Origin of the sequence: Candidatus Rhodoblastus alkanivorans (assembly GCF_022760755.1) — a bacterium.
Classification (GTDB): domain Bacteria; phylum Pseudomonadota; class Alphaproteobacteria; order Rhizobiales; family Beijerinckiaceae; genus Rhodoblastus; species Rhodoblastus alkanivorans.
The window spans coordinates 471384-584293 of sequence record NZ_JAIVFP010000001.1 but is presented as its reverse complement, the minus strand read 5'-3'; the positions used below and the strand labels follow the sequence as shown (position 1 = coordinate 584293).

At 63.9% G+C, this 112910-nt stretch carries 108 protein-coding genes, 3 tRNA genes and 4 pseudogenes (2 of these 115 cut by a window edge); 46 read left to right on the top strand and 69 right to left on the bottom strand.

Annotated elements, in window-relative coordinates; all coding sequences use genetic code 11:
* From K2U94_RS02725 to K2U94_RS02695, 7 genes are all read right to left on the bottom strand, one after another.
* Nucleotides 1-763: the 5' portion of a DUF7146 domain-containing protein gene (locus K2U94_RS02725; RefSeq protein ID WP_243065740.1), read on the bottom strand. Its footprint begins 272 nt before the window's first position; 763 of the gene's 1035 nt are visible here — the first part of the coding sequence; it begins with the start codon at nt 761-763; its stop codon lies beyond the left edge, outside the window.
* Nucleotides 763-5094, bottom strand: a complete 4332-nt coding sequence (locus tag K2U94_RS02720; RefSeq protein ID WP_243065739.1) for a strawberry notch family protein — start codon at nt 5092-5094, stop codon at nt 763-765. Before K2U94_RS02720 ends, K2U94_RS02725 begins: the two co-directional genes overlap by 1 nt.
* A gap of 155 nt (nt 5095-5249) precedes the next feature.
* Nucleotides 5250-5477 (bottom strand): DUF6117 family protein, encoded by a 228-nt coding sequence (locus tag K2U94_RS02715; protein ID WP_243065738.1) that lies wholly within the window; start codon nt 5475-5477, stop codon nt 5250-5252.
* On the bottom strand, nt 5474-5890 hold the full coding sequence (locus tag K2U94_RS02710; protein WP_243065737.1) for a hypothetical protein: 417 nt from the start codon (nt 5888-5890) through the stop codon (nt 5474-5476). Before K2U94_RS02710 ends, K2U94_RS02715 begins: the two co-directional genes overlap by 4 nt.
* On the bottom strand, nt 5890-6192 hold the full coding sequence (locus K2U94_RS02705; protein WP_243065736.1) for a hypothetical protein: 303 nt from the start codon (nt 6190-6192) through the stop codon (nt 5890-5892). The genes K2U94_RS02710 and K2U94_RS02705 overlap by 1 nt, the downstream gene beginning before the upstream one ends.
* A 54-nt stretch (nt 6193-6246) precedes the next feature.
* Entirely contained in the window at nt 6247-8391 is a 2145-nt protein-coding gene (locus K2U94_RS02700) for a ParB/RepB/Spo0J family partition protein (RefSeq protein WP_243065735.1), read from the bottom strand.
* Nucleotides 8392-8559: 168 nt separating this feature from the next.
* Complete coding sequence (locus K2U94_RS02695; RefSeq protein ID WP_243065734.1) at nt 8560-9756, bottom strand: DUF932 domain-containing protein; 1197 nt, start codon at nt 9754-9756, stop codon at nt 8560-8562.
* Between the two features lie 430 nt (nt 9757-10186).
* Here K2U94_RS02695 and K2U94_RS02690 point away from each other — a divergent pair, with 430 nt between their 5' ends.
* The 5 genes from K2U94_RS02690 to K2U94_RS02665 all read left to right on the top strand — a co-directional run bounded on the left by K2U94_RS02690 (nt 10187) and on the right by K2U94_RS02665 (nt 13128).
* On the top strand, nt 10187-10489 hold the full coding sequence (locus K2U94_RS02690; RefSeq protein WP_243065733.1) for a transcriptional repressor TraM: 303 nt from the start codon (nt 10187-10189) through the stop codon (nt 10487-10489).
* 429 nt (nt 10490-10918) lie between these two features.
* On the top strand, nt 10919-11224 hold the full coding sequence (locus tag K2U94_RS02680) for a type II toxin-antitoxin system MqsR family toxin (protein ID WP_243065732.1): 306 nt from the start codon (nt 10919-10921) through the stop codon (nt 11222-11224).
* A 2-nt stretch (nt 11225-11226) separates the two neighbouring features.
* Nucleotides 11227-11646 (top strand): type II toxin-antitoxin system MqsA family antitoxin, encoded by a 420-nt coding sequence (locus tag K2U94_RS02675; RefSeq protein WP_243065731.1) that lies wholly within the window; start codon nt 11227-11229, stop codon nt 11644-11646.
* 109 nt (nt 11647-11755) lie between these two features.
* Entirely contained in the window at nt 11756-12508 is a 753-nt protein-coding gene (locus tag K2U94_RS02670) for a hypothetical protein (protein ID WP_243065730.1), read from the top strand.
* A gap of 14 nt (nt 12509-12522) precedes the next feature.
* Nucleotides 12523-13128, top strand: coding sequence for an RES family NAD+ phosphorylase (locus tag K2U94_RS02665; protein ID WP_243065729.1), 606 nt, complete (start codon nt 12523-12525; stop codon nt 13126-13128).
* 54 nt (nt 13129-13182) lie between these two features.
* On the opposite strand, the gene K2U94_RS02660 is transcribed toward K2U94_RS02665, so the two are convergent.
* Nucleotides 13183-13353: a hypothetical protein gene (locus K2U94_RS02660; protein ID WP_243065728.1), complete on the bottom strand. Its 171-nt coding sequence runs from the start codon at nt 13351-13353 to the stop codon at nt 13183-13185.
* 463 nt (nt 13354-13816) lie between these two features.
* Here K2U94_RS02660 and K2U94_RS02655 point away from each other — a divergent pair, with 463 nt between their 5' ends.
* The gene (locus K2U94_RS02655; RefSeq protein ID WP_243065727.1) at nt 13817-14443 is read left to right on the top strand and encodes an acyl-homoserine-lactone synthase; all 627 of its coding nucleotides are present in this window, start codon (nt 13817-13819) and stop codon (nt 14441-14443) included.
* A 33-nt stretch (nt 14444-14476) separates the two neighbouring features.
* The gene (locus tag K2U94_RS02650) at nt 14477-14728 is read left to right on the top strand and encodes a hypothetical protein (RefSeq protein ID WP_243065726.1); all 252 of its coding nucleotides are present in this window, start codon (nt 14477-14479) and stop codon (nt 14726-14728) included.
* A 150-nt stretch (nt 14729-14878) separates the two neighbouring features.
* Here the strand turns inward: K2U94_RS02650 and K2U94_RS02645 are convergent, their stop codons facing one another.
* The 9 genes from K2U94_RS02645 to K2U94_RS02605 form a co-directional block, all read right to left on the bottom strand.
* Complete coding sequence (locus K2U94_RS02645) at nt 14879-15718, bottom strand: IS5 family transposase (RefSeq protein ID WP_243065725.1); 840 nt, start codon at nt 15716-15718, stop codon at nt 14879-14881.
* 299 nt (nt 15719-16017) lie between these two features.
* Nucleotides 16018-17721, bottom strand: coding sequence for an NAD-dependent malic enzyme (locus tag K2U94_RS02640; protein ID WP_243065724.1), 1704 nt, complete (start codon nt 17719-17721; stop codon nt 16018-16020).
* A 51-nt stretch (nt 17722-17772) separates the two neighbouring features.
* On the bottom strand, nt 17773-18255 hold the full coding sequence (locus K2U94_RS02635; RefSeq protein ID WP_243065723.1) for a cupin domain-containing protein: 483 nt from the start codon (nt 18253-18255) through the stop codon (nt 17773-17775).
* Nucleotides 18252-20057, bottom strand: coding sequence for a CocE/NonD family hydrolase (locus K2U94_RS02630; RefSeq protein ID WP_243065722.1), 1806 nt, complete (start codon nt 20055-20057; stop codon nt 18252-18254). Before K2U94_RS02630 ends, K2U94_RS02635 begins: the two co-directional genes overlap by 4 nt.
* Nucleotides 20058-20249: 192 nt before the next feature.
* On the bottom strand, nt 20250-20648 hold the full coding sequence (locus tag K2U94_RS02625; protein WP_243065721.1) for an MliC family protein: 399 nt from the start codon (nt 20646-20648) through the stop codon (nt 20250-20252).
* 49 nt (nt 20649-20697) lie between these two features.
* Nucleotides 20698-20892, bottom strand: coding sequence for a twin-arginine translocation signal domain-containing protein (locus K2U94_RS02620; protein ID WP_243065720.1), 195 nt, complete (start codon nt 20890-20892; stop codon nt 20698-20700).
* A gap of 88 nt (nt 20893-20980) precedes the next feature.
* Nucleotides 20981-21559 carry a tautomerase family protein gene (locus K2U94_RS02615; protein ID WP_243065719.1) on the bottom strand — a complete coding sequence of 193 codons (579 nt, stop codon included), beginning with the start codon at nt 21557-21559 and terminating at the stop codon, nt 20981-20983.
* 52 nt (nt 21560-21611) lie between these two features.
* Nucleotides 21612-22415 (bottom strand): pirin family protein, encoded by an 804-nt coding sequence (locus K2U94_RS02610; RefSeq protein WP_243065718.1) that lies wholly within the window; start codon nt 22413-22415, stop codon nt 21612-21614.
* Nucleotides 22416-22445: 30 nt separating this feature from the next.
* Nucleotides 22446-22661 carry a rubredoxin gene (locus K2U94_RS02605; RefSeq protein ID WP_243065717.1) on the bottom strand — a complete coding sequence of 72 codons (216 nt, stop codon included), beginning with the start codon at nt 22659-22661 and terminating at the stop codon, nt 22446-22448.
* A 178-nt stretch (nt 22662-22839) separates the two neighbouring features.
* Between K2U94_RS02605 and dld the strand changes: the two genes are divergently transcribed.
* The 3 genes from dld to K2U94_RS02590 are packed head-to-tail and all read left to right on the top strand — an operon-like array spanning nt 22840 to nt 25507.
* Entirely contained in the window at nt 22840-24777 is a 1938-nt protein-coding gene (gene dld, locus K2U94_RS02600; protein ID WP_336606147.1) for a D-lactate dehydrogenase, read from the top strand.
* Nucleotides 24777-25157 (top strand): hypothetical protein, encoded by a 381-nt coding sequence (locus K2U94_RS02595; RefSeq protein WP_243065716.1) that lies wholly within the window; start codon nt 24777-24779, stop codon nt 25155-25157. Before dld ends, K2U94_RS02595 begins: the two co-directional genes overlap by 1 nt.
* Nucleotides 25154-25507 (top strand): nitrile hydratase subunit alpha, encoded by a 354-nt coding sequence (locus K2U94_RS02590; protein WP_243065715.1) that lies wholly within the window; start codon nt 25154-25156, stop codon nt 25505-25507. The genes K2U94_RS02595 and K2U94_RS02590 overlap by 4 nt, the downstream gene beginning before the upstream one ends.
* Before the next feature lie 78 nt (nt 25508-25585).
* On the opposite strand, the gene K2U94_RS02585 is transcribed toward K2U94_RS02590, so the two are convergent.
* From K2U94_RS02585 to K2U94_RS02570, 5 genes and pseudogenes are all read right to left on the bottom strand, one after another.
* Nucleotides 25586-26305 (bottom strand): glutathione S-transferase family protein, encoded by a 720-nt coding sequence (locus K2U94_RS02585; protein WP_243065714.1) that lies wholly within the window; start codon nt 26303-26305, stop codon nt 25586-25588.
* Between the two features lie 33 nt (nt 26306-26338).
* A complete protein-coding gene (gene mdlC / locus K2U94_RS02580) occupies nt 26339-27925 on the bottom strand; it encodes a benzoylformate decarboxylase (RefSeq protein ID WP_243065713.1) in 1587 nt (528 codons plus the stop codon).
* Between the two features lie 193 nt (nt 27926-28118).
* The gene (locus K2U94_RS02575; protein ID WP_252393659.1) at nt 28119-28514 is read right to left on the bottom strand and encodes a phenolic acid decarboxylase; all 396 of its coding nucleotides are present in this window, start codon (nt 28512-28514) and stop codon (nt 28119-28121) included.
* A gap of 37 nt (nt 28515-28551) precedes the next feature.
* A pseudogene (locus tag K2U94_RS20400) lies at nt 28552-28650 on the bottom strand (phenolic acid decarboxylase); the annotation flags it as partial.
* A gap of 98 nt (nt 28651-28748) precedes the next feature.
* Nucleotides 28749-29798 (bottom strand): alpha/beta hydrolase, encoded by a 1050-nt coding sequence (locus K2U94_RS02570; protein ID WP_243065712.1) that lies wholly within the window; start codon nt 29796-29798, stop codon nt 28749-28751.
* Nucleotides 29799-29964: 166 nt separating this feature from the next.
* On the opposite strand from K2U94_RS02570, the gene K2U94_RS02565 reads away from it, so the two are divergent.
* The 3 genes and pseudogenes from K2U94_RS02565 to istB all read left to right on the top strand — a co-directional run bounded on the left by K2U94_RS02565 (nt 29965) and on the right by istB (nt 32758).
* Nucleotides 29965-30228, top strand: a complete 264-nt coding sequence (locus tag K2U94_RS02565) for a hypothetical protein (RefSeq protein ID WP_243065711.1) — start codon at nt 29965-29967, stop codon at nt 30226-30228.
* Between the two features lie 245 nt (nt 30229-30473).
* Nucleotides 30474-32000: pseudogene (gene istA, locus K2U94_RS02560) on the top strand (IS21 family transposase).
* 11 nt (nt 32001-32011) lie between these two features.
* Complete coding sequence (istB, locus tag K2U94_RS02555; protein ID WP_243065710.1) at nt 32012-32758, top strand: IS21-like element helper ATPase IstB; 747 nt, start codon at nt 32012-32014, stop codon at nt 32756-32758.
* A gap of 69 nt (nt 32759-32827) precedes the next feature.
* On the opposite strand, the gene K2U94_RS02550 is transcribed toward istB, so the two are convergent.
* From K2U94_RS02550 to K2U94_RS02540, 3 genes are all read right to left on the bottom strand, one after another.
* Nucleotides 32828-33994 carry an IS256 family transposase gene (locus K2U94_RS02550; RefSeq protein ID WP_243065709.1) on the bottom strand — a complete coding sequence of 389 codons (1167 nt, stop codon included), beginning with the start codon at nt 33992-33994 and terminating at the stop codon, nt 32828-32830.
* Between the two features lie 187 nt (nt 33995-34181).
* Nucleotides 34182-35072, bottom strand: a complete 891-nt coding sequence (locus K2U94_RS02545) for a GSU2403 family nucleotidyltransferase fold protein (protein WP_243065708.1) — start codon at nt 35070-35072, stop codon at nt 34182-34184.
* 45 nt (nt 35073-35117) lie between these two features.
* Nucleotides 35118-36376, bottom strand: a protein-coding gene (locus tag K2U94_RS02540; protein ID WP_243065398.1) for an IS3 family transposase whose coding sequence is annotated in 2 segments (ribosomal slippage) — nt 35118-36037 and nt 36037-36376 — 1260 coding nt in all. Because the reading frame shifts where the segments join, the coding sequence is not laid out codon by codon here.
* 101 nt (nt 36377-36477) lie between these two features.
* Between K2U94_RS02540 and K2U94_RS02535 the strand changes: the two genes are divergently transcribed.
* Nucleotides 36478-37914 (top strand): ATP-binding protein, encoded by a 1437-nt coding sequence (locus K2U94_RS02535; protein WP_243068790.1) that lies wholly within the window; start codon nt 36478-36480, stop codon nt 37912-37914.
* 170 nt (nt 37915-38084) lie between these two features.
* Here the strand turns inward: K2U94_RS02535 and K2U94_RS02530 are convergent, their stop codons facing one another.
* On the bottom strand, nt 38085-39278 hold the full coding sequence (locus K2U94_RS02530) for a DUF932 domain-containing protein (RefSeq protein WP_243068789.1): 1194 nt from the start codon (nt 39276-39278) through the stop codon (nt 38085-38087).
* A 385-nt stretch (nt 39279-39663) separates the two neighbouring features.
* Nucleotides 39664-39738 (bottom strand) — tRNA-Gly (locus K2U94_RS02525).
* Nucleotides 39739-39954: 216 nt separating this feature from the next.
* Here K2U94_RS02525 and trxA point away from each other — a divergent pair.
* The 7 genes from trxA to K2U94_RS02490 all read left to right on the top strand — a co-directional run bounded on the left by trxA (nt 39955) and on the right by K2U94_RS02490 (nt 45378).
* Nucleotides 39955-40863 carry a thioredoxin gene (trxA, locus tag K2U94_RS02520; RefSeq protein WP_243065707.1) on the top strand — a complete coding sequence of 303 codons (909 nt, stop codon included), beginning with the start codon at nt 39955-39957 and terminating at the stop codon, nt 40861-40863.
* Nucleotides 40864-40874: 11 nt separating this feature from the next.
* The gene (locus tag K2U94_RS02515) at nt 40875-41546 is read left to right on the top strand and encodes an LON peptidase substrate-binding domain-containing protein (RefSeq protein ID WP_243065706.1); all 672 of its coding nucleotides are present in this window, start codon (nt 40875-40877) and stop codon (nt 41544-41546) included.
* Between the two features lie 11 nt (nt 41547-41557).
* Nucleotides 41558-41785 (top strand): Trm112 family protein, encoded by a 228-nt coding sequence (locus K2U94_RS02510; protein ID WP_243065705.1) that lies wholly within the window; start codon nt 41558-41560, stop codon nt 41783-41785.
* A 147-nt stretch (nt 41786-41932) separates the two neighbouring features.
* Nucleotides 41933-42271, top strand: coding sequence for a P-II family nitrogen regulator (locus tag K2U94_RS02505; protein ID WP_243065704.1), 339 nt, complete (start codon nt 41933-41935; stop codon nt 42269-42271).
* A gap of 123 nt (nt 42272-42394) precedes the next feature.
* A complete protein-coding gene (gene tesB, locus K2U94_RS02500; protein WP_243065703.1) occupies nt 42395-43285 on the top strand; it encodes an acyl-CoA thioesterase II in 891 nt (296 codons plus the stop codon).
* A gap of 238 nt (nt 43286-43523) precedes the next feature.
* Nucleotides 43524-43862 carry a P-II family nitrogen regulator gene (locus K2U94_RS02495; RefSeq protein ID WP_243065702.1) on the top strand — a complete coding sequence of 113 codons (339 nt, stop codon included), beginning with the start codon at nt 43524-43526 and terminating at the stop codon, nt 43860-43862.
* Nucleotides 43863-43887: 25 nt separating this feature from the next.
* A complete protein-coding gene (locus K2U94_RS02490; protein WP_425332498.1) occupies nt 43888-45378 on the top strand; it encodes an ammonium transporter in 1491 nt (496 codons plus the stop codon).
* A gap of 67 nt (nt 45379-45445) precedes the next feature.
* Here K2U94_RS02490 and K2U94_RS02485 read toward each other — a convergent pair whose 3' ends face one another.
* Together K2U94_RS02485 and K2U94_RS02480 are read right to left on the bottom strand one after the other, a co-directional pair.
* Complete coding sequence (locus K2U94_RS02485) at nt 45446-46984, bottom strand: M48 family metalloprotease (protein ID WP_336606146.1); 1539 nt, start codon at nt 46982-46984, stop codon at nt 45446-45448.
* Nucleotides 46985-46994: 10 nt separating this feature from the next.
* Nucleotides 46995-47864 carry a thermonuclease family protein gene (locus K2U94_RS02480; protein WP_243065700.1) on the bottom strand — a complete coding sequence of 290 codons (870 nt, stop codon included), beginning with the start codon at nt 47862-47864 and terminating at the stop codon, nt 46995-46997.
* 45 nt (nt 47865-47909) lie between these two features.
* Between K2U94_RS02480 and K2U94_RS02475 the strand changes: the two genes are divergently transcribed.
* Nucleotides 47910-47986 (top strand) — tRNA-Arg (locus K2U94_RS02475).
* A 131-nt stretch (nt 47987-48117) separates the two neighbouring features.
* Here K2U94_RS02475 and K2U94_RS02470 read toward each other — a convergent pair.
* From K2U94_RS02470 to K2U94_RS02455, 4 genes are all read right to left on the bottom strand, one after another.
* Nucleotides 48118-48996, bottom strand: coding sequence for a transporter (locus K2U94_RS02470; protein WP_243065699.1), 879 nt, complete (start codon nt 48994-48996; stop codon nt 48118-48120).
* Between the two features lie 22 nt (nt 48997-49018).
* On the bottom strand, nt 49019-49387 hold the full coding sequence (locus tag K2U94_RS02465) for a c-type cytochrome (protein ID WP_243065698.1): 369 nt from the start codon (nt 49385-49387) through the stop codon (nt 49019-49021).
* Between the two features lie 64 nt (nt 49388-49451).
* Nucleotides 49452-51131: a pyrroloquinoline quinone-dependent dehydrogenase gene (locus tag K2U94_RS02460; protein WP_243065697.1), complete on the bottom strand. Its 1680-nt coding sequence runs from the start codon at nt 51129-51131 to the stop codon at nt 49452-49454.
* 122 nt (nt 51132-51253) lie between these two features.
* Entirely contained in the window at nt 51254-53059 is a 1806-nt protein-coding gene (locus K2U94_RS02455; RefSeq protein ID WP_243065696.1) for an NAD(P)/FAD-dependent oxidoreductase, read from the bottom strand.
* 302 nt (nt 53060-53361) lie between these two features.
* On the opposite strand from K2U94_RS02455, the gene K2U94_RS02450 reads away from it, so the two are divergent.
* The 6 genes from K2U94_RS02450 to K2U94_RS02425 all read left to right on the top strand — a co-directional run bounded on the left by K2U94_RS02450 (nt 53362) and on the right by K2U94_RS02425 (nt 60983).
* Nucleotides 53362-55272: a sigma-54-dependent Fis family transcriptional regulator gene (locus K2U94_RS02450; RefSeq protein ID WP_243065695.1), complete on the top strand. Its 1911-nt coding sequence runs from the start codon at nt 53362-53364 to the stop codon at nt 55270-55272.
* 162 nt (nt 55273-55434) lie between these two features.
* Nucleotides 55435-56469, top strand: a complete 1035-nt coding sequence (locus K2U94_RS02445; protein WP_243065694.1) for an ATP-NAD kinase family protein — start codon at nt 55435-55437, stop codon at nt 56467-56469.
* Between the two features lie 29 nt (nt 56470-56498).
* Nucleotides 56499-57482: a thiamine pyrophosphate-dependent dehydrogenase E1 component subunit alpha gene (locus K2U94_RS02440; RefSeq protein WP_243065693.1), complete on the top strand. Its 984-nt coding sequence runs from the start codon at nt 56499-56501 to the stop codon at nt 57480-57482.
* 24 nt (nt 57483-57506) lie between these two features.
* On the top strand, nt 57507-58529 hold the full coding sequence (locus tag K2U94_RS02435; protein WP_243065692.1) for an alpha-ketoacid dehydrogenase subunit beta: 1023 nt from the start codon (nt 57507-57509) through the stop codon (nt 58527-58529).
* A gap of 11 nt (nt 58530-58540) precedes the next feature.
* The gene (locus K2U94_RS02430) at nt 58541-59656 is read left to right on the top strand and encodes an acetoin dehydrogenase dihydrolipoyllysine-residue acetyltransferase subunit (RefSeq protein ID WP_243065691.1); all 1116 of its coding nucleotides are present in this window, start codon (nt 58541-58543) and stop codon (nt 59654-59656) included.
* 784 nt (nt 59657-60440) lie between these two features.
* Nucleotides 60441-60983 (top strand): cytochrome b, encoded by a 543-nt coding sequence (locus K2U94_RS02425; protein ID WP_243065690.1) that lies wholly within the window; start codon nt 60441-60443, stop codon nt 60981-60983.
* A gap of 109 nt (nt 60984-61092) precedes the next feature.
* On the opposite strand, the gene K2U94_RS02420 is transcribed toward K2U94_RS02425, so the two are convergent.
* On the bottom strand, nt 61093-61833 hold the full coding sequence (locus K2U94_RS02420; RefSeq protein WP_243065689.1) for a c-type cytochrome: 741 nt from the start codon (nt 61831-61833) through the stop codon (nt 61093-61095).
* Nucleotides 61834-62498: 665 nt separating this feature from the next.
* Here K2U94_RS02420 and K2U94_RS02415 point away from each other — a divergent pair.
* The 4 genes from K2U94_RS02415 (at nt 62499) to ccmI (ending at nt 66615) form a co-directional block, all read left to right on the top strand.
* The gene (locus K2U94_RS02415) at nt 62499-63164 is read left to right on the top strand and encodes a c-type cytochrome (RefSeq protein WP_243065688.1); all 666 of its coding nucleotides are present in this window, start codon (nt 62499-62501) and stop codon (nt 63162-63164) included.
* 60 nt (nt 63165-63224) lie between these two features.
* Complete coding sequence (locus tag K2U94_RS02410) at nt 63225-63884, top strand: c-type cytochrome (RefSeq protein ID WP_243065687.1); 660 nt, start codon at nt 63225-63227, stop codon at nt 63882-63884.
* A 117-nt stretch (nt 63885-64001) separates the two neighbouring features.
* Entirely contained in the window at nt 64002-65465 is a 1464-nt protein-coding gene (locus K2U94_RS02405) for a cytochrome C (RefSeq protein WP_243065686.1), read from the top strand.
* 43 nt (nt 65466-65508) lie between these two features.
* Complete coding sequence (gene ccmI / locus K2U94_RS02400) at nt 65509-66615, top strand: c-type cytochrome biogenesis protein CcmI (protein WP_243065685.1); 1107 nt, start codon at nt 65509-65511, stop codon at nt 66613-66615.
* Here ccmI and K2U94_RS02395 read toward each other — a convergent pair.
* From K2U94_RS02395 to K2U94_RS02385, 3 genes are all read right to left on the bottom strand, one after another.
* Nucleotides 66588-67964, bottom strand: a complete 1377-nt coding sequence (locus tag K2U94_RS02395; RefSeq protein ID WP_243065684.1) for a sensor histidine kinase — start codon at nt 67962-67964, stop codon at nt 66588-66590. The genes ccmI and K2U94_RS02395 overlap by 28 nt on opposite strands.
* Nucleotides 67961-68638, bottom strand: coding sequence for a response regulator transcription factor (locus K2U94_RS02390; RefSeq protein ID WP_243065683.1), 678 nt, complete (start codon nt 68636-68638; stop codon nt 67961-67963). The genes K2U94_RS02395 and K2U94_RS02390 overlap by 4 nt, the downstream gene beginning before the upstream one ends.
* An 88-nt stretch (nt 68639-68726) precedes the next feature.
* Nucleotides 68727-69086: a hypothetical protein gene (locus K2U94_RS02385; RefSeq protein WP_243065682.1), complete on the bottom strand. Its 360-nt coding sequence runs from the start codon at nt 69084-69086 to the stop codon at nt 68727-68729.
* Nucleotides 69087-69390: 304 nt separating this feature from the next.
* Between K2U94_RS02385 and K2U94_RS02380 the strand changes: the two are divergent.
* The 3 genes and pseudogenes from K2U94_RS02380 to K2U94_RS02365 all read left to right on the top strand — a co-directional run.
* Nucleotides 69391-69570: pseudogene (locus K2U94_RS02380) on the top strand (VIT1/CCC1 transporter family protein); the annotation flags it as partial.
* Nucleotides 69571-69981: 411 nt separating this feature from the next.
* Nucleotides 69982-70242, top strand: a complete 261-nt coding sequence (locus K2U94_RS02370; RefSeq protein ID WP_243065681.1) for a hypothetical protein — start codon at nt 69982-69984, stop codon at nt 70240-70242.
* A 138-nt stretch (nt 70243-70380) separates the two neighbouring features.
* A complete protein-coding gene (locus K2U94_RS02365) occupies nt 70381-73137 on the top strand; it encodes a cation-translocating P-type ATPase (RefSeq protein WP_243065680.1) in 2757 nt (918 codons plus the stop codon).
* A gap of 5 nt (nt 73138-73142) precedes the next feature.
* Here the strand turns inward: K2U94_RS02365 and K2U94_RS02360 are convergent, their stop codons facing one another.
* The 3 genes from K2U94_RS02360 to K2U94_RS20615 form a co-directional block, all read right to left on the bottom strand.
* A complete protein-coding gene (locus K2U94_RS02360; protein WP_336606177.1) occupies nt 73143-74798 on the bottom strand; it encodes a Na/Pi cotransporter family protein in 1656 nt (551 codons plus the stop codon).
* Between the two features lie 63 nt (nt 74799-74861).
* Nucleotides 74862-75551, bottom strand: coding sequence for a PPK2 family polyphosphate kinase (locus K2U94_RS02355; protein WP_336606176.1), 690 nt, complete (start codon nt 75549-75551; stop codon nt 74862-74864).
* A 15-nt stretch (nt 75552-75566) separates the two neighbouring features.
* Complete coding sequence (locus K2U94_RS20615; RefSeq protein ID WP_336606145.1) at nt 75567-75764, bottom strand: hypothetical protein; 198 nt, start codon at nt 75762-75764, stop codon at nt 75567-75569.
* Between the two features lie 167 nt (nt 75765-75931).
* On the opposite strand from K2U94_RS20615, the gene K2U94_RS02350 reads away from it, so the two are divergent.
* Nucleotides 75932-76759, top strand: a complete 828-nt coding sequence (locus K2U94_RS02350; RefSeq protein WP_243065678.1) for a universal stress protein — start codon at nt 75932-75934, stop codon at nt 76757-76759.
* Here the strand turns inward: K2U94_RS02350 and K2U94_RS02345 are convergent.
* The 4 genes from K2U94_RS02345 to K2U94_RS02330 form a co-directional block, all read right to left on the bottom strand.
* A complete protein-coding gene (locus tag K2U94_RS02345; protein WP_243065677.1) occupies nt 76751-77023 on the bottom strand; it encodes a PGPGW domain-containing protein in 273 nt (90 codons plus the stop codon). The two genes, K2U94_RS02350 and K2U94_RS02345, sit on opposite strands and share 9 nt — an antisense overlap.
* 288 nt (nt 77024-77311) lie before the next feature.
* Nucleotides 77312-78172, bottom strand: a complete 861-nt coding sequence (locus K2U94_RS02340; protein WP_272884891.1) for a sodium:calcium antiporter — start codon at nt 78170-78172, stop codon at nt 77312-77314.
* A 401-nt stretch (nt 78173-78573) separates the two neighbouring features.
* A complete protein-coding gene (infC, locus tag K2U94_RS02335; RefSeq protein WP_243065675.1) occupies nt 78574-79101 on the bottom strand; it encodes a translation initiation factor IF-3 in 528 nt (175 codons plus the stop codon).
* A 226-nt stretch (nt 79102-79327) separates the two neighbouring features.
* A complete protein-coding gene (locus K2U94_RS02330; protein ID WP_243065674.1) occupies nt 79328-80506 on the bottom strand; it encodes a glycosyltransferase family protein in 1179 nt (392 codons plus the stop codon).
* Nucleotides 80507-80571: 65 nt separating this feature from the next.
* Between K2U94_RS02330 and K2U94_RS02325 the strand changes: the two genes are divergently transcribed.
* The 6 genes from K2U94_RS02325 (at nt 80572) to K2U94_RS02300 (ending at nt 84637) form a co-directional block, all read left to right on the top strand.
* Complete coding sequence (locus tag K2U94_RS02325; protein ID WP_243065673.1) at nt 80572-81357, top strand: alpha/beta hydrolase; 786 nt, start codon at nt 80572-80574, stop codon at nt 81355-81357.
* A 69-nt stretch (nt 81358-81426) separates the two neighbouring features.
* Nucleotides 81427-81511: transfer RNA gene (locus K2U94_RS02320), tRNA-Leu, on the top strand.
* Nucleotides 81512-81667: 156 nt separating this feature from the next.
* The gene (locus K2U94_RS02315) at nt 81668-82069 is read left to right on the top strand and encodes an META domain-containing protein (protein ID WP_243065672.1); all 402 of its coding nucleotides are present in this window, start codon (nt 81668-81670) and stop codon (nt 82067-82069) included.
* 411 nt (nt 82070-82480) lie between these two features.
* A complete protein-coding gene (locus K2U94_RS02310; protein WP_243065671.1) occupies nt 82481-82921 on the top strand; it encodes a DUF4399 domain-containing protein in 441 nt (146 codons plus the stop codon).
* A 91-nt stretch (nt 82922-83012) separates the two neighbouring features.
* Complete coding sequence (locus K2U94_RS02305) at nt 83013-83945, top strand: polyprenyl synthetase family protein (RefSeq protein ID WP_243065670.1); 933 nt, start codon at nt 83013-83015, stop codon at nt 83943-83945.
* Nucleotides 83942-84637, top strand: a complete 696-nt coding sequence (locus K2U94_RS02300; protein WP_243065669.1) for a DUF1345 domain-containing protein — start codon at nt 83942-83944, stop codon at nt 84635-84637. The genes K2U94_RS02305 and K2U94_RS02300 overlap by 4 nt, the downstream gene beginning before the upstream one ends.
* On the opposite strand, the gene K2U94_RS02295 is transcribed toward K2U94_RS02300, so the two are convergent.
* The 6 genes from K2U94_RS02295 to K2U94_RS02270 form a co-directional block, all read right to left on the bottom strand.
* Nucleotides 84545-85117: a phosphate-starvation-inducible PsiE family protein gene (locus K2U94_RS02295; protein WP_243065668.1), complete on the bottom strand. Its 573-nt coding sequence runs from the start codon at nt 85115-85117 to the stop codon at nt 84545-84547. The genes K2U94_RS02300 and K2U94_RS02295 overlap by 93 nt on opposite strands.
* 161 nt (nt 85118-85278) lie before the next feature.
* A complete protein-coding gene (locus tag K2U94_RS02290) occupies nt 85279-85884 on the bottom strand; it encodes an alpha-ketoglutarate-dependent dioxygenase AlkB (RefSeq protein ID WP_243065667.1) in 606 nt (201 codons plus the stop codon).
* Between the two features lie 18 nt (nt 85885-85902).
* Nucleotides 85903-86487, bottom strand: coding sequence for a nucleotide exchange factor GrpE (grpE, locus tag K2U94_RS02285; RefSeq protein WP_243065666.1), 585 nt, complete (start codon nt 86485-86487; stop codon nt 85903-85905).
* A 53-nt stretch (nt 86488-86540) separates the two neighbouring features.
* On the bottom strand, nt 86541-89348 hold the full coding sequence (locus K2U94_RS02280) for a [protein-PII] uridylyltransferase (protein WP_243065665.1): 2808 nt from the start codon (nt 89346-89348) through the stop codon (nt 86541-86543).
* The gene (gene gshB, locus K2U94_RS02275) at nt 89345-90304 is read right to left on the bottom strand and encodes a glutathione synthase (protein WP_243068787.1); all 960 of its coding nucleotides are present in this window, start codon (nt 90302-90304) and stop codon (nt 89345-89347) included. Before gshB ends, K2U94_RS02280 begins: the two co-directional genes overlap by 4 nt.
* Nucleotides 90305-90400: 96 nt before the next feature.
* Entirely contained in the window at nt 90401-91744 is a 1344-nt protein-coding gene (locus tag K2U94_RS02270) for a TIGR03808 family TAT-translocated repetitive protein (RefSeq protein WP_243065664.1), read from the bottom strand.
* 166 nt (nt 91745-91910) lie between these two features.
* Here K2U94_RS02270 and K2U94_RS02265 point away from each other — a divergent pair, with 166 nt between their 5' ends.
* Nucleotides 91911-93362 (top strand): hypothetical protein, encoded by a 1452-nt coding sequence (locus tag K2U94_RS02265; protein ID WP_243065663.1) that lies wholly within the window; start codon nt 91911-91913, stop codon nt 93360-93362.
* A gap of 155 nt (nt 93363-93517) precedes the next feature.
* Nucleotides 93518-95860 (top strand): Orn/Lys/Arg family decarboxylase, encoded by a 2343-nt coding sequence (locus K2U94_RS02260; RefSeq protein ID WP_243065662.1) that lies wholly within the window; start codon nt 93518-93520, stop codon nt 95858-95860.
* Here the strand turns inward: K2U94_RS02260 and K2U94_RS02255 are convergent.
* The 5 genes from K2U94_RS02255 to K2U94_RS02235 all read right to left on the bottom strand — a co-directional run bounded on the left by K2U94_RS02255 (nt 95819) and on the right by K2U94_RS02235 (nt 100054).
* Complete coding sequence (locus tag K2U94_RS02255) at nt 95819-96451, bottom strand: GNAT family N-acetyltransferase (RefSeq protein WP_243065661.1); 633 nt, start codon at nt 96449-96451, stop codon at nt 95819-95821. The genes K2U94_RS02260 and K2U94_RS02255 overlap by 42 nt on opposite strands.
* A 62-nt stretch (nt 96452-96513) precedes the next feature.
* Nucleotides 96514-97830, bottom strand: a complete 1317-nt coding sequence (locus K2U94_RS02250; RefSeq protein WP_243065660.1) for a bifunctional folylpolyglutamate synthase/dihydrofolate synthase — start codon at nt 97828-97830, stop codon at nt 96514-96516.
* 10 nt (nt 97831-97840) lie between these two features.
* On the bottom strand, nt 97841-98725 hold the full coding sequence (gene accD, locus K2U94_RS02245) for an acetyl-CoA carboxylase, carboxyltransferase subunit beta (protein ID WP_243065659.1): 885 nt from the start codon (nt 98723-98725) through the stop codon (nt 97841-97843).
* The gene (gene trpA, locus K2U94_RS02240; protein WP_243065658.1) at nt 98722-99564 is read right to left on the bottom strand and encodes a tryptophan synthase subunit alpha; all 843 of its coding nucleotides are present in this window, start codon (nt 99562-99564) and stop codon (nt 98722-98724) included. The genes accD and trpA overlap by 4 nt, the downstream gene beginning before the upstream one ends.
* Before the next feature lie 43 nt (nt 99565-99607).
* Nucleotides 99608-100054 carry a MarR family winged helix-turn-helix transcriptional regulator gene (locus tag K2U94_RS02235; RefSeq protein ID WP_243065657.1) on the bottom strand — a complete coding sequence of 149 codons (447 nt, stop codon included), beginning with the start codon at nt 100052-100054 and terminating at the stop codon, nt 99608-99610.
* A gap of 52 nt (nt 100055-100106) precedes the next feature.
* On the opposite strand from K2U94_RS02235, the gene K2U94_RS02230 reads away from it, so the two are divergent.
* Together K2U94_RS02230 and K2U94_RS02225 are read left to right on the top strand one after the other, a co-directional pair.
* Nucleotides 100107-100556 (top strand): VOC family protein, encoded by a 450-nt coding sequence (locus K2U94_RS02230; RefSeq protein WP_243065656.1) that lies wholly within the window; start codon nt 100107-100109, stop codon nt 100554-100556.
* A gap of 3 nt (nt 100557-100559) precedes the next feature.
* Nucleotides 100560-101027 (top strand): VOC family protein, encoded by a 468-nt coding sequence (locus K2U94_RS02225; RefSeq protein ID WP_243065655.1) that lies wholly within the window; start codon nt 100560-100562, stop codon nt 101025-101027.
* Between the two features lie 3 nt (nt 101028-101030).
* On the opposite strand, the gene trpB is transcribed toward K2U94_RS02225, so the two are convergent.
* The 14 genes and pseudogenes from trpB to ccmA form a co-directional block, all read right to left on the bottom strand.
* Nucleotides 101031-102260, bottom strand: a complete 1230-nt coding sequence (trpB, locus tag K2U94_RS02220; protein ID WP_243065654.1) for a tryptophan synthase subunit beta — start codon at nt 102258-102260, stop codon at nt 101031-101033.
* Between the two features lie 143 nt (nt 102261-102403).
* A complete protein-coding gene (locus tag K2U94_RS02215; RefSeq protein WP_243065653.1) occupies nt 102404-103057 on the bottom strand; it encodes a phosphoribosylanthranilate isomerase in 654 nt (217 codons plus the stop codon).
* Between the two features lie 6 nt (nt 103058-103063).
* Nucleotides 103064-103411, bottom strand: a complete 348-nt coding sequence (locus K2U94_RS02210) for a lipopolysaccharide assembly protein LapA domain-containing protein (protein WP_243065652.1) — start codon at nt 103409-103411, stop codon at nt 103064-103066.
* A gap of 52 nt (nt 103412-103463) precedes the next feature.
* A pseudogene (locus K2U94_RS02205) lies at nt 103464-103766 on the bottom strand (integration host factor subunit beta); the annotation flags it as partial.
* Between the two features lie 42 nt (nt 103767-103808).
* Nucleotides 103809-104777, bottom strand: coding sequence for a signal peptide peptidase SppA (gene sppA, locus K2U94_RS02200; RefSeq protein WP_243065650.1), 969 nt, complete (start codon nt 104775-104777; stop codon nt 103809-103811).
* A gap of 124 nt (nt 104778-104901) precedes the next feature.
* Nucleotides 104902-106623 carry a 30S ribosomal protein S1 gene (gene rpsA / locus K2U94_RS02195; protein WP_243065649.1) on the bottom strand — a complete coding sequence of 574 codons (1722 nt, stop codon included), beginning with the start codon at nt 106621-106623 and terminating at the stop codon, nt 104902-104904.
* Nucleotides 106624-106844: 221 nt separating this feature from the next.
* Nucleotides 106845-107873, bottom strand: a complete 1029-nt coding sequence (locus K2U94_RS02190; RefSeq protein ID WP_243065648.1) for an Lnb N-terminal periplasmic domain-containing protein — start codon at nt 107871-107873, stop codon at nt 106845-106847.
* Nucleotides 107874-108073: 200 nt separating this feature from the next.
* The gene (cmk, locus tag K2U94_RS02185) at nt 108074-108703 is read right to left on the bottom strand and encodes a (d)CMP kinase (protein WP_243065647.1); all 630 of its coding nucleotides are present in this window, start codon (nt 108701-108703) and stop codon (nt 108074-108076) included.
* Nucleotides 108704-108842: 139 nt separating this feature from the next.
* Nucleotides 108843-110183, bottom strand: coding sequence for a 3-phosphoshikimate 1-carboxyvinyltransferase (gene aroA / locus K2U94_RS02180; RefSeq protein ID WP_243065646.1), 1341 nt, complete (start codon nt 110181-110183; stop codon nt 108843-108845).
* A gap of 32 nt (nt 110184-110215) precedes the next feature.
* Complete coding sequence (locus K2U94_RS02175) at nt 110216-110803, bottom strand: DsbE family thiol:disulfide interchange protein (protein ID WP_243065645.1); 588 nt, start codon at nt 110801-110803, stop codon at nt 110216-110218.
* Entirely contained in the window at nt 110800-110943 is a 144-nt protein-coding gene (gene ccmD / locus K2U94_RS02170; protein ID WP_243065644.1) for a heme exporter protein CcmD, read from the bottom strand. Before ccmD ends, K2U94_RS02175 begins: the two co-directional genes overlap by 4 nt.
* Entirely contained in the window at nt 110940-111692 is a 753-nt protein-coding gene (locus K2U94_RS02165) for a heme ABC transporter permease (RefSeq protein ID WP_243065643.1), read from the bottom strand. The genes ccmD and K2U94_RS02165 overlap by 4 nt, the downstream gene beginning before the upstream one ends.
* Nucleotides 111693-111868: 176 nt before the next feature.
* Nucleotides 111869-112537 (bottom strand): heme exporter protein CcmB, encoded by a 669-nt coding sequence (gene ccmB, locus K2U94_RS02160; protein WP_243065642.1) that lies wholly within the window; start codon nt 112535-112537, stop codon nt 111869-111871.
* Nucleotides 112534-112910, bottom strand: partial view of a heme ABC exporter ATP-binding protein CcmA gene (gene ccmA, locus K2U94_RS02155; protein ID WP_243065641.1) — the 3' portion only. Its footprint extends 307 nt past the window's final position; the window shows 377 of its 684 coding nt (coding positions 308-684); its start codon lies beyond the right edge, outside the window — the gene reads right to left on this strand; it ends in the stop codon at nt 112534-112536. Before ccmA ends, ccmB begins: the two co-directional genes overlap by 4 nt.

The following is a 112910-nucleotide window of genomic DNA, read 5'->3' as shown; positions in this document are numbered from 1 at the left end:
CCGCCGCCATCGGCATATGCGGCAGGGCGGATTTCAGGGAGAGCATGGTTTCGATGCCTTCGCCCACCGCCATGATTTCGGACGGACGACCGAAACGCACCGCGTGGCCGAGCAGGTCGCCCATCGCTTTGCGCTGCGTGCCGATCGGCGCCTTGCCCGAGCCGTCAGGCGAAAGCCAGGTGCGCTGCGCGCCGGTGACCGCCCCGGCAAGATCGGTGACGGCGGCGATCATGGCTGGCCATGTCTGCGTCGGGCCATGGTCCTCCGGTCGATAATAGCAGTGTGGATGGAAACGCAGATTGGCCAAATCGCGGGCGACAGCTATCCGGCGTTGGCGCAAATAGGCCTCAGCGATGGTGCCGGCGATCGGCTGGGACATCGCCCATAACCGCCGCGCGGCTTCGGTTGAACCTGATCGCGCTTTGTCGCCTCTTGGCGCAAGCTTAAATTGCTCCACGTGCGGCAAACCAAGGAAGCGCCGTGCTTCCTCGGCGATATCGTCGAACCCGGTCAGGCCGCACACTTCGCGAATGACATCGAGCAGATCGCCATTTTCTCCCGTGGCGGCGTCGAGCCATTTTCCGGCGCGGCCTTTTCGCGTTTCCCTGAGCCGCACGAACATCGAGCGGCCCGGAGTGTTGCGTGCGTCGCCGACCAGCCAATAATTGCCCTGGCGGCGGCCGTTGCTGAGATAATGTCGGCATACCGTCTCGGCGTTCTGACCGAGGCGACATGCAAGATCGGAAGCTTCGCGGCGCGACATCACGCCGCCTCACGTTCGCAGACCCGTTCGATCGGATAGGTCTCGAGCAGCTTGCCGAGCACCGCGACGCCATTGGCGTCCGCCGGCACGAAAAACCGCAGCTTCCACGAGATGATCTCGCTGAACAGGCCATAGGCCCGCAGCCGCTCGCGCATGGCCTCGCCAAAGCCGGCCAATTCGATGCGGTACGCGCCCATGACGCGCGAGCGGCGAAGCTGAAGCCCTTCGGCAAGATCAAGACTCGCCGCGCCTTCCAGCAACACGGCATGCGCTTCCTCGGGGCTCAACGTCGCCATGCCGGTCGCCGCTGCATTGGCGGCCCAGGCCGCCGAAACGCGACGGCCGATGATCCTTTCGCCTTCATCGGTCTGGAGCCGATAGACGCGGGTCGATTCGTCTGGAAGTCGCTTCCACACCGGCAACAAAAGGCCCGCGACGATGTGCAGGGTGTTTTCGGAAAATTCCGGCAGCTGCGCCAATTCGGCGTTCCAGGCGGCGGCGAAAACGTCGCGCTCGGCTTCGCGCCAATGGCTGTCGCCCATCATTTTCAACGAGGCGTGATGCTGCTCCATCGGCCGGATCAGGCGCACGCGGCGCTCGATCTCGCCATCGTCGAGCATGATCGACGGCGCCGGCGTTTGAACGGCGGCGCGGCCCGAGCGCTCATTGACCAGCAATGTCCCGTGGCCATCGCGCAGGAGGGCCAGGGCGTCATCGAGCGCGACCGGGCGGTTGCGGCGTTTTTCGGCAATCGTCAGCAGACTGGTTTCGGCGCCGCTCGACGGATGGGTGTAGATGGCGCGCCGGTCCGAGACGACAAAACTCTCGGCTGTGAGAGTTTCCAATCCGAGATCATAGACGCCGGAGGCGACGGCGCCGGCGATCTTGGCGTCGAGCAATTGTTCGAAGGCGGTGAACAGTACGCCTTGCAACTCGATGGTGAGGGCCAGCAAGCGATTGAGGAAAGTGGTGATCGGCGGCAGATCGTCCTTCACGCCATTTGCGTCCACGAGCTTCAGGCCGGTCGCCTCCTCGAACCGCTCCAGCGAGCACCCTTCGATCTTGCCGCGCGCCAGCAGCAAATAGAGCTGCCGCAGGGCGTCGCGGGCATAGACGCTTTCGAGATTGTCTTCGGGACGGAACAAGCCCTGGCCGCCAGTCTGGCGCTGGCCGCGGGTGATGGCGCCCAATGTGTCGAGCCGCCGGGCGATGGTGCTCAAGAAGCGCTTTTCCGCCTTCACATCGGTCGCAATCGGACGGAATAGCGGCGGCTGCTTCTGATTGGTGCGGTTGGTGCGGCCGAGCCCCTGAATCGCCGCATCCGCCTTCCAGCCGGGCTCCAGCAGATAATGGACGCGCAGCCGCTGATTCCTGGCCGACAGTTCCGCGTGATAACTGCGTCCGGTCCCGCCCGCATCGGAAAACACCAGGATGCGTTTCTTGTCGTCCATGAATGCGGCGGTCTCCGCGAGATTGGCCGAACCTGCCCGATTTTCGACCGCCAGCCGATCGCCGCCCGCCGAGGACTTGCGGATGATGCGGCGTGAGCGGCCGGTCACTTCGGCGACCACATCCACGCCAAAGCGCTGCACGATCTGGTCGAGCGCGCCGGGAACCGGCGGCAACCCGGCCAGATGTTCGATCAGATTGTCGCGGCGGCGGACCGCCTCGCGGCTTTCGACCGGCTGGCCGTCGCGGTAAACCGGGCGCGACGACAGATTGCCCTCGCCATCGGTGAACGGCTCGTAGAGCTGAACCGGGAAGGAATGCGCGAGATAGTCGAGGACATATTCCCTTGGCGTAATATCGACGCGAACGTCGTTCCATTCCTCCGTGGGGATTTCGGCCAGGCGGCGCTCCATCAGCGCCTCGCCGGTCGAGACGATTTGCACCACGGCGGCATGGCCCTGTTGGATATCCCGCTCGATGGACGATACGAGCGTCGGCGTCTTCATGCTGGTGAGCAAATGGCCGAAAAAGCGCTGCTTGGCGCTCTCAAAGGCCGAGCGCGCCGCGGATTCGGCCTGCCGGTTCAATGTCCCTTCCGAGCCGGTGATGTTGGCAGCCTTCATCGCGGCGTCGAGATTGTTGTGGATGATGGCGAAGGCCCCGGCATAGGCGTCATAAATGCGGCGCTGCTCGTCGGTGAGCTTGTGCTCGAGGAGTTCATATTCCACGCGGTCATAGGACAGCGACCGCGCGGTATAGAGGCCGAGCGCCCTCAAGTCGCGAGCCAGAACTTCCATGGCGGCGACGCCGCCATCCTCGATCGCGCTGACGAATTCCGCGCGGGTGGCGAAAGGAAAATCCTCGCCGCCCCAGAGTCCGAGCCTCTGGGCATAGGCGAGATTATGAACCGTGGTGGCGCCGGTCGCCGAAACATAGACCACACGGGCGTTGGGCAGGGCGTGCTGAAGGCGCATTCCGGCGCGTCCCTGCTGCGAGGCGGCGACCTCGCCACGCTCGCTCTTTCCCCCGCCAGCATTTTGCATGGCGTGGCTCTCGTCGAAAATGATCACGCCGTCGAATTCGGCGCCAAGCCATTCGACGATCTGTTTGACCCGCGAGATTTTGTCGCCCCGATCGTCCGAGCGCAGGGTCGCGTAAGTCGTGAACAGAATCCCTTCCGCCAGCGCGATCTTCTTGCCTTGCGGGAAGCGCGACAGCGGCGTGACCAGCAGGCGCTCCATGCCGAGCGCCGACCAGTCGCGCTGGGCATCCTCGATCAGCTTGTCGGATTTGCTGATCCACAACGCCTTGCGGCGGCCCCGCAGCCAATTGTCGAGAAGGATGCCGGCGGACTGGCGGCCCTTGCCGGCGCCGGTGCCGTCGCCGAGCATGAAACCACGCCGAAAGCGCACCGCGCCCTCGGCGGCTTCGGGCGCGGCTTTGACGACATCGAAGGTCTCGTCCACCGTCCAGGCGCCGGCGAGAAACTCGCTATGGGCTTCGCCGGCATATATGACGGTTTCGAGCTGGGCGTCGGACAGCAAACCATCGTTGACGATGTTTTGTGGCAGTCTGGGCCTGTAGCTCGGTTTGGGCGGCGCGACGCTGGCCATGGCCGCCGACTGCACCAGCCGGGTCGGATGGGGCAGGGCGCCGGGAATGCGGATCGACTGTAATCCATAATCTTCGTAGATGGCCTCGGTCAGACACCCGCCTTCCAGCGGCGTCCAGTCCACGGCGTCATAGGCGAGATCGACAGCTTCCGGCTCTGCGAGCGTCGGCCGGCGCGGCAGGGCGGTTTTTCGGCTCGGTCGCCCGGAGCTTGCTATTATGGCGCGGGGCAGGGGGCTGATTGCCGCCGAAACCGGAGGCGGACAGACTGGCAGACGCGGAGGAACATGCCGCTCGATCCAGCCGAGCAAGGTGGCGACGTCGGGCGCAATTCCGATCGAGGCAGGGAACAGTTTGGGGTCGTCGGCCGGGCGCTTGTCAAAGACCGTGAGCCGCGTCGCGAAATTCGTACCGTGCCGGGAATAGACCGCGCCATCGACGGCGGCGGTGAAGACCATGGCGCTGTGTTCCTGCAAGCCAACAAAAGCCTCGCGCCAGGCCGGCGTCTCGGGAGAAAGATTGGCGCCGGTGATGGTCACCAGGCGGCCGCCGGGCGCCAAACGGTTCAACGCCGAGGCGATATGGCGAAGGGCGGCGTCGGCCACACGTCCCTCCACATGCGCCATGACCGAGAAGGGCGGATTCATCAGCACGACGGTCGGCGCGACGCTGGCGTCGAGATGATCGTCGATCTGCGCGGCGTCAAAGCGACTGACGGGCGCGGTCGGGAAGAGGACCGAGAGCAGATCAGCGCGCGTCTCCGCCCATTCGTTGAGGATGAGCCTGCCGCCGGCGATTTCGGCAAGCACCGCAAGAAGGCCCGTACCGGCGGACGGCTCCAGCACGACATCCGTCGGCATGATGGCGGCGGCAGTGAGCGCCGCAAGGCCCAGCGGCGCCGGCGTAGAAAACTGCTGAAGCGCCTGGCTCTGTTCGGAGCGCCGCGTATGGCTTGGCAAGAGCCCGACGATTTTGGTCAGTCCGGCAAGACGCGCCGCCGGCGAAGCATTCTTGCGAAACAGCGCCCGGCCATATTTACGCAGGAAAAGCACACTTGCCGCCTCGCAGGCTTCATAAGCGTCTTTCCAGTTCCAGGCGCCTGACGAATCCGATGCAGCGAAAGCCAGCTCCATCGCCTCGCGCAAAATGGCGGCGTCGATGCGTTGGCCACGTTCGAGATTGGAAAGCAGCGCCTGCCCGACGGAGAAAATCGCGGCGGCGTTGGAAACGGGCATGACCGGCGTGGCGATCACAGGCGACAAAATGTTCATGGGAAGAGACCTTGGAGAGCGGCAAGGTAAAAGCCCGGCTGGCGCTCTCTCTCGAACCGCCCGGACTCATCCCCTTTCGGCGGCCCTCTTCCTCTCAACAGGCGGACATAAAAAAAGCGCCCGACATGGCGCCGGGCGCTTTAATTCCATGAGAATCAAGACGAGGACTCAAGCGGCGGATCGTAAGCCTCATAGGGATTGCCATCCGCGAGATGACCAAAGGGGGTGAAGAGGAAGTCTGATCCCTCCCGTCCAACCGCGCAGATAACGTAGCGCGTCTCGCCGGTCAGGGCGTCGGCGCATTCCATCAATGCGAGATCGCCATTTTCCGCAGCGCGCAGCAGCGTCTGAAAATTGGCCTGTGCGTGATCGGGGATGCTCATGGCTTGTCTCCCGCGTCGGCGATCGTCTGAGCCATCCAACCTTCGGTGTCGATCCAGGCGATTGTCTCGCCGGTGGCGAGATCGAGTACATGCGCGCCGCCGCCAAAGCCATCGAGTCTCGGCTTCGAGCACATGTTTGAATATTGAAAACCCCAATGGCCGGACAGGCTGAATTCCGAGGCGCAGATTTTGACGAAGCGGATCACCGATTCCGGATCGCCGGCGCCTTCGTCGCGAATCCAGAGCTGGTTGCCGGAGTCCTGCGACGGAACCGAAACGAAAAACCCATTGCTGAACTTCGCCTCCATTGCGCCATCAGCGCAATCGGCCTCGTAAAGTTCGAGAGCGCGCGCCGCATTTTCTGGCGCGCCGACATCAAGCAGGCATGAAAATTGGGTGAAATAATCGGCCATCACAGGCTCCTGCGAAAAGAAAGCCCGGCGCGAAGCCGGGCTGGGGATGGGGGCGAAAGTGGGGAGGGCTTAAAGCCCAAACTCCCAGGACGGCCAAGCTGACCGTCATCGGCGGCGGCGGCCGCTTCCACGAGATAGGCCGCGTCGCCAGCGATCGCGGTCGGGTTGCGAACAGGCGTTTCATCGATGACTGTCACCCGCGCGACAAGCCCGTCCTCGACCTCGACATGAACAGGCACGAAATATTGAAAAACCACACGCCGAACACGCCGGGAATCAGGCGAAGAGTTTTGCTGCGACATCAGACTGCTCCTTGAATAAAGGCGGAGAGCTTTGTCGCTCTCCGCCCGCGCCCTTCACTCGGCGGCGAGTACGCCACTTTGGTCGTCTTCGGCTTCGGAGACTTCATCGTCATCGCCGCCGTCGGCGAGGAATGCGGGCAGCGCATCTTCGCCTTGGTCAGCTCCGGCAGAGGTTTCCTCAAGCGGCTCGCCATCAGGAGAGTCCAGGCGCAACGGCTCGGGCAGCCAGTTGCAATCCGCTAGCAGCCGCTCGGCTTCCTTGGCCATGTCGCCCTTTTTGAGATGCTCGAGCAGTTGCGCCGCCCTGTCGCCGGCTCCCTCGCGCACCGCTTCGAGTATCCGCGCCTTGGTGACGCGTCCGAGGTAATTGCCGACCGTCGGCCGCCAGCCGGCCTCCACCATGTCGAGGCCTGTCGCCCGCGCCAGGCGATCGGCTTGGCGCAGGCGGCTTTTCAGGCCGTGCTCGGTGACGCCCGAGGCCCCATAGGGATTGGGTCTCTCGTAAAGCGCATTGACGCCATAGCTCACACAATGAGCGAGCAGCGCCATGCGGCTCCCCTCGTCCAGCGCCGCCAGCCAATCCCACAGCCGGTCGTCATCGGCGGGAATATGGTCGCCCCAGCTTTCGCGCCGCTCGTCAATGGATTTCGCCGACGGACAGTCCTTCAGCTCCTCCGTCTGCGCCGGAAAGAAGACGTGCCGGACGCTCGCCTCCAGACATCCCGGGCCAGCCGGGCGCAGAAAATTGTCCGACACCAGTTTGTGCAGCAAGGCCGTCATGGCGATATGCGGATTGTTGGCGACGGCGTCGCGAAGCGCCAAAGTGCGGTGCGCGGTCAATTCGGTGACGAGACGGTCAGGCAGGGGCTTGATGCCCTCGTCCTCCTCTTCCTCCGGCTGCGCAAGCTCGCCGCCAAGGGTGATGACCGCGCGTTGAAGCGCCGGAGATTCCTCCGGATCAGCGGTCGCAGCTTGGCATTCGGGCGCGTCCTCGCCTTCGGTCGTGACGGGCGGTTCATCCACTGGGCGGACATAACCGCGATCGACGGAGAGCGCGCCATCCGCGGCGATGCTGACGAAGGCGCCGGCGTGTGCGATTTCGACAGAGTCGTAATGAAGCGGGCGCTTTTCAAGATTCTCGAGCGCGGTCTCGATTTCGCCGAGACGCCGGTCGATCTCTTCCGGCAGTTCCTCGGCCGCCTCATATTCGCTTTCGAGCTTGTCCCGTTCAGCCTGGAGCGCCTCCATCGCCGTCCGTTCGTCCTCGGTCAGCTCGGTCGCCACGCCCAAAAGCTCCCGCAGGCCATAGGTGACGCCATAAGGAAGGCTGACCGCAACCTCGATCCATTTCCAGCCCTCGGCAGCGATCTCCTCGGCGGCGGCCTTGAGCTTGTCCGCCGCCAAACGGTCGAGCAAGGCGACGTCCTGCAGCCAGCCGCCATCGTCGGACTGGAACAGATCGCGCAAGACAACGCCGCCAGCGGCTTCATAGGCTTCGACGCCGACAAACAGAGCGCGCTTGTCGGAGGCGCGCACCGTGGTTTCCGTCAGAATGCGACGGATTTGATAAGGCTCCTTCTGCCAACCGTTCCGGATCGCCTCCCAAACCTGTTCCTGGCGGGCGTGATCCTGCGAGACGGTGAAGGCCATCAGCTGCTCCAGCGTCATGCCGTCATCGGCGTAAATTTCGAGCAGCGCGGGCGACACGGAAGCAAGCCGCAGGCGCTGTTTCACGACATTGACGCCAACGAAGAAGGCGGCGGCGATGGCCTCCTCGCTCATGCCTTTCTCGCGCATCGCCTGAAAGGCGCGATACTGGTCAAGCGGATGCAAAGGCGCGCGCTCGATATTCTCCGCGAGCGACACTTCCTCGATCAGGATCCCGTCATTCGCTTCCGACACGATGCAGGGCACCGGCGCGGTCTTGTTGAGCCGTTTCTGTTTCACCAGCAGCTCCAGAGCCCGATAACGCCGTCCGCCCGCCGGCACCTCGAACATTCCGGTTTCCTCGCCCTCGGCGTCGAGCACGGCGCGGACGTGCAGGCTCTGGATCAGACCGCGTCGGGCGATGGATTCCGCCAGTTCCTCAATCGACAGGCCAGCCTTCAACCGGCGGACGTTCGCCTGGCTCAAAACCAGCTTGTTGAAGGGGATGTCGCGCGCGGACGCGAGGGTGATTTTCTGGACGGCAGTCGCCATGGTCTTTACTCCGCGACGGGCGCCGAGAGCCTCTCTCTCCTGCCAAAACCCGTCACGACGCGAAGCGCCGCCCTCTTCCTCGAAAGGGCGACGCAAAGGGCTCGGGTCGAGCAGGTGAGGGCGGAGCGGACCGGAAGCGCGCGCAACTGCGTTACCGATCCATGTTGTTCAAGCCGCGCGGTCGAGCAGCTTTTTCGCCTTGGCCTCCATGTCCAGGCGGGCGTCCTGATGCGGCTTGTCCCGGGCGACCGCGGTGATGCCCTGGACGAAATCGAAAATGCTCTCGGGCGGTCGGCCTTCTTCCGCCAATACCGCGTCGATGATCTTGCCGGTTTCGGCTTTCGAGAACCCGCGCTTCCGCAAGAATTCGCTGCGATCCTCGTCATTGCGCGCAACGATTTTTTCGCGCGCCGCCTTCACGCCGTTAATAAAGGGCATGGGCGAAGAATTCGCGAAATTCAGAAGGGCAGGGGCCGCCTCATGGGCAAAGCGCGAGGCGGCGTATTTGGAGTGGCGGATGGTGATTTCCTCGAAATCCTCAACGCCCCATAGGTTCCTGTTCTGGCAGACCGCCCGGAGGTAAAAGCTCGCGATGCCCAAGGTTTTCGCGCCGACTTCGGAATTCCAGCAATAAAAGCCCCGGAAGAAAATATCGGGCGAACCGTCGGGCAGGCGGCCTGCCTCGATCGGATTCAGATCGTCGACCAGAAATAGGAAGACGTCGCGGTCGCTCGCATAAAGCGTGGTCGTATCCTTGGTGATGTCGACGCGCGGATTATAGACCCCGGTCGACCAATCGAGCACGCCCGGCACTTTCCAGCGCGTGTCGCCCGTGCCGTCGCCAGCAATGCGTTGCACGGCTTCGACGAGTTCATGGTCAAAGATACGGCCATAATCCGGGCCGGTGACCGCGCGCAGCTCGACGCGGCCGTCTTCGGTTTCCAGCGTCTTGACCTGCTCGGGGCGGTGTTGGGTCAAGCCATATTGCAGATTGATGCCCGCCAGCGCCGCTGGAAGCTGGCGAAGATAGGCGGCCGGGGCGCCCACCAGGCTCGCAAGCTGCCCGAAACTCCAATGGGTTGGCGCAACAGGGCTTTTGGCGCCCGGCAAGGACAGCGACAGCCTTTCCGGATTGTCGCGACTGGCTTCGACCTGAATCAGCGCGCTCTCGACGACGCGGGAGCGGCTGCGCTCCGCGCGACCGGCGACCGCGCGCGCCAACTCGGAAAGCGACAGATAGCGCTCGTCGTCCGGCCGCGAAAACCACTCCGACGAGACGCGCCCGATCCTTTCGCCCCGGCTCACATCCACCTTATAGCCGCCAGCCGCATCCCGCCGGGCGTCCAGAACCTCAACCTGGGTCATGATGAAAATCTCCGAGACGGGCGCAAGAGACCTCTCTCTCGCCACTCAACCCGTCAGTGCGCCAAGCGCAGCCCTCTTACTCTCTGAACTGATGGGAGAGCGCCGGGTTCGACACTTAACTCGGCCAATTCCCCGACCGAAATGCCGCACTGAATCCGGCGTAAGTTCGACTGGCTGAGAACGAGCTTGTTGAAGGGAATGTCCCGGGCGCTGCCCAGGACGATTTTCTGGAAGGCGGACGCGAATGCCTTTTCTTGGCGGAGGACCCGGCCGGAAGCCAAACTCGTGACCTCCCGACCCGTCGCGAAGCCCTTAGCCCCTCTCTCCGGCGTGTTGCGGCCTTGCACAGCAATAGAGCCTTCACCTTTCGGCCGTAGGATTCCAAAGCTCGGGCGCGTGGGGACGCAACACGCCCGAGCGGGGGGCTTTGGTGAGGAACACAGGACAGCAAGAATCGCTGGAAGACGACGCGATCGACGCTCATCGCGCCTATTTGCAAGCGCTGCTCGCGTGGGAGCGCACGACGCACGAAGCCTCCTGTCCGATCTGCGGCTCAAAGACCATGTCCGTCGAGGCCCACAAAAGCGCCATTGTCGCCGCAGAGGCGCACAAGGAGGCTTGCCGCGTGCGGTTTCGCGACCTCGTCGACCAGTTGGGATACGTGCCGCGACGAGACGATCTCGCCCTGCCGGACGAGCGGTATTCCCCGGCTTGCGGTTCGCGCGCGAACTGACGCGTGCGCCGGCGCCGCAGCATCAGAATTTCGCCACGCGCCCTCCCAATATTCGACTGATGAAACGGTGGAATTGGCGGAGACGGTCCATCGCCGCCACGACTGGAGCGCCTCAGGCGACTCGAGGATCGGTGGCGTCGGTCTCGGGCTCATTCACAGCTGTTGGCAGAAGGCCAAAGAGGTAGTCGGCGGCCTTGCTCGCCTGCGAGGCGGCGCGGAGGATGGCGCGATTGCCCGCGCGCATGCCTGCCACGGCAGGCCAGCCTGCCCAGCGATCCCTTGGCCGATCTCGCTAGTCGCGCGACCGATCGTCACCGGAGGCGGCGACCCGCATGGGGCTCCGTGGAGCCGCGCAGCCGGCGGAATAGAGCGGGGCCGGTCTCGGACGCGCCCCTTGAAATGCCCTCTTTATGGTGGCATATTGCCACGATGGAGAAACGTCGGCCGACTTACGATCTCGAGGCCATCAAGCTCGCGATCGGTTCGGTCGAGACGCTGGCGATGACGACAACGGCTTTACGAGATGCGACGGCGCTCGGCTTCGATCGCGGCGGTATCGTCGAGACGATCGGCGGGATCGAGCGGTCGATGTTCTTCAAATCGATGACGACCTTCGCCGATCACCGCGTCTGGCAGGACGTCTATCACGTGCCGGCCCGCGGACTGACGCTCTACGTCAAGTTCCAGGCGGACGTGATCACCGAATTCACGGTGATGTCGTTCAAGGAGAAATGACCATGGCCTCGCAAGAGAAGGTTCTTCCCGACACGATGGCCTCGCCCGAGACCGGCGAAACGCTGACGCGCGACGTCCGGCCTTTCGTTGTGGCCTACAAGGGCGAGACGATCACCGTCGATCTGCCGGGCTATTATCCTGCCGGGGAGGGCGACGGCGTCCACGTCGGCAAGGACATGAGCGTGGTCGACGAGGCGGTGCGCGCCCTAAAGGAAAAAGTCGAAGGCGTGCCATCGCCGGCGACGATCCGGCGGGTGCGCGCAAAACTGAAGCTGTCGCAGCGCGAGGCCGGCGCGCTTCTCAAGGTCGGCGAGAACGCCTTCGACAAATACGAGCGCGGCCTCGTCGAGCCGAGCGGCCCGACGAGCCAGCTGATCAAGATTCTCGACCGGCACCCCGAGATCGCCGACGAGCTGCGATAGGCGCGTGCCAGGACCAGAGAGACGCCCGCCGGCGGGACCGGTCCCCGGGCGCGCCCCTTGTTCTCCGGGCGGGCGGCAGAAACTGACGAACTTGACGAAACTGACAACAATGACCATATTGCTGGCCGGAGGCCTGTCCATGACAGTCACGAAAAGCAAGAGCGGTCGCTCCACCAAGCAGGGATCGAAGCGAGGCGCGTCACTGACCATTGGGTTGGCGACGAGCGGGCCTGCGCCGCGGTTCACCCCGACTTCCGGTAAAATTTCGCTCGCTCCCGACCTGATGAAAGGTATCGTCGCGCGCAAGGGCGCCGCAAAGGGCGTGCTGTCGGGCTTCGGCCGCGCGGTGCTGCAAGCCGAACGCTCCGGCAAGCCCGTCCGGATGACCGTGGTGGTCGAGCCAGAGGCCATTTCGCCACGGATCGCCGTCGAGGAAATGAGCGCGCCAGCAGGCAACGCGCTCGACACGGCTCTGGCGGCGGCCAGGACGCGCGGCGCCGCGCGCGCGGCGGACATACTGAACGGCGAGGACATGCTGACCGCCGACGCCTTCGCGGAGGAGATCGGCGCGACGCGCGAGACGGTTCACAAGAAGCGCCGGCGACACGAAGTGCTCGGGCTGGAAGGGCCGAAGCGCGGCATTCGCTTCCCGAAATGGCAGGTGAGCCGGTCGGGCGAGCTGCTGCCGGGCTTGCCGCTGCTGTTTCGCAGTCTCGGTGATCACCCTTGGGCGGTCTATCGGTTCTTGCTGCAGGAACACGCTGAACTCGGCGGCGGCACGGCGCTCGAAGCGCTGCGGCGCGGCCGCGTCGAGGACGTGATCGCGGTGGCAGGCTCGATCGGCGCCGGCGCGTTCGCCTGATGCCGCTGTCAGGCATGCTGCCGCCGAAGGAATTCGCGTCGCGACCGCTGGCGCTCGCCGATATCGCAGCAGGCACGGTCTGGCGGCGGCTTTATCAAACCCGTTTCATCGATCCACTCGGCTACGGCTTGGGGCCGAGCCGTTTCAGCGACCCGGAAACAAGTTTCCTTCCACCCGCACGTTTTGGCGTCGTCTATCTTGGCAGCAGCGTGAAGGTTTGCTTTCTGGAGGCGATTCTGCGCGATCGTGGCGTCGGACGGATCCGCGCCTTTCCAATCGAATGGGCCGAGCTCGAAATGTGGACCTGCGGCGAGCTGCGGATTGATACGGCGTTGAGGGTCGTCGACCTTAGAGGCGACGGTCTCGTGCGGATGGGAATCCCGACCGATGTGGCGCGCGCGAGCTCGCAGGATCTCGGGCGCGCCTGGTCGCGGGCGTTCTGGTCGCATGACGCCAAGCCGGACGGGATTATCTACGACTCGCGGCTGAACGGCGAGACCAACCTCGGCCTCTATGATAGGGCGCTGACCAAGGTCAGCGCGACCGCGACGCCGCGGCTCGTCGACTGCCGGGCCGAGCTCGCCAGCATCATCAACGACTTCGATCTCGCGATCGTCTGACACTTCTATGACGAGCGCGATCGGGAGCCGCTGAGGCTCCCGAGGAACCCGCCGTCAACGCGTCCACGGGTCGTATTCAAAAAGTATCATTGCGGGATCGCCGTCGAATTCGTCGGAGGGCAGGACGCCGTAGCCGCCGTCGGATTTAAAGAGCGTGACACAGACCATCAGCGTCTTGGCGAGGCTCCAGGCGTGGGTCTGAGCGAGGGTGAGATTCTGCGACAATGTTCCGGCTCCCGTCTTGGGCGGGGCCAACCCCGCTCGACAGGCGCCCGAAGCGTCCGGATCGTGGGCGCGATCACCTCGCAGGCGGAGCCGCAGAGGCCGCATGCGCGCATAGCGGACCCCTTGCGGGTTGATCGTGAAGGCCGCGGCCGCGACCAAGGAGTGCGCTGAGACAGAGCGGGTTGGCGCCGCGCGAAGCGAGAGAAGGTGACGCCGAACATGCCAGAGCCAACACACGAGACCGAGCCCTGACCGCTTACGCTCACATCCTGTTCAAGCGGAAGCCGTTGACGCACTAACGGCTTGAAAGTTTGCTGCGAATGGCGGGCAGATCTGACAAGCTGAAGCGCGAAATCCGCCGCCAACACAGGCGACACGCCGGCAATGGTCATTTGTTTCCATAGGAAACCGGCGCGAATTTTTGAAACTCCCGCACGCCAAATGGCCATTGCAGGAGACGCACATGCTCACCGTTGTTGACAGAGGAAATATCGACCGACACCGCGACCTCCTGGATCGCGCCTTTCGCTTTCGCCATGACATTTTCGTTGACGAGAAGGGCTGGGACGACCTTCGCAAAGCCGACGGATTCGAGCGCGATCAATTCGACGACGAACACGCCGTCCATCATATTTTGCTGCGCAACGACGAGATCGTCGGATACCAGCGCCTGCTTCCCACGACGCGGCCGCATCTTCTGACCAGTGTGCTCAGCGATCTGTGCCGCACGAAGCCGCCGCGCGGCCCGCGCATCGCGGAATGGACGCAGTTCTGCGTCGCGCCGGGCCATCGCGAGTCTCGGCCGCGGTCGAACGGCGTGTTCCTCGCACTCGCCCAAGGCGTGGTCGAATGGGGGATGGCCCACAATGTCGACACCGTCACCGCGGCGATCGACTGGCGCCTGATGGTCATCGCCATGCAGCTCCGCTTCTTCGTTCGCCCGCTCGGATTTCCGAAGAAGCTCGGTCGCGATGAAATCGTCGCCCTGCGGATGTCTTTCAATCGCGAGACGCTTGCCACGATTCATGAGGCGCGAGGTTCGAACGACCCAGTGCTCCGATCTTCGCCCGCGCTTTCGTCAGCGGCATGACGCGTCATCAACGAAATGAAAGGAGCATCCGCGGTGATCAGGAAAGCCGACACGAAAAAAGTGGCGAATGAGTTGCGCGCGCGTTACCAACCAACCCGCGCGGTAGTGTTGGTGAGCCGATTATTGCAAAAGGCTTTATTCGCCGGGCGCTCGGACGAGGTAGTCTTTTGGGCGCTCGTCCATGCGCACTACCGGGGAGGGGATCTTTCTGATCGCTCCAATCGGCAGCTTGCGGCGTTCTCGGACTTTATTTTGCCTGACCCGTCGGAGTTTAACGGAGGGTGATCGCGCGGAGAGGGGCCAATGGATTGATCTAACGCCGAGGTGTGGCCGTCGCCGAGTTGCCGCCGGCTCGTGACCCTAGGGAAAGATTCGCCGATGGAACCGCTACCAACTGAAATGGGCGGATTCCGGTCTAAGAACCCGACTCGAATTTCAATTCTGACTGGCTTTTGCCCTCGCCAGCCTTCGCATGAGAAGGAAAGCCAGGGCCAATTGCAGCCACGCGAGGGCGGATTCGATGGTCGCCTCGAAGTCTTTTGACAGACGGCGCGCGCGATTGATCCAACCGAGCGTCCTTTCGACGACCCAGCGTTTCGGCAGCACCGTAAATCCTTTCACCTCTTTATCGGTTCGCTTGACGACGGTGATGGAAATACGGCTCGCCTCGAAGGCTGCGCGCTGGGCTTCATCCCCCTGATAACCCCCGTCGACGAAGGACATTTTCACCCACGGGCTTTTGCGATGCACGGCTTTCAGCAACGGCGCGAGAGCGTCGCGGTCCTGCACGTCGGCGGTCGTGATCTGGCATTCGATGGGCAGACCGATCGTGTCGACGGCGAGATGGCGCTTGCGCCCCTTGACCTTCTTGCCCGCATCGAAACCACGGGGGCCGCCGGCTTCCGTCGTCTTGACAGATTGGCTGTCGACGACGACAGCCGTCGGCGCGGCCTCACGGCTTTCCGCTTCGCGGGCGTCCATCACGAGAACGCTGATGATTTGCGCCCACACGCCGCTGTCGCGCCACGCGTAGAAGCGGTTCTGCACGGTCGTGAACGGCGGAAAATCCTTCGGCAGATATCGCCATGGGCAGCCGCAGCGGATCAAATAAAACAAGGCGTTGAGAATGATCTGGGCATCTGTCGGCTTGCGTCCGCGCCGTTTGGGCGGCGGCAACAGCGGCGAAATCAGCGCCAGTTCGGCCTCCGACATATCGCTTGAATAGCGCGCCCGAATGACTTCATACTTCGCGCGATCGGCCTCGCTCCACGGCATCGCGAATCTCCCAAAGTTGTTGCAAACCAAGGGAATCAAGGGTCGCGAGGCCGGTCAACCAATTTCAGGTCAGGCTCTAAGTCCGAAGGACGGGTCTAGGCAGGAGAGTTGCCGAAGCCAAGAGGGCAAGTTTGCGCCATTTGCCGTCGTTCAACTTTGGACCTGCCATCCCGCCTCTTCTATGAAAACAGACATTCCCTTTGGCTCGTAAAGTTCAGTCGACGTCGAACCGAACCTCGGACGTCAGCCGTTGCTGCCGACGATAGCGACCGGCGGCGCACCATTGAGCAGGGTTTCGATCAGGACTCGGCTGCGCCGGCCCGGCGATAGGGTCTGTAGGTCGGCGTCCAGCGCCTGGCCAGGATGCGCGCTTCGATCGTGTCGATCGGAACGTTCGGGGCCAGTCCCTCCTTGTGGGCTTGGAGAGCCACGGCGAGCGCCACTGTCACAGCGACGTCGCGCAGCGCCGAGACCGGCGGCAGCAGATTATGCTTTGGGTTATCGCGTGCGGGCGAGATGCCCGCCAGCGCCTTGGCTGCGGCCATGAACATGCCGTCGCTGATCCGACTGGCGCCGACAGCCAGCGCGCCCAGGCCGATTCCGGGAAAGATATAGGAGTTGTTAGTCTGGTCGATCTTGATGCGCGCGCCGTCGCGCGTGAGCGGCGGGAACGGGCTGCCGACGCCGATCAGCGCCCGGCCCTCGGTCCAGGTTTCGATGTCCTGGGGCGTCGCCTCCGCGCGCGACGTTGGATTGGACAGCGGGAAGATCACCGGCCTTTTGTTGAACTCGGCCATGGCGCGCACCACCGATTCTGAAAAGCCGCCTGCCTGACCGGAGACGCCGATCAACGCGGTCGGCTTCGCGTTGCGCACAACATCGAGCAAATCGATCTTGTCGGGATGGCCGAGCTTCCAATCGGCGACCGCCTGCTTCGCCTGGACGAAGGGTAGCTGGAACGAGGCGAGGCCGGCCATGCGCTCGACCAGCAGGCCGTCGCGATCGACCATGAAAAAGCGCCGCCCCGCCTCCTCGTCGCTGAGGCCGGCGTCGCGCATGGCGGCGCGGATCAGGCTGGCGATGCCGCAGCCGGCCGAGCCCGCGCCCAGCACCGCGACGCGTTGCTCCGTCAGCGGCACGCCGGTGACATTGATCGCCGCCAGCAAGGCGCCGGTCGCGACCGCAGCCGTACCCTGCACGTCGTCATTGAAGGTGCAGAGCCGATCGCGGTAGCGCTCGAGCATCCGCGTCGCATTGCTCTTGGCGAAATCCTCCCATTGCAGCAGGACATTGGGCCAGCGCGCCGTAACCGCCGAGACGAAGGCCTCGATGAAATCATCATAGTCCTGACCGCGCACGCGCTCATGGCGCCATCCGATATAGAGCGGATCGGCGAGGCGATCCGGATTGTCGGTGCCGACATCGAGCAGGATGGGCAGAGTGGTTGCCGGATTCAACCCGCCGCAGCCGGTGTAGAGCGCCAGCTTGCCGATCGGGATGTCCATGCCGCCGGCGCCCTGATCGCCCAGCCCAAGGATGCGCTCGCCATCGGTCACCACGATCGCCTCCACCCGGTCGAAGTGGGGCTGCGCCAGGATCCTGTCGATCCGGTCTTTGTACGGCAGACTGAGGAACAGCCCGCGCGGCTTGTGGAAGAGATGGCTGAACTGCTGGCAGCCGGCGTCGACCGTGGGCGTGTAGACGATCGGCAGCAGTTCTTCGAGATTGCCGACCAGCAGCGCGTAAAACAGGGTCTCGTTGGCGTCCTGAATTTCGCTGAGAAAGGCGTAGCGTTCGAGATCGGTCTCGAAGGCGCGCAGCGCCTGAAGGCTGCGCGAGACTTGCTCATGCAGAGTCAGGACATTCGGCGGCAACAGCCCGTGCAAATTGAAGGCGTCGCGCTCGGCCTCGGAAAAGGCCGCACCCTTGTTGAGCTGACTATCGGCCAGCAGGTCATAGCCGCTCAACGCCGTCGTGATGAAATCGGACGCTGCCTCGGTCATGGGCGACTCCCCGTTGAATGGCGCGCTTTTCTCACCGGCCGAACGCGAAAGTCACTCGGTCGGCTGGTCGGTGCTTTTCAACGGCGGACCGAGGAATTCGACGCGCCACTTGGCGCCAAAGGCGTTGAGCAGCGCCTGATCCGGGATCCCGTTCCGCATCGTCCCCGCCAATTCCGTGAAAAAGGCTTCGGCGTCGAGCGCCGGCGCCATCAGAATATATTGGCGGGCGGGTTTGTCCGTCACATTGACGAAGCCATGTTCGGCGCCGCCGGGAAGGCTGACCACGTCGCCGGCCTCGGCGTAGAAGCGCCGTCCGTCCATCTCGTAAAGATAGCGTCCTTCGAGGACGCGGAAAATTTCCGCCTCACGGTGGCGATGGCGCGGCGGGCCGGCGCCGGGCGCGTTGATCGTCTCGATGAAACAGAATTCGCCGCCGCTGGCGGATGGCGGCATGCGGACGAAAAGATCGAGCCCGATGGCGGGGATCTTGATCGGCGCTTCCGCGCCAAGGGAATGCAGGAAGGAAATGCTCATTGCGACGACCTTTCTCTTGAATTTGCGACCATGACCTCCAGAAATGTGTCCGCGCCATAATGCAGCGTGTTGCGCGAATAATAGGGCGGAACCTGCATGTCGAACTGCGCGTGGCCATGGCTTGGATCGCTGCGCAGCAGATCGGTGCGACTGCCAATGTCGAGCCGCAAACGCTCGCCCGGCTGCAGCACGACGGGCTGCGGCGTCAGGCTGAAGCGCAGCGTGACGGGAACGCCCGGCGTCAGCGGTTCCGGCATATCGATGTCGAGCGCGATCTCGGTCGCGGTGGAGCGCTCCGCATCGATGCGGCGACAGGCCGGACGGATCGACCCGATGGAGAGGATTTCGTAGGTCCCGTCGCGCGCGACGCGCCCGGTGCGAGCGATGACATGGGAATCGATCTCGTTGCAGCTGAAGGAAAGACTCACTGTCACGGGGCCGGTCAGCTCGATTTCCGTCTCGACGGGCATATCGAAGCTCAGGATCTGGTTGGCGACGTCGTCAAATCCCGGCGTGAGGATCGCGCCGAGGGGCGTGGCCGCCCAGCGGTTTGTGCCCTCGCCCGGGGCACGGCCCAGCCGATGCATGACGGCGTCGGCGCCCTGCGACGCCGGATAAAGACGCAGGGGGGCGCTGCCGGGAAGCGGCCAGTCCGCCGCCGCGCGGTAGTCCTTGACGCCGGCGGCCCAGTACCGCACGCGCTGCTGGCCCCCATAGCCGTTGTCGGCGCCGTAGACGAAGTGATCGAAAAAGGCGAGCGCCTCCAGCTGCCAATGATAGGCCGGCAGCTCAAACTCCGCCGGGCCGATGATCAGCCATTTGCGGTCGGGCGGCGTGCTGGCGTTGGCGAACAGGTCATAAGCGCCGAACTGATGCAGGTTCAGATAGCCGGCGTTCTGCACAACGACGAAAGGCGCCTCGATGGCGTCCAGAGCGCCGGACGGGCCTGCCGAGAGGGGAAAACTCGCCCGGGTCTTGCCGTCGAGCGTCAGGGCGGCGAAGATTTCGCGCGTCTGCAGCACCGGTTGCAGTCGCTCGAACCCCTTCATGATCCGCGTCATGCGCTTTTGCAGCTTTGGCCACCACAGCTTTTTCAGCGGCGAATTGGCGATGTGGCTCACCAGGGCGCGGACGAGCGGGGGCACATGCAGCTTGAACTGCATCGGATTGAAATTCGCGCCCATCCAGAGCGCGAAGAAATCCGGTTGCGGCGCGCCGCCGAACATGCCGATGTGGCGGAAGTAATCGGTGCAGGTCTCGATGGCGAAGAAGGCTTTTAGCGCGGGCGGACGCAGTCGAGCGACCTGAAGCTGGGTCAGGCCGTAATAGGAAGTGCCGAACAGCACGACCTGTCCGTCGCACCAGGGCTGCTGCGCGGCCCACTGAATGACTTTCGCATAATCTTCGGCGTCGACTTCATTGAGGAAGACCGCGTCTTCGCCGCCGGACCGCCCCATGCCGCGCCGCGTCACCACGATATGGACGTAACCGCGATCGGTGAAGACGGGCGGGCTGCCGATCTCATTATTGCCTGCCGGGATCCCGGCCGTGTGCAGCTCTTTGGAATAGGCCGCGAAGGCGACAACCGCCGGAAAACGACCAGGGGTCTTGGGCAGATAGACATCGGCGGCCAATGCAATCGACGGCGCGACCTCGATCAATTCGTCCGCCAGGATGCTGCAACCGAGGCCCGAGCGCGCGGCCGGTCCCGGCGTCCAGCCGGCGAGCTGCGGACCGGACAGCCCACCTTTCAGCGGGATCAGATTGGCCCAGAAGCCCGGCTTGCTTTTCGTGGCTTTCATCTCACATTCCTTCCGAAATCGAAGGCGTTCAGGAGAGCGGGGACGCTGCCGCGACTAGACTCCGCCGGCTTCAAATCCCCAGATTGCCCTTAACATTCTTGAAAAACATCATCTGCGTCGCACAGGCGTCGACGAGCCGATATTTGCGCCGCAAGCATTGGGGCATGTCGGTCTCACGATCCTTTCAGGGCGTCATTTCGTCGCACAGGTTTCGCTGCTGCCCTCACGGGTCAATGTCGCCTTCGTTCCCTTGATCCAAAATTCTACGCCCTTGTCAGCATAACGCCCCCCGTCGGAGGACATCACCTGCGGCAAGGAGATGGTCTCCCCGGTTGCGAAAGTCAGCGCGACGGTCCCCGTCCTGACGCCGGGCGGGGAAAAGCGGGCGATCAGTTTCGCGCGGCCGCTGCACGCGTAGCGAGCTTCGGTCGCGCCGGCCTGGCCGGCAAAGGCCAGAATCGCGAGGGCTCCCGCCAGGCGAAGGAGGTAACGAAATGGGACCATTTCATTCATCCAGTCATTCCTTGCCGCTGGATCGCCTGCAACATCATGACAGCGCTGCTGTGCTCGTCGGCATGCCTCGAACTTCAATCGCCAAAGCGCTGGGCAGCGTAATCGATGCCGGCTTGGCCGATGGCGTTCACCCAGTGACCGCCCTTGTCGGGCGCGGCCCGGCGAAGCGAACCAACGCGCACTGAAGCTGGGCCAAGGCCCGCTCCATATTGCCTTGATAAGCGATGGCGTCGCCGGTCGACGCTGCGAGCAGAGTCGCTGCGCCTGCGCTCGCCGCGGCCTGGCCGAGGAAATTGCGACGTGAAGCTTCATCTGTCGTCATCGATCCATTCCTTCCTGATGCATGAGGTCATGGCGCGCCGGCGGCAAGCCGGTTCTCGAGGAAAAATGCAATCAAGAGCCTGACGCGGCTACGGGCGCGTATTGCGTGACGGTTCGAGCGGCGTCAGCGATGGAAACAGGCCCCCGGCGTCCTTTGGGTAACCCGCCGCCGCCATGGCGCGGGCCTTGGCCTCGAAATAGGAGCGCGACCAGGTCAGACGCGCGCCCTGTTTCGATTGGCCGACCGTTTCCGCGATACTTTCGAGGCTGATCGGATGACCGGCGTTGCCCCAATTGCCTTCGGTTACCTCGTCGATCACGGTAAGGATGCTCCGGCCCGGTTCCGAGACGCCGGCGACCTCGGTGATCGCGGCGGCGACCCAGGCGTGAACCTCATTCTTGTGGGCAATGTTCATATAGCCCTCGGGAATCGAGATATGTACGAGGAATTTTCCGGGCGGCGAGACATAGTCGTCGCCAGCGCCGCCGCCGATCCACCAGTCCTCCTCGGCGAAGGCGGTGAAGAAGACCCAGGCGAAGCCACGGCCGCCAGGCGTGTCGGCGCCGCCCTCCATCTTTATCAACACATCGGTCAGTTTCTTTGCGAGAGCGGCCTTAGCCGGCTGATCAAGACTTCCCGCGGCGTATCGAACATCCATAATGGGCATGGTTGGGCTCCTTTGCGCAAAGAACGCGTGTCTTCTGTCCGGCCTGGTCGCGCTACGCAGCCTGGGGCTGTTCCTTTTCCCAGGCCCGGATGCGTTCGTCATCGACCATGGCGGTTTCAACGATTAGGACATCGGTGGTGTCGGCGACCTCGAATTCGAGTGTTTGCGCGCCCGAGACGCCGAGGCTGTCGCGGCGGCCAAGCACCGTGGCGCCGTACGTCAGCGATCCATCGACGACGAAAAAATAAACCCCATGTTCGGCCGAGCGGAGCGTATAGGCGAAAGCGCCTTTCCTGTCGGTGACCAGGCGCGAGACGCGCAGGTCCTGCGGGAAGGGCAAGGCGCCATCGGCGTCGCCGACGAGCTGAACGATCTGGTTGCGGCGTGTGCGCAGGTCGAAATGGCTGCGATGATAGGTTGGCGGCAGATAGAGCTGATTGGGCAGCGCCCAGAGATAGATCGCATTCATGTTCTCGGGGCTGATGCTCAACTCGCAATGCTTGCCGCCCGATCCGGCCGAGAAGACGTAGTAATCGCCTTGGCGCAACCGGTCGACCGTGCCTTCGCCCGCAGTGTTGATGTGGGTCAGCTCACCTTCCAGGACGAAGGCGCAGATCACAAAATTATGGTGCGGATGCATGTTGTAGCCGCAGCCGGCGCCGTGGAAGGTCTCATCGCCGAAGACGCGGATAGGACCGAAACCGGGGCGGCCGCCTTGATATTGATGGAAGTTGAAGCTGGACTCGCGGCTGATGAATGCGCCCGGATGTCCCGCCACATAGGACGACGTCGGCCCATCAGAGCTGATGACGTCGTGGCCGCGCTCGTTGGCGCGGAGAACGAAAGGCAGGGTCATGCTGCTGCTCCTGGTTTGTCGAGGCGCTGGTCAGGCGTTCTGGGCGAGTTGCGAGCCACCGGCGGCATAGCCGATGACCACCATTTCGAATTGCGCTTTCGGCGTGCCGCAATCCGGGCAGTTCCAGTTTTCGGGCACGTCGGCCCAGCGGGTCCCCGGCGCAATGCCGTGTTCCGGCAGGCCAAGGGCCTCGTCATAGGAAAATCCGCAGCCAAGGCAGAGCCAGCGTTTCAAGGGGTCTGACATCTTCATCTCCCACACGATAGGAACGCGCCAAATTGACGTAATTTTCTTTTCATTTCCATCCTGAAACTCCCGAAAATCGACCGCTTTCCGTATCAGCGAACCGGCGGTTCAGCGCGTCGTTTTCGATGAACCAGCATTAGGTCGGCGACGCCGGCTCCGCATCGCCAGAACTGGTGATGTGTCTGCATTCAAGCATATGGTAGAGGCCGAACGTTCAGTCGCGACGTGTTTGACGAGACCGTTTGAGCAGGCGCACGCGACGACTTTATCAGCGATTTTCGACACGAAAATGAGAACCAGCATGGGGGCGATCGTAATGGGTGCTGCATTTCTCGACCTTACCGTTTCGACATGCGAGACTGGTCCAGGAAGGACTATCGAAGATGACGCCGCCCTGATCCGAAAACTTCAGGAGATCGCGGGCCCATGGCACGTCTTGACCAGCCCCGATGCGACTCGTCGCTTCCGCACAGGCATCCGCTTCGGCAGCGGCCCGGTCGTGGCCGTGGTGCGCCCCGGCTCGCTCGTCGAGCAATGGCGGGTCTTCAAGACCTGTGTCGCGGCCAACAAGGTCGTCATCATGCAGGCGTCCAACACGGGCGTGACCGGCGGATCGACCCCCGACGGCGATGATTACGATCGCGGCGTGGTGCTGATCAACACCATGCGCATTGAAGGCCTGCACCTGATCAATGAGGGAACGCAGGTGGTGTGCCTGCCGGGATCGACATTGTTCCACCTCGAAAAAGCGCTGGACAAGATTGGACGCGCGCCACATTCCGTAATCGGCTCCTCCTGCATTGGCGCGTCCGTGTTCGGCGGCGTCTGCAACAATTCCGGCGGCGCGCTGATCCATCGCGGCCCTGCCTTCACCCAACTGGCGTTGTTCGCGCGCCTCGATGAGGCCGGCGATCTGCACCTTGTCAATCATCTCGGCATTGCGCTCGGCGACGACCCGGAAACGATCCTCGACAAGGTAGAAAAAGGCGAGTTCTCCCAGGCCGACATCGTCAACGACCCGTCGCGCGCCGCATCCGACCATGATTATGCGGATCACATCCGCGACGTGGAAGCGTCGACGCCTTCCCGCTTCAACGCCGATCCGCGTCGACTGTTCGAAGCCTCCGGCAGCGCCGGCAAGGTGATGCTCATGGCGGTCAGGCTCGACACTTTCCCCAAGGAGAGGGAGCAGGTCGTCTTCTATATCGGCTCGAACAACTCCTGGGAACTCGAAGGCCTCCGGCGGCATATACTGACGAAATTCAAGCATCTGCCGATCGAGGGCGAGTACATGCACCGCGCGTCTTTCGATTGCGCCGAGGAATATGGCAAGGACACGTTCCTGGTTATTCACTACCTCGGCACAGACATGATCCCGCGGCTGTTCGCCCTCCAGGCGGCGTTCGATAGTCTGTGCGGACGCGTAGGATTCCTGCCGCACAACTTCAGCGCCAAGATCCTGCAGGCGCTCAGCCGTTTCTTCCCGAAGCACCTGCCGAAGCGCATGACGGAATATCGGGATCGCTACGAGCACCATCTCCTGCTGAAAATGGGCGATGATGGGATCGACGAGGCGCGAAACTACCTGAAGGCGAACCTTCCTTCGAAAACCGGCAATTTTTTCGAGTGCACGGCTGACGAAGGCGACAAGGCGTTCCTGCATCGTTTTGCGGCGGCCGGCGCGGCGATCCGTTACCGTGCGGTGCATGAGCAAGAGGTGGAAGACATCGTGGCGCTGGACATTGCGCTGCGCCGCAACGACGAGGACTGGTTCGAGACGCTGCCGGCGGACATCGAAAAATCGCTGGTCCACAAGCTGTATTGCGGCCACTTTTTCTGTCACGTCTTTCATCAGGACTATATTGTGGCGAAGGGCGGCGACTGCCGGGAGATCGAGAAACGCATGTGGGAGTTGCTCGACCGGCGGGGCGCCGAATATCCCGCCGAGCACAATGTCGGACACCTTTATCACGCCAAGCCCGCATTGGCGTCGCACTACAAGGCGCTTGATCCCTGCAACGCGCTCAATCCCGGGATCGGCCGCACGACGAAATGCGCGCATTGGAAGCCCATGAACAGGGCGTCCAGGGCGTCGGAGATGCGCTGCGAAGGCTGATGGCGGCGCGCACCGTGAATCGAAGCACGATGGAGGAGACATCCGTGTCCGGAGATTTTGAACGAGAATTGACCAGGCGCGTCTGGACGGACGACGCGTTCGCCGAGCAGGTCGAGAGCGATCCCGCCGAAGCCCTAAGATCGATGGGCGTGGAGGTTCCGGCCGGCGTCAAGGTGAGAGTGGTGGCGCAGCGGCGCGATACCATCTACTTCACCATTCCCCCCGCCAGAGATCCGCAATCGCCGCCGCCGCCGGCCGTCCTCAACCAGATGGATCTTTGGTCCAGCAAGGGACTGTTCATCTGGCTCGTTCCTGTCGCCGCCAAATTCAAGCTCCTGGCTTTGCGCGACGCCGCCCGCAAAGAGGAAATTCGATCGTGAGCAACGCCGATTTCGTCGAGCAATATTACGAGCGCATCGCCACCGATCAGGATTATCGCGCCAGGCTGCTCGCGGACCCGGTCGCGGTCGTCTGCGAGGAGTTCGGCTATACTCCGGGCCCCGACCTGAAAATCGAGATCGTCGAGCAGGCCGACGACACGATCGTCATCATGGTCCCACCCAAGCCTGACGCGGGCCTGGACATGGAAAAAGAGCTGACCCGGGCGACCGAACAGGTTTTCGACCTGCTCTTTTCGTCGGGGGTCGGCGGCTTTTTCATCCCGGACGACACACAAAAGTGGATCTTGCGCGAGATAAGGCTGGCGTCCCAGAAGAAAACGGATTCTTAGCCAGCCAACAGCGAGCCCGCGCGGCCGCCCCCGCGCCACAAGGTCAAGCCTCAAGGCTTGAGCTGAACAAGAAGGGGATCAGCCGTTTTTCGCGTGCGGCTGCGCGCGCATGACGCGTTCATGGATCGCCAGGCAATGCGCCACAAGCTCCGGCCGTGACGAAACGAACTGCTTCAGCGGCGTGTCGATGTCGTAGAAATGGATATTGGCGATGAAGCCGTAAATCCCGGCGTCAATGCTGGTCGGCTCGCCGCCGTGAACGAAGCCGCCCTCGGCAATGAGACCGGCGAGGACGCCAAGATCGGCGAGGCCGCGCTCATAGGCAGCGTCCGGCTCATACCGGCCGATTCCCTGATAGAAATACCGCTGGAAATTATAGTCGCGCGCCCTGGCCAATCCTTCTTCGGTCAGGCTGGGATGTTCGCGCAGCAGCGCGGCGCGAAAAGCCGGCCAATAGCGCTCATCTTTCCAGCGCGAATAGGACATCACCCAATAGAGATCGTCGAGCAGGCGCGTCACGAGCAAGCTCAGGGCGCGCTGCCTTTCGCTCAAAGCGTGATCGATCGTGAGGCCATAGTTCCGCGTGAGATGGGCGACGATGGTCTCGCTGTCGCCGACGGTCTCGCCGTTATCGACAATATTGGGAAGCTGTCCGCGCGGCGCCGACGAGGCGTCAAACAGATGCTCATGCACGAAGGGCAGCCCGACGAGCCGCAGGAAAGCGAAAATCTTGAGGCCATAGCCATTATTGTCGGCCACGCCGAACAGCGTCGGATAGGAGTATAGAGTGATCGTCACGGCGAGGCTCCATCTTGCGTCGAGGGCGTGGTCTCAGGGCGTGGGCCAGGCGGTCGCTACCTCGATCAGTGTCGGTCGGCCGGCCCTGAGCGCGCGGGTGAAGGCGGCGGCGAAAGCGTCGTCGTCGTCGACCCGCTCCGCCTCCAGCCCATAGCCTTTGGCGATGGACACGAAGTCGATATCCGGCACGTCGAGGGCAGGCACGCCCTTCGCATTCAACACGCCGGCGAACCACCGCAGGGCGCCGTAAGTGCCGTTGCGCATGATGACGAACACCACCGGCACATTATGCTGCGCCGCCGTCCACAAGGCCGTGACGCTGTAATTGGCCGAGCCGTCGCCGATGACCGCTATGACCTGCCGTTCCGGCTCGGCGAGCTGGACACCCACCGCAGCCGGCATGGCAAAACCAAGGCCGCCCGCCGCCCCGAAATAATAGCTCCCCGGCTTCTCCCAGCGCAGCCGCTCCCACATGGCCTCGATGGTGGAAGTGGATTCATTGACATAGATGGCGTCCGGCGGGGCGAGTTCGTTCATCAGATCGAGCACGCGCTCGGCGGTCAGGGGCCTTGCGCCAGGCGCGCTCCGTGGCGGCGTCTCCCGCGGTTGCGGCGCCGCCCGCGCCGCCTCGCCCACCGCGTCGGCGAGCGCCGCGAGGATCAGGCCTACGTCGCCGACGACCGCGTCGCCCATGGGCGCGCGTGCCGCCTCGTCTGGGTCGCAGGTGACCTGAATCAGCTCGGCGCCAGGAGGCAACAGGGGGCCGGGCTCGTATTGGTGATAGCGGAACACCGGCGCGCCGGCGACCAGCACCAGATCATGCCCCTCCAGCAGCCGGGAAAGCGAGGCCATGCCGGCGGGCAGGAGGCCGCGGAAGTTCGGATGGGTGGTGGGGAAGGAGCAGCGCGGCGCCGAGGGGGCGACCCACACCGGCGCCTTCAACCTTTCGGCGAGGCGCACCGCATGCTCGTTCGCCCGCGCCGCGTCCACGTCAGGCCCCAGCACGACAACCGGATTGACGCTGCGGTCGAGGTGCGCGGCGAGCGCGGCCGTTGCGGCCGCGCTGAGGGCGCCGGCCGCGAAGACGGCGCGCTCCAGCAGCCGCAGCGATTCCGGCTCGGCGGGCTTGGACCAGTCGTCATAGGGGATGGAGAGATAGACCGGCCCGGCCGCCGGCAGGCTGGACAGGTGCAAGGCGCGGCTGAAGGCGAGCGGCGCGTCCTCGGCGCGCGCCGGCTCATAGGACCATTTCACCAGCGGCTTCGGCAGCGTGGTCGCGTCGATATTGGTCAGCAGCGGCTCGACGCCGATCATTGCGCGCGTCTGCTGTCCGGCCGTCACCACAAGCCGCGAATGCGAGTTCCAGGCATTGGCGAAACCGCCCATCGCGTTGCCAGTGCCGGCGGCGGAATGGAGATTGACTAGCGCAGTTCGGCCCGTGGCCTGGGCGTAGCCGTCGGCGATGCCGATAGCCACGCCCTCGTGCAGGGCGAGGATATAGCGGAAGTCGGACGGAAAATCCTGCAGGAAGGGCAGCTCGTTCGAGCCGGGATTGCCGAAGATCGTGGTGATGCCGTTACGGCGGAGCAAGTCGTAGGTCAGGTCGCGGATGGTCGCCATGCTGTGCCTCCAGAATAGCCACGGCGATCTCCGATGCGCCGTATTTTAGACGGATGCTCCACGGCGCAGCTTGCCATGGTTCGGTTCAGGAGTCTTGGTCGCAGCTACGCCAACCGTTCCCCTTCAGCAATTGGCGGCTGCGGTCGGCGGACACGTCGTCGCTGTCGGCCCCATTCGCCCCTGCGGCGGTCCGTCAGCCCACATTCCGGCGCGTGGCGTAGCCCGCCGGCAAATCCTCCGGCCCGCAGGCGATGACGCTCTCGTCATCCCGGCCGCAATCCTCCACGAAGGTGATCTCGGCAAATTCGTCGATGACGAGGATCGGATAAGTCGGCCCCGCGTCCCTGTATTGGCGCATCAGGTCGATCTTCTCGTTCTGGAGGCCGATGATCTTTTCGGGCTCCAGCTCGATCCAGCGCGGGAAGAAGGTCGCGCCATGGGCGAGGTTTTCGTTGAGGTTATAGGCGACGCTGACGCACGTTCCGGTCGGCTCGTTCCATGAGACCTTGTACACCCCATCGGCGAGACGGACGATATGGACCTCCTGTCCCTTGACCCATCGCCCATCGCCCTCCGACCATGCCGCCATGCACACGGTAGTCGATCGTGCGCTCGTTCTTGAAATACATCTCGTACAGCCAGCCATTGGCGTAGGTGTAGATGATGTGCTTGCCGACGAAGGAAGCGATTTCCGCGGGATTGGTGGATTCATACGGATCAGACATGATTGCCTCTCTTAGACCGCCGGGCGGCGCGTGCGCGTGTTCGGACGCATCGATTTCGATTGAACCGAGCCTAGCCAGACCGTCCCGGTCGCGCATCGTCACAACTGGTTATGCGGTCCCCTGCCGGCGGGCCCGGCGGAGGTTCCGACATTGGCGATCAGCCATTCCTCGACGCAGGCCGCGATATCAAGACTGTTCTTTTCCAGCATCATCATGTGGCCGTTGCCGTGGATGCCCCGCTCCGCCAAGCGGATGGATTCGGCTTCGACGCCCGCCTGATGAAGATAGGCCACCGTGCAGTGGTCAAACACCGCATGGTAAGACGCCTCCGACGTGACCACAGCCGTCGGAACGCCGGCGAGATGGACCAGCCGTCGCGCCGCCCCCTTCTGGAGCCAGCATCCGCCTTGCTGTTCAAACGCCAGCGGCGCTTCGGCGGTGACCGGCGGCTCATAGGTCAAGGGCAGGCTGGTCAAACCAAACTCGCGATCGAAGCCGCTGGGGAACAGCGAATCCTTGTAGGGTGGACCGGCCGGCTCCAGCGCGACGATGCCCTTGACCAGGCCGGGGCGCGCATCGGCGATCAGCCAACCAAACAATCCCGCCTGTGAATGCGTGATCAGCACCGCCGGACCGATGCGATCCAGCAGCGCGGCGCCCGCCGGCTGCATGAGGTTCTCGCTGTCCGGATTGGTCAGCGATGCGACCTGACTCGCATAGAACTGGTCGAACACCGGATCGCCAGCGCGCCCCTTGCCAGAGCCGCCGGGCCATTGCGTGTGCAGTTCAGCCTGCGGCCAGCCGGGATTGCGCTCGGGGGCAGTGAACAGGTTCTCGGTCTGGCTGACCGAGATCGACTTTAGCCCGCCATCCAGATCCGGCCGCCAGGCCGAGCGCCCGCGCGCAGGCTGATCCACCACGCAAACCTTCCAGCCGCGTTCCGCAAACCACGGCGCCCAGCCCTGACGCCCATCCGGCGTTGTGATCCAGCCGACTCCCGTCTGCGCCGCGCCATGGATGAACACCAGCGGCCATGGGTGCCGGAGGTCGCCCGGGGTCAGCATCTCGACATGCATCTGTCCATGCATGACCTGCGCGTCAGCGGGACCCGCATAGGCGCCACCGACGAAGAAGCGCTCCCATCGCATGCTTGCCACGATTCAGGCTCCTCGACCTTGCAGGGACGACAGGAAAGCTAGGCCCCACGCCTTCGGCTCACATCCTCAGAAGTGAGGATGACCGGTCGCCGGTCTGATGGGAAGTCAGACGCCGGATCTTCGGCGACTTGCCGCCGCTTTGGGAAGGACCATCGTCATGTCAACGATCGAACCTGAGACCTGGCCCGGAACGCTGGCCGGCGCCACCGCGCCATCCGTCCCCGCGCCGCGATGGAAGCAGGCCCTGTGGGCGGCTTACCTGGGCTGGACGCTGGATGCGTTCGACTTGGTCACGTCCGTCAAGGTGGTGGAAATTGTGGGGCGGTCGTTGCGCCTCTTCTCAGGCTGCGATTTTTGGCGGCGCGGCGGCTTCGTCGGCGAGGCCGGCCATCGTCTCCAGGCTCATGTAGCGATGCTGTAATTGCCACGCATCATTTTGTTCGAGCAGGATGGCTGTAGATTCCTGACGAAGGCGCCCCCCAATTCCTGGATGATGGCGCCCCCCGTGACGGAATGATCCCGCCCCCATTCCGAGATGATGGCGCCCCCAATTACGAGATGATCCCGCCCGGGTGATTTCGTGAAGGACGGGGGCCGCCGCTGGCATGTTCAAGTCGCTCTTTTGGCGATCCAAGGGAGCAATCGATGCCAGCGGAGCGAATTTCCATGCGCCAGGCGCGCGCAATCATTCGACTGAAATTTTCTTCTTTCTCGGCGCACGAAATCGCCCGGCGGCTCGGCATGGCGCGTTCGACGGTGCGCGAGATGCTGCAAAGAGCCGAAAGCGCGGGGCTTTCCTGGACGCAGGCGGAAGGCATGAGCGACATCGCATTGGAAGGCGCTCTCTACGCCAATCGCCGCAGCAGGCGGGGGCATCGGCGTGTCGCCGAGCCGGATTGGGTGATCGTCCATCGCGAGTTGAAACGCAAGCACGTCACCCTGACGATTCTTTGGGACGAATATATCGCCGTCAATCCGGGCGGCTACAGCTACTCGCGGTTTTGCGACCTCTACCGGGGCTTTGCGAAGACGCTATCGGTGACAATGCGGCAGACCTATGCCGCCGGCGAGCGGCTGTTTGTCGATTACGCCGGCGACACCGTGCCCGTCGTGATCGATCGTCTGACCGGAGAAGTTCGCGAGGCTCAGGTCTTTGTCGCCGTTCTCGGCGCGTCGAGCTTCACGTTCGCCTGCGCCGGCTGGACGCAGGCGCTGCCGGATTGGATCGACGCCCATGTCCGCGCTTTCTCGGCGATTGGCGGCGCCCCCCGAACTCCTCGTTCCGGACAACACGAAGACGGCGGTCATCAAGGCCTGCTTCTACGATCCCGACGTCAACCGAACCTACACTGAGATGGCGACCCACTACTCAACCGCCATTCTGCCGACGCGGCCCTACAAGCCGCGCGACAAGGCCAAGGTCGAGCGGGCGGTGCTGATCGTCGAGCGCTGGCTCCTGGGGCGGCTGCGGCGGCGCACCTTTACAGCCTGGCCGAACTGAACGCCGCCATCGTCGAAATGATGAGGCAACTCAATGACGAACGGGCGATCCGGCGCCTTGGCGTCACCCGACGGCAATTGCTGGAGGACGTCGATCGACCGGCGCTCAAGTCCTTGCCGGTCGAACCTTACGAGTTCGCGCAATGGAAAACCTGCCGCGTCGGCGTCGACTACCATGTCGAAGTCTCCAGCCATTATTACTCGGTTCCCCACCGCTTCGCCCGCGCCGAGGTCGAAGCCCGGATCACCGTCAGGACGGTGGAGATATTCCTCCGGGGCGAGCGGATCGCCGCCCATCTTCGCATGAGCGGCAATCACGGCCACACCACCGTGGCCGACCACATGCCTTCCAGCCATCGCCGCTACAAGAACTGGACGATCGACAAAATCCGCGCCGACGCCAAGCGGATCGGGCCGACGACGGCGGCCTTGTGCGAGCAGATCATCGAGCGTCGCCCCCATCCCGAACAGGGCTTCCGCGCCTGCCTGGGCATCGTTCGCCTGGCGAACTCCTATGGAGACGAGCGCGTCGAGGCGGCGGCCGAGCGCGCCATCGCCATCGGAGCGCGCACCTATTCCTCCGTCAAATCCATCCTCGACAAGAAGCTTGATCGTCGGCCCGCCGAAAAGCGCGCCGCGGAGGCGCCGACGATCCTGCACGCCAACATCCGCGGCCCGCGCTACTACAATTAGGAGAGAAGCTTTTGCTCAAACATCCAACCCTCGACCAACTCCACACCCTCGGCCTGCACGGCATGGCCAAGGCCTTCGTCGAAGTCGCGGCGTCCGATGAGGCCGGCGGCCTCAGTCATCCGGAATGGCTGGGCCTTTTGCTCGATCGCGAGGCCTCCCTGCGCCAGGACAAGCGACTGGCCGCACGGCTGCGCGTCGCGAAATTGCGCCAGCAGGCCTGCGTTGAAGACATTGATTATCGCAGCCCGCGCGGCCTCGACCGCGCCATGATGCAAAAACTCATCAACGGCGGCTGGATCGACGCCCACGACAATCTGGCCCTGATCGGTCCGACCGGGGTCGGCAAAAGTTGGCTCGCCTCGGCGCTTGGCCATAAGGCTTGCCGGGATAATAAGTCCGTCATTTATCAGCGGGTCCCCCGGCTGTTCGAGGAACTCGCCCTGGCGCGCGGCGACGGTCGCCATGCACGCCTGCTGCGCTCGCTCGGGCGCGCCGATCTCCTGGTGCTGGACGACTGGGGGCTTGAACCGCTCGACGCCGCGGCGCGCCATGACCTTCTGGAAATCCTCGAAGAGCGCTATGGCCGCAAATCCACCCTCGTCACTTCGCAGCTTCCCGTCGATCGCTGGCATGAAATCATCGGGGATCCGACTTATGCCGACGCCATCCTCGACCGACTGGTCCACAACGCCCACCGCATCGAACTGACCGGAGAAAGCATGCGGCGCGCTCGCGCCAAGAGCACGATCGCCTCTTGACCAGGCGCCGTCTCAGGCGCCAAGAAATTGTCAGCCAGCAAGCCCCACGACCCGGGCGCCATCATCCCGTTACCGGGGGGCGCCATCATCCAGGAATCGATGGGCGCCATTATCTCGTAATTGCCGGGCGCCTTCGTCGGAATCGACAAGGATGGCGCCGAGGAGCCGCCTGATCGAAGTTTCGTTGGGGAAAATGCCGACCACGTTGGCGCGCCGTTTCACCTCCTTGTTGAGGCGCTCGATCGGGTTGGTGGAATGCAGCTTCGGCCAATGCGCGCGGGGAAACGCCATGAAGGCGAGCACGTCGGCCTCGGCGGCGTCCAGCATATCGGCCAGCCGCGAAAATCGCGCCCGCAACTGGTCGGCGACCTGGCGCCAGGTCCGTGACGCAGCGGCCTGATCCTCCTGGGCAAAGACGGAGCGGATCGCCGCCGACACCATGCCATGATGCGCTTTGGAAACATGAGCGAGCGCATTGCGCATGAAGTGCACCCGGCAACGCTGCCAACTCGCCTTGAAGACTTGGGCGATAGCCGCTTTCAGGCCTTCATGCGCATCGGAGATGACCAGCTTGACGCCCTTGAGGCCGCGGCTTTCCAGCGAGCGCAGGAAGCCGAGCCAAAACACCGCCGCCTCCGACGGCCCCAGCCCGAGCCCAATGATCTCACGCCGCCCTTCGCCGTTCACCGCTGTGGCTATTATTGCGGCGACCGAGACGATCCGGCCGTTCTCGCGCACTTTCAGATAGGTCGCGTCGAGCCAAAGATAGGGCCACTCGCCTTCGAGCTTGCGATCAAGGAACGAGTTCACCCGCTCGTCGATGTCCTCGCAGAGCTTCGACACCTGGCTTTTCGAGATGCCCGACATGCCCATCGCCTGAACGAGATCGTCGACCTTGCGTGTCGAAACGCCCTGGATCCAGGCCTCCTGAATGACGGCGACAAGCGCGCGCTCGGCGGTCTTGCGCGGTTCGAGGAAGCCAGGAAAATAGCTGCCCTTGCGCAGCTTCGGGATTTTGAGTTCCAGCGTGCCGAGCCGGGTGTCGAGTTCGCGCGGGCGATAGCCGTTGCGCTGCGTCGTGCGCACATCTGAACGCTCGTAGCGTCCGGCGCCGATCAGGTTGTCGACGTCAAAATCCATCAGCTTCTGCAACACCGCTTCGGCGAGGTCCTTCAGGAGGTCCTCCCCGCCGCGCTCGCGCAGTTGATGAAGAAATGCCATTGTGTCGTCGGTCATCATGTCCTCGTTTCGGTGGGGTCAAGCTTCAGCAACTCGACCATAACCGAAGAGGGCGCGGTGACCGCCCCGGCCCCCCGGCGGGCTCCGCTAAGCGGAGCTCCGCCCGCCGGCTTCACTCAGAAATCTCCACCACCTTCGTGGACGCTACCGAGGGCGTTCCGGTCAGCAATTGCGAAAAGGTCAATCAGGATTCGGCGCTTGATATAACAAAAAGCGGCTTCGCGTCGGCAATGAGCGCTTTCGGCAGCATGCGCAATACCTGTTCTTCGAACGGCAAGTGAGGAAAATAGCGCGCGACAAGGACTGCAACAGCTTTGGCCTGTTCGCCATCGCGCCGGCGTTTGATCGGATCGCGATCGGTACGCCGTGACAGCCAGAATTTATGTACGGCGAATATGCGCGGGTCCGAAGTTACAATGCGCAAGGGTTCGCCCTTCTCGTCGATCGCCGTCGTTTCAAAGGCTGGCGCGCTTTCGTGCCAAGCCAGTCCGGCAATTTCAACAGCGTTGAGATCGTCAGGATCCTCACCGATCCTGGCCTCGTCGCGCGTCCAGGGCGGGTCGCGAAGGGGCTTGATCAGATCGACGAGATAACCGTGCTTGTTGACGGCGCGAAAATCTTGGCTGGACCGCACAAAAGATTTGTCGACGCGCTGGAGGATACGCAGCAGCGAGGCGTTTGGCATATCCTCGCTTGCGGCAAAGGACAGCCTGGCGCGCGAATCCAGCAAAAGATCTACATCTTCCGTTGTGGTCATGCTCGCGTCGAAATGCACACCAGCTGCGGCCTCATAGGCGTAGAGCGCATGAGTTCCGAGGACGCGTATGCCCGTCCCCATAAGTCCATGGTCTTCCAGCACCCGCATGATGCGCGCGCCGAGTAGCGGCACACGCCCCAGTCCAAGCGCGCGGTTGACAGCCGCCTGCCTTTCCATGACGGGCTTCAGTTCTAGGAGGCGTTGCGAGGCCTCATCACGCGCGCGTTCGAAATTTTCTTTCATCTTCTCGGTTTCGGCCGAGCGCGGACCAAGCGAACTCTGCCGACGTACGCCATGTCGATCATAGGCGACGCGCATCAGATAGGAATGGCCTTTGGTCTCCGACCAAACTGTTGTAGCCCCTTAAGTTTCGGACAGACACTCTCCGGCTTCGGCGGCCAAGCGATCCGCGATGAACTCGCGGGGTGAACGATAGCCAAGCGCGCGATGCGGATGGCGTGTGTTGTAATGCTCGAACCACGACGGCAGCAAGCGGATCACGGTTTCGGCGTCCGGCAGTGGCGACACGCGCGCGTAATCGCGTTTGATCGTGCGGACGAAGGCTTCGGCCATTCCATTCGATTGGGGGCTTTCGACCGGCGTGGTCAGCGGCTCAAGGCCGATTTCGCGGGCAAAATGTTTCGTGTCGCCAGCGATGTAGCAAGACCCGTTGTCGGTCAGCCATTCGATCGGGCTGGGCAGGCGATTGACCGGGCCAAAGCGATATTCGACGGCGCTGACCATCAGGTCGCGGATGTCCTCGCCCTTGACGCCCGCCGTCGTGGCGACATGGCCGAGGGCTTCCCGGTCGCAGCAATCAAGCGCGAAGGCGACGCGGACTTTTTCGGCATTGTCGCAAGCGATCTCGAAGCCGTCGGAACACCAACGCAGGTTGGAGCGCAGAACGGCGATCTTGCCGTCATGCCGGCGGTTTTCGCCGCCGCCGGCATGACGTTGAAGCAACAGGCCGTGCGCCCTCATCACCCGATAAACCCGCTTGCGGTTGACCGGCGCCGCGCCCTCGGCGCGTCTTTTGCGGCGCAGGTCGGCCCACACGCGGGCGTAGCCCCAGGACGGCTGTTCGGCGATGATCCCCTTGATCTCGCAGAGCAGATCGTCTTCCGGCAGGGGCGGTCGGCCCATGCGTTTGGCCGCGCCGCCGGCAATGCGCGCGGCGACATTCGAGCGGGCGACGCCGAGGGTTTCGCAGACGGCCTTCATCGCGAACCGTCCCGTGGATTGAGCGTCGGCAGCGACAACGACCGCAACATCCGTTTTTTTGAGCCTACGGCGACTTCAAGCGCCTCTTTGAGGATTTCGGCCTCCATCGACTTCTTGCCGAGCAGGCGCTGCAGTTCGCGCACCTGGTCGACCAAAGCCCTGTAGGCGGACGCCGGAACGACGTCCTCCTCGGCCTGCGTCGCGGTCAGGGCGCCTTGGTTCGCCAGCCGCCGCCAGGTGAACAGCTGATTGGGGGCGATGCCGTGACGGCGCGCGACAAGGCTAACCGTCATGCCCGGCTCCATCGTCTCGGCAATGATCGCCAATTTCTCCGCCGACGTGCGCCGACGCCGTCGTTCTCGGCCCGGCAGGACCTCACTCTTCGGATTGTCACCAGTCATAAACACCACATTACTCCTACCTCTTAGCGAAGTGGGAGTGCCTGTCCGGCGACTTACGGGGCTATTTCAATGAAGCGCCTGATGGAATCTTGTTGGCGGCCGTGCCTACCGATCTGATTCAGGGAGTGTTGATTGGTACATTCCGAACGATCGATGGGGATCGGAGGAATACTTTCAAGCGCGGTGCCGACAGCTTCCCGCAGATCGATCGGGACTGCTTCGTAATTGAGGGCGGCAATCTCCAGCGATTCATGGGTATCCTTGGTGCTGGATTCACGGCGGGCGAACGCCTCAAGCTCGGCACTTTCGTCGCCGATCGCACCGCTGAGGCGATCGCCAGCGGCGACAAGTTTTTCCAGCGTCATGCCGCGATCCTCGGCAGCACGGGCTCCGGCAAGAGCTGGGCGGTCGCGCTTATCCTCGAACGGGCTGCGAAGCTGAAATTTCCTAACATCATCGTATTCGACATGCACGGCGAATACGCGCCGCTTGCCAACAAGGCTGCTGGAGGCTTCGCCGAACGGTTCCGAATTGCGGGGCCGGGTGATCTGGAGAAGCCCGGCGACGACACGCTGTTCTTGCCTTATTGGCTGCTCAACCGCGATGAAATGCTGTCGATGATCCTCGACCGTAGCGATCAGAATGCGCCCAATCAGGCATCACGATTCACGCTGCATGTGCGTTCACTGAAAGGTCAGACTTTGGATTCCGAAAGCAAAACAGGCATCAAAAAGACTTACACTGTCGATTCGCCGATTCCATACGATGTAAAAAAATTGGTTGGACTTTTGAATGCGGACAATACGACAAAAGGAGTCGGAAAAACCGGACCAGTGAAAGGTGAATGGGAGGACAAGCTGACTCGCTTCCTATCCCGTCTCGAAGCGAAGCTGGATGATCGTCGCTACGGATTCATGTTCGCGCCGCCACCCCCTGCGATGAAATACGACTGGCTGGCTTCACAGGTCCTCAAGCTGCTACGGTCGGGTGATGGAACAGGAATAAAGGTCATCGATTTCTCGGAGGTTCCGGCTGACGTTCTTCCTGTCGTCACGGGTACACTGGCCCGGTTGCTCTATGATGTGCAGTTCTGGATGGGTGCGGAATCGAGGACTCCGGTTACGCTCCTATGTGATGAGGCTCACCTTTATCTTCCCGTTCGCGACGACGCGGAATGCAGTGCAGCGCCAAGCGCTCGGTTCGTTCGAGCGCATCGCGAAGGAAGGCCGCAAGTACGGATTCTCGCTTCTTGTGGTCAGCCAGCGCCCGTCGGATGTCAGCAGAACGATCCTCAGCCAGTGCAACAACTTCCTAGCACTGCGTCTGACAAACGAGACAGATCAAGGCGTCATCAAGCGATTAATGCCGGACTCTCTCGCGGGCTTGACCAGCATCTTGCCGCTGCTCGATACCGGCGAGGCACTATTGTTGGGCGACGCGGTTCTTTTGCCGACGCGAATCAAGCTCGACGTTCCCAAACTTCCGCCCGACAGCGCCACGCGAGATTTCTGGAAGGAATGGGGGGCCTCCAAACCTGACGAGGCAGCCATCGCTTCGGCGATTGAATGCTTGCGAGGACAGACACGTAATGGCTAACCGGGTTGGCATTTGGCACTTTCGCTATTGAGCCAAGTGCTATCACACTCGTATTCGTGCAGGAGTCGCAAAGCCGGAGACGCGGAGATCCTCATCCCCGGCTCGGCGGATTTCAGGCGGCGCGATCAAGCAACTTCTTGGCCTTGGCCTCCATGTCGAGGCGGACGTCCTGATGCGGCTTGTCGCGCGCGACGGCCGTAATGCCTTGCACGAAATCAAAGATGCTCTCGGGCGGACGGCCTTCCTCGGCGAGCACCGCGTCGATGATCTTGCCCGTCTCCGCCCTGGAGAAGCCGCGCCGGCGCAGAAAGTCGGTGCAATCCTCGTCGGTGCGGGCAACGATCCGCTCGCGCGCCGCCTTGATGCCGTTGATAAAGGGCATGGGCGAAGAATTGGCGAAGTTGAGCAGCGCCGGAGCCGCCTCATGGGCGAAGCGCGAAGCGGCATATTTGCTGTGGCGGATGGTGATTTCCTCGAAATCCTCGACACCCCAGAGGTTTCGATTCTGGCACACGGCGCGCAGATAAAAGCTCGCTATGCCGAGCGTCTTGGCGCCGACCTCCGAGTTCCACGCATAGAATCCTCGGAAGAACAGGTCGGGCGAGCCGTCCGGCAGGCGCCCGGCCTCGATGGGGTTCAGATCGTCGACGAGAAAGAGGAATACGTCGCGGTCGCTGGCATAGAGCGTAGTCGTGTCCTTCGAGATGTCGACGCGCGGATTGTAAAGGCCCGTCGACCAGTCGAGCACACCCGGCACTTTCCAGCGCGTGTCGCCCGTACCGTTGCCGGCGATGCGCTGCACTGCCTCGACCAGTTCGTGATCGTAGATGCGGCCATAGTCCGGGCCGGTGACTGCGCGCAGTTCAACGCGGCCGCCATCCGTTTCCAGCGTCTTGATCTGCTCCGCACGATGCGAGGTCAGGCCATATTGCAGATTGATTCCGGCCAGCGCTGCCGGAAGCTGGCGCAGATAGGCGGCGGGCGCCCCGACCTGGCTCGCCAGCTGGCCGAAGCTCCAGTGCGTCGGCGCAACGGGCGCCTCGGCGCCGGGAAGGATCAGCGACAGCCGCTCGGGATCGTTCCGGTTTGCCTCGACATGGATCAGCGCGGTTTCCACCACGCGAGTCCGGCTGCGTTCCGCCCGGCCGCGCACTGAGCGGGCCAACTCGCCGAGCGACAGGAACCGCTCATCGTCGGGCCGCGAGAACCATTCCGACGAAACACGGCCGACGCGCTCGCCGCGCGTGACATCCACCTTGTAGCCACCGCTGAGATCGCGGCGGGCGTCGAGAATCTGCATGTTCATGGGAAAAACCTCCATGACGGTCGCCGAAAGCCTCTCTCTCGGCACTCAACCCGTCACGGAAACCCGATCCGCACTCTATCCTTTCGGGGGGCGTTGCGGGGGGCCTCCCCGCAGAAGGGGTCGGCAGAGATCAAGGCTCGGCCGCAGGGGAAAGCTTTCCCCTCCCGGTCGACAAGCGCGATTCGTCTCCAACATCGAGGGCGGCATTCCGCGGCCTACATGTTTCCAGATTGGGAACGGAGATGGCGTCGCCGAAGGCGAAAATCACACCCTTGCCTACGATGGTGCTAGCCTTATCGGTGGTAGCTCGGTGGTATCTCAGCATAAAAGCAAAGGCGGCGGCTAAAAAGCCGCCGTGCCAACCCTTTGATTTTCTGATTAAAACTGGAGCGGGCGAAGGGATTCGAACCCTCGACCCCAACCTTGGCAAGGTTGTGCTCTACCCCTGAGCTACACCCGCATCCGTGGGACGACGCGAGCCGCGTCGTGGGGGCTATATGCCGTAAAGCCTGCGACATTGCAACGGGGGCCGGCGATCTTTTTCGCGAATCCGTCATCCGACGAAAAATTGCTCGTCTCTTGCGGCAAAACCGCCCAAACGGTTGCGAAAGCGACGCCAAGCCGCCATTTTAGCGCTGAAACGCGCCCGTGGGCGCCGGGAAGAACAGGACGCCCGATGCAGCCAGTCGATCAGAAAACTCAAATCCCCGCCGCCGCCGGGGCGGACGTTCTCGACGTGAGCCTCCAGAACTTTCGCGCCGAAGTCATGGAAGAATCGATGCGCCGCCTGGTGCTGGTCGATTTCTGGGCGCCTTGGTGCGGTCCGTGCAAGCAGCTCACGCCAGTGCTCGAAAAGGTCGTAGCGGCGCGGCGCGGCGCGGTTCGGCTGGCCAAGATGAATATCGACGCCAATCCGGAAATCGCCCAGAAGATGGGAATTCAATCGATCCCGGCGGTGGTCGCGTTCCACAACGGCCAGATGCTGGACGCCTTCATGGGCGCCCTGCCGGAGGGCGAGGTCAAGGCCTTTATTGATCGCTGCATCGGTCCTGCCGCCGAGGACCCGGAAGCCCTGTTCGTCGAGGCGCAGGCCCTGCTTGAAGCCGGCGAGCTCGATTCGGCGGAAGGCGTTTTCGCCCGGATCCTGACGAGCGCGCCGGACCATGCCGGCGCGCTGGCCGGCCTCGCGCGAATTGCGATCGCACGCGGCGCGCTCGACGAGGCCAAGGCGCTGCTCGACGCCGTCCCGGCCAAACAGAACAGTTCGCCGGCGGTGGCCGCGGCGCGCGCCGCATTGGCGCTTCAGGAGCAGGCGGGCGCGGTCGGGGACCTGGCTTATCTGCTGGCGCGGGTCGAAAACGCGCCGACCGACCATCAGGCGCGCTACGACCTCGCCGTCGCCCTTAACGCGGCGGGCCGGCGCGAGGCGGCGGCGCAGGAATTGCTCAACATTATCAAGCGCGAACGCGGCTGGAACGACGACGCGGCGCGAAAATTGCTGCTCCAGCTGTTCGACAGCTGGGGACCGCTCGACCCGACCACGCGCTCGGCGCGAAGGCAATTGTCGGCGCTTCTGTTTTCCTGATTGGACCCGCCATGGCGATGAACAAGACCTATTCAGGACCGTCCGACCTGCCGGAGACGATTCCGCTCTTTCCGCTGGCGGGCGCGGTCCTTTTGCCGGGCGGCCAGCTGCCGTTGAACATTTTCGAGCCCCGCTATCTCGCCATGTTCGACGACGCCATGCGCGGCGAGCGGATCATCGGCATGATCCAGCCGATGGAAGGCGCCGACGCCCCGTCCGGGGCGCGGCCGCCGCTGCGCGCGATCGGGGCCGCCGGCCGCATCACCCAATTATCGGAGACCGGCGACGGGCGTTATTTCGTCATATTGAGCGGCATTTCGCGCTTTCGCATTGTGTCCGAGGTCGATACGGACAAGCCCTACCGGGAAGCCTGGGTGGATTTCGGCGCCTTTCCTGAAGATTTCGTCTCTGACAATTCCGTGCCGGCGAAACAGAGAGCGGCGCTCAACGAAGTCGCCTTCGACCTTGCCCAGGCGCTACGGCTCGAGATCGCGCGCAACGACGTCGAATCCATGCCCGACGCCGACATGATCTCGGTTTTCGCGATGATCGGCCCCTTCGATCATGCGGAGAAACAGGCCTTGCTGGAGGCGCCCGGGCTGCTGGCGCGCGCCGACCTGCTGCTGGCGCTCGGCGAAGTGGCGCTGTCGCGCGCCCTCAAGGCCACCAAACCCCTGCAGTGAAAGGACCGCGCATGAACGACCCGACGGCCAAGCCGGAAGGCGCCCCGAAATCGGCCGCAGAGGCTGCGGGAGTCGATCCGCGCCTGCTCGAAATCCTGGTCTGCCCGCTGACCAAAACCACTCTGCGCTACGACCGCGAACGCAACGAACTGGTCTCGCTCGCCGCCCATCTCGCCTATCCGATCCGCGACGGCATTCCGATCATGCTCCCAGAGGAGGCGCGAAGGATCGAGGAGTGACGCCGCCGTTTTAGGCGGGCCGCCCAAGCGGAAGGCGCGACTATTTGACAGGCCGGAGAGACGGCGCCAACGTCTTGTGCAAATTGGCGATGAATGGCACAGAAGAATGTCACATTCCTGTGAGTCCGTTTTTTCTGTGGCAAGAAAATGAAACTCATCACCGCCATCATCAAGCCCTTCAAGCTCGACGACGTCCGCGAACAGCTGTCCGCTCTGGGCGTCGAGGGCATGACCGTCACCGAAGCCAAGGGCTACGGCCGCCAAAAGGGCCATGCGGAAATCTATCGCGGCGCGGAATATTTCGTTACTTTCCTGCCGAAGCTGCGCCTGGACATGGTCGTTCGCGACGCCATGGTCGATAAGGTCATCACGGCCGTTCGCGAGGCGACCAATACCGGCCATATTGGCGACGGCAAGATCTTCGTCAGCCCCGTCGAGCAGGCCGTCCGCATCCGCACCGGCGAGACCGGCGGCGACGCGCTGTAAAGCCAAGATTTGCGGCGGCGAGTCGCGGCGGCGCTTGACCCGGCCCGGAAAAAGCGTTCCAATCTAAACCGTTCCCGCCCTTCGCGGCCGCGACGCGCGGGTTTCTCTCGCGCCGAGCCCAGAATGTCGAAGGCGATTACCGATCTTCTCGAAATTCTCGACCTGGAGAGGATCGAGGAGAACCTGTTTCGGGGGCGCAGCCCTCAAGTCGGCTGGCAGCGCGTCTTCGGTGGACTGGTCATCGCCCAGGCGTTGGTCGCGGCGCAACGCACCGTAGAAAAAGCGGTCGCCCATTCGCTGCATGCCTATTTTCTGCTCGGCGGCGACCCGGCGACGCCGATCGTCTATCAGGTCGAGCGCCTGCGCGACGGGCGCAGCTTTTCGACCCGGCGCTGCCAGGCGATCCAGCACGGCAGGATCATCTTCACCCTGGCCGCCTCGTTTCACAATCCCGAGTCGGGCGGTCTCGATCACGCCTTTGCGCCGCCCGACGCGCCTCCGCCCGAGGATTTGCCGGACGAAGGCGAATTCCTCGCCCGTTTCGGGGAATTCATGCCGGAGCCGGTGCGCCGCTATTTCCAGCGCGAGCGGCCGATCGAGATGCGCCCGGTCGAAGCCGGCCGCTATATCTCCCGCGGCGCCGAGGCCGATCCGCAGCAAAAGGTCTGGGTCCGAACCTCGGCGGCCCTGCCCGACGACCCTGCTATCCATCGCGCCGCCCTCGCTTATCTTTCCGACATGACCCTGCTCGACACGTCGCTGATCCGCCATGGCCGATCCGTATTCCATCCCGGCATCCAGGCGGCGAGCCTTGACCACGCTTTGTGGCTGCACCGACCGTTTCGCGCCGACGAATGGATGCTTTATGTGCAGGACAGTCCCAACGCCTCCGGAGCTTTGGGTTTCAGCCGAGGCGCCCTCTATTCGCGCAGCGGCGCGCTGATCGCCTCCGTCGCGCAGGAAGGCCTGATCCGGTTGAAGACGGCGCCGGGCCCGAACTTTGCCCAATTATGATTATTTTTTAGGCATAAATTTGCATCTTCCGACTCGCGGCGCCTATTTTTCGGCGCCTTGCCGCATTGACGCGCGGGTTTCGTCACAATTCATATTTTTATCCATTATTATCAATGTAATAGCCTTAGCACGATTCTGGCACGTTCCTTGATGGTCCGCCCCCGCCAATGGCCAAGCGGCCGGGCGAGCCCGCCTCGAACGCGAACTCCTTTGATTCGCGAGAAAACAGGGAAAAGAGATGAAAATCGTGATGGCTATTATCAAGCCGTTCAAGCTGGACGAGGTGCGCGACGCGTTGACGGGCGTTGGCGTGCACGGCCTGACGGTGACGGAAGTCAAGGGCTATGGCCGGCAGAAGGGCCATACGGAGATTTACCGTGGGGCGGAATACGCCGTGAGCTTTCTGCCGAAGCTGAAGATCGAGGTTGCGGTTCCGGCGGACCTGGCCGCCAAGACGGTCGAGACCATTTCCAGCGCCGCGCGCACCGGGCAGATCGGCGACGGCAAGATCTTTGTCAGCCCGCTCGAACAGGCGATCCGCATTCGCACCGGCGAACGCGATTCCGACGCGCTCTAATTCCCCTCTCTGTCTTCAGGAGTAAATGATGCTTTCCATTCCCCCCCGCCGAACCGGGCTTAAGACGCTCGGCCTCGCGCTGGCCGGGCTGGCGCTGTGCGCCGGCGCGGCTCATGCGCAGGGCGCCGCGCCGGCGCCCGTGCCGAACAAGGGCGACACCGCCTGGATGCTGGTCTCGAGCGCGCTCGTTCTGATGATGTCCATTCCCGGCCTTGCCCTGTTTTACGGCGGCCTGGTGCGCACCAAGAACATGCTGTCGGTGCTCGCCCAGGTCTTCGCCATCGTCTCGATGGTTGGCGTGATCTGGGTTTTGTACGGCTATTCGGAAGCCTTCACCAATGGCGGCGGCCTCAACGACTTCGTCGGCGGCTTTTCCAAGATCTTCCTGAAGGGCGTGGACGCCAACTCGACCGCGGCGACCTTCTCGAACGGCGTGGTCATCCCGGAATACGCCTATATGGTGTTCCAGATGACCTTCGCCATGATCACCCCGGCGCTGATCGTGGGCGCCTTCGCCGAGCGCATCAAATTCTCGGCGGTGATGCTGTTCGTGCTGCTGTGGGTGACGGTGATCTATTTCCCGATCGCCCATATGGTGTGGTACTGGGCGGGCCCGGACGCGGTCGGCGACGCCGCCAAGGCGCTTGCGGCGGCTTCCGGCGACGCGGCCAAGGCGGCGGCGCAGGCCAAGCTTGACGCGGTCAATCTCGACGCCGGCAAGCTGTTCCAGTTGGGCGCGCTCGACTTCGCCGGCGGCACGGTCGTCCATATCAACGCCGGCATCGCGGGCCTGGTGGGCGCGCTGATGATCGGGCCGCGCATCGGCCACGGCAAGGAGCAGATGGCTCCCCATTCGCTGACCATGTCGATGATCGGCGCCTCGCTGCTGTGGGTCGGCTGGTTCGGCTTCAACGCGGGCTCGAACCTCGAGGCCAATGGCGTGACGGCGCTGGCCTTCGTCAACACCATGGTGGCGACGGCGGCGGCGGCTATTTCGTGGATGTTCACGGAATGGGCGTTCAAGGGCAAGCCCTCGCTGCTCGGCATGATCTCGGGCGCGGTGGCGGGCCTGGTCGCGGTGACGCCGGCCTCGGGCTTCGCCGGCCCGATGGGCTCGGTGGTTCTCGGCCTGGTCGTGTCGCCGATCTGCCTGTTCTTCGTCTCGACGGTGAAGGAGAAGTTCGGCTATGACGACGCGCTCGACGTGTTCGGCGTGCATTGCATCGGCGGCATCACCGGCGCGCTCGCGACCGGCATCCTGATCGCCCCGGCGCTCGGCGGCGTCGGCATCACCGACTACACCAACTTCGCCCACAACAACGCCGGAACCTACGACATGGCGGCGCAGATGATCGTGCAGCTCAAGGCGGTCGGAACCACGCTCGTCTGGTCCGGCGTCGGCTCGGCCATCCTCTACAAGATCGTCGATCTCATCATCGGCCTGCGTCCCGCCCCCGACAAGGAGCGCGAAGGCCTCGACATCACCGACCACGGCGAACGCGCCTACAACTACTGATCCAACCTCCCAAGCCAAAAACAAAGAACGGCGGGGCATTTGCCCCGCCGTTCTGCTTCCCGCAAGCTCAATAGGCGACGATCTTGTAGTCCTCGCCCGGCTTAACCTGGTCGCTGTCGAGGCCGTTGAGAAGCTCGAACTGTTCGATCGGACGATCGGTGAGGACCATTTTCGCAGCCAGCGTCGCGGCGGTGTCGCCGGGACCCGCCATGGCGAGGCGCAGGCGAAGCGGCTGGGCCAGCCTTTTCTCTTCCTCGGTCATCGGCCGGAAGCTGGCGATAGCCTCGTCGAACCGCCGGCTGGCCTCCGGCGTCATGGCCTTGATCGCGAAAATGAGACGATAGAGGTCGCCGTTGAAGGCGATCACGGCGACGCGGAAGTTCCATTCGCCCGCACGGGCGTCGGCGAAGACCGCCGGCAGACCGTTGACGTCGCTTTCGTGGATCGACGAGGCGACCAGGCCGTCGATCCAGCCAGAGGTCAGATAGTCCTTGAGGGTCTTGCCCGGCGGCGCGCGCACGCTGTCGAAGCGCAGGGCCTCGGCGCCGCCGTCGGCGACGCCGAGCACCGCCTGCGCCGAATTCTCCAGCATATAGCCTTCGGGGGCCTCGAAGGAAAAGCCGAGGCGCGGATGGATGAATTTGCGGCCGCGAATCGCCCCGTCCACCGGATCGTCGCCGAAAATCATGCCGTCGATGGCGTTGAGATAGGGCTGGCGCGCGACGCCGCCGATTCCGGGCGCGCCGAACTGGCGTGCGACCTGCAGCGACGCCGCGATCCTCTCCGGCGTCGAGGGATGGGTCGCGAGAATATCCGGCGCGCCGCTGTCCTTCTGCCCGATCAGTTCGGCGCGCATCTGGCTCGACCGCGCCAGAGAGCTGAGGAAGCGCGACGCGCCGAACGGATCGTAGCCGGCGCGCGCAATGACAGTGATGCCGATACGATCGGCTTCGAACTCCTGCAACCGGGAATAGCTGGCGATGGTGCGCGCGGCCGTCGCCTGAACCTCGTCGCCCTTCTGACGGCTCTCGATGACCCGCGCCGCCTGGGCGATCACCGCCTCGGTCTTTTCCTTCTCGGCCCGCAGCAAGGCGTGGCGCGCCGTGACATGGGCGATTTCATGCGCCATGACGGCGGCGACCTCGGACGTGTCATTGGCCAGAGCGAGCAGGCCGCGCGTGACGAAAAGGTCGCCGGAGGGGAGCGCGAACGCATTGACCACCGCCGAATTCAGGATGGTGACGCGATAGGGCTGGGTCGGCGTGTCGCTCGCCTTCGCCAGCCGGATCAGAACCTGATTGAGATAGGTCTGCGCCTTGGGCCATTGATATTCGCCCCCGTAAAGCGCGATGAGCTTCTTGCGCTCCGCCTGCTGCGGCGTGTCGACGATCGCTTTCGGCGCGGCGATGGGCGGCGACGGCGGCGGAGGCCGGACGCCCTGCTGCTCCAGCGTCGCGCAGCCGGAAAGCAGCGTCAGCGCCGCGAGCCTCGCCAGCGCGGAGGCCGCCGGCGGAGCGAAAATCCGTCGCGACATTTTGCGCTTGCGTGCCGCCATCAATCCGCCGCTCTGGTCCTGCGCCCTGGCCGGCGCTGCAATGAAATCCAATCTATTCCGCTCAGGGCGAATCTTCCTTCTTGGGCGCGCCCGCCTGCGACGCCTCTTCCATAAACTCGATTTGGCCGGGATGGAACAATTGGATTTGCGGCGAGGCGCCGATCTCCACCACGCCCCGCGCGCGGACCCGGCGGCCTTTCAAGCTTTTCTCGTCAAATCCGGCCCGTTCGAAAGCTCGCCGGCTCCGCTTGGATATGACGAGCGCGGCGCCGCGGCGGCCGGCGAAATTCAGATAAGTCCGGCTGAAGCCGTGACCGATAGAGCGTATCCGCCCCTCGACGATGGCCAAAGTCCCGCCGCGCGACACGAAGGCCGCCGCATCGTCCCCCGAGAGCACGGCAAAAGCCGGATCGGCCCAAATTCCCAGTTTCGCGGCCCGCGCCTCGGCCTCGGCGGCCTTCGGGCCTTCGGCGCAGGCGCCGGGATCGGCGCTGACCATGGCGAGACCGGCGGCGACGAGCGTCTCGTCCGTTGATTCGCGCGAATCAGCGATGAAAAGCCGCGCCGGAACGCGCCCCCAGCGGTCCGCCGCGCCCAGGACCTGCATCCGTAGCGTCCCGTCGCGCAACAAGGACGTCAACTGCCGGGCGACCTCCTGCGGCAGGCCCGGCTCGGCGGGCGTTGCGCGCGGCGGCTCGATGGAGGGGAAATAAATCACGCGGCCGTCCGCGAAAACGATGTCGAGCCGCGCGTCCACCCGCCCAAGCCGCGCCGTTTCGATCGCGCCCGCGCCGCGGCAGTCCATGGCGGCGGCCCGGGCGCAAACCGGCGCCGCAAACCAGATCAGGCAGGCAAAGGCGCGACGAATGAGGCGCATGAGGACCGCGCGGCGAACGACGACGCGAATGCTTACCATGATTGTGCGCGCCATGGTTTTTTCGCGGAGAAATTTGTGATAGGCAGAGCGCGCTCCCGCGTCCCGGTAGCTCAGCAGGATAGAGCAACGGTTTCCTAAACCGTAGGTCAGGGGTTCGAATCCCTTCCGGGACGCCATATACTTTATTTTTCAAATGGATAATCCCAAAAAAATCCCGGCCGAAGCCGGGATTTCATGATGCGAGACCGAAACGAACGGGGAGGGAGGACGATCGTTCCAGGCCCGATCAAGCCTCGGGCGCGTTCCTTCACCAGACGTAGGCGAATTTCATATAGGCGCCATTGGTGCCGATTGTGTTGTAGCCCTGGATATCATGCGAATACCGGACGGTAAGCGACGCCGCATCGGAGAAATGGGCCATGACGCCGACGCCGAGCGCGGTTTCCGCATTGGCGGGCGCCGCGACGCCGCCGCCATTGGCATAATTGGCGGCGGCGGTCGTCTGCCAGTCGAAAGCGACGAAAGGCTCCCAGAATTTCGTGGCTTTCCAGCCCAGCCGCAGGTTGGTGAAAAGCGTCGTTCCCTCGTTGATGCGGGGCGCGCCCGGCGCGGTCTGGATCGAGCGGAAAACCGCGCCGGAGTCGCCGGTAAAGCTCAGCAGCGTCGACTGCCAGTCAAAGAAGATCGTCGAATAATTGGCCCAATAGTGATTGCTGACATCGGTGTTGCCGACCGGAAACTGGACGAAGCTCTGCACGCCGAAGGTGCTGTTCGAGTTCGGCTTGATCCAGACCGCGGGACCGGTCAGCGGATCGCCGATTCCGCCGACGCTGCCGCCGGGTAGAGTGACCAGCACTTCTGGCACGATGATCTCGTAGGCGAGGCCGACATTGGGCAAGCCGTCGAGAGTGAAGAAGCGGACATATTTCGACAGGCCGACGAAAAGATTGCTGTTGGTCGTCGGATAGAGACCGCCCAACGGGCTCCAGGCCTGCGCCTGGCTGTTGTATTCGCCATATTGGACGAAGACGTTGAACGGCTGGAAGTTGACGGGGAGATTGTATTCCTGCGGACCGATCACCGCGAAAGTGATGTCGGACGCTTGCGCGGGCGCACATGCCGCAAAAGGAGCCGTCAAGCCCGCACCCAGCGCGAGACGGCGCAATTTCATTTTCGTCGTTTTCATGTTTCCCCCTCCGACAATAGGATCAGTTCTTTTGGTCAGGCTTCTCTTTAGCCAGGAATTCCAGATAGGCGACGAGTTCCCAGATCTGCTCGGGCGTGTAGGCGCCGCCCCAACGCGGCATCACCGCGTGATGGCCCTTGCGTCCATTGGTGATGGTTTCGAAGGCGTAGTTGGGATCGAGATCGTCGCCGCGGGCCTTGAAGGCGGGCGCGGTCCCGCCTACGCCGTCGAAACCGTGGCAATAGCCAGCACAGGAGGTTTCAAAGCGTAGTTTGCCCATCTCGATCCGCTTGGGGTCGTTCAGGTCGAACGGCGGCTTGTTTTCCGCGCGCGCCGCGCCAGACAGCGTCGTCAGGCAGAAAAGGACGGGCAGGATTTTCGTGCGAACCATTTTTCGCTCTTCGATCATGCGGGGCGGCGACGGTCGCCGCCCCAAGGTTATTCATCGGATTGGCTTACGGCAGGGCGAAGACGACGAGCGCGGCGCCTGCAGGCAAGGTCGTCACCTTCGGAAAGGCCCTCGCCATGAAGCCGACCGCGGCCGAGCCGAGACCGGTCGGAACCGCGATATATTGCTTGCCCTTGACCGAATAGCTGATCGGGCCGCCGCGGACGCCAGAGCCGGCGTTGAAATGCCAAAGCTCTTTGCCGGTTTTCGCGGAATAGAAATGGATGTCGCCTTCGACGTCGCCATTCACGACCAAGCCGCCGGCAGTCGCGAGTACGGCGCCGAGAGCCGGGATGTCGTAATCGACGCTCCATTTCTTGGCGCCGGTCACCGGATCGACCGCGACAAGCCGGCCGAGCGGCTTGCCGCCGGGCGGCGCCTTCGTCACCAGATCGGCGGCGCCAAGCGCCAACGCGCTTATCGCCTTCAGGGAGCTTGGGTCGTCCTTCTTGGAGGTCACCGTATTGCAGGCCTCCATGGTATTCGTATACCAGTAGCCGGTCTGGGGGCTATAGGCGCCATGGTTCCAGCTGCGTCCGCCAAGCAGCCACGGACAAAGCAGTTTCGTCTTGCCGATCTCGGGCTCGTTGCGACCGATCAACTCGCCCGTCTTCGGGTCGATCTTCTTGATCGTGTTTTGTGCGTCGACAAGCTTCCAGACATTTTCGAGCTTGCCGTTGTCCTTGTTCATCACGAAGACGAAGCCGGCCTTGTTAAGATGGATCAGCGTCTTTTGGTTGCCGGTCGGCAGCAGCACCGCCTCGTAGGGCGCGTCGTAATCCCAGACGTCATGTGGAATTTCCTGCCGAGCCCATTTCAGCTTCCCAGTTTTGGGATCGAGCGCGAGCAGGCTGCTGGTGTATTTGTTGTCGCCCTCGCGGCCTATGCCATAGAAGTCGGGCGACGCATTGCCGATGCCGATATAGATCGTGTCTGTCGTTTCGTCATAGGTGCCGGGCAACCACGCGGCGCCGCCGCCGACGTCGCCCGACTTGCCGGGCCAGCTCTTCGGATCATCCTTAATCGTGTCGAAGGTCCAGAGCGGTACGCCGGTGTCGGCGTTGACCGCGTAGATCTTCTGGCGCGTGGGCTGATCGCCGCCTGTCGTCCCTCCGAACAGGACGTCGCCGGCAAGCTGCGGAGGCGAGGAGAACACCGATCCATAGGTCGTTTTCAGATCGACAAGCTGGCGCGACCACAATTTCTTGCCGGTCTTCTGGTCGAGGGCGATGAAGCGACCGTCGAGCGAGCCGATGAAGACCTTGCCACGCCCGACCGTGACGCCGCGGCTTGTCGCGGAATAGAAGGATTGGTCCGAGATCGGAGCGAGCTTCGGCTGGTATTGCCAGATGATTTTGCCGGTCGCGCCGTCGAGGGCGTAAACGTGATTGTACGGGCCGATGTAATACAGCACGCCGTCGACCTCGATCGGCGTCGCCTGCAAGCCCTTGGTGATGTCGCCCGGCTGAGCGATCCACGCGACCGTGAGCTTCTTCACATTGCTCTGGTTGATCTGGTCGAGCGGGCTGTAGCGCCAGGCCGCGCCGGTGCGATGATATTGCGGCCAGTCGTTGGGCGCGGCCATTCCCATTTCCTTGACGCTTTCGGCATGGACCGCGACGGGCGCGGCCGTCGCAGTCAACGCGAGCGCCAACATGCGCAGACTGACGTTGGATTGAAATGTCATTGACCGTTTCCTCTTCGCTTTCGTTTTGGTTGTGGCCGTACCGCGGCCAGGTTTTCGGCAAGCCGGCGCCAGCCCCGCGCGATTGCTCGCGCGGGATCGAGCCGCCGCTCGCTTCGGTGAACTCAGGACAAATGATGGACGGTTTGTAGTCCGTAGACGGGGATCGGAAGCCCTTCCATCCGTGCTTTCAGCTGGAGGGCCAGATAGAGCGAGTAATGGCGCGACTGGTGGAGGTTCCCGCCATGGAGCCACAGCCCTTCCTGCTGCGTCGGCTTCCACATGTTGCGCAGTTCGCCCTCCCAGGGGCCGGGGTCCTTGCTGGTGTTCGAGCCCAAGCCCCAGACCTTGCCGATCCGGTCTGCGACTTCCTGCGAGATCAGATCGGCGGCCCAACCGTTCATCGAGCTGAAGCCGGTGGCGTAGACCACCAGATCGGCGGGCAATTCCGTTCCGTCGGTCAGGACGACGGCGTTCTCCGTGAGGCGCGCGACATTGACGCCGCTCTTGAGCTTGATGCGGCCATCGGCGACCAGATCGCAGGCGCCGACGTCAATGTAATAGCCTGAGCCGCGCCGCAGATATTTCATGAACAGGCCTGAGCCGTCATCGCCGAAATCGAGCATGAATCCGGCGGACTCCAGCCTTTTGTAAAAGTCGGCGTCGCGCTCGCGAATCTGATCATAGACCGGAATCTGGAACTGATTCATGATCTTGTAGGGCATAGAGGCGAAAGTCAGATCCGCCTTCTTCGTCGTCATTCCGGCCTCGACGGCGCGCTCCGAATAGAGATCGCCAAGGCCGATCTCCGTCAGCGATTCCGATTTCACGATATGGGTTGACGAGCGCTGGACCATGGTCACGTCGGCGCCGCCTTCCCACAGAGCCGCGCAGATGTCATGCGCCGAATTGTTGCCGCCGACGACCACCACCTTCTTGCCCCGATAAGCGTCGGGGCCGGGATGCTGCGAGCTATGCTGCTGCTCGCCCTTGAAGATGTCCATGCCGGGAAATTTCGGCAGGTTCGGCTTGCCGGACATGCCGGTGGCAAGCACGAGTTGCTTGGGCTTCAGCACCAGTTCGCGGCCTTCGCGGCGGACCGTCACCGTCCATTCCTGCGCGGCTTCGTCGTAAGAGCATTTCACGCATTCGGTCGACGGCCAGTAATTGATCTCCATCACCTTGGCGTACATTTCCAGCCAATCGGCGATCTTGTCCTTGGGCGCGAACACCGGCCAGTTCGCGGGGAAAGGCAAATAGGGAAGGTGATCGTACCAGACCGGGTCGTGGAGACAGAGCGACTTGTATCGCTTGCGCCACTGGTCGCCGGGGCGCTCGTGCTTGTCGATGACGATGGTCGGCACGTCGAGTTGCCGCAGGCGCGCCGCCAAAGCGATGCCGCCCTGTCCACCGCCAATGATCAGGCAATAGGGCTGGCGGGAAAAACCCAGCTCAGCCTCTTCCTGCGCACGGCCCTCGGCCCAGGTCTTGCGGCTGGGGTCGATGCCGTGCCGGGCGCCGGCCGGGCGCCTGTAGCCCATCGGCTCCTCGAAACCCTTCAACTCCTGCATGGTTGTGAGCAGGGTCCAGATGCGCCCGTCCTTGATGCGGACATGGCCATAGCCCCGCGCCAAGGCCGTTTCGAACTGGATCCAGCTTTCGATCACATCGCCGGACTCGACGGCCTGCTCGCCATCCGCGACGCGCCAGTTTTCGGGGCGCGCCTCGCCGAGTTGCGTGCGCAGCATTTCGCCGATCCGCTCGCGGCCTTCAAGGGTCTTGAGGTTCCATGTGAACGCCACCAGATCCCGCCAGTAGCAATCCGTCTGGAAGAGCTCGAGCGCGGCCGTGACATCCGCCATGGCCAACGCCGCGCCGAGGCGATCCAGAACATCCGTTGCAATCGCCGTCGCCGTCGCCTTGTCCCGCATATGCAAACTCCCTGTCGCCGACTCGCGGCGCGTATCGTTCTTGGGCTCGATGTTGCGATCGAAGCTGCCGAAGGTAAGAGCAAGGCTGGCGCCAGGAGAAAAAAACAACGAAAATCATTTTTTATCATTATGTTATTCGCCAAGCCGCGGCGCCGCTGGCGAGGCGGCGGCGCCACACGTGTGGCGCGCGAAACGCCTCAGGTTGATGGCGCGGCAAATTAATGAGATCGTTGCCGTTTAAGAAAAAAGAAACGAAAAATCGCCCGCGAAAAGAACATGCCGCGGGGACGGGGAGGATCGTGATGGCGCACGGCGCGCAATCAGACCATATTGACGAACTCATGCGCGCGGCGGCCGAGCAAAATTCGCGGCGCGACACGATCATCCACGAATCCTGGCTGCGCTGCGTGGCCGAGCACAAGCTCGACCCGACCGTGTTGCGTGAGGCGCGCATCCTCACCCAAGGACAATTGCGCGAATGCCGCGATGCGATGGACGAATTCCTCCACACGGCGCGCTTCGGCGTCGAGACGCTTTACCGCCAGGTGTCCGGGCTCGGCTATGTCCTGCTGCTGACGGACGCGAGCGGCGTCACCGTCGATTTCATGGGCGATCCGACCTTCGACAATAATTGCCGCAGGGCGGGCCTCTATCTCGGCTCCGACTGGAACGAAACTCACGCCGGCACCTGCGCTGTCGGCACGTGCATCATGACGGGCGAGGCCTTGACCGTCCATCAGACCGATCATTTCGACGCCACGCATATTCCGCTGACATGCACGGCCGCTCCCATTTACGATCCCTCCGGCAAAGTGGCGGCGGTGCTCGACATTTCCGCGTTGCGGTCGCCCGAGCCGAAGGCCAGCCAGTTTCTCGCCATGCAATTGGTGAAATCCTTCGCGCACAAGATCGAGACGGCGCACCTCCTCAACCGCTTTCGCAGCGAATGGATCCTGCGCCTCGCCAGCTGCCCGGAATTCGCGGACGTCGATCCCGATGTCGTCATTGCGGTCGATGGCGCCGGACGCGTGATCGGGGTGAACAATCAGGCGCGCATTCTCATGCAACAGGAAGCGGCGGCGAGCGATCCGTCGAAATCGCCGCGCGCATTTTACATCTCCGATATTTTCGAATGCACGGTGGATGATTTTCCGTTTTACGTTCATTCGCGGCCGAGCGAACAGCGCGGACTGCGTCTGCGGCGAAGCGGACGGTCCTTGTTCGGCCAGGCTTTGCCGCCGCCAAAAAGAGCGCCTGGTCCGGCCCAGCGCGAGCGGCCTTTGCCGGCAGGCCTGGCGGCGCTGGCGGGCGAGGACGACGCGATGCGCAACGTCCTGTCGCGCGCGGCCAAGCTGGTCAACACGCAGATGGGCCTTCTGATCCAGGGCGAGACCGGCGCCGGCAAGGAATATTTCACCAAGGCCTTGCACAATGTGAGCCCGCGCGCCGGAAAGCCCTTTATCGCCGTGAATTGCGCAGCTCTTCCCGAAGGTCTGATCGAGAGCGAATTGTTCGGCCACGAGGCGGGCTCGTTCACGGGCGCGAAGACCAAGGGCAAGAAGGGCCTCGTGCTCGAAGCCAATGGCGGGACCTTGTTCCTTGACGAAATCGGCGACATGCCGCTGGCGTCGCAAACGCGCCTGCTGCGCGTCCTCGCCGAGCGCGAATTGACGCCAGTTGGCGCGACGCGGCCGATTCCGGTCGACATCCGCGTGATCGCCGCGACCCATCGCGATCTCGTCGAGCTGATCAAGAGCGGAAATTTCCGCGAAGACCTCTATTTCCGCCTCAGCGGCGCCGTGCTGAAATTGCCGCCGCTGCGCGAGCGCATGGATTTCGACTGGCTCACGGAGAAAATGCTCGCCGAGCGTCGCGCGCAATGCGGCCGCAGCTTCACGCTTTCCCCCGCGGCCTGGGCGCGAATCCGGCAATATGACTGGCCGGGAAACGTTCGCGAACTCATCAACGCGCTGGACTATGCCTGCGCGGTGGCGGAAGGCGATTTGATCCAGCTCGACGATCTCCCGGAGCGCATTCTTTGCGGCAATGTCGGCAAGAAACAAATCGCGGACTCCGCCGAGGAACTCCTTGCCGACCTGCGTCGCAACCGCTGGAACGTATCCCACGTCGCGCGCCTTCGCGGCGTCGATCGCACCACGATCCACCGCCAGATCCGGCGCCATGGACTGATGGCGTTCAAGCACCCGGAATGACCTTGCCGCCTGTGGCGCCGGGCGCCACACCTGCGGCCCGCGGCGCCGCGGCGCCTTTGCCCAGCCTCTTCTTATATGCCCATAAACACAATAAGTTATAAGTCGTTTACGCAATGGCGCCGAGCTTGCTGAACATCCTCAACAAGAAAGTTGAGGAAACCCATGCCGCCCAAGGTCGGCGTCATCGCCAATCCGATTTCCGGCCGCGACATACGTCGCGTCATCGCCAAGGCCAATAATCTCCAGGTCGCAGACCGCGCCAATATTCTGTTGCGCGCGCTCGCCGGCCTCGCGGCCTGCGGCGTGGACGACGTCGTGATGATGCCCGAGCGCGGCGGCGTCGCGGCTCATGTGCTGCGCCAACTCGCCCAATCTTCCAACCGCGGCGAACTGTGTTTTCCGCGCGTCAGTCTGCTGGACATGCCGGTGACCGGCGCGGCGGTGGATTCGCGCCGCGCGGCGCGGATGATGTCGAGCCAGGGCGTGGCCGCGATCATGGTGCTCGGCGGCGACGGCACCCATCGCGTCGTCGCGGCCGAATGCGGCGGCGTTCCCATCGCCGGCATTTCCACCGGCACCAACAACGCCTTTCCCGAAATGCGCGAGCCAACGACAACCGGTCTCGCGACGGGCCTCGTCGCGACCGGCGCCGTTCCCACGCACATGGGCGTCAAGAGCAATAAATGGCTCGAAACGCGCATCGACGACGGCGCGCCCGAAATCGCCCTGGTCGATGTCGCCATCGTGTCGCAGCAGAACCTCGGCGCCCGCGCCCTGTGGCGGGCCGAAACCTTTCGCGAGCTTTATGTCGCCTTTGCCGACCCGCAGTTGATCGGCATGTCCGCGATCGCCGCCCTGCTCGAACCCGTTGGCCGCGACGAACCCGGCGGATTGACCGTCCAGCTGGCGCCAGCGGGAGCCGCGCGCCTCGTCGTGCGGGCGCCGATCGCGCCGGGTCTTGTCGAGCCCGTCGGGGTCGAGGAATGGCGGCGCCTTCCGGCGGGACGAAAGGTCTTCCCCCGACTCGCGGCCGGATCGATCGCGCTCGACGGCGAGCGCGAATTGTCCTTCGACCGGCGGCAGCGCGTTTCGATCGAACTCGTCGAGCGCGCCTTCAGCACGATCGATGTCGCCAGCGCGATGCGCTTCGCAGCGGCGAAGGGCCTGCTTCGCGACCGAAATCTCGCGTGCGCCTGAAGATTTTCAAACCAAGGAGGAACAACGGAATGTCCACCAACCCATTTCCCCTGTCGAGGGAAGAGCTGATGCGGGCCTACCGCACCATGCGCACGATTCGCGATTTCGAGGAGCGGCTGCATATCGAATTCGCCAAAGGCGACATTCCCGGCTTCGTCCATCTTTACGCCGGCGAGGAAGCCTGCGCGACGGGCATCATGACGCATCTCACGGACATCGACCGCATTGCGTCGACCCATCGCGGCCACGGCCATTGCATCGCCAAGGGCGTCGACGTCCATGAGATGATGGCGGAGATTTACGGCAAGGCGACCGGCTCCTGCCGCGGCAAGGGTGGCTCGATGCATATCGCCGATCTGTCCAAGGGCATGATGGGCGCGAATGGCATTCTCGGCGCCGGCGCGCCCTTGATCTGCGGCGCCGCGCTCGCCTCTAAATTCCGCGGCGACAAGGGCGTCGGCGTCACATTCTTCGGCGACGGCGCCGCCAACCAGGGCACGGTGCTGGAGAGCATGAATCTCGCCGCCGCCTGGAACCTTCCGGTCGTCTTCGTGGTCGAGAACAACGGCTATGCGGAGGCGACCTCGGTCGATTACGCGACCGCCGTGGACTCCTATGTCGATCGCGCTTCGGGCTTCGGCATGCCTGGCGTCACCGTGGACGGGATGGATTTCTTCGCCGTCTATGAAGCCGCGGGCGAAATCATCAAGCGCGCGCGTGAAGGCGGCGGCCCCGCGCTGCTCGAATGCAATGTCGCGCGTTTCTATGGCCATTTCGAAGGCGACGCCCAGACCTACAAGGCCAAGGGCGAAAATGAATACAACCGGGAAAATCGCGATTGCCTGAAGATCTTCCGCGCTCGCCTCTGCGACGCGGAACTCACGACAGAGCGAGACTTCGCATTGATCGACCTCGAAGTCGCATCGCTGATCGACGCGGCCGTCGCATCGGCCAAGGACGCGCCGCTGCCGCAGGCGCGTGAACTGCTCACCGACGTTTACGTCGCCTACTGACGCCCCGGACCGACGGAGAAGGACATGACCCGCAAGATCAGCTTCAAGACCTCGATCAATGAGGCGCTCGACCTCGAAATGACCCGCGACCCGAGCGTCATCCTGCTCGGCGAGGATATTGTCGGAGGCTCCGGCGCGCCCGGCGAGGCCGACGCCTGGGGCGGCGTGCTCGGCGTGACCAAGGGCCTTTACGCCAAGCACGGCAATCGCCTGCTCGACACGCCGTTGTCGGAATCCGCTTACGTTGGCGCGGCGATCGGCGCCGCCGCCTGTGGCATGCGCCCCGTGGCCGAACTGATGTTCATCGACTTCATGGGCGTCTGTTTCGACCAGATTTTCAATCAGGCCGCGAAATTCAGATATATGTTCGGCGGCAAGGCGCGCACACCGGTGGTCATCCGCGCCATGGTCGGCGCCGGTTTCCGCGCGGCGGCGCAGCACTCGCAAATGCTGACGCCGATTTTCACCCATATCCCGGGCCTGAAGGTCGTCTGCCCATCCAACGCCTATGACGCCAAGGGCCTTCTGATCCAGGCCATCCGCGACGACGATCCGGTGATCTTCTGCGAGCACAAGAATCTTTATGGAGCGGAATGCGAGGTTCCGGCGGAATCCTATGCGATCCCGTTCGGCGAGGCGAACATCGTCCGCGAGGGCAAGGATGTCACCATCGTCGGCTATGGCCTCACCGTTCATCGCGCGCTGGATGCGGCGGAGCGCCTGGCCCGCAAGGACCATATCGAGGCCGAGGTCATCGACCTGCGCACCCTGTCGCCGATCGACTGGGACACGGTGATCGAAAGCGTCGAGAACACCGGCCGGCTTGTGGTGGTGGACGAGGCCAATCCGCGCTGCTCACTCGCCAGCGACATCACGGCCTATGTCGCGCAGCATGCCTTTGGCGCGCTCAAGGCGGCGCCGCAAATGGTGACGGCGCCCCACACGCCCGCGCCGTTCTCGCCTTCGCTCGAAGATCTCTACATCCCGACCGCGGACGACGTTGTCGCCGCCGTCGGCAAGACCATCGCCCGCGCGAAAGCGGCGTGAAGGAGAAACATATGACCGAGACCATCTCACCCATCGTCATGCCGAAATGGGGCCTGTCGATGTCCGAAGGAAAGCTGACCGGCTGGCTCAAGCCGGTCGGCGCCAAAATCAGTGTCGGCGATGAAATTCTGGAAGTCGAAACCGACAAGATCGTCAATGTCGTCGAATCCGGCGCGGCGGGCGCGCTGCGGCGCATCATCGGCGAAGCCGGCGTCGTCTATCCGGTCAAGGCGCTGATCGGCGTCATCGCGCCCGAGGACGTGCCCGATTCGGAAATCGACGCCTTCGTCGCCGGCTACGCCGCGCCGGCGAGCGACGAGGAAGGCGTCGAGGAGGCGGGACCGCGCTATGAATTCGTGGACACGCCTTTTGGTCGCCTGCGTTACGCCAAACGCGGCGAAGGCGCCAACGCCGTCGTGCTGGTCCACGGATTCGGCGGCGATCTCGACAATTGGCTGTTCAATATCGAAGCCCTTGCCGGCGCCGGCGCGGTCTATGCGCTCGACCTGCCCGGCCACGGACAGTCGGACAAGAAAATCGGCGACTCCAGCCTGGCTTGGCTGGCGTCCTCCGTTTTCGCCTTCATGGACGCCGTCGGCGTGCCGGCCGCCCATCTTGTGGGCCATTCCATGGGCGGCGCCGTCTCGATCCGCGCCGCGCTCGATCACCCGGCGCGCGTGAAATCCTTGACGCTGATCGGTTCGGCGGGCCTCGGGCCGGATATCAACAGCGCCTATCTCGACGGCTTCGTGGCTGCTGGATCGCGGCGCGAGTTGAAGCCATTGCTGGAGCAATTGTTCAACGATCCGGCGCTGGTCAACCGCCAGCTTGTCGATGACGTCCTGAAATACAAAAGGATCGACGGCGTCGAAACCGCCTTGCGCGGTCTCGCGACGGCGCTTTTCCCGGATGGTCGTCAGACGTCGGTGCTCGCCGACGAATTGAAGGCGTCGGGAACGCCGGCGCTGGCGATATCGGGCGAAACGGACCGCGTCATTCCCGTAGCCCACGCATCAGCGCTGGCAGGCGTCGCCAAGATCGAGGTGCTGCCCGGCGCCGGACATATGGTCCAGATGGAAAAAGCGGCCCGCGTCAACGAACTGCTGCTTGCGCATATCAGGGCGTGAACGCCCGGACGCCCTTCGACGAAGCCTGAGCCGCCGCGATGAGCGACGGCTCACTGAGCATCCTCCCAGCCAAGATGGAGATACCCGGTTCAGGCCGTCATGAAACCTGCGGCGTCGAACGCCATCTTTTGAACGAGGCTTCCGGAACGCCGTTCGACTGTCAGGCCATCTCTTTGTCACCATCCGCAAACATTTTCGGCTGATCAACGGATTTCGCGTCGGCCTGCCAACCCTAATGCCGCCAAGGGCGAACCTGCGACGTCGAATTTGTCGTCGAATTTATCTTGGCGCCGCAACACAGACCGGGCGATCCGCGCCAGCTTGTTGGCCAGCGCCACCTTGGCCCATTCTGATGGGCGCGAACGAGCAAACCCCTGGCTCAACAGCCAAGAGGCTTATCGCGCTCGGCGACATGGGGCAGCCCCGCGCGCAAGACGGTGGCGATTCTCCGCTTTCGCGACGGTCGAGAAAGGCGCCGACAGAGGAAGTCCGAATGATCATGATCGGCGGGACGCCTCCGTACGCGCAACCGCCTTCTGGGGCGCCATTGCAGCCAATCGCCATGTTTCAGTTGACCGGAATGCGATGCGACAGCGCGGAGCGGGTTTGCGCGGCTGGTTCAAGGCTCCGGCTGCGATCAATGAATCTGACAGCGAATCGACAGTCGGTCGAAGCAAAGTTAGGATTGAGCTCATTCAGCAGTTCACTCGGGCCGCGTTCGTCATCGTGACGCGCTGGCAAGACGGTCAGAAGGCATGAGACAAACAGCGGAAAATTAATGTTGATGAACGTGAAACGATATAATGGAGCGGCGATCGCGCTTCACTGGACCATTGCAGGCTTGATTGTCGTCGCATTCGTCCTGGGCCTGACCATCGACGATTTCCCGAAGGACATGAAGAGCGCCGCGATCAATGCGCATGCGCTGATTGGTCTCGCCGTCCTGGCGCTGTCGGTCGTGCGTCTCTATTTGCGCTTCGTAAATCCGCCGCCGCCGCTCCCCGAATCTATTGGTCCGCTCAGCCGGCTGGCGTCGGGCGCCACCCATGCCGGGCTATACGTCTTGATGATCGCGGTTCCGCTGATCGGCGTTCCGACCCTGCTCTATCGCGGCCGCGGATTTAACTTCGGCCTGTTCGCCATTCCGTCTCCATTCGGAAGAACGCCCGAGATTTACCGCCCGCTGACCGAAGCGCATGAAGTCGCGGCATACGCCATCATCGGGTTGGCCGCGGCTCATGCCCTCGCGGCGCTCTATCATCAATATGTCCGGAAGGATGACGTCCTGCTGCGGATGCTCCCGGGCTCATGGCGCCGCGAAGGTTGAAAGCCGGCCGGACGGGCCCGTTCGAGTTCTCCAAGCGGGACGCCAGTTCGCTGGCGTCCGCTTGGTTCGTCGGTCCGGCGTTCGATTCATGCGACCGCGGCCGGCGCAATCACTTCAAATTGCTGACATAGGCTGCGACCGCGGCGATCTGCTGCTGCGTCAGATTGTGCGCGATGGGCTTCATGAGCGACGACACATCTGTGGGGCTTGGCTTCAGGCCGCGCTCCTTGTCGAAATTGGTCAGCTTGCGAATGATATAGTCGTTCAACTGACCCGCCAGTCTGGGGATCTCGCCGTTGCCCTTGGCGTCGTCGCCGTGGCAGGTGGCGCAGGGCGGGATATCTTTGCTCGGCACGCCATTGTGGAAGATTTCCTTGCCTTCGGGGACGAGCGCCGCGGGCGCGCCGCCGAGCGGCGGCGGGTTGAGGTCGTGGAAGCTCTTCGATAGGAAATCAACCATTTCCGGGCTCAGGACATGGGCGACATTGTTCATGACTGGATTGGCGCGGCGCTTCTGGATGAAAGCCTGCAACTGATTCTTGATATAATCCGGTTGCTGACCGGCGAGACGCGGCATCGGAAAGGCGCCGCGGAAGCCCTGACCCTGCACGCCGTGACAGGTCTTGCAGTAGGAGAGTTTGGCTTCCATTTTTTTATGCATCGCCGCGCTGACGACCGGCGCCGGCGCGGCGGTCGGCTGCGGAGCGCTCTTTTCTTGAGATGGAGCGGCGGCGCTGTTCGGCTGCGGCGCCGCCGCTTTCGTCTGATCTTGCGCATGCGCCGCGAATCCGGCGCCGAAAATGGCGACGGCCGCCGCCAGAGCGAAATATTTGCCGCCAATGCCCTGCATGATTCCCCACCTTCTTTTATCGTCATTCCCAACGCTGCGGCGCTTTGGACCTTTCATCTCCGGCGCGACGCCACCAACGCCATCGTCCCCGGAACAACATTGATCCAGAACAATTCATAACCCGACGGGGCTTTTATTTGCGCATCCGCCCGAATCTTTTGGGAGCTGCGCGCGGCCGCGACACCGGGGTCGCGCCGGCTGTCCGGCGAACTCATAGTATAGAACGAACATTTCCGGAAATCAGAATATACGAAGATAGTCTGATCTTGGACCACCATAAGGCATTAAAGACGCACCCGATTCGGCCCTACGGCCGCCTTCCCATCAGGCCGATCACGGCTCGTCGATGAGCTCATCATTTCTTCCGATCGCGCCCTTATCAATATTTTCAGCGGTTTCCCGCGACTTTTCCAGAGAAATCTACAGGTCGCCATGACCCATATGCGATAAATAAGTCACTACATTGGTAAATTGGGCGGACCACTGCTTGATATTGATCCAAACCAATTGTCGTGACGAAACAAAGGGGCGATTATCCCAATGCAATTCACGCTGGCCACGATAAGCACGAGCTTGATCGGCATGGAAGCAAACTCCGTCTATTGTTTACGTATAAACAAATAATATAACGGACGGACACAAGTTGAAGTGAGGGGGCGACAGCCATGACGGGTATTCATTGGCGAAACGCATTGAATTCGATTGCGCTCGCTTCGGCGATCGTGGCGTTGAGCTTTTCCGGCTCCGCCGTCGCGAGGCCGCATGCGAGATCGCATGCGGCGCCGCACGGCGCGGTCCAGGCCAAAATCGAATATTGCCAGATTTGTCATGGCGAGTCGGGCGCAGGCTTTTATGGCTATTACGCCATCCCCCGGCTCGCGGGGCAGCAGCCCGGATATATCGAGAATCAATTGCGCGACTATGCGAGCGGCCTCCGCCACAATCCGATCATGAGCGGCGTGGCCCGCGGCGTGACGCCGGGAATGTATGGCGCGATCGCGGCGCATTTCCACTCCTTGAACGCGGCTCCGCTTGGCGGACGTTCCGGCGGCAATGTCGCTCTTGGGCGCGAGATTTTTGCGAACGGCCTGCCTGAATCGAACGTGCCGGCCTGCTCGGCCTGTCACGGGCCGGACGCGCACGGAGCCAGACAGATTCCTCGCCTCGCGGGCCAGTTGCCCGTCTATCTCGTGAAAACCCTGTCGAACTGGGGGCGAGAGCGCGGCCGGCAATCGGCTGGCGGGCTTTCCGCGATCATGGTTCCGACCACCCACAATCTGACCGCAGCGCAGATTTCCGCTGTCGCCGCCTATGTCGGCGGCTTGCGGTAACGCCATTCGCCTTCATTGGCGCCGGGCCCGTCCCAAGAATAATACACGAGAACAATAGCCATGAAAAATCTCGGTTTGACGATCGCATCCCTGGCGATCTCCCTCTGGGCGGCCGGCCCACTTCATGCCCAGCCGGACGCGCCCTATCCCTTCGCGCTGCTGCCACTTCCGCCCGCGAGCGGCCCGCCGGTCAAGGATTGCGCCTTCTGCCATGGCGTTTCCGCGCAGGGCCTCGCCGTGGCCCCGCGTCTGGCGGGCCAAAGGGCAGGCTATATCATCAAAGAAATCAATGCCTTTCATGACCACCTGCGCGACAATCCCTATTCCAAATTGTACATGTGGAACGCGGCCGCCAATCTCAAGCCCGACACGGCGCGGGCTCTGGCGGATTATTTCTCTCACGAGGCGCCGCGCCCTGCCGACGACGGCAATCGCGCGCTGGTCGATCAGGGCCGCGCCCTTTACCAGCAAGGCGACGCCGAAGCCAATATCGTCACCTGCGTCGCCTGCCATGGCCCGAACGCCGAAGGCGTTGGCGCCATTCCCCGTCTCGGCGGGCTTTCCTACTCCTATCTGAAGCGGCGGATGGAGCAATGGAACGAGGGCTACCATCCGGCGGCCAAGCCGATGCCGCAAGTGACGCGGAACCTGTCGGCCGGGCAGATCGACGCGCTTGCGTCCTATCTGAGCTTCCTCGACGGGCAGGCGGCTAGCAGATAAGGCGCTCGCCGCGCGCGTTTTTCTTTTGGGCAATGGTCAAGAACAATCCGCCGCTCCTTGAAATCAGGCCGAAGGCGGGAAGTGAGGAGTGCCAATCGAATGGCCGGGATGATCGAATTGAATAAAGCCCTTCGGGCCGGCGCCGCTCTTGGTCTCGGTTTCGCCGCCTCTATCGGCGCGGCCGACAACGCTTCGGCGCTGCCGAGCTTCGCGCGCCAGACCGGCCAGACCTGTTCGACCTGTCACACCGCCTTCCCGCAACTCACGCCTTACGGCCGCCGCTTCAAGCTCGGCGGCTATACCGCGGGTGGAGGCATCGACACCGAATTGCCGCCGATCTCATTCATGCTTCAGTCGCAGTTCACCCATCTCAACAGAAGCCTAAACGCGCCGGACGGCTCGACCTCCGCCTATGCGCCCCCGCAGCCCCCGGGGCTCGGCGGCTACAACGACGCCAACAACTGGACCGACTTCTCGTCGCAGGTCAGCATTTTCTATGGCGGCAAGATCTGGGGCAATCTCGGCTTGTTCACGCAATGGACATATGGCCAGGATTACGGACAGCAAGTCGCCTGGGACAACACCGACGGCCGCTATGCCGATACGCTGCACATCGGCCCCTTCGACGTGCTCTGGGGCCTCGACTTCAACAACAACCCGACGGTCCAGGACCCCTGGAACACCACCCCAGCCTGGGGCTTTCCTTTCATTTCGTCTTCCTTCGCCCCAGGTCCCGCGGCCGCGACCATGCTAGAAGGCGCGGACTGGGGCCCCGGCCAGGTGGTGGGCGCCGGCGGCTATGCCTTCATCAACGATATGCTCTATCTCGAACTCACGGGATATGGAGCGACGTCCAAGTCGTTCCAATGGGCGGTGACCGGGGGACCGCCCGGCAATCTTCTCAGCGGCATCGCGCCTTATTACCGGGCCGCGATTGAAAAAAACTGGGGCGAGCATTCGCTCGAAGTCGGCGCCTATGGCATGAATGCGAATGTGATTGCGGGCGGGAATCAGGCCTTGCCGGACGGCACGTTCGGGTGGCCCACGGACGTGATCACCGACAATGGATTTGACCTGCAATATCAGTGGATCACCGATGTCCACGCGGTGACACTGCGCGCGAATTACATTTTGGAGCGGCAAAATCTGTACTCAAGCGTTGTGCAGGGCATTACGGCCAATAACGTGGACTATCTGCGCAGCCTGAAACTCTCAGGCGAATATGTTTACAAGAACACTTATTCCGCCACAGCGACCTATTTCAACATCAACGGCACGGCGGACATGACGCTTTATGCGCCGAACGCCAATTTCTCGCCCAATTCGGAAGGCTGGATATTCGACATTGCCTACCTGCCGTTCTCGCGGGGCGGACCGTCCTTCTGGCCCTGGGCCAATGCGCGTATCGGCCTCACTTATACGCTGTACACCCGGTTCGATGGCGGGACCAACAACATCGACCCGACCGCTGTCGACGCGAATGGTGTTAATACTCTGTGCAACGGCGGCAGCACGACCCCCTATTGCCGGAGCGCCAGCGACAACAACACTCTGCTCGCCTATGCCTGGTTCATGTGGTAATTGGCGGCAAAGCGAGCTTTGACGGCGAGGGCGCGTCTCGCGCATGATCTGGATTGTTTTTGCGCTGCTGACCGGCGCGGCCGTGCTGAGCGTTCTCTGGCCGCTCACCGGCCCGCCGCCCGAAACCGGCGAGGATGCGGCCGACGTCGCTTTCTATCGCGCCCAGATCGCTGAAATTGACGCCGAAACGTCGCACGGCGGCGTCAGCCAGAAAGAAGCCGAGGCGGCGAAAGCGCAGGCCGGACGGCGATTGCTCGCCGCCGCGGATGAGCAGACGGCCAAGGGCGACGCTCCATTCGCGCGGAATTTCGCGCTTGTTCTGGTCGCTTTCGGCGTCCCGGCCATCGCGCTCGGCGTTTACTCGATGGTCGGGCGCCCCAATCTACCCGATATGCCGCTCCAGACGCGGTTGAACGCCCCGCCGGCGCAGCCGGAAGTCAAAAAATCCGTCGCCGAAATGGAGGCCCATCTCGCCGCCAATCCGAATGACGGCCGGACGCTGGAGCTGATGACGCCGACCTATCTGGAAATGGGGCGTTATGACGACGCCGTCAAAACCAGCAAAAAGGCGATCCAAATTCTGGGCGAATCGCCAGCGCGGATAGTCAAATATGCCGAGGCTTTGTCCTACGCCAACGACGGGGTGGTGTCGCCGGAAGCCATGGACCAACTTGAGCGCGCGCTCAAGCTCGATCCCAAGAATTTGCTGGCGCGCTATTACCTCGGCCTCGCGGCGGCCCAGCATGACGACGCGGACAAGGCGCGCGCGATCTGGACCGCCATGCTGCCTGCATTGCCTGACGGCTCGAAGGCGAAAAAGGACGTCCTGGACAAGCTCGCCCTGCTCGCCGCGCCGCTCGACGGCGCAGCGCAGGGATCGGGGCCGGACGCCGCCGGCATCGCGGCGAAGTCTCCCGACGAGCAGCAAAAAATGATCCGCGCCATGGTCGACAATCTTGCGCAACGTCTGGCGACGAAAGGCGGCAACGCCGACGATTGGGCGCGCCTGATTCGCTCCTACAAGGTGCTGAACGCGCCGGCCCAGGCGCAGGACGCCTATGACCGGGCGCTCAAGGCCTTTGCGGGCGACGGGGCGGCGCGACGCAAACTTGCCGCTCTGGCTCAGGAGCTGGGGCTGAGCGGCAATTGAGCGATTAAGCGGTCTCCGTCCGATGGCGGCATGCAGAGGCGCGCGACCGCGCCAGTCGGTGGGGAAATGGCGATGTCGAAACGGCCGGCGTGCAATTCGGCGATGCGGCTGACAATCTTCAGGCCGAGTCCGGGACGGTCGAGTCCGTTCGCCGCGCGCCGCCACGCTGAACTTGTCACGGCCGCGCCGCCGTCGTCGTATACCGAAAGACATGGGCCTGGACCGGCCGTCACCCGGATCGCGGCTCCTTGTCCGGTGTGGCGGATGGCGTTGTCGATCAGATTGCGCAGCGCGTTCTCGATGAGGGCGCGATGGCCGCGGAACGGCGAGGCCGACTGCTCCTCGAAGGCGATGGTCCGACCCGATTCGTATACCAGCGGCGCCATGGCGGCGACGACCTGCTGCGCCAGCTCATCCGGCTCGATCTTCTCGGGAGCGGCGACGCCGGCGCCTTCGAGCCGGGCCAAGGTCGTGAGTTGCTCGACCAGGTGGTTGAGCGCCTCCAGATCCTCCTCAACCTTGCGGGCGCGCGGGTCGGCGATCTTTTCGAGTTCCAGCCGGGCGATGGCGAGCGGGGTGCGCACCTCGTGGGATATGGCCGAGGTCATGACGCGTTGGGATTGCATCAGCGAAAAGACGCGCTCCAGCGCGCCATTCACCGCCTTGGCGTAATCGGCGATCTCGCGGGGCATGCCCGCGAGCGGCAGGCGCGCAGTCGGCGCAAGCGGGTCGAGCTTGGCGGCGAGGTCCGCGCTTTCCCGCACCGGCCGCAGGGCCTGGGCGATGGAAAGGCTTGTGGCGCCGAGGACGACGATGAGCAAGAGGGTCATTGGCAACGCCATGTGGTCTTTGATCTCGTTGGCGAGCACGCGGTAGATGACGCCGTCGCGGTCGCCGACGAAGGCGACGTCGATCGTGAAGGTGTTTGGGTTGTCCGAGATGCTCCGGCCGCCGGAAATATACAAAGGCTTGCCGGGCCGCTGCTCCATCATCCAGAAATCGAGCCGCCTCGTCTCACGGGTCGGAAAATAGACGTCGCATTCGGCCGCGCAATTCGAATAGAGGATCGCGCCCGAGGGATCGAGCACGCGCATGAAATAGCCGCTGCCCCGAGTTCCATAGCGGGCGCGCATATTTTCGGGAAGCGTGTAGGCTGGAAGTCCGTCGACGAACGTGAGGCCCGGCGTCAGCGACGTGGTTTCCATTTCAATCGCGAGGTGGCCGAGGTTCAGGGTGTCGCGCCAATATTCCAGGATAACGGCCGTGAGCTGCGCGACCATGGTGAGGGCGGCGAAAAGCACGATCCGCCGCACGACGATCGAGATCAAGGAGGGCGCCGCGCGAGTCATTCGTTCAACTCGCGCAGCAGATAGCCCAAGCCCCGGATAGTTTCGAGCGCGGCGCCGGGCTCTACGGCGTTCAGTTTCTTGCGCAACCGCGAGATGGCCAGCTCCACGGCGTTGGTCGAAATGTCGTCGCCGAATTCCGAGAGCGCATGTTCCAGCTTGCGCTTCGGGACCGCCCGCCCGACCTCGCGCATCAAGATCTCCGCAACCGTGCGTTCGCGCGGAGTCAGGCCAAGATCCCTGCCCTCGCAGGTCAAGACGCCGGCGGCAGGATCGAAAACGAGGCGGCCTGCGGTAAGAACCGGAGGCGCTGCTTCGGGCGAGCGGCGCAGAAGCGCTCGGCAGCGCGCGAGAAATTCGCCGTGGTTGAACGGCTTCACCAGATAATCGTCGGCCCCGGCGTCGAGGCCGGAGATGCGCTCGTCAACCGCGGAGCGCGCAGTCAGGACGAGGATCGGCATGCGACGCCCCTGCCGGCGCAAGGCGCGGATGAGTTCGATTCCGTCGCCATCCGGCAGGCCGAGGTCAAGCAACAGCAAGTCGTAAGCCGTCGTCGAGAGCGCTTCCTCGGCTTCGGCGCAGGTGCCGAAGGCGTCTATCCGCCAGCCCGCCGCATGGACGCTCTCGATCAGCAATTCGCGCAGGCGGGGCGTGTCCTCGATAAGCAGCAGTCTCATGCCTGTTCCGGCCTATGATCCGTGAACAGACCAGATTTTCGCGCGTGCCGCAAATTTATGCATGATTCATGCAAAACCTGCATTGGCGTCAATGATTCGCGCGCCTGCGGCAGTTCGATGACCTATATTTGCGATAAGCCGCCGAATAGGCCTCAAAATAATGGGCCCATTCGTCCAACGTTCGCAGCACGGCGTCTTTCGCCGCCTCGGAAATGAAGACGAATTTCTCGTTGCGCCGGCCCGGGTTCTTCGCCGTCAGGACCAGATCGGCCTTGATGAGCGCGAGGAGTTTGCGTTTGCCGGTTGTCGCGCTGCTCCCTGAAAAGCCATAAGCGTCGGTCGCGCGCAATTTTACCTTTTCTTCTTCCGTCAGCGCGTAGATCGCGGCGAGGAGATTCCAATAATGGACGGCGTCGGCAGCGTCGAGAGACGGGCCGATCTTCCGCAATTCGTCCAGCCAAAAGATGTAGGGATCGCTCGTGCCCTTAACGAGTCTGGTTGTAGGCGATGTGATTCTGCATCCGTCCCACGGGGATGTCATGGGCGCCTCTAACTTTTCGGCCTGTTATATCCGCTTGAATCAGCGCTGTTGGCCATTTTGACCTCTATGGACCCGGCTTCCTATCGTTTCGCTGTCAGTTTTTGATATCTTCGAATTGGCGCCCGGCCCTATTTGACGGAAGGCTGACAAGCGGAGCGGTTAGGAGTTGTCCCTCCCTCAGCGTTTCCCTCCAGCGTCCGGAAAGTTCCCGATGCCCGCCACGCCCCATCTCGAAAAGCACTTTATGGGTTCCGAAACGGTGCGCGACGTCGTGATCGGCATGTCCGATGGTCTGACTGTCCCCTTCGCGCTCGCCGCCGGACTGTCGGCGGCGGTGTCGTCAACGCGTGTGATCGTCACCGCCGGACTCGCCGAAATCGTCGCCGGCGCGGCTTTCTACCTCGCGTCGTTGTTCGCGTAACAGTCTGCGCGCCCGCGCGCCAGCCATTGCCCTGACCGGAACGTGACCGAGCGCGATTACATCATCGACCGCCGAAGGCGGCGATGAGCCGATTTCGTCAACAATCGACATCACGGCTCTCCAGCGCGACGGGTGTTCGCTTTCGTGAGCCATGCCCATCCGCACGGCGCGGGCGCGAACTTCGGTGGAGAATTTGTTCGTCGCCCTGCACGTCATGGCTCCACCCACTTTGGAAGTTGAAGCCTTCGGCAAACACGACGCGGTTCACCGGCATTGGTTCGATTCTCCGCGGTTGTCGATCTTGCGACTTCAGCCTAATCTGATGCGCTTGTGTTCCGTTAATCAGGCCATGTCTGGCCCCCCTGAGAGAGGAGCGCGCAAATGTCCAGGACCATCGATCGCCGAAGCCTGTTTCGCGCCGTTCTTGTCGGCGCGGCGGCGACTGCCGCCGGAGCGGTTCTGGGCGCTGGCGTCGCCGAGGCGCTGCCTTTCGGCGGACATGCTCTCGACGGACATGGCGTCGTGACTCCCGAAGCGCCGATCTCGAAAGCGCATGTGGTCGTCGTGGCGCCGCGCCGCCGCCGCCGCTGGGTCTGCCGGTGGCATAGGGGACGCCGCGTCTGCGGCTGGCGTTGGTACTGACCGCCAAAGGCCGGCTCCGTCGGGCCCGGCCTTGCGGCGTCGATCGGGCGCCAAATTTCCTTCCTTCCCCGGCCCAGGCTCTCGCCGGAGGGAATGCGCCACCGCCATTTTGACGCGACCGGAACAAGAGAGCGCCCCATGGGACAGAATGTGACAGTCGAGGACGTCCCGACACCGTGGCACGCCTTGGAGGCGATCGAGGCCATCCAGCGGCTTGGAACAAATGCCGAGACCGGCCTCGACGCGAAGGAGGCCGCAAGCAGGCTGGCGAAATACGGGCTGAACCGCCTGCCCGAAGGCAAGAAGCAGGGGCCGTTCATGCGGTTCCTCGGTCAGTTCAACAATATTCTTGTCTATGTGCTGCTCGCCGCCGGCTTCACGAAGCTGATGCTGAGTCTTTGGGTCGACGCCGGCATCATTTTCGCCGTGGTCGTGCTCAACGCCTTGCTCGGCTTCATTCAGGAGGGCCGCGCCGAAAAAGCGCTCGACTCCATCCGCAACATGCTTTCGGCGGAAGCGCGTGCTTTGCGCGGCGGCGAAATCCGCATGATCCCGGCCGAACAGCTCGTTCCCGGCGACATCGTGCTGCTGGAATCGGGCGACCGCGTCCCGGCCGATCTGCGCCTGATCGACGCCAAGAATCTGCGCACCGAAGAGGCCGCCCTTACCGGCGAGTCCGTGCCCGCGGAGAAGACGGCCGCCGCCGCGGCCGAGAAGGCGACGATCGGCGATCGCGACAGCATGGCCTTTTCCGGGACGATGGTGGTTTCGGGCCGCGCGACCGGCGTGGCGGCAGCCACGGGCAGCACCACCGAACTCGGCCGCATCAACCAGCTTCTGGCCGATGTCAGCGCGCTGGAGACGCCGCTGCTGCGCCAGATCAAGAAATTCGGCTATAAGTTCACCGCCGCGATCGGCGTGCTCAGCATCATCATCTTCTCCTATGGCCATTGGCTCGGCCACATGACTTTCGTCGAGCTGTTCCAGGCGGTGGTCGGCATTGCCGTGTCGCTGATCCCGGAAGGCCTGCCCGCGCTCATCACGATCACGCTCGCCATCGGCGTCCAGCGCATGGCGCAACGAAACGCCATCGTCCGGCGCCTGCCGGCGGTCGAGACGCTCGGCTCGGTGTCGCGCATCTGCTCGGATAAGACCGGCACTTTGACCCTCATGGAAATGATGGTCACGTCGGTCGTCACCGCGGATTCGGCTTATGAAGTGACGGGCGACGGCTATGCGCCGGAAGGCGAAGTGCGCGAAAGCGGCCAGAAAATCGGCGAACCCGCCCTGCCGCTGAAGCTGATGGGGCGAGTCTCCATGCTCTGCAATGACGCCGAATTGTTTCAGGACGGCGGCGCCTGGAAGGTCGAGGGCGATCCGACCGAAGGCGCGCTCTATCCCTTCGCGACCAAGCTCGGCATGGCGCGCGAGGCCGAGAAGGCCTCCCTGCCGCGCATTGACGCCATCCCGTTCGAATCCGAGCACAAATTCATGGCGACGCTGCATCGCGCGGCGGACGGACATCAAATCCTGCTGGTCAAGGGCGCGCCGGAAGTCATTCTCGAACATTGCGACCGCCAGCAGACGGCCGCCGGCCCCGCGCCCCTGGATCGCGATCATTTCGCCCGCGAGGGCGACCGGCTCGCGGCCCAGGGCGAACGCGTGCTCGGCCTCGCCTGGCTGGAAAACCCCGGCCTCGTTACGGGGAGCCTCAAGCCCTCCGACCTGCCGAAGAACCTGGTGCTGGTCGGCCTCGCCGGCCTGCTCGACCCGCCGCGCAAGGAGGCGATCGAAGCGGTCAAGGAATGTCACCGCGGCGGCATCCGCGTCACCATGATCACCGGCGACCACAAGATCACCGCGGCGGCCATCGCCAGGATGCTCGGCATTGGCGACGGCAAGACGGCGGTCGCCGGCGCCGAGATCGAGGCGATGAACGACGCGGCCTTGCAGGACTGCGTCCGCGACGTCGATGTCTTCGCCCGCGCAAGCCCCGAGCACAAATTACGGCTGGTGAAGGCGATCCAGGCCAACCGCCAGATCGTCGCCATGACCGGCGACGGCGTGAACGACGCGCCGGCGCTGAAAAAGGCCGACATCGGCGTCGCGATGGGGATCAAGGGCACCGAAGTCACCAAAGAGGCCGCCGGCATGATCCTCGCCGACGACAATTTCGCCTCGATCGGCGCGGCGGTGAAGGAAGGCCGCACCGTTTACAACAATATCGAAAAGGCGATGCTGTTCCTGCTGCCGACCAATGTCGCGCAGGCCCTGGTCATCGCGGTCGCGATCTTCCTGGGCTTCACTTTGCCGATCACCGCGCCGCAGGTTCTGTGGGTCAATATGGTGACCTCGGTGGCGCTCGGCCTCGTCATCTCCTTCGAGCCGCATGAGGCCGACGTCATGACCCGCCCGCCGCGCTCGGTGGACCGGCCGATCGTGACCGGCTTCGGGCTGTGGCGCATTCTCTTCGTCGGCGTGGCCCTGCTGGCCTATACGCTCGCAGCCTTCTTCCAGATGAAGGCCTATGGCGCATCGGACGGTCTTGCCCGCACCGTCGCGGTCAACGCCATCACCTTCGGCCAGGTTTTTTACTTGCTGAACAGCCGATACCTGATCACCTCCTCGCTGTCCCTGACGGCGCATCAGGGCAACCGCTTCCTGCCGCTTGGCGTCGGGGCGGTCGTCGTGCTGCAATTGCTGTTCACTTATGCGCCGCCGTTCCAGGCGCTGTTCGGCAATGAATCGGTCCCGCTTTGGGTCTGGCCGTGGCTGCTCGTCGGCGGCGCCATCTTCTTCCTCGCGGTCGAGGCGGAAAAGGCGATCATCCGCTCTTCGCCGGTCCTGCGCTCGGCGGTCGTCTCGATCGAGGCGGGCAAAGCCAAGCCGGGGTGACGCGCCTATTTCGCCGGCGTCTCGGCTTCTTCTCCCAACAGACGCGCGCTGGCGCGCCAGGCATGGCGCGCCAGCGCCTCGAGGCGGCGGACCGTCTCGATCCGCCCCAGCGCCTGATCGACCGTGATTCCTCCGGTCCCGACCTTGCGCAGAGTCGGGCCGCGATGGGCGCGCTTGAGCTGTTCGAGCTGCCTTGCGCTGTGATCGAGCCTCGCGAGCGCCACGCGGGCGGCGGGGGTCTGCAATGTTTCGATCGGCGCGGCGGCGGCGCTGAAGGCGGCCTCCCGCGCAATGTCGTCCACCGCCGCAACCGCGGCGTCCATGGCCTCGGCGCAAAGCGCGGCGGCGCGCTGCTCCTCCTCGCCGTCTCGGGCCGTTGGAAATTCCGGCTCCTCGCCCGCGGTCTCCGCCAGCCGGGTCGCATGGTCGAGGGCGTGCAGCGCGCCGGTCAGGCGGCGGTCCTCGCTTTCCGAATCGGGCGGGCCGCTGACGTCCGCAATGAAATCCCGCGCCTGGCGCAAGGCCGCGGCGGGCTCGGCCAGTGACAAGCCAGAAGCGGCCGCCTCATTCCCCGCAATGGCGGCGCCGATCTTCGGGCACATGGTTCGAAGAGAGAGCGCGATGGTGCGCCGGACCGCCTCGACCGCCACGACCGGATTTTCCAGCGCGGCCGGATCGAGAGCGCGCGTCAGGGCTGAGCGCGTCTCGGGCAAAAGCCATTCGACGAAACGGGTGAAAGGATTGATCGCCGGCATAAGGACCGCGACGCCCACGACATTGAAGGCGGTGTGATAGGCCGCAAGGAGCGACACCCCGCCCACATGCTCCGCCGCGCCGCGGACAAGCGGCATGACGAAGGGAAACGAGACGATGGCGATGAGCGCCGCGATGACCTTGAAAAGGATATAGGCGAGCGCCAGACGCTTGGCGGTGGCGCTGGCGCCGATCGCGGCCATGGCCGAACTCGTCGCCGTCCCGATATTCTGGCCGATGATCAGCGCGCAGCCCTGTTCGAGCCCGATCGCGCCCGCATAGAAAGCGGAAAGGGTGACGGTGATCGCCGCGGTGGAGGATTGCATGACGATGGTCATGACCGCCCCGACCACGACCAGAACCAGCAGCCCGAACCAGCCGGAGAGCCAGCCGACCTCCGGCATGCCGAGCACGGCGGGCAGGTCGGAAGGATGCAAATGCGCCGCGACGCCGCCCATGCCTTGCTGGAGCGTGGTCAGTCCATAAAGCACCAGCGCGAAGCCGGCGAGCGAGGCGCCCGCCGCGGCGAGGCGCCCCTTGCCCATCAGCCTGGCCAGGGCGCCGACGAAGATCATCGGCAAGGCATAGGACGACAGCGACACCCGCACGCCGATCAAGGCGACCAGCCAGCCGGCGCCGGTGGTGCCGACATTGGCGCCGAAAACCAGGCTCAAGCCTTGCGGAAAGGTCAGAAGGCCCGCGCTGACCAGGCCGATGGTGGTCATGGTCGTCGCGCTCGACGACTGCACCAGCAAAGTGACCAGCGCGCCCCACAGCGCGCCGGAGAGCGGCGTGGCGGCGGCCTTGCCCAGAACCGTGCGCAGGGACGAGCCCGCAAGGCCCTTGAGGCCATCGGTCATGATCGTCATGCCCAGAAGGAAAAGGCCTATCCCGCCCAGTACCGAAATCGCCGTCGACGTGCGCCTTCCTTCCCAACGCTTGGATCCGCGATTTTTTTCTGGCGTGGCCGGTCACGTTTCTGATTCAAGCTCGGCGCGCGCGGCGACGAGTTCTTGTTTCATCGTCGGATCGACCTTGGGATAAGCGAGGTCCAGGCCCTCCACCACGTCGACGATCGCCACGGCGACGACCAGGCGGGTGAACCATTTGTTGTCGGCCGGCACGACATACCAGGGCGCGCGCTTCGTGGTGGTGGCGCGAATCGCCTCCTCGAAAGCATGCTGGTAATCGTCCCAATAGCGCCTTTCGCGCACGTCCGAGGGCGAGAATTTCCAATTCCGGTCGGGATCGTCGAGCCGCTTCATGAAGCGCTTCTTCTGCTCTTTCCTGGACAGGTTGAGGAAGAATTTGAGGACGATGACGCCCTGACGGGTGAGGTAGTCCTCGAACTGGGCTATGTCGGCGAGCCGTTCGTCCCAGATTTTCTTCGAGACATATCGCGGCGGCAGTTTCTGGAGGCTCAGCAACTGCTGGTGCACGCGCACGACCAGGACCTCCTCGTAATAGGAGCGGTTGAAAATGCCGATCCGGCCGCGCGCGGGAACGGCCTTGGCGTAGCGCCACAGGAAATCGTGCGACAATTCCTCGGCCGAGGGCTGTTTGAAGGAGGTCACCTCGCAGCCCTGCGGATTGACCCGCGACATGACGTGCTTGATCGTGCCGTCCTTGCCGGCGGCGTCCATCGCCTGGAACACGAGCAGCAGCGACCAGCGGTCCTAGGCGTAGAGCATATCCTGCTCCTCGGCGAGCCATTCGCTGCCGCGCGCGAGAAGCTCGGCCGCCTCGTCCTTGTCCATCTTGAGGCCGCAGGTGTCGCCGGCGTCGAAATCCTTGAGACGGAAACCCGCGCCCGAAGTCACGCGGAACGGATGGACATATTTCTCGATGCGATCGAGTATTTCCTTTCTCGGCATGGGCCGGTCTCCTCCCTTTCGGGCTTGGCGGGTCGAATGTCCGCCTGCCGCTTTTTCGGCAGCGTAGCAGAGGAGGCCGACGAGCAGAAATGAATCGGCGACTGGCGCCGGATCGCAATCCGCCTGTATGATTTCGACCTGATTCGATCGAGAGAAAAGGTCCCTCATTGACTTACAAGACCATCCAGCTGCTCTTGAACGTGAATGAAAGTCCGCAGGCGGACGCCGCGATCGACTACGCGATCGAATTGGCGCGGCGGGAGGGCGCGCATCTGTCCGTGCTGGCCAATGCGCAACGCGTCGATTTCCCCGGGATCGACATTCTGCCTTTGGCCGACGCGATCATCGCCGAAGTCAATGACGAGCGCCTCGCCAAGGCGAAAAGCCTCGGTCTCCACATCGAAACCTCAGCGCGGCTCGCAGGGATCAACCTGGATTGCGCGATCGCGCAGCTCTCCCAATACGACGCCGGAAAGACCTTCGTCGCCGCGTCGCGCCTCAGCGACCTCGTCATTGTCTCGCAGCCGAAATCCGTCCTGCGCGCCGACCTCAAATTGATCGAGGACGTGCTCTTCAAATCCGGCCGCCCGGTCCTGGTCGTTCCGCAGGAATGGGACGCCGGCCCGACCCTGGACAAGGTCGTCGTCGCATGGGACGGCGGCGCCAAGGCGGCGCGCGCCGCCAGCGACGCCATGCCTTTGCTGGAAAAAGCCGCTTACGTCGAGGTGGCTTGCGCGACGGACGACGCCAATGACGTTCGCGGCGCGGAACTCGCGCGGCGCCTGAGCCGCCATGGCGCCAATGTCAGCGTGACCAATCTTCCCCTCGTCGGCGCCGACGCCGGCAGAACCTTGATGCAGCACATCGGCTCCATGCCGGTCAGCCTGCTGGTCATGGGCGCATTCGCTCATTCCCGCCTGGTGGAACTGGCGATCGGAGGCGTAACCAACCTGATGCTGAACGAAGCAAGGGTTCCAGTGCTCTATTCATTCTGACTTTTCCGGCGGGAGCGGGCCGCGCCGCCGCAGCCACGCGACGACGCTCCGGGACTTCCGGGCGATCCAGCGATCGGCCTTCGCCGCGGCGGGAAAATCGACCGCCAGGAGCGAAAGGCCCAATGGGATCATCCAGAAGCCGACGAGCGGCAGGAAGCCGAAAACTCCGGCGACGACCAGCACGACGCCGACGGGAATGCGCAGCGGGCGCCAGTGCGGATCGCGCAGCTTTTCGAGCCAGGACCGGGTCGGGCGATCATCCATCCGAACGGGCGCTCATGTGTAGACGCCGCCTTCAGGCGACGAAAGCGGCGCCGCCACGAAGATCGCGCCGAGGCATGGCATGTGGATGACTCCCTGTTGCGGGACGCCAAACGGGCGCCGCGTTCTCGGCGGTAGCGCTGATCTCATCCACGATCCTTGAACCTTGATAGACATAAATCACATAGGAATTGAACAGATAGACGGCGGAAAGCCCGACGCTGGCCCAGCCTATGGCCTTGAAAAGGCGAACCTGCGGCCGATACAGCAACCCGACGATGAATATTCCGGTCATCGCCAGGCCCGACAGGCCGACACCGCGTGGATCGGCGAGACATGCGCGAGAATCGGCCCCTTGAGATAGAGGAGATCGGACAGCGCGACGCCCGCCATATTGAACAGATTGCTGCCGAGAAGATTGCCGATCGCCATGTCCAGCGCGCCGATGCGGACTGCGGAAACAGTCACGACCACTTCTGGCAGCGAGGTCGCGCCGGCGACGAAAAGCGTGCCGACGAAAGTCGTGTTCCAGCCCATCGCCGCGGCCAGACGTTCCGCAACGAAGGGCAGCCACACGCCGGCCGCGACAATCAGCGCCGTGGCCGCGGCGAAGCGCAGCGCCGCTGCGCGCGCCGTCATCTGCGGATAACGGTCGGCGATCTCCTCGGCATATTCCTCGCGATGTTCGCGCTCGTAGAGGAAGACCGTCCGCATCGCGAGAACATAGAGCAACAGGATCACAGGCGCGTAGCCGCCAACGTGGCCGATCCGGAATCCGACGCCATGTCCGTGCATGGACAGATTCATGCCCGCGACGCCAATCAGAATGACGCCGAATCCGGCCGGGAGCACGTGGCCGATGCGCGCCCGCCGATAGACGCTTTCGCCGCGCAGCAGGAAATCGAGCGCGACGAGCATCAGCAGATTGAAGTTGCAACTGCCGAAGGCGTTGCCGATCGCGATGTCGGGCGCGTCCGCCAGCGTGACCGAACTGACGCCGATGGCCAGTTCCGGAAGCGAGGTCACGGCGGCCAGCAACGTGATGCCGATCCAATTGCCCGAGAAACCTGTCCGCTCCGCAAGCACGTCGCCGCTGCGGCACAATTCCGGCCCGGCGACGCCGATCAACGTGAGGCAGGCTGCGAATTCCAGTCAGATCAGGACAAGTTCATTCAATGCGCCCCCCTGCGCCGACATGGGGCAACGGCGCCCGCTCCGTCTCGTCCACGAAATCTTTCAGCGGACCTGAAGGGCTCATCGCATTTCTCCGAGACGACGGGCGGCGTCCGCGCCGACCTTTGCCTTGAAATGCGGACGGCGCCGCCTTTCAGCGGCAAGTCGCTCGCAAAACCAGACCGAAGTCAAGACGCCGCGGTCAGGCCACTTCCGTTCGAATCGAAATAAAGGAGGAGTTCGGCAACGTTGTGTTAACCGCGCGTGGGCGCGCGCCGAAGGCCGGCGCGTCACAAGCCGCGCGGCGTTCATCGCGCGGCGGCCCGGCCAATTCGCGGCCGGGTGTCAAGTCCGGGCGCGGGCCACGGGCAAGGCGTGAATCACCTCGGCGCAAGCACCATGATCATCTGGCGCCCGTCCATCGACGGCTCCAACTCGACCTTGGCGAGCGGGGCGGTTTCAGCTTTGACCCTTTCGAGCACCTTGAATCCGAGTTCCTGATGGGCCATTTCGCGACCGCGGAAGCGCAGGACGAACTTGACCTTGTCGCCCTCCTCGAAAAAGCGCTTCACCGCCTTCATCTTGGTCTCGTAGTCATGGTCGTCGATGCCCGGGCGGAGCTTGATCTCCTTGATCTCGACGACCTTTTGGCGCTTGCGGGCCTCGGAGGCCTTTTTCTGTTCATTGAAACGATATTTGCCGTAATCGAGGATTTTGCAGACCGGAGGATTGGCGTTCGGCACGATCTCGACCAGATCGAGACCATCTTCCTCGGACAGCCGCAAAGCTTCGAGAACGTCGACGACGCCTCGATTCTGGCCTTCCGAATCGATCAGTTGCACTTCACGGACGCGAATGTCCCGGTTGATGCGGGGTCCCTCCTTCTGCGGTACCGGGGGGGCTTTCATGGGGCGGCGAATGGTCTGTTCTCCTTGGCAAGGTTCTGGGAGACCGGGTCGGGCGCGCGAACGGTCGGTGGCGGCGACCTCGGCCTGCGGTCTCTTCAGAACGCTGGAAAAATTTCATCTACAGCAAAAGTCCCCGCGACCGAAACCACGAGGACCAACCGCCGACAAGATTGTGACAAAGCAGGCTAAAGTCAACGGCGCATTTGCGCAAGAGGCGCGATTTCCATCAGGACGCCTGATCGCCGGCGCCGAAATGCCGGGCGTAAACCGCCAGGGTGATGGCGTTCATGCGCTCGGTCGAAAAGTTCCGGGCGTGAGCGCGGGCGCGATGGGCGAGGTTTTCGCGCGCTGTCGCGCCGAGACGCAGGGCCTCCTCGATGGCCCGAATCAGGGCCGCCGGCGGACCGGGCTGCGCCAGCCAACCGGTGCGCAGCGCCGCCTCGACCTGCGGCGGCGCCAGCACGACCTCGACTTCGTCGCGCTCGCCCGACGCCTGCAGCGCCGCAAGCGGGGCGCCGAGCGCCTGGGCTTCGACGCAAAGCGCCGATCGTTGCGCCGGCGCCACCACCAAAGCCGCCGCGAGGCAGGCGGCGGCGCGGTCCGGCCAGTCGATCTGCAGCACCAGTTCCCCGAGCCCGAGCCGCGCCGCCTCGGCGTCGAAAGCCGGGGACGCCGTCTCGCCCTCGCCGCGCAGCCAGACGAAACGCGCCTCCTGCGCGTCATTGGCGAAAAAGTTCCGCGCCTTGAGCTGGGCCGCCGCCGCCAGAAAATTCTGCCGTCGCTCCGCCGGCAGCTCCAGGGCGACGACCAGGCGCACATGGGGCTTCACGCCCAAGGCCTCGCGCAGGCGGCGGACGCGCGCCGCTTCGACCGCCTCCGGCGAAAACACCCGCAGATCGACGCCGTGCAAGCCGCGGACGGCCTTGGCTGCGAGCGCCGGCCGGCGCGCCAGAACCGTCTCCATCAGCTCGCGCGCGTAAAAAATGATCGAATCGGCTTCGAGCGCGACCGCCTCGTCGCCCGGCTCGAAATCCGCCACCAGCGGCACGCGCGCCTGACGCGCCGCATGGAGCGCGGCATAAGCGTCCGCGCCCGAGCGGACATGGATCAGCTCCACGCCCTCGCGCAGCGCGAGCTGGGCGAGCCGCCGCCGGTTGCGCCAGGCCTGCCAGGGATTGCGGGTCGCCGCCGCGAAAGAGGTGAAAACGCCGCCGCGCGCCTGCAATTCGCTCACCAGGCGGCCCGGCCGCCCCGCGACCAGCGCCCGCGCTCCGACCTCGGCGAGGCTCGCCGCCAGTTCGACACAGGCCGAAGCGCTGGAATCGAGCGCGGGAACGACCTGAAGAATCGCGCGGCCGAACAGCGCCTGAGCGTCAATCTCCCCTTCCGCGCCCCATGGCGTCATGCCGGCTCCCGCTTGACAAACGAATCACGGGTCGCACCTTAGCCCTGCCCCAAACCGATCGCCAAATGACCGACACAGCCGCATTCTTTTCGCCGAGTCCCGGCGCGCCGCGCCTTGCTTATCTCGCCCGCGCGGGAAACGTTCCACCCGGCCTGTTCTGGCTCGGCGGCTTCCGCTCGGACATGCGGGGGTCCAAGGCGCAATTTCTCGATTCGCTCGCCGAAGCACAGAGCCGCCCCTGCCTGCGCTTCGATTATTCCGGCCATGGCAAATCGGATGGCGCTTTCGCCGACGGGACGATCGGCAAATGGGCGGCGCAGGCGCTTGCCGTTTTTCGCGCCCTGACGCGGGGCCCGCAGATCGTGGTCGGCTCGTCCATGGGCGGCTGGATCGCGCTGCTGCTCGCCCGCGCTTTGGCCGATGCCGGCGAGAGCGCGCGGCTCGCCGGCATGGTCCTGATCGCGCCGGCGGTCGATTTCACCGAGGAATTGATCTGGCCGCGCTTGCCGGAAGAGGCGCGCCGGGCGATCGTCGCCGAGGGCCGCTGGACGCGTCCGGCCGACGCCTATGGCGAGGCCTATCCCCTGACCAGAGCCCTGTTCGAGGACGGAAAGGTCAATAGCCTGTTCGGGCGCGAAATCCGCACGCATTGCCCCGTGGCGATTCTGCAGGGCATGGAAGATCCCGACGTGCCCTGGCGCCACGCCATGCGGCTGATGGAAAGCCTCGCCTCCGATCCGGCGACGATCGCTTTGATCAAGGACGGCGACCATCGCCTCTCCCGCCCACAGGATCTTGCGGCCTTGGCCAGGGCGATCGAAACCCTGGAAGGGCAGCCGCGGGGCGGGTGACGTTTTCTTGAAGCTTGCGCGCCCGATCATGTTGACAGCGCCCCGGCGCCCCCGTAGAAGACGCGCCGGGCCCAGGTGGCGGAATTGGTAGACGCGCTGGTTTCAGGTACCAGTGGTGCAAGCCGTGGAGGTTCGAGTCCTCTCCTGGGCACCAACACATAAGTTGGTCGTCCTCCCCAATCGAGCGAAACGTTTTCGCCGGCGCTCGAGCGCGGCGATCACCTCTCCTGCAAAAGTCGTTTCCGTTTCCCCTTGCGCCGGCGCCGCCGGCAATGCTTGGCTGCGACTTGCGATGATCGAGGAAGCCTTCATGCGCGCATCGGCAAGTCTGGCATTATCGATAGCTTTTTTTGGCCTTGCTCCAGCGAGCGCGGCTGAGAACGCTCTCTCCGGCAAGTGGCGGATCGAGCGGATCGCGGAGGTCGGCGCCTTCGACGCGAGCAAAGCGTCCTTCGACATCCTGCCCGACGGGCGCATGGCGACCACCGTCGGCTGCAACCGAATCGCCGGAAAGCCGAAAATCGACGGCGAAGCGATCGCTTTCGGGGCGATGGCGATGACAAAAATGGCCTGCCCGCCGCCGCTCGACGACATAGAGGCGAAATACGGCACGGCGCTCGAAGCCGCCCGGACGTTCCATATCGCCGGCGACGAATTGACTTTTGCCGACGGCAAGGGCGACGCCGTGCTGGTTTTCCGCCGCGCCGAATGAAGCCGATTCGAGCGTCGACAGATACCGAAGAGGTGGCCGAAATAGAGCCGTCCTGATCAAAGGACAGGGGCCGTCTTGACCGAAAACGAACAAAGCCCGACGCGCCCGCGGGCGGCGTGGTTCCGGCCGGTTTCGCGCTGGCGCAGCTTCAGGACAATGATCTCGAAGCGGCGCTGACCGGGGCGCCGGAGACCGGCGCCAAGACCTCCCCTCGCTACGTTCGACCTGGCGGAGGACAGATTCGAAGCGGAAGGGTCAGGAATCGACGCCGCTGGTTTGCCCTTGGCCAATCGTTCCGATTGGAGAATGATCGACTGGATCGTCATGAATTGATCCGAATGTCCCATTATGTTTCTTCGGGATCGCGCGGCGCCTGTTCCAGGCCCCGCCCGCATGCCGGAGAGCAGATCGATGCGAAAAATTCTCGCCAGCGTCTTCGCCGCCGCCCTTTTCGGCCTCTCCCCCGGTATTTTGGGCGCAGCCTCGGCCGAATCGCATTGGCCAGCGTCGGCCCGGGTCTATTTCATCGAACCAGCCAATGGCGCGGTCGTTAACGGCAAGGTCGCGGTGAAATTCGGCCTGTCCGGCATGGGCGTCGCCCCCGCCGGCGTCGACAAGCCCAATACCGCCCATCATCATCTGCTCATCGACATGGGCGCGCCGACCGGCGCGGCGCTGAACCAGCCGCTGCCGAGCAACGCCCATATCAAGCATTTCGGCGGCGGACAGACCGAGACCGTGCTCGACCTGCCGCCCGGCAAGCACAGCCTGCAGTTGATCATGGGCGACGCTTTTCACATCCCCCACGATCCGCCGCTCGAATCCGAGAAAATCGAGATCGAAGTCAAATAGGACAGCGCCGTCGGCCATACATGCCCTTGACCGGGCTGCGCGCATCGGGCAAGCGATCCCCAAATCTTCTGCGTAAATCGGGGATCGCGGCATGTCGGTTCAGATCGCAAACCAGGACTTCGCCGCCCGGCTGGTCGCCGTCGCCGAGGCGACCGAGTCTACGCTGGACGCTTTGCTTCAGCCCCATCGCCTCAAAGGCGAAAGGACCCGTCCGGAACGCCTGCTGGAGGCCATGCGCTATGGCGCGCTCGGCGGCGGCAAGAGGTTGCGCCCCTTCCTTCTGGTCGAGACCGCCGGCCTGTTCGGCGCGCAGGGCGACGGCGTGCTCCGCGCCGCCTGCGCGCTGGAGATGGTCCATTGCTATTCGCTGATTCATGACGACCTCCCGGCCATGGACGACGACGATCTGCGGCGCGGCCGTCCCACCGTCCACAAGGCCTTCGACGAAGCCACCGCGATTCTCGCCGGCGACGGCCTCCTCACTTTTGCCTTCGACGTCATCGCCGACGCCCCGACCCATCCCGACGCCGGGGTGCGCGCCGATCTCACGCTCATGCTCGCGCGCGCAGCTGGCCTTGGCGGGATGGTCGGCGGCCAGGCGCTCGACCTTGAGGCCGAGGCGAGCAAGGCGCCGCACACGCGCGAATTCGTCGCCCTGATGCAGTCGATGAAGACCGGCGCGCTGCTGCTTTTCGCGGTCGAGGCCGGGGCGCGGATCGGCGGCGCCGACGCGAAGCAAACCGCCGCCTTGAGCCGCTATGGCTCGGCCCTCGGCGCGGCTTTCCAGGTCGCCGACGACGTTCTCGACGCCGAGGGCGACGAACAGGCCCTGGGCAAGCGCGCGGGCAAGGACGCCGACCGCAACAAGGCGACGCTGGTTGCCGCGCTCGGCCTGGAGGAGGCGCGCCGGCGGCGCGACGCCCTTGCCGAGGAAGCGATTCAGGCCCTTGCCGACGGCGGCTTCGGCGCAAGCGCCGCGATCCTGGCGGAAGCCGCGCGTTTCACGGTCGCCCGAAAGTCATGACGCCCGCGCCCGCCCGGCGCCTGCCCAAGCCGCTCCGCATCGTCCGGGCGCGGCCGCGCCTGTTCCTGTGCGCCGCGCTCGGCGTGGTCGTCGGCCTTTGCCTGCCGGAGGAATGGCGTCTCGGCACGCGCGGCCTCGTCGGCTGGAACGCCGCGGTCTGGACCTATCTCGCCGCGGTCGGGATAATGATCGCGCGATCCGAACATCAGGACATTCATCGCCGGGCGGCGCTTCAGGACGAAGGTCAGCACACAATCCTGATCCTGGCCGCGCTGTCGGCGATCGCGGCGTTCGGCGCCATCGTCGCCCAGCTCGCCACGGCCAACAAGGCGCCCTACCCGGTCAAGGAGCTCCATATCGCTTTGGCGGTCGCCACCATCATCGGATCGTGGCTGTTTCTGCACATGACCTTTGCGCTCCATTACGCCCACGAGTTCTTCCGGATCGCGAAGCCGGACGCGGAAGGAAAATCGTGCAGCGGCATCGCCTTTCCTGGGACGGAGCGGCCCGATTATCCCGACTTCCTCTATTTCTCTTATGTTATCGGGGTGGCCTGCGCGACCGCCGACGTCAATATCACGAGCGCGCCGGTGCGCCGGCTAGCGACGCTCCATGGCGTTCTTTCCTTTTTCTACAACAACGCCGTGCTGGCCATGACGATCAACATCGGCGCCGGTTTCATGGGGAGCTGACGGCTCTCCAACCCTGATCGTGAGCGCGAAGCGCACGATCAGATACATGACGCCCAGCAAGACGGCCGATCCTACCCACAGAAGAAATTCCTGAGGACTCGGCAGCGTCGATTGCACCGGCATGGTGATGAGCTTGCGCAGGATGACGACGATGGTGACCTCGACGAAAGTGTCGACGGTCAGCGGATAGCCCCGCATATAGCGGATTTCCGCCGTGATCAGCGCCGACACGGTCCATAGCAGCATCAGCGTGCCGAGACCGTGCAGAAAACCCTGCGCCAGATTGTCGTGGCGAAGAGCGGTCAGGACATCGTCGATGAAGAGCCAGGTGAAAAGGAGGACGGAGGCGGCCAGCGCGAGCCCGAGGATGAGATGGGCGAAGCCGTTGATCAGGCCCATCGCGCGCAAAGCCAGAGTGTGCAGCGGCCTCAGCGCTGCCGGCAGATTCGTTTCCTCGACCATGTCTATCGGCTCGTCCATCGGCCCCCTGTTCCCGCAAGCCGGGCGCCCTTTGCTTCACGCCGCGCGGCGAAGTCTTGCGATGGCGCGAATGCGGGTCGGCTGCCTCGGCCCACCGGCAAGCGGAGGCCAGCTTTTCGCAAAAAAAAACTACTGGAAAAGTCGGCAGCGATTCGGACGGTTCATTTCGCCCGGCGCAGGGTGAGGTTAATCCGGCCCGGCGGGTCGAGCAAGGTCGAGCTTTCGGGCAACGTCCGGTCCACGCCATGGAACATCAGCCGGGCCGGGCCGCCGAAGACGACAATGTCGCCAGAATCGAGCCTGATCGTCCGGCTCGGGTCGCGCCGCCTTTCGCCGCCATAGCGGAACAGGCAGGAATCGCCTAGCGAAAGGGAAAGGATCGGCGCGGAAAAATCCGCCTCGTCGCGGTCCTGATGCGGGCCCATCCGCGCCGTTTCGTCATAATGATTGATGAGGCAGGCGTCCGGTTCGCGGGCGCATTCGGCATAGGCGCGCCACAGCCGCAATATGCTTTCCGGCATCGGCGGCCAGGGCCGGCCGGTCTCCGGATGGCAGGCCTGATAGCGATAGCCGGAAATATCGGACACCCAGCCGAGCGGTCCGCAATTGCTCATGCGGACTGAGAATTCCTTGCCCGAGCGCGGCATCCTGGGCCTGAACAGAGGCGCCTCGCGCAATAAAACGCGCAGTTCGTCCCGCAAGTCCTCCTGCCCGGCCCGGTCCAGCGCCGCCTTGTAAAGGCGCAGGCCGGGCTTGAGGAGCAGCATGCGTCCGGTTCGGCTTTGCTAATTTGTCTTGGCGCCGCCTTTGGCCACGGCGACCTTGGCCGGACGCAGCACCCGCTCGCCAATGGCGAAGCCTTCCTCGACGACATGCGCGACAGTGCCGGGCGGCACGCTTTCGTCATGGGCCTCGAACAGGGCCTCATGGAAATTCGGGTCGAATTTCTGGCCCTTGGGTTCGAGCTTGCGCACCCCGTGACGGGAGAGGCGGGAGAGGAAATCGCGTTCGGTCAGTTCGATTCCCTCGACAAAGGCCTTGAGCGTGTTGTCGGCGGCTTCGCGGGCTTCGGGGGGCACATTGTCGAGCGCGCGGCGGAGATTGTCGGCGAAGGTCAGCATGTCCCGGGCGAAAGTCGTCACGCCATAGGCCTTGGCGTCCGCGACTTCCTTTTCGGTGCGGCGGCGCAGGTTTTCCATTTCCGCCAGGGTGCGCAGCAGCCTGTCCTTGAGGCCGGCGTTCTCCGCGATCAGGGCCTGGACCGCAGCCGCATCGCGCTCGGCGTCGCCTTGCGCCGGCGTCGTTTCCGCGGCCGGAGCCTCATCCGTTGGCGAAAGCTTTTCGTTTTGCGGATTCTTGCCGTCGTTCATCGGTCAACCTTCACTTTGGTTCGCCCTGCATATCGGGCGAGACGAAGCAGAAATCAAGCTTTGCGTCCGGCGCCGAACACATCCAGCAGATTGCGGCGCAGCGCCGCCTGACGCGCCGGATTGACCACTTTGGCGCCTGTGATGTCGCTCACATAGAAGGTGTCCACCGCCTTTTCGCCGAAGGTCACGATATGGGCCGAGGCGATGTTGAGGTTGAGCCGGGACAGGGCGAAAGTCAGGTCATAGAGCAATCCGGGACGGTCGAGGCCCGACACTTCGACCACGCTATACATATGGGACAGGCTGTTGTCGACGATGACGTCGGGCGGCACGCTGAAGGTTTCGCCATGGGAGGAGGCCTTGGCGGTCTTCGCCGCCACCACATCGCTCAGGCGGATTTCGCCGCGCAAAGCCTGTTCGACCGAGCGCGCGATACGTTGACCGCGCCGCAATTCGTCCTCGTCGTGGTCGAAGGCGCGCGATACGCAGATCGTGTCCAGCGCCAGGCCGTCGGTGGTGGTGAAGATCTGGGCGTCCACGATATTGGCGCCGGAAGCGGCGCAGGCGCCGGCGATGATCGACAGCAGGCGCGGATGGTCGGGCGCGACGACGGTGATTTCGGTGACGGCGCGAAAGGCGTCGGTCGAAAATTCGGTCGCCAGCGAATTCATCTCGACCGCCGTGGCGTGCAGCAATCGGGCGTGGGCGATGCGGTGCGGCAGATCGACCTTGAGCCAATAGGCGGGATAATGCCGCGCGGCATAGTCGGCAAATTCGGGATCGGACCAGCCGGGAAGCTTTTCGCGCAGCTCGGCCTGGGATTTCTGCACGCGCCGTTTGCGGTCCACCGAGGAATGGCCGCCCGCCAGCACCAGTTCGGTTTCCCAATAGAGGGTGCGCATCAATTCCGCTTTCCAGCCGTTCCAGACCCCCGGGCCGACCGCGCGGATGTCGCAGGCGGTGAGGACCAGCAGCATCTTCAGGCGCTCGACGGTCTGCACGATCTTGGCGAAGCCTTCGATCGTCCGGCTGTCGCCGAGGTCGCGGCTTTGCGCGATATTGGACATGGTCAGGTGATATTCGACCAGCCAGGCGGCCGCCTCGGTTTCGGCGTCGGTCAGGCCGAGGCGCGGACCGAGCCTGCGGGCGATTTCCACGCCGGCGATGGAATGATCCTCCTTCCGGCCCTTGGCGATATCGTGCAGCATCACCGCGACATAGAGCGCGCGGCGATGGCTGATGGTCGGCATGATGGCGCTGGCGAGCGGCAGTTCGGCGGTCAACTGGCCGAGATCGACTGCGGCGAGCTCGCCCAGCGCCCGCAACAGATGCTCGTCCACCGTGTAATGATGGTACATGTTGAACTGCATCATCGCGACGATGCGGCCGAAATCGGGAATGAAGCGGCCGAGCACCCCGGCCTCGTTCATCAGCCGCAGCGCGCGCTCGCAGGATTTCGGCGAGGTCAAGATGTCGAGGAACAGCCGGTTGGCCTCCGGGTCCGCGCGCAATTTGTTGTCGATGCGCGGCAGGGATTGCGTCACCAGCCGCAAAGCGTCGGGATGGATGGGCAGCTCATTGCGCGCCGCGATCTGGAACAGGCGGATCAGATTGACCGGATCCTTGTCGAACACGTCGCTGGAAGGAACCGTGACGCGATCGGTCTCGAGCGCGAATGGCCCGAGGTCGCGCGGCTTGGAGCGACGCCGCAGCTTGCTGACGAAACGGTCGAACACCGCCCGGGGCTTGGCCTGACGCTCCTCGAGCGCGGCGCAGACGATATTGGTCAGATCGCCGACGCTTTTGGCGACCGTAAAATAATGTTTCATGAAGCGCTCGACCGCCGACAGGCCGCTGCGCGGCGCATAGTCGAGCTGAGCCGCGATCTGGCGCTGCAATTCGAAACTCAGCCGCTCTTCGGCATGACCGGTCATGAAATGCATGAAGCAACGGACCTTCCACAGAAAGGCCTCGCAGCGGCGGAACAGGCGCCATTCCTGCTCCGTGAACAGGCCGACGCCGACCAAAGCGTCGGCGTCCTGCACGCGATAGACATATTTGGCGATCCAGAACAGAGTGTTGAGGTCGCGCAGGCCGCCTTTGCCCTCCTTGACGTTGGGCTCGACCAGATAACGCGAGGCGCCCGCGCGCCTGATACGGGCGTCGCGCTCCGAGAGCTTGGCGGCGACGAATTCCGGTGCAGTGTTGCGAACGATTTCCTGATCGAACCGTTCGAGAAGCTCATCGAGCAGCGCACGGTCGCCGAGCACGAACCGGCATTCGAGCAGGGTCGTGCGGATCGTCATGTCCGCCTTGGCCTGACGCAGGGATTCCTCGACTGTGCGGGTGGCGTGGCCGACCTTCTGCTTCAGGTCCCAAAGCAGATAGAGCATGGACTCCACGACGGCCTCTTCCGCCCCGTGGTTTCCGCTCGGCAAAAGAAAGAGAAGATCGATGTCCGAGCCCGGCGCCAAAGCGCCGCGTCCATAGCCGCCGACCGCGACGACGCAAAGGCGTGGCGGCGACGCCGTCGGGAGGATATATTTGGCCACGCAACAATAGATGGCGCGGATGATTTCATCCTCGACAAAAGCGAGATGGGCGCCGCAGGCAAGGCCGGAGCCCTTGTTTTCCAGAGCCGCGCGCGCAACCCTGGCGCCGTGGGCCAGACATTCGGCGAGAACCTCCACCGCGGCCTTGCGGAATTCCGGCGTCGCGCCGCCGAATCGTTCGGCGAGCCCGGAAATGCGGGCGTCGAGGGCGGCGCGGTCGAACAGCGCCTTCATCGGCAATTCCATGCGCGGGCCGGTCCATTTCGGCGCCGGCTGGTCACGGGAGGGGATCTGGCCCTGAAGATTCATCCCACCGCCTCCAGTTCCGCGGCCTTGTTGACGACCGCGTCCCAGATCGCCACAGCGACATCCGGCCCGCCGGTGCGCTTGATCGCGCGGATTCCGGTCGGCGAGGTCACGTTGATCTCGGTGAGGAAGCCGCCGATGACGTCGATGCCGACGAAAACCAGGCCACGCTTCTTCAGTTCCGGGCCGATGGTCGCGCAGATTTCCCGCTCGCGCGGCGAAAGCTCGGTCGCCTCAGCCGCCCCGCCGCGCACCATGTTCGAGCGTATGTCATTCTCCGCCGGCACCCGGTTGACGGCGCCAGCCGGCTCGCCATCGACCAGAATGATGCGCTTGTCGCCTTGGGCGACCGCGGGCAGGTATTTCTGCACCACCCATTGCTCGCGGAAGCTCGTTGCGAACAGATCGAAGAGCGAGCCGTAATTGGCGTCCTGCTTCATCAGCCGGAAGACGGCCGCGCCGCCGAAGCCGTGCAGCGGCTTCATCACCACCTCGCCATGTTCGGCGCGAAAGGCGTCGATTGCGGTCTTGTCGCGGGTGATCAGGGTCGGCGGCATCAATTGCGGGAAATCCATGACGAACAGCTTTTCGGGCGCGTTGCGCACGCTGACGGGATCGTTGACCACCAGAGTTCTTCCACCGATCTTTTCGAGCAGATGGGTCGAAGTGATATAGGCGAGGTCGAAGGGCGGGTCCTGACGCAGCAGGATGACGTTCATGTCGCGCAGAAAAATTTCGCGCGGCGCGCCGAGGTCAAAATGATCGCCCTTGACGTCGCGCACGCGCAAGCTCTGCGCCACGGCGATGACATCGCTCCCGCGCAACGAAAGGCGGTCTGGGGTGTAAAATTCGAGTTCGAAGCCGCGCTCCTGCGCCTCCAGCAACAGAGCGAAGGTCGAATCGCCGGCGATATTGATCCGTTCGATCGGGTCCATCTGAACGGCGACTTTCATGACGATGCTCATTGCGACCGATGCCCTGACCCTTTACGCGGATTCGCTGAAGGGCGATGTTAGCGATTTCGTAAATAAACACAAAACGTCCGCGCCGCCGCTCTAAACGATGCGATTGCCGCGAATGACAACATTTTTGAACGTGTTCACAGCGCCGGGCAGAGCGAGGTCGCCGCTGATCACTTGCGTTTGGAACATGGCGACGATATTCGCCTTTTTCGACCCGCGGAGGTCATTTTCCACGATCTCGCAAGGGCCGAGCCGATCGCCCTGGGCCGCAAAGCCGATCCCATATTCGTTGTCAATCAAGCGGTTGGCTTCAACGACCACATTGTTGCGGGCGTCGAAGAATCCGGCAAGGATTCCAAACCAGGGCGAGCCGACCACAATATTGCCGACCATCCGCACGTCGCCCTCGCCCTCGACGCCGGTGAGCCAGTTCATGCGCGGGCCGAAATCGGGATCGGGATGGGACGGGCGGATTTTCGAAACGACATTGCCGGAAATCAGCGCTCCGGCGCCATTTCCCGGCCCGACATAATTGGTGGCGGAAATGCCGGCGCCGCAATCCTCGATCACATTGTTGCGGAAAGTCGCATTGCGGAAGCCGAATTCCGCATACATCGCCTTTTCATTGAAACTCTTGCAGCGGTTGTCGGCGATGACGACGTCCCAGCCGCCGGTGTTGCGCACGGCGGTATAGGCGCAGCGTTCGATATGATTGTTTTCGATCGTTACCGGTCCGCATTCGGCGACCCGCACGCCATTGCCGTAAAGGCCTTCGCCGCCCGAGCGGTTGCTAATGTCGGCGATCGTATTGTTGCTGATGCGGGAGCCGTCATAGCGCTTCGAATGCGCGCTCCAATGATGCACGCCATTATCGCCGCAGCGCTCGATCCTGTTGGCGTCGATCGTCACCCCGGCGCAATTTTCATCGAGAATCGCCGTGCAGGTCAGGTCGCGGAAGGTCGAAAGCCGGATGCGGCCGCCGCAACGCTTCTGCATCAGGCCGATCGTGCTATGCTGTATGACGCAATTCTCCATTTCCATTCGCGCCACATCGCTGAAGGTGAGCAGCCCAAAGGCGCTGTTGATCGGCAGATCAGCGCCGTCGAAGGTCACGTTCTCGAAGCTCAGGGATTGCAGCGCGCCATGGTTGGAGATCATCGGCCCGGCATAGCCGAGCCGCAGGGTAGAGCCCGCTCCGCGCCCGACGAGATGCGTCCCGTCGGGCAGGAAGAGTTGATAGATCGTGGTCACGCCCGCAGGCAGGACGAAAGGCCGGCGCGCCAGGGCCGCCTCGCTCAAGGACGAGAGCAGGTTGGCGGTGGCGGCGCCGATCGCATCGCCATTGGCGCGGGCGAGGCTTCGATAAAACGGGACCAAAGCCGCGGCGCGCGCGGCGCTGGCGATCAGCCTCCGCCGCGTTTGCGGAATGTAAAGCATGGCCAAAAGCTCGCCCTCCCCATTCTCCGCGCTTCGCAGCGCTTAATCCTTTCCTGACGGCTCGCGCCTACCTTGCCGCCATGAAGATGGAGAAAGCGGAAACGACGCGCATGACGGCTTGCCGGCGCGCGCCCCGGCGCGCCGGCAAGCGGGGAGCGGCCGCGCCATGCTGATCATCCTGACCTTCATCCTCAACGCCGGCCTCAATTTCCTGCTTGGCCTCTGCGTCGCGGCCGTGCTGGGCCCCGAAGCCTATGGGCGGTTCTCGATCGCCCTGATGACCGCGACCCTGACCACGACCCTGGTCTTCGACTGGCTGCGTCTTTCGGCGACGCGCTATTACAACGAACAGACCCGGGCGGCCGCGCCCGACCTGCGGGCCGCCCTCGACGCCGGCTATGTTTCCGGCGCGCTGATTCTCGCGACCCTGGCCGCCACGGCCCTGTTGCTCGGCCGGGACTTCGGCATGGGCCGGGAAATGGTGATCGCGACCGTCGTGGTCGCCATCGCCAATGGGTTCTTTGAATTTTTCGCCGCCCTGTTGCGCGCCCGCTTCCACAATCTTGGTTACAGCAGCCTGGTCATCCTCAAGAATGTGCTGGCCTTCGCGGCGATGGTCGGCGCGGCCTATTTCTTCCACGATCCGGCGCTGGTCATGGCCATGGCCGCCGCGAGCGCGGTGATCGCCACGCTCGCCCTGTGGCGGCAGACCGCCGATCCGCACAGCCGCCTGCCCCAGGCGAGTCGCGGGCAGATCGCGGTCTATCTGCGCTATGGCGCGCCGATCGTCATCGGCAATTTCTTCTATCAGACGGTCGTCCTCGCCAATCGCGGCTTTGCCGCCGCCCATCTCGATTTCGCCGCCGCCGGCAAATTGTCGCTCGCCACCGACATGACCATGAGGCTGATGCTGGTCGCCGGCGCGGCCCTCGACATCCTGCTGTTCCAGATCGCGGTGCATCGCCGGGCGACCGCCGGGGCCGAAGCCGGCGCGGCCCAGGTTTCGCGCAACAGCGCCCTCATCCTCGCCGCGCTGACCCTGCTCTGCCTTGGCTATATCGCGGGCCTGCCCGCCTTTACCGCTCTGGTCGCGCCGAAAAAATTCCGTGACACATTCGAGCCGCTGAGCCTTATTCTTGCGCCCGGCGTGGCCCTGTTCTGCATCGGCCAGTTCTGCCTCAACCCCATCGTGCAACTCGAAAACCGCACCGGCCTGACGCTGATCGCGGCTGCGGCGACGGCGGCGCTCGATCTCGGTGTGATCTGGTTCGGCCCCTTCCAGGTGAGCATCATCAGCCTTGCGGCCATCCATGCGGCGAGCCTCGCAGCCGGATTCGTCCTGATGATCGCGCTCACCTTTCCCTGGCGCGCCTATTGGCCTCGCGCCAGCGACGTCGGCGTCATTGCGCTCGCCGGCGCGGCGGCGCTCGCCGTCATGTGGCCGCTGCGGCATATCAATCCGCCGCTCGTCGCTCTCGTCCTTGTCGCTTTCGCCGGCGCCTCGGTCTTCGGCGGCGTGATTTATCTCCTCGACCTCGGCGGCGTGGTCCGTGGCGCGGCGGCGAAAGCGCTGGCGCGGCGACGCCAACGCCGCGTCGCGCAAGCGCAAGGCCTGTGAGCCAGAAAGACGCAATGATCGCCGGAGAGATCGGCGTCGCCGCCCTTTAATTTCGGTTCCGCCCGCGCGCGGGCTTGGCAAAACGCGGAATTTCATCAAAGAGTCACGGCCTCGCGTCAAAGCGACGCTTGAATCGAAGCCATTCCGGGGCCGCCATGGATTATTTCCGCCGCTTCACCTTCCTGCTCTGCGCTCCGGCCTTCGACGCCGATGAACTTGAGGGCGAACGCCTCAGGCAGATCGTCGACGCGGTGGAAAAATCCGGTTTCGAGGTGGTCCGCGCCCGCCGCGTCGAGGATGCGGAACTCGCGATCAAGACCGACGCCGCCATCGGCTGCATGATCGTCGATTGGGGCAAGAAGGGGATGACCAGCAAGACGGCGAGCCTGATCTCCTATGTCCGCCGCCGCGGCCTGGAAATGCCGATCATCCTGCTGGTGCGCCGCAAGCGTTTCGAGGATCTGCCGATCGACGTGCTCGACAATGTCGACGGCTATGTCTTCCTTGCCGAGGAAACGCCAGAATTCATCGCCAAGAATCTCGTCAGCCGGCTGAAGCAATATGCCGAGACCATGAAGACGCCGTTTTTCGGCGAACTGGTCGATTATGCCGAGGAAGGCAACCAGCTCTGGACCTGCCCCGGCCATAATGGCGGCATGTTTTATTCCCGCAGCCCGATCGGGCGGATTTTCGTCGAACATCTCGGCGAAGCCATTTTCCGCGACGACCTCGACAATTCCGTGCTCGAACTGGGCGATCTCCTGGTCCACGAAGGCCCCGCCTTGCGCGCGCAAAAGGAGGCGGCCAAGATTTTCGGGGCCGAGCGAACCTATTTCGTCCTCAACGGCACTTCCGCCTCCAACAAGATCGTCCTTTCGGCCCTCATCGCGCCGGGCGATCTGGTGCTGTTCGACCGCAACAACCACAAGGCCGCCCATCACGGCGCCCTCATGCTCGCGGGCGGCGCGCCGATCTATCTCGAAACCGACCGCAACGCCTTCGGTCTGATCGGCCCGATCGACTATGAGGCGCTGGACGAAAAGAAAATCCGCGAAAAGATCCGAAACAGCCCCCTCGTCGTCGATAAGGAAGCCTGGAAAAAGGAGCGGCCCTTCCGCGTCGCGGTCGTCGAACAATGTTCTTACGACGGCACGATCTACAACGCCGAGACGATTCTCGCCAAGATCGGCCCGCTTTGCGATTACATCCTGTTCGACGAGGCCTGGGCCGGCTTCATGAAATTCCATCCGCTGTTCGCGCGCCATTTCGCGATGGGCCTGAAGGATCTTGGCGCGGACGCGCCCGGGATCATCGCCACCCAATCGACGCACAAGCAGCTGGCGAGCTTTTCGCAGGCCTCGCAAATTCACGTCAAGGACAGCCATATCAAGGGACAGCCGCGCCGGATCGAGCATCGCCGCTTCAACGAGACCTTTCTGGTGCACGCCTCGACTTCGCCCTTCTATCCCCTGTTCGCCTCGCTCGACGTCGGCGCGCAGATGATGAAGGGCAAGTCGGGCGAGGTTTTGTGGGACGACACCATCCGTCTCGGCGTCGAAATCCGCAAGAAAATCCGGGCGCTCGGAAAGGAATTCAAGGAAAAGGCCAAGAACAAGGCTCAAGGCTGGTTCTTCGATCCCTTTGTCGCCGACGAGGTCGAGACGCCCGAGGGGCGCATCGCCTGGGAGGACGCGGCAACCGACGATATAGTCAGCGATCCGGCTTTTTGGACGTTCGAGCCCAAGGCGACCTGGCATGGCTTCCGCCATGTCGCCGCTGATTATGCCCTGACAGACCCCTGCAAGCTGACCTTGATCACCCCGGGCTTCGATCGCGCCACCGGCGCCTATGCCGAGCGCGGCGTGCCGGCGCCGGTCGTTGCTCAATATTTACGCGAAAACCGGATCGTGGCGGAAAAGAACGACCTGAACTCCCTGCTCTTCCTGCTGACGCCCGGCGTCGAGTCGAGCAAGGCCGGCTCGCTGATCTCGGCGCTCGTCGCCTTCAAGACCTATCACGACCAGAACGCGCCGCTGGAGGAGGTTATTCCCGAATTCGTGGCGCGACGCCGCCAGCGCTATGCCGGGATGCGCCTGCGCGACCTCTGTCAGGAAATGCATGCCTTCTACCGCGACGCCGGCACCAGCGACCTCCAGCGCCGGCAGTTCCGCCCCGAACATCTGCCCCGCCCGGCCATGCGTCCGCAGGAAGCGGTGCAGAGACTCACCCGCAATGAGGTCCAGTACCTACCCATCGACCAGGTCCAGGGCAAGATGGCGACGACTCTCTGGGTGGTTTATCCGCCGGGCATCGCGACCATCGCGCCGGGCGAAATCCTCGACGATCGCGCCAAACCGATGCTCGCCTATCTCAAGACTTTCGAGCGCGGCGCCAATCTCTTCCCAGGCTTCGAGGCGGAAATTCAGGGCGTCTATCGCGAGGTCGCGGCGGACGGCTCAATCCGATTCCATACCTACGTCGCCGACGTCAACGGGTAAGGCCGGGACATGACCGGGCGGCGGCGCGCCGCTGCCCGGCCCCAGCGCGCGTTGCAGCATGACGCTGTCGGTCCAGCGGCCGAAACGGAAACCGATCCCCTCCAAATAGGCGACCCTGCGGAAACCGCAGGCTTCGTGCAATTTCAGCGAAGCCTTATTCTCGGAATCGACATAGGCGATCATCTGCCGATAGCCGGCATTGGCGCAGGCCTCGATCAGGGCCGGAAGCAATCTTCGTCCGGCGCCGGCGCGAAGATGGCTTTCGTGGACATAGATCGAATGTTTCACGCAATAGCGATAGGCGGGGCGCTTGCGGAAGGGAACGGCATAGGCGTAGCCGATCACCTGGCCATTCAGCTCCGCGACCAGATGAGGCAGGCGGTGCTTCTGCATGTTCTTGCGCCGGCGCTTGATGTCGTCGGCCTGCAAGGGCTCGAATTCCGCGCCGCCGGCAAGCCCATGCGTCACATAACGGGTGTAGATCGCGAGCATGGCCGCGGCGTCGGCCTCGGAGGAAGGCCGCACGACGATCTCGCCGAACTCCGACGTCTTGGGGCTGTCAATCTGCTGGTCCGGCGCTTTTGCTTCCATGGGCGGGCGCGCTCCTAGCTTGGTTCTCTCCCCTTAGCCGAATTCCGGGACGGCCGGGAGAACTATTCAGGCGGCGTTCCATTGATCGCCAGGACCTCGCCGACCAGATAGAGCGATCCCGCGATGAGGATGCGCGGCGGCGACGGCCATGCGCGCCCCGCCAATGCGCGCAACGCCTCCTCGACAGCCGGCCAGGCCTGAGCCTTGAGCCCGAGCCCTTCGGCGGTCGCCGCAACCTCCTCGGGCGCCCGTCCGACCTGGTCGCCGCGCACCGGCAAAGCGTGGACCTCCGCCGCGAGACCGACGAAATGCCGCAGGAAGGCTCCGGCGTCCTTGCTGCGAAGACCGCCATAGAGCAGGATCAGCGGGCGCGGCGACTTTTCCTCGAAATCGGCCATGGCCTCGGCGAGCGCGCGTCCCCCCGCTTGGTTATGGCCGCCGTCGAGCCAAAGTTCGGCCCCTTCCGGCGCCAAAGCCGCCAGTTGGCCCCGGCCGATATTCTGCAGCCGTCCCGGCCAGTGCGCCGTGACCACGCCGCGTTCGAAGGAAGCGAAGGAAAGGTTCGGCCAGCATTGGCGCAAGGCGGCGATCGCCGTACCCGCATTGACGACCTGATGGCGGCCGGGCAGACGCGGCAGGGGCAGATCGAGCAGGCCCAGCGCGTCTTCATAGACGAGACGCCCGCGCTCGGCGCGGCACAGGAAATCCTGGCCGTAAAGGACAAAAGGCGCGCGCAGGCGCGCCGCCTGCCGCTCGACGACAACCAAGGCTTCGTCAGCCTGCGCGGAAACGACCACGGGCGCGCCGGGCTTGATGATCCCGGCTTTTTCGAAGGCGATTTTTTCGAGCGTGTCGCCCAGAAATTCGACATGGTCGATGGAGATCGGCGCAATGACCGCGCAGGCTGGCGTTTCGATCACATTGGTGGCGTCGAAACGGCCGCCGAGGCCGACCTCCAGCAGCAGGGCGTCAGCCGGCCGCTCGGCGAACATTTTGAGCGCCGCCGCTGTGGTCGCCTCGAAAAAGGTGATCGGAGCCCCTGCATTGGCTTTTTCGATCGCCGCCAGGGCTTCCGCCAGTTCCGGATCGGACGCCAGCTTGCCGCCGCCCGGAGCCGCGAGGCGGATGCGTTCGCGAAAATCGACCAGATGGGGCGAAGTATAGACATGGACGCCGAAGCCCGCGGCCTCCAAAATCGCTCGCATGAAGGCGATGGTCGAACCCTTGCCATTGGTGCCGGCGACGTGAATGGTCGGCGGCAGGCGCTTCTGCGGGTCGCCGAGCGCGGCCAGCAGCCGCCGGATGCGGCCCAGCGACAGGTCGATCCGCTTGGGATGGAGGTCAAGCAGGCGCGCCTGCAGTGCGTCGGGAGTGGTCATTTCCGGCCGTTCAGGCGGCCTCCGCCGGGGTTTCCGTCGCGGTCTCCACCGGGGTTTTGGTCAGCAGGCGGCAGAGGCGGCCCAAAGTCTCGCGCATTTCCGCGCGCGGAACGACAATATCGACCATGCCATGCGCGCGCAGATATTCGGCGCGCTGGAAACCTTCGGGCAGGCGCTCGCGAATCGTCTGTTCGATGACCCTTGCGCCGGCGAAACCGATGACCGCGCCGGGCTCGGCGATGTGAATGTCGCCCAGCATGGCGTAGGAGGCGGTGACGCCGCCGGTGGTCGGATTGGTGAGCACCACGATATAGGGCAGTTTCGCCGCCTTGAGGCGCTGGACCGCCACCGTCGTGCGCGGCATCTGCATCAGCGAGAACATGCCCTCCTGCATGCGCGCGCCGCCCGAGGCGGTGAAAATGATAAAGGGCGTCTGCTTTTCGATCGCCCGGAACATGCCGGCGACGATCGCTTCGCCCGCCGCCATGCCGAGCGAGCCGCCCAAAAATTCGAAATCCTGCACCGCGACCGTGACCTGCGTTCCCTGCAGGGCGCCGGCGGCGAGCGTCACCGCGTCATAGGCGCCGGTTGCCGCGCGATTTTCCTTGAGCCGCTCGGTGTAGCGCTTGATGTCGCGGAATTTCAGCGGATCGGCGGGCGCTTCCGGAACCGCCACATTCTCGTATTGGCCGTCGTCGAACAAAGCCTCAAGCCGCGCCTTGGGCGGGATCTTCATGTGGTAGCCCGAACTCGGCACGACATAGAGATTGGCCTCCAGATCCTTGTGGAAGACCAGGGCGCCGCTTTCCGGACATTTGACCCAGAGATTTTCCGGCGTGTCGCGCTTCAGGATCGAACGGATTTTCGGCGGAACGACATTGGAAATCCAGTTCATGGGATTGCACGCTCCTTCGCGGCGCTGGCGACGCCGGCCGCCAGTTCACCCGCCAACCTGCCGACCGCCTCGACCGTCGCCGGCCCGCCGCGCCCCTCGGCGTCGAGCGTTTTGGCGAGCGCGTCGATCAAAGCGGAGCCGACCACGACGCCATCGGCGTTCAAGGCGATTTCGCGCGCCGCCGCGGCGTCCTTGACGCCAAAACCGACGGCGACCGGCAAATCGGTATGGCCCTTGATCCGCTTCACCGCCGTCGCCACCCGCGAATAATCCGGACGGCCGGCGCCTGTGATGCCGGTGATCGATACATAATAGACGAAGCCCGAGGTATTGGCGAGGACCGCGGGCAGGCGGGCGTCGTCCGTCGTCGGCGTCGCCAGCCGGATGAAGCTCAAGCCCGCCTTGAGCGCGGGCAGGCAAAGCTCTTCATCTTCCTCCGGCGGCAAATCGACCACGATCAGTCCGTCGGCACCGGCGGCCATGGCGTCGGCCAGGAATTGGTCGACGCCATAGACGTAGATCGGATTGTAATAGCCCATCAGGATCATCGGCGTTTCCGCATTCTCCTTGCGGAAGTCGGCGACGAGCTTCAGCACGCCATGAAGCGTCATGCCCGCGTGAAGCGCGCGCAGCCCCGCCGCCTGGATCGCGGGGCCGTCCGCCATCGGATCGGAAAATGGCATGCCGATTTCGATGACGTCGGCGCCGGCCTTGGGCAAAGCCTTGACGATCTCCAGCGAAACCGCCGGGTCCGGATCGCCGGCCATGACGAAGGTGACGAGGGCGGCGCGTCCATTAGCGCGGCATTGCGCGAAGCGATGTTCAATGCGAGCAGTCATGCTTTGGGGGTAGCACAACGCGCCGGCCTTGGAAACGGCGGCGTCAGGCCAAATCGCGCAGGGCCTGCCGCAGCGGCTCGGCGCGCTCGCCAAGACGCGCCTCGACTTCGCCGTGAACGCGCTCCCAGACCGGGGCGGCGCGAGCGAGCAGGGCGAAGCCTTCCGGCGTCAGGCGCAGCAGACGGCTGCGCAGGTCGTTTGGATCGGCCTCGACAGTGACGAGGCCGCGCCGCTCGAGGGGTTTCAGGGCGGCGGTCAGGGTCGTGCGATCCATGGCGAGCAGGGCCGCGACCGGCGCCATGGAGGGCGGCGCGGGACGATTCAGGGCGTTGAGCAGGGAGAACTGGCCATTGGTCAGGTCGAACCGGCGCAAGGCCTCATCGAAAGTCCGCGCGAGGACTCGCGCCGCCCGCTGGACATGAAGGCAGAGGCAGGCGTCGCGGATGCGATGGGTCGCCTCGAAAGGGAATGACAGCGTCTCGATTGACATGGAACATTTATGTTGATATCAACTTTTTAGTCAAGCGCAAAGCGAGGCCGCCATGAAATTCACGCCCTATGTCATGTTCTATGGCGATTGCGCCGAAGCCTTCGCCTTTTACGCCAAAGTGTTGGAGGCGAAAATCATTCGCCAGCTTCGCTTCAGCCAGGCGCCGGCAGGCGTGGCCATGCCGCCGAACGCCGATCCCGACAAGATCATGCATGTCGCTCTGGAAAAGGACGGTTTTCGGCTGATGGGCGGCGACATGAACCAGCCCCGCTCCGAAGGCGCCCAGCCGCCAATCTATTGGGTGTCGATTTCCGTCGCCAGCGTCGAAGAGGCCCAACGCATCGCGAAAGAATTGTCGGAGGGCGGCAAAATGTTCATGCCGCCTGGCGAGACCTTTTTCTCCCGGCAATTCGCCATGTTCGCCGACCGGTTCAGCCTGCATTGGATGGTCGATTGCCCGCGGTCTGCCGAAGAACTCGACGCCAACCTGTCGAAGTCCTGAACGATGACCCGGAAAATCACGCTCTGTCTGTGGTTCAACGGCTGCGCGGAAGAGGCGACCGCCCTTTATGCCGGCCTCTTTCCCGAATCGCGGGTCATCGACGTTTCGCGCTATGGGGACGGCGAGCACGGCGCGCCGGGCGCGGCCCGCATCGTGACCATGGAGCTGTTCGGCCAGAAAATCACCGCGATAAATGGCGGCGGGGAATTCGCGCTGACGCCGGCCATGTCCCTGCTGATCTCGTGCGAAACGCAGGCCGAGGTGGATCGTTATTGGGACGGGCTGGCCGCAGGCGGCAAGCCGATGCGCTGCGGCTGGATCACCGACCGTTTCGGGGTGACCTGGCAGATCATTCCAGCACAGTTCAAGCGCCTGATCAGCGATCCCAATACCGGTGGACGGGTGATGGCGGCCGCTTGCGAGATGACCAAGGTAGACATCGCAGCGCTGGAGCGCGCCGCCCAAGGTTGAAGTTCACATGCCGCCGAGTTGATCGGCGACGGTAAAAATGTCCTTGTCGCCCCGCCCCGAAAGGCCCAGCACCATCAGATGGTCCTTCGGCTTTTGCGGCGCGATCTCGATGATCCTCGCCAGAGCATGGGCCGGCTCCAGCGCCGGGATGATCCCTTCGAGCTGCGAGCAGAGCTGGAAGGCGTTGAGCGCCTCCTTATCAGTCGCGGAAAGATAGGTCACCCGGCCATTCTCCTTGAGCCAGGCGTGTTCCGGGCCGATGCCGGGATAGTCGAGGCCCGCCGAGATCGAATGGCCTTCAAGAATCTGGCCGTCGTCGTCCATCAGCAGATAGGTCCGGTTGCCATGAAGCACGCCGGGACGCCCGCCCGCGAGCGAGGCCGCATGGCCGTTCGGCACATTGAGGCCATGGCCCGCCGCCTCGACGCCGTAAAGCTCGACAGCAGAATCGTCGAGGAAGGGATGGAACAGGCCGATGGCGTTGGAGCCGCCGCCGATGCAGGCGAACAGGGAATCCGGGAGGCGCCCCTCCTGCGCCATCATCTGGTCGCGGGTTTCGTCGCCGATCACGCATTGGAAATCGCGCACCATGGCCGGATAGGGATGCGGCCCGGCCGCCGTGCCTATGCAGTAAAAAGTATCCTCGACATTGGTGACCCAGTCGCGCAGGGCCTCGTTCATCGCGTCCTTGAGCGTGCGCGCGCCGGACTGGACCGGCACGACCTTGGCGCCGAGCAGGTTCATCCGGAAAACATTGGGTTTCTGGCGCTCGACGTCCACCGCGCCCATATAGACCACGCATTCGAGGCCGAAGCGCGCGCAGGCGGTGGCGGTGGCGACGCCATGCTGGCCGGCGCCGGTTTCGGCGATGATGCGTTTCTTGCCCATGCGCCGGGCGAGCAGGATCTGACCGAGCACATTGTTGATCTTGTGCGCCCCGGTGTGATTCAACTCCTCGCGCTTGAAATAGATTTTGGCGCCGCCGAGCTTTTCCGTCATGCGCTCGGCGAAATAGAGCGGACTCGGGCGGCCGACATAATGGGTGAGGAGATTATTGAGTTCGGCATGATAGGCCGGGTCCTGGCGCGCTTCCTCATAGGCTTTTTCCAGCGACAGGATCAGCGGCATCAGGGTTTCGGCAACGAAACGGCCGCCGAAAATGCCGAAATGGCCGCGCGCATCCGGACCCTGACGCAGCGAATTGGCCGCAATATTTGGCGATGGACGATTCATGGCTCTGCTCTTGGTCTCCGCGCGCCTTTCTTGGCGTCCGCGCGCCTTGAACGAAGCGCGGCGGCGCGCCGATTGACCGCTTCTTGAATCCGCTCTCTTAAACGCTTCCAGCGGCGAGTCCAAGGCGAAGTTGAAACCGGGCCTCAGGCCGCGGATCGCGCCGCCGCGATGAAGGCGAGAATTTTGTCGACGCTCTTTCCGCCCGGCGCCGTTTCGACGCCGGAGGAGACATCGACGCCAGGGGCCCCGGTCAGGCGGATCGCCTCGGCGACATTCTGCGGATCGAGCCCGCCCGACAGCATCCAGTCTTTCCCCGCCAGATCGTGGGAAGCGTCGCGCAGCAGGGTCCAGTCGAAACTCAGGCCGTTGCCTCCGGGAAGCACCGCGTCTTTCGGCGGTTTGGCGTCGAACAGCAAGCGGTCCGCGACCGCCTCGTAAGCGGCGGCGCGCGAAAAATCGCCCTTTTCCGCGACGCCGAGCGCCTTGAGAATCGGAAGGCCGAAGGTTTTCCGCAGGGCGGCGACGCGTTCGGGCGATTCCGCGCCATGCAATTGCAGCCAGTCCGGCGCCAAAGCCTCGATAATGGCGGCGACGCGCGAATCGTCGGCGTCCACCACCAGAGCGACCTTTTCCGCTTTGCCTTGAACCTGTCTGGAGAGAAGGCGCGCTTGATCGCTGTCGATATGGCGCGGACTCTTCTCGAAAAAGACGAATCCGACCATGTCCGCGCCGCCAGTCAGCGCCGCTTCGAGTGGCTCCGGCCGATTCAGGCCGCAGATCTTGACGATCAACGACATTTCGCCTCAGGCGGCGCGCGTCGGGACTATGGCGGTCGACGCGCTCGCAGGCGCTACCGGCCCATTGGCCCGCGCGCGCAGGGATTCAATTTCGTTGCGGAGGGCCTGGACCTGCGCCCGAGCTTCTCGGAGCGCCTTGCGATGCCGTCCCTGCCCCAGCCAGGTCGCGAAACCACCGAGAACGACGCCAAACATCGTCGCCCCGATCAGCACCATGAACAAGGGCAGCACGATCTGCGGCGAGGGAATGTCGCCGCCGCTGAACGGATCGAAAGAGACGACGACATTCTGGCGATTCGCCATGGCGAAGGCCAGGAAGATCAGGGCCAGAGGCGCGAGGACGAGAACTCTCAAAAAAGTGCGCATATCCTGCCCATTCATCTGGCCGCAGCTGATCGAGGCCTTTTCAGGCCTCGTCCTGTCCGTTGAGGCGCTCGCGCAATTCCTTGCCCGTCTTGAAGAAGGGCACGAATTTCTCGGCGACCTCGACCTGATCGCCGGTGCGCGGGTTGCGGCCGACGCGCGCATCGCGCTTTTTGACCGAAAAGGCGCCGAAGCCGCGGAGTTCGACCCGATCGCCGCGCGACAAGGCCTCGGTGACTTCGTCGAGAATGGCGTTCACGATATTCTCGACGTCGCGAAGATAAAGATGCGGGTTGCGATCGGCAATGCGCTGAACGAGTTCCGATTTAATCACTGAAGTCGTCCCAGTTCCGCGCGCAGAAACGCGCTCGTGGTTTCACTTTCACTGTTAATTTTGCGCGCCAACCTGCCAAATCGCCAGAAGCCCGTCAAGCGTCGCTGCGTCGTGGACGCTTCCGGCTCTGAGCGCCATCTCCGCCGCCTGCTGATAGCCCATCATTGCGAGCGCGTCGGACGCCAGGCTGAACAGGCCGAAACGGCCGCTAACGCCGGGTTTCTTCCAATCGCGGACCGGCAGGCCCTTGGCGACGCCCTTCTCCTTCTCCAGCCAGGCCACCGCCTCCCGCTCGCCGCCATAGGCGTCGATCAGCTTCAACGGCAGACCCTGATGGCCGGTGAAAACGCGGCCGTCGGAAACCGCCGCCAGTTCCGCATCCGTCATGTTGCGGCGGGTTTTCACCAGTTTCTTGAACCAATCATAGGAATCGACGACAAGCGAATCGATCGCGGCGCGGGCGGCGGGGCTGGTCGGCTCGAATCCATTGGGCGACGCCTTCAAAGGCGAGGATTTGATGGTTTCGACCTTCACCCCGACATTGTCGAGCAGCTTGTAGACATTGGGGAATTCGAACAATACGCCGATCGAGCCGACGAGGGCGTTGTCGCTGGCGAAAATGCGATCGGCGCCGAGCGCCACGATATAGGCGCCCGAAGCCGCCAGGCTGTTCACCACGGCGACGACCGGCTTCTTCTTCGCGAGCAGGCGCAAGGCGTCGTAAATCTGCTCGGAGCCGGTGACAGTGCCGCCGGGGCTGGAAATATCGACGATCACGGCGCTGGCGCGCGACTCGCCGACATCCTTGATCAATTTGAGCGTCGCCCGGTCGCCGGTGATCAGGCCCCTGATTTCGATCCGGGCGATATGCGGCGTGAAATGCGCCTCGGCGTTGCCCAAACGGCCGGCGGCCACGACGAGCGCGACGATGATGGCGGCGAGGGCGAAAAGTCTCCAGAACGTCAGTTTGCGGCGCAATTGCCGCCGGTCGAGAATCGTTTCAACAGACGTGGGCTCGGTCATAGGGCGCTCCAATCGCTCCCACATTTAGGCCGCGGCCCATAAAATCACAATGCGGTTTGACCGCCCATGAAAAAGCCCCGCGCGAAAATTTCGCGCGGGGCTGAATTTTGGTTAAGCGAAAAGATTACTTGGTTTCGCGGGCCTTGAGCGCGGCGCCGAGGATGTCGCCGAGCGAGGCGCCCGAATCGGCGGAGCCATATTGGGCGATGGCTTCCTTCTCCTCGGCCACTTCGAGAGCCTTGATCGACACGGCCACCTTGCGCGCCTTGCGGTCGAACAAAGTGACGCGGGCGTCGACCTTTTCGCCGACCGCGAAACGGTCGGGGCGCTGGTCGGCGCGGTCGCGGGCGAGTTCATTGCGCTTGATGAAGGCCTGAAGGTCGGAGCCGACGATCTTCACCTCGATGCCGCCGTCCTTGACCTCGAGCACCTCGCAGGTGACGATCGCGCCCTTCTTCAGATCGCCGTCCTCGCCGGCCGAAGCCGTGGCGAAAGGATCGCCGCCAAGCTGCTTGACGCCGAGCGAAATGCGCTCCTTTTCGACATCGACGTCAAGGACGCGGGCGTGCACGACGTCGCCCTTCTTGTAGTCCTCGATCGCCTGCTCGCCGGGACGGTTCCAATCCAGGTCGGAGAGATGGACCATGCCGTCCACGTCGCCGTCGAGGCCGATGAACAGGCCGAATTCGGTCTTGTTCTTGACCTCGCCCTCGACGTCGGAGCCGACGGGGTGCTTTTCGGCGAAGGCTTCCCAGGGGTTCTGCAAGGTCTGCTTGAGGCCGAGCGAAATGCGGCGCTTGACGGAATCGACTTCCAGCACCTGCACGTCCACTTCCTGGCTGGTCGAGACGATCTTGCCGGGATGGACGTTCTTCTTGGTCCACGACATTTCCGAGACATGGATCAGGCCTTCGATGCCCGGCTCCAGTTCGACGAAGGCGCCGTAGTCTGTGATGTTGGTCACGCGGCCATGGAAGCGGGCTTCGATCGGATATTTGGCCTCGATGCCCTGCCACGGATCGTCGAGCAGCTGCTTCATGCCGAGCGAGATGCGGTGGGTCTCGTGATTGATCTTGATGATCTTCACTTTCACCGTCTGGCCGATATTGAGCACTTCGCTCGGATGATTGACGCGGCGCCAGGCGATGTCGGTGACATGGAGCAGGCCGTCGATGCCGCCCAGATCCACGAAGGCGCCGTAATCGGTGATGTTCTTGACGACGCCCTCGATCGTCACGCCCTCTTCGAGATTGGCGACGATCTCGTGACGCTGTTCGGCGCGGCTCTCTTCCAGAACGGTGCGGCGCGACACGACGATATTGCCGCGGCGGCGATCCATCTTGAGGATCTGGAACGGCTGCGGCACGCCGAGCAGCGGGGTGACGTCGCGGATCGGACGGATATCGACCTGCGAGCGCGGCAGGAAGGCCACGGCGCCGTCGAGATCGACGGTGAAGCCACCCTTGACCTGGTTGAAGATCACGCCTTCAACCCTCTCGCCGGCTTCGAAAGCCTTTTCGAGCTTGACCCAGCTCTCTTCGCGACGCGCCTTGTCGCGCGAAATGACGGCTTCGCCGAGCGCGTTTTCGACGCGTTCGAGATAGACTTCGACTTCGTCGCCAACCACCGGGGCGACGTCCCGGCCGTGGCCGGTGAATTCCTTGAGCGGCACGCGGCCTTCGGTCTTGAGGCCGATGTCGATGACCGCGACATCCTTTTCGATGGCGACCACGTGGCCCTTGACCACGGAGCCTTCGAAAGCTTCGCTCTCGCCATAGGATTCGGCAAGCAGAGCGGCAAAATCATCACGCGACGGGTTCATACCCGCGTTATTGGCAGAGGACATATTCTCTCCTGAGGTGCCCGATAGGGCGGCGCCGGTTGGGTTGGCGTTGCGTTTGCTCCGTGTCAGCCGGCGCGCATCTTGATTCGATGCGCCTGTCGCGAGGACGTCCGGCGCGGGCCGGCGGTCGGGAGCGGGTTTGAGAGCTGGCGATATAACAGGCGCACGGGCTTTCCACAAGGCGCCAAACCCCGCATCGCGCGACGCGCCCCGCCGGCTTCCGATCAGGGAGACGCGGACGCGAGCGGCGACGGGACGCCCTCGCGGATGATCCGCGAGAAATCCGGCGCGTCGCCAGCTTGCCGGGCCCTTTCGCCGATGCGCGCGCGCGCCCGCAATTCCGCCAGCGAAATCCGCGTGTCCACCGCGCCCCGGTCATAGAGATAGCTGGGCAGGAAGCCATTGACGATCAAGCGCCAGTCGAAGGGCATGTGGCCGCCGGCCGCGCGGATCAGCTTCACCACGGCGGTCGTACAATTTGTCGTGATCGAATTGTAGAATTGCGGCTGCGCGGCGAGGGCGTTCGATTCCTCGACATATTGCAGGAGAATCGAGCGGGCCACGTCGGGCGGCGTGCGCAGCCGATAGAGTTGCACGTCCTCTTTGCGAATATTCGAGCGGAGCCGCACGACGTCACGCTCGTCCGAGGCGATGATCACCAGCGGATTGGAGCGGAACAGATCCGCGATCGGCGAAAACTCGCCGCCCCTGCGGCTGCGGACTTCGACCGACCAGGCCAGCCAGCGGCCATCTTCGAAGCCGAAGCTCATGATGAGATGGCTCATTTCCGGCCCGGCCCAATAGGCGAGAAAGAGATCGAACTCGCGCAGTCTCGAAAGATCATAAGATTCAGCGACCCAACGCTCCTTGAACGCCGTCCCGCTGCTCCAGTCGAAGTCGCGGACATTTTTCAGGGTCAGGATATTGCCCTCGACAACGCCCGTGACCTGCCGGGCGACATCGGGCGACCAATCCGCCTCATCGAGCGGCTTGATCGTGCTCCACCACATCAGGAGGGCGCCAAAGGCCAAAGCGAAGGCGGCGAGCATCCGCCAGCGGCGCGCGGAGAACAGGGCGACGAGAGTCGCGAGCGCCAAGGCGGCGAAAGCGGCCGCGGCAATCGCCCGGACCCATTCGGGACCGGGCAGGCGGAACCACAGCGCAAGCGAGGCCCAGACGCCGACCGGAAATATCGCCAACACGCCGACGAAACCCCAGACGATCGTCACGATTGCCCGTCTCTTACGCCCCACGGGGAGCACTCCATTTGCGTGGCCGATTTCGGGCTGAGCTTATCCTGAGCTGATCGAAAAGAGCAAAATCCTCCAACCGAACGCGCCGGCCGGGGCAAGCCGAGGGAACGAATCGCCCCAGATCCGCTATAACAGGATCCGCTTGAGAAAGTGGGAGCTGCGGCTACTGATCCGAAAGGCCGGCGCGCAGCGAAAAAGCTTCACGAAGCCGCCTCGGCGCCATTGACGATACTGAGCGCGGCGGCGAAGGCCCCCTCGATGTTCAAGTCGGTCGTATCCAGAATTTTCGCGTCCTCCGCCGGCCGGAGCGGGGCCTCGGCGCGTTCGGCGTCACGCTTGTCGCGCTTCCTTATGTCTTCGAGGATCGCCGCGTAATCGACCTTTTCGCCGCGCCCGCGGAGCTCCAGCGCTCGGCGCTGGGCGCGGGCTTCGGGACTGGCGGTGACGAAGATTTTGACACGGGCTTCGGGCGCGATCACCGTGCCGATGTCGCGGCCGTCGAGCACAGCGCCCTGCGGGCGCGCGGCGAAGGCGCGCTGCATGTCGATCAGCGCCGCGCGAACTTGCGGAATCGCGCCGACGACGGAAGCCGCTTCGCCCATTTCGCGGCCGCGCAGCCGCTCCTCCTCGAAATCGAGCAAGGCCAGGCCCCGCGCCGCGGAAACCGCCTTTTCGACATCGTCGAGCTTCGAGCCCTCGTCGAGCAGAACCCGGGCGGTGGCGCGGTAGAGCAGGCCGGTGTCGAGATGCGGCAGACTGAAATAAGCGGCGAGGCGGCGCGCGATCGTGCCCTTGCCGGAGGCCGCCGGCCCATCGATGGCGATGATCATCACGCTTCTCGCAGTCCCGATCCTTGGCTCTTTCGCACCCCATGGCCCTTCCAAGGACGGGCGTCCTTGCGGACGCCTCGCGCCGAGACAGGGAGAAGGCGCCGCGCTTTTATAATCTGCCCGGCCGCCTGTCCAATGTTCAGGAAAATTCCGCGCCGAGCCCGACCATGAGCGGCCGGAAGGTCGGGAAAGAGGTGGCGATCATGGTTTCGTCGTCCACGGTCACCGGCTTGTCGGAGGCGAGCCCCATCACCAGAAAGCTCATGGCCAGGCGATGATCGAGATGGGTTTCGACCAGGCCGCCGCCAGGACAGGCGCCCGCGCCGCCCTCTACTATGAGATCGTCGTCCTCGATCGTCGCCTTGACGCGGTTGGCGACGAGGCCGGCGGCGGTCGCGGCGAGGCGGTCGGATTCCTTCACCCGCAATTCCTGCAAGCCGTTCATCCGGGTGACGCCACGCGCGAAAGCCGCGACGACCGCAAGGACGAGATATTCGTCGATCATCGCCGGCGCGCGCGAGGCGGGGACGTCCACCCCCGTCAATTCGCTGAACTGGACGCGCAGATCGGCCACCTCCTCGCCGCCTTCCTCGCGCCGGTCGAGAATTTCGATATTCGCGCCCATTTCGAGAAGCGTGGCGAGAAAGCCCGTGCGCAGCGGATTCATCATCACGCCTTCCACGACGATGTCCGAGCCCTTGACCAGCAGCGACGCCGCGATGAGGAAGGCGGCCGAGGAGGGATCGGCCGGGACGACGATCGGGCGCGGCGCAAGTTCGGGCCGGCCGTCGAGCGTGATCTTGCGGCCATGCGCGCCGAACGGCTCGGACATGACCGAAGCGCCGAAAAAGGTGAGCATTTTTTCGGTGTGGTCGCGGCTCGCCTCATTCTCGATGACGGTGGTGCGGCCAAGCGCATTGAGGCCGGCGAGCAGGACCGCCGATTTGATCTGGGCGGAAGCGACCGGGGTGCGATATTCGATCGGCGCCGGCTCAGGTGTCCCTTTGAGCAGAATGGGGCAGCGCCCGCCGTCCGCCTGTTCCAGCACCTGCGCCCCCATGAGCACGAGGGGATCGAGAATCCGGCGCATCGGGCGCTTGCGCAAGGAGGCGTCGCCGTCGAAACGGGCGGTGATTCCGTGGCCGCCGACCACGCCCATCATCAGGCGCGAGCCGGTCCCGGCATTGCCGAAATCGAGCGTCCCCGCCGGCTCCAGCAGCGAGCCGAGCCCCATGCCGCGAATCGTCCACCTGCCCTCGCCGAGCCGCTCGACCGTGGCCCCGAGCTGGGCGCAGGCCCGGCCGGTGTTGAGCACATCCTCGCCCTCGAGGAGGCCGGAAACCTTCGTTTCACCGACCGCGAGCAGGCCGAGCAGGAAGGCGCGATGCGAAATGCTCTTGTCGCCCGGCGGCCGGGCGCGGCCGCGCAAAGGGCCGCAAGCGCGCGCGGTCAAGGGTTTTGCGGTCACGGAATGGGACATCGGCGGCGGGGAACTTTCGAAAGGGCGGGAGGTCAGCGCAAGGCTTTGGCGATCTGCGGCAGGACGGTCGAATCCAGCGTGTCCTGGGTGATCGGCCCGATGAATTTATAGGCGATCTTGCCGTCGCCGCGGACGATAAACGTTTCCGGCACGCCGGTGAGGCCCCAGTCGATCCCGACCCGGCCGCTGGCGTCCATGCCGATCGCCGCATAGGGGTCGCCTTCCTCGGAGAGGAATTTCGTGACATTGGCCGGATCGTCCTTGTAATTGACGCCGACCAGCCGGACGCCCATGGCCTTGAGCGCCTGATTCTCGGCGAGTTCGCGCAAAATCGGATGTTCGAGCCGGCAGGGCGCGCACCAGGAGGCGAAAATATTGACGACGGTCACGCCGCCCTTGCGCAGATCGGCGTCCGACAGGCCCGGCTTGCCGGCGCCGGGAACCGCCGGGAGATTGAAGGCCGGCGCCTCGCGGCCGATCAGCGCCGAGGGCACCAGCGAGGGATCGCGGCCGAGATAGAGCCGCCAGCCGAGAAAGGCCGCCATGCCCGCAAAAATCAGCAGGGGCAGCGCCAGCACGAGCCCGCGCCGCGGGGCGGGCGCTTCGTTTGCTGCCGTCATCGATCCTGCTCCCTGTTGTCGAAGCGCGCCAGCTTGCGCCGCAGCGCGCGATAATCGAGCGTGATCTTGGCGACCACGGCGCCGACCACGAGCGCGGCGAAACCATAGGCCGAGGCGATATAGAAGGTGTAATCCTTCATTGCGCCGCCTCCGCGGTGAATTCCGGCTCTTCCGCCGCGGCGGCCATGATGCTCAGGCGGCGCAGGCGGCGGCTCAGGATTTCATTGCGTATCGCCATCAGATGCAAAGTGAAGAACAGAAGGGTGAAGCCCAAAGCCATGATGAGCAGGGGCCACAGCATCGACGCCGCGATCGTCGGCCCGCCGAGACGGAAGACGGAAGACGATTGATGGAGCGTGTTCCACCAATCGACCGAGAATTTGATGATCGGAATATTGACGACGCCGACCAGGGTCAGGATCGCTGCGGCGCGCGCCGCCTGGCCGGGATCCTCAATGGTCTGCCAGAGACCGACCAGGCCAAGGTAGATCAGGAACAGCACCAGCACCGAGGTCAGGCGCGCATCCCAAACCCACCAGGTTCCCCACATCGGCTTGCCCCACAGCGAGCCGGTCACCAGACAGATGAGCGTGAAGGCCGCGCCGAGCGGAGCGGCGGCTTTTTGCGCCGCGTCGGCGAGCGGATGACGCCACACCAGAGTGCCCAGCGCCGCCGAGGTCATGACCATGTAGCACATCATGCCGAGCCAGGCCGCCGGAACATGGAGATACATGATCTTGACCGAATTGCCCTGCTGGTAATCGTCGGGCGCGACGAAAAAGGTGAGATAGAGCCCGACAACAAGCGTAAGACCGGCCGCCGCGGCGAGCCAGGGAATGAGCCGCGCCGCCAGCGCGAGGAAATTCGTCGGATTGGCGTATTTGAGCATGAACCTGACCCGTCCTCCCCGGGCTTTCGCCGCCTGATCAGAGCATGTTCCCGAAAAGGAAGGTGATTTTCGGATAAGATCATGCTCCGACAAGCAGGATGCGCGCATCCTGCTCTAAGCGCGCGCGCCGGCAATTGCAATTTGTTCTCACCCTTCTCACCGAAAACACGGCGAAATTACGCCTCTCGCGCGCGCAAAGCCGCCGCGGCCGCGAAAGGCGCGCCCGCGACCGCCATCAGCGACAGGCCGCACAGGATCAGGAAGGGTGTGTGGAAGGGCACGGTTCCGCCGCTGGCGGCTGACGCGCTGGCGACGCCGAAGATGAGAACCGGGGTGGTCAGCGGCAGGATCAACACCGCCATGAGCAGGCCGCCGCGCCGCAGGCCCGCCGTCAAACCCGCGCCGATCGCCCCGAGCAGCGTCAGCGCCGGCGTGCCGGCGAAAAGCGAGGCGGCGACGCCGGCGAGCGCGGCGGGCTCCATTCCGAGCGTCAGTCCGAGCAGCGGCGCGGCGGCGATCAGCGGCAGCGCGGTCAGCGCCCAATGGGCCGCGCATTTGGTCAGCACGACCAGCTCCAGCGGCGTCGAGGACATGCCGAAAAGATCGAGCGAGCCGTCGTCGGCGTCGGCCTGAAAGAGCCGGTCGAGCCCGAGCAAAGTCGAAAGCAGGGCGGCGATCCACAATATGGCCGGCCCGATCCGCGACAAAAGGTTGAGGTCCGGCCCGATGGCGAAAGGCATGAGGCTCACGAGAATCAGGAAAAAGACCACGCCCATCGCGCCGCCGCCGCCGACGCTGCGGGCGATGCGCACTTCCCGCCAGAACAGGGCCGAGAGCGGGGTCACGCGGCCTCTCCCGCGCCGTTGCGAGGCGTCGCCGCGTCGAGACGCAGTTCCCTGCCGCCGATCAGCCCGAGCGGCGCGTGGGTCGCGGCGATGACGAAGCCGCCGCCAGCGCGATGGGCCGCCATGGCTTCAGCAAATTTTTCCTGCGAGCCGACGTCAAGGGCGGTGGCCGGCTCGTCGAGCAGCCAGACCGGCCGGGGCGCGACGAACAGCCGTGCGAGGGCGACGCGACGCTTCTGGCCGGCCGAGAGATAAGCGACGGGAAAATCGCCGACGCGCGCGAGTCCCACCTTCGCCAAAGCGCCTTCGGGCGACAGCGCCGAGCCGGACGAAGCCTTCAGCATGTGCGACCAGAATTGGAGATTTTCCAGCG

Bases quoted from the DNA above. Each gene is read 5' to 3' on its own strand.
- K2U94_RS02720 (WP_243065739.1), bottom strand. From the start codon at position 5,094: ATGAACATTTTGTCGCCTGTGATCGCCACGCCGGTCATGCCCGTTTCC.
- K2U94_RS02715 (WP_243065738.1), bottom strand. From the start codon at position 5,477: ATGAGCATCCCCGATCACGCACAGGCCAATTTTCAGACGCTGCTGCGC.
- K2U94_RS02710 (WP_243065737.1), bottom strand. From the start codon at position 5,890: ATGGCCGATTATTTCACCCAATTTTCATGCCTGCTTGATGTCGGCGCG.
- K2U94_RS02705 (WP_243065736.1), bottom strand. From the start codon at position 6,192: ATGTCGCAGCAAAACTCTTCGCCTGATTCCCGGCGTGTTCGGCGTGTG.
- K2U94_RS02700 (WP_243065735.1), bottom strand. From the start codon at position 8,391: ATGGCGACTGCCGTCCAGAAAATCACCCTCGCGTCCGCGCGCGACATC.
- K2U94_RS02695 (WP_243065734.1), bottom strand. From the start codon at position 9,756: ATGACCCAGGTTGAGGTTCTGGACGCCCGGCGGGATGCGGCTGGCGGC.
- K2U94_RS02680 (WP_243065732.1), top strand. From the start codon at position 10,919: ATGGAGAAACGTCGGCCGACTTACGATCTCGAGGCCATCAAGCTCGCG.
- K2U94_RS02675 (WP_243065731.1), top strand. From the start codon at position 11,227: ATGGCCTCGCAAGAGAAGGTTCTTCCCGACACGATGGCCTCGCCCGAG.
- K2U94_RS02670 (WP_243065730.1), top strand. From the start codon at position 11,756: ATGACCATATTGCTGGCCGGAGGCCTGTCCATGACAGTCACGAAAAGC.
- K2U94_RS02665 (WP_243065729.1), top strand. From the start codon at position 12,523: ATGCTGCCGCCGAAGGAATTCGCGTCGCGACCGCTGGCGCTCGCCGAT.
- K2U94_RS02655 (WP_243065727.1), top strand. From the start codon at position 13,817: ATGCTCACCGTTGTTGACAGAGGAAATATCGACCGACACCGCGACCTC.
- K2U94_RS02645 (WP_243065725.1), bottom strand. From the start codon at position 15,718: ATGCCGTGGAGCGAGGCCGATCGCGCGAAGTATGAAGTCATTCGGGCG.
- K2U94_RS02640 (WP_243065724.1), bottom strand. From the start codon at position 17,721: ATGACCGAGGCAGCGTCCGATTTCATCACGACGGCGTTGAGCGGCTAT.
- K2U94_RS02635 (WP_243065723.1), bottom strand. From the start codon at position 18,255: ATGAGCATTTCCTTCCTGCATTCCCTTGGCGCGGAAGCGCCGATCAAG.
- K2U94_RS02630 (WP_243065722.1), bottom strand. From the start codon at position 20,057: ATGAAAGCCACGAAAAGCAAGCCGGGCTTCTGGGCCAATCTGATCCCG.
- K2U94_RS02620 (WP_243065720.1), bottom strand. From the start codon at position 20,892: ATGACGACAGATGAAGCTTCACGTCGCAATTTCCTCGGCCAGGCCGCG.
- K2U94_RS02615 (WP_243065719.1), bottom strand. From the start codon at position 21,559: ATGCCCATTATGGATGTTCGATACGCCGCGGGAAGTCTTGATCAGCCG.
- K2U94_RS02610 (WP_243065718.1), bottom strand. From the start codon at position 22,415: ATGACCCTGCCTTTCGTTCTCCGCGCCAACGAGCGCGGCCACGACGTC.
- K2U94_RS02605 (WP_243065717.1), bottom strand. From the start codon at position 22,661: ATGTCAGACCCCTTGAAACGCTGGCTCTGCCTTGGCTGCGGATTTTCC.
- K2U94_RS02595 (WP_243065716.1), top strand. From the start codon at position 24,777: ATGGCGGCGCGCACCGTGAATCGAAGCACGATGGAGGAGACATCCGTG.
- mdlC (WP_243065713.1), bottom strand. From the start codon at position 27,925: ATGGCGACCATCCGCGACCTGACCTACGACTTGCTCCGCCGTAACGGC.
- K2U94_RS02575 (WP_252393659.1), bottom strand. From the start codon at position 28,514: ATGGCGGCATGGTCGGAGGGCGATGGGCGATGGGTCAAGGGACAGGAG.
- K2U94_RS02570 (WP_243065712.1), bottom strand. From the start codon at position 29,798: ATGCGATGGGAGCGCTTCTTCGTCGGTGGCGCCTATGCGGGTCCCGCT.
- K2U94_RS02565 (WP_243065711.1), top strand. From the start codon at position 29,965: ATGTCAACGATCGAACCTGAGACCTGGCCCGGAACGCTGGCCGGCGCC.
- K2U94_RS02550 (WP_243065709.1), bottom strand. From the start codon at position 33,994: ATGACCGACGACACAATGGCATTTCTTCATCAACTGCGCGAGCGCGGC.
- K2U94_RS02545 (WP_243065708.1), bottom strand. From the start codon at position 35,072: ATGCGCGTCGCCTATGATCGACATGGCGTACGTCGGCAGAGTTCGCTT.
- K2U94_RS02530 (WP_243068789.1), bottom strand. From the start codon at position 39,278: ATGAACATGCAGATTCTCGACGCCCGCCGCGATCTCAGCGGTGGCTAC.
- trxA (WP_243065707.1), top strand. From the start codon at position 39,955: ATGCAGCCAGTCGATCAGAAAACTCAAATCCCCGCCGCCGCCGGGGCG.
- K2U94_RS02515 (WP_243065706.1), top strand. From the start codon at position 40,875: ATGGCGATGAACAAGACCTATTCAGGACCGTCCGACCTGCCGGAGACG.
- K2U94_RS02510 (WP_243065705.1), top strand. From the start codon at position 41,558: ATGAACGACCCGACGGCCAAGCCGGAAGGCGCCCCGAAATCGGCCGCA.
- K2U94_RS02505 (WP_243065704.1), top strand. From the start codon at position 41,933: ATGAAACTCATCACCGCCATCATCAAGCCCTTCAAGCTCGACGACGTC.
- tesB (WP_243065703.1), top strand. From the start codon at position 42,395: ATGTCGAAGGCGATTACCGATCTTCTCGAAATTCTCGACCTGGAGAGG.
- K2U94_RS02495 (WP_243065702.1), top strand. From the start codon at position 43,524: ATGAAAATCGTGATGGCTATTATCAAGCCGTTCAAGCTGGACGAGGTG.
- K2U94_RS02490 (WP_425332498.1), top strand. From the start codon at position 43,888: ATGATGCTTTCCATTCCCCCCCGCCGAACCGGGCTTAAGACGCTCGGC.
- K2U94_RS02480 (WP_243065700.1), bottom strand. From the start codon at position 47,864: ATGGCGCGCACAATCATGGTAAGCATTCGCGTCGTCGTTCGCCGCGCG.
- K2U94_RS02470 (WP_243065699.1), bottom strand. From the start codon at position 48,996: ATGAAAACGACGAAAATGAAATTGCGCCGTCTCGCGCTGGGTGCGGGC.
- K2U94_RS02465 (WP_243065698.1), bottom strand. From the start codon at position 49,387: ATGGTTCGCACGAAAATCCTGCCCGTCCTTTTCTGCCTGACGACGCTG.
- K2U94_RS02460 (WP_243065697.1), bottom strand. From the start codon at position 51,131: ATGACATTTCAATCCAACGTCAGTCTGCGCATGTTGGCGCTCGCGTTG.
- K2U94_RS02455 (WP_243065696.1), bottom strand. From the start codon at position 53,059: ATGCGGGACAAGGCGACGGCGACGGCGATTGCAACGGATGTTCTGGAT.
- K2U94_RS02450 (WP_243065695.1), top strand. From the start codon at position 53,362: ATGGCGCACGGCGCGCAATCAGACCATATTGACGAACTCATGCGCGCG.
- K2U94_RS02445 (WP_243065694.1), top strand. From the start codon at position 55,435: ATGCCGCCCAAGGTCGGCGTCATCGCCAATCCGATTTCCGGCCGCGAC.
- K2U94_RS02440 (WP_243065693.1), top strand. From the start codon at position 56,499: ATGTCCACCAACCCATTTCCCCTGTCGAGGGAAGAGCTGATGCGGGCC.
- K2U94_RS02435 (WP_243065692.1), top strand. From the start codon at position 57,507: ATGACCCGCAAGATCAGCTTCAAGACCTCGATCAATGAGGCGCTCGAC.
- K2U94_RS02430 (WP_243065691.1), top strand. From the start codon at position 58,541: ATGACCGAGACCATCTCACCCATCGTCATGCCGAAATGGGGCCTGTCG.
- K2U94_RS02425 (WP_243065690.1), top strand. From the start codon at position 60,441: ATGAACGTGAAACGATATAATGGAGCGGCGATCGCGCTTCACTGGACC.
- K2U94_RS02420 (WP_243065689.1), bottom strand. From the start codon at position 61,833: ATGCAGGGCATTGGCGGCAAATATTTCGCTCTGGCGGCGGCCGTCGCC.
- K2U94_RS02415 (WP_243065688.1), top strand. From the start codon at position 62,499: ATGACGGGTATTCATTGGCGAAACGCATTGAATTCGATTGCGCTCGCT.
- K2U94_RS02410 (WP_243065687.1), top strand. From the start codon at position 63,225: ATGAAAAATCTCGGTTTGACGATCGCATCCCTGGCGATCTCCCTCTGG.
- ccmI (WP_243065685.1), top strand. From the start codon at position 65,509: ATGATCTGGATTGTTTTTGCGCTGCTGACCGGCGCGGCCGTGCTGAGC.
- K2U94_RS02395 (WP_243065684.1), bottom strand. From the start codon at position 67,964: ATGACTCGCGCGGCGCCCTCCTTGATCTCGATCGTCGTGCGGCGGATC.
- K2U94_RS02390 (WP_243065683.1), bottom strand. From the start codon at position 68,638: ATGAGACTGCTGCTTATCGAGGACACGCCCCGCCTGCGCGAATTGCTG.
- K2U94_RS02370 (WP_243065681.1), top strand. From the start codon at position 69,982: ATGTCCAGGACCATCGATCGCCGAAGCCTGTTTCGCGCCGTTCTTGTC.
- K2U94_RS02365 (WP_243065680.1), top strand. From the start codon at position 70,381: ATGGGACAGAATGTGACAGTCGAGGACGTCCCGACACCGTGGCACGCC.
- K2U94_RS20615 (WP_336606145.1), bottom strand. From the start codon at position 75,764: ATGCCGAGAAAGGAAATACTCGATCGCATCGAGAAATATGTCCATCCG.
- K2U94_RS02345 (WP_243065677.1), bottom strand. From the start codon at position 77,023: ATGGATGATCGCCCGACCCGGTCCTGGCTCGAAAAGCTGCGCGATCCG.
- infC (WP_243065675.1), bottom strand. From the start codon at position 79,101: ATGAAAGCCCCCCCGGTACCGCAGAAGGAGGGACCCCGCATCAACCGG.
- K2U94_RS02330 (WP_243065674.1), bottom strand. From the start codon at position 80,506: ATGACGCCATGGGGCGCGGAAGGGGAGATTGACGCTCAGGCGCTGTTC.
- K2U94_RS02325 (WP_243065673.1), top strand. From the start codon at position 80,572: ATGACCGACACAGCCGCATTCTTTTCGCCGAGTCCCGGCGCGCCGCGC.
- K2U94_RS02315 (WP_243065672.1), top strand. From the start codon at position 81,668: ATGCGCGCATCGGCAAGTCTGGCATTATCGATAGCTTTTTTTGGCCTT.
- K2U94_RS02310 (WP_243065671.1), top strand. From the start codon at position 82,481: ATGCGAAAAATTCTCGCCAGCGTCTTCGCCGCCGCCCTTTTCGGCCTC.
- K2U94_RS02305 (WP_243065670.1), top strand. From the start codon at position 83,013: ATGTCGGTTCAGATCGCAAACCAGGACTTCGCCGCCCGGCTGGTCGCC.
- K2U94_RS02300 (WP_243065669.1), top strand. From the start codon at position 83,942: ATGACGCCCGCGCCCGCCCGGCGCCTGCCCAAGCCGCTCCGCATCGTC.
- K2U94_RS02295 (WP_243065668.1), bottom strand. From the start codon at position 85,117: ATGGACGAGCCGATAGACATGGTCGAGGAAACGAATCTGCCGGCAGCG.
- K2U94_RS02290 (WP_243065667.1), bottom strand. From the start codon at position 85,884: ATGCTGCTCCTCAAGCCCGGCCTGCGCCTTTACAAGGCGGCGCTGGAC.
- grpE (WP_243065666.1), bottom strand. From the start codon at position 86,487: ATGAACGACGGCAAGAATCCGCAAAACGAAAAGCTTTCGCCAACGGAT.
- K2U94_RS02280 (WP_243065665.1), bottom strand. From the start codon at position 89,348: ATGAATCTTCAGGGCCAGATCCCCTCCCGTGACCAGCCGGCGCCGAAA.
- K2U94_RS02270 (WP_243065664.1), bottom strand. From the start codon at position 91,744: ATGCTTTACATTCCGCAAACGCGGCGGAGGCTGATCGCCAGCGCCGCG.
- K2U94_RS02265 (WP_243065663.1), top strand. From the start codon at position 91,911: ATGCTGATCATCCTGACCTTCATCCTCAACGCCGGCCTCAATTTCCTG.
- K2U94_RS02260 (WP_243065662.1), top strand. From the start codon at position 93,518: ATGGATTATTTCCGCCGCTTCACCTTCCTGCTCTGCGCTCCGGCCTTC.
- K2U94_RS02255 (WP_243065661.1), bottom strand. From the start codon at position 96,451: ATGGAAGCAAAAGCGCCGGACCAGCAGATTGACAGCCCCAAGACGTCG.
- K2U94_RS02250 (WP_243065660.1), bottom strand. From the start codon at position 97,830: ATGACCACTCCCGACGCACTGCAGGCGCGCCTGCTTGACCTCCATCCC.
- accD (WP_243065659.1), bottom strand. From the start codon at position 98,725: ATGAACTGGATTTCCAATGTCGTTCCGCCGAAAATCCGTTCGATCCTG.
- trpA (WP_243065658.1), bottom strand. From the start codon at position 99,564: ATGACTGCTCGCATTGAACATCGCTTCGCGCAATGCCGCGCTAATGGA.
- K2U94_RS02235 (WP_243065657.1), bottom strand. From the start codon at position 100,054: ATGTCAATCGAGACGCTGTCATTCCCTTTCGAGGCGACCCATCGCATC.
- K2U94_RS02230 (WP_243065656.1), top strand. From the start codon at position 100,107: ATGAAATTCACGCCCTATGTCATGTTCTATGGCGATTGCGCCGAAGCC.
- K2U94_RS02225 (WP_243065655.1), top strand. From the start codon at position 100,560: ATGACCCGGAAAATCACGCTCTGTCTGTGGTTCAACGGCTGCGCGGAA.
- trpB (WP_243065654.1), bottom strand. From the start codon at position 102,260: ATGAATCGTCCATCGCCAAATATTGCGGCCAATTCGCTGCGTCAGGGT.
- K2U94_RS02215 (WP_243065653.1), bottom strand. From the start codon at position 103,057: ATGTCGTTGATCGTCAAGATCTGCGGCCTGAATCGGCCGGAGCCACTC.
- sppA (WP_243065650.1), bottom strand. From the start codon at position 104,777: ATGACCGAGCCCACGTCTGTTGAAACGATTCTCGACCGGCGGCAATTG.
- rpsA (WP_243065649.1), bottom strand. From the start codon at position 106,623: ATGTCCTCTGCCAATAACGCGGGTATGAACCCGTCGCGTGATGATTTT.
- cmk (WP_243065647.1), bottom strand. From the start codon at position 108,703: ATGATCATCGCCATCGATGGGCCGGCGGCCTCCGGCAAGGGCACGATC.
- aroA (WP_243065646.1), bottom strand. From the start codon at position 110,183: ATGTCCCATTCCGTGACCGCAAAACCCTTGACCGCGCGCGCTTGCGGC.
- K2U94_RS02175 (WP_243065645.1), bottom strand. From the start codon at position 110,803: ATGACGGCAGCAAACGAAGCGCCCGCCCCGCGGCGCGGGCTCGTGCTG.
- ccmD (WP_243065644.1), bottom strand. From the start codon at position 110,943: ATGAAGGATTACACCTTCTATATCGCCTCGGCCTATGGTTTCGCCGCG.
- K2U94_RS02165 (WP_243065643.1), bottom strand. From the start codon at position 111,692: ATGCTCAAATACGCCAATCCGACGAATTTCCTCGCGCTGGCGGCGCGG.